The sequence below is a fragment of the Bradyrhizobium sp. 14AA genome, assembly GCF_054185205.1.
Window position 1 is genome coordinate 57,672 of the sequence record NZ_JAVAYM010000002.1, and the last position, 115,343, is coordinate 173,014.

At 61.5% G+C, this 115,343-nt stretch carries 106 protein-coding genes and 4 pseudogenes (2 of these 110 cut by a window edge); 33 read left to right on the forward strand and 77 right to left on the reverse strand.

The genetic code is table 11. The annotated features are described in order from the left end of the window. On the reverse strand, positions 1-451 hold the 5' portion of the coding sequence (locus RAD15_RS05360) for a chromate resistance protein ChrB domain-containing protein (protein ID WP_458175154.1). 368 nt of this gene lie to the left of the window's left edge; the window shows 451 of its 819 coding nt (coding positions 1-451); the start codon lies at positions 449-451; the stop codon falls past the left edge of the window. 522 nt (positions 452-973) lie between these two features. Here RAD15_RS05360 and RAD15_RS05365 point away from each other — a divergent pair. From RAD15_RS05365 to RAD15_RS05395, 7 genes and pseudogenes are all read left to right on the forward strand, one after another. Then, positions 974-2,008, forward strand: coding sequence for a Cj0069 family protein (locus tag RAD15_RS05365; RefSeq protein ID WP_458176054.1), 1,035 nt, complete (start codon positions 974-976; stop codon positions 2,006-2,008). A 3-nt stretch (positions 2,009-2,011) separates the two neighbouring features. Continuing rightward, positions 2,012-2,608: an ABC transporter ATP-binding protein gene (locus RAD15_RS05370; RefSeq protein WP_458175156.1), complete on the forward strand. Its 597-nt coding sequence runs from the start codon at positions 2,012-2,014 to the stop codon at positions 2,606-2,608. Further along, on the forward strand, positions 2,605-3,399 hold the full coding sequence (locus tag RAD15_RS05375; protein ID WP_458175158.1) for an ABC transporter permease: 795 nt from the start codon (positions 2,605-2,607) through the stop codon (positions 3,397-3,399). Before RAD15_RS05370 ends, RAD15_RS05375 begins: the two co-directional genes overlap by 4 nt. 133 nt (positions 3,400-3,532) lie before the next feature. Continuing rightward, complete coding sequence (locus tag RAD15_RS05380) at positions 3,533-3,811, forward strand: metal-sensing transcriptional repressor (RefSeq protein WP_458175160.1); 279 nt, start codon at positions 3,533-3,535, stop codon at positions 3,809-3,811. 13 nt (positions 3,812-3,824) lie between these two features. Beyond that, entirely contained in the window at positions 3,825-4,991 is a 1,167-nt protein-coding gene (locus tag RAD15_RS05385; protein WP_458175162.1) for an efflux RND transporter periplasmic adaptor subunit, read from the forward strand. 3 nt (positions 4,992-4,994) lie between these two features. Continuing rightward, entirely contained in the window at positions 4,995-8,243 is a 3,249-nt protein-coding gene (locus RAD15_RS05390) for an efflux RND transporter permease subunit (RefSeq protein ID WP_458175164.1), read from the forward strand. Positions 8,244-8,249: 6 nt separating this feature from the next. Continuing rightward, a pseudogene (locus RAD15_RS05395) lies at positions 8,250-8,380 on the forward strand (MFS transporter); the annotation flags it as partial. Between the two features lie 379 nt (positions 8,381-8,759). On the opposite strand, the pseudogene RAD15_RS05400 reads toward RAD15_RS05395, so the two are convergent. The 8 genes and pseudogenes from RAD15_RS05400 to RAD15_RS05435 all read right to left on the reverse strand — a co-directional run. Continuing rightward, a pseudogene (locus RAD15_RS05400) lies at positions 8,760-9,149 on the reverse strand (acetyl-CoA C-acyltransferase); the annotation flags it as partial. 69 nt (positions 9,150-9,218) lie between these two features. After that, on the reverse strand, positions 9,219-9,581 hold the full coding sequence (locus RAD15_RS05405) for a YciI family protein (RefSeq protein ID WP_458175166.1): 363 nt from the start codon (positions 9,579-9,581) through the stop codon (positions 9,219-9,221). A gap of 7 nt (positions 9,582-9,588) precedes the next feature. After that, the gene (locus RAD15_RS05410; protein WP_458175168.1) at positions 9,589-13,083 is read right to left on the reverse strand and encodes an indolepyruvate ferredoxin oxidoreductase family protein; all 3,495 of its coding nucleotides are present in this window, start codon (positions 13,081-13,083) and stop codon (positions 9,589-9,591) included. A 52-nt stretch (positions 13,084-13,135) separates the two neighbouring features. Next, positions 13,136-14,533, reverse strand: a complete 1,398-nt coding sequence (locus RAD15_RS05415; RefSeq protein WP_458175170.1) for an FAD-binding oxidoreductase — start codon at positions 14,531-14,533, stop codon at positions 13,136-13,138. Then, positions 14,533-15,297 (reverse strand): ABC transporter ATP-binding protein, encoded by a 765-nt coding sequence (locus tag RAD15_RS05420; RefSeq protein ID WP_458175172.1) that lies wholly within the window; start codon positions 15,295-15,297, stop codon positions 14,533-14,535. Before RAD15_RS05420 ends, RAD15_RS05415 begins: the two co-directional genes overlap by 1 nt. Then, a complete protein-coding gene (locus RAD15_RS05425) occupies positions 15,294-17,066 on the reverse strand; it encodes a branched-chain amino acid ABC transporter ATP-binding protein/permease (protein ID WP_458175174.1) in 1,773 nt (590 codons plus the stop codon). Before RAD15_RS05425 ends, RAD15_RS05420 begins: the two co-directional genes overlap by 4 nt. Continuing rightward, positions 17,063-18,103 (reverse strand): branched-chain amino acid ABC transporter permease, encoded by a 1,041-nt coding sequence (locus tag RAD15_RS05430; RefSeq protein ID WP_458175176.1) that lies wholly within the window; start codon positions 18,101-18,103, stop codon positions 17,063-17,065. Before RAD15_RS05430 ends, RAD15_RS05425 begins: the two co-directional genes overlap by 4 nt. A 55-nt stretch (positions 18,104-18,158) precedes the next feature. After that, entirely contained in the window at positions 18,159-19,301 is a 1,143-nt protein-coding gene (locus RAD15_RS05435; protein ID WP_458175178.1) for an ABC transporter substrate-binding protein, read from the reverse strand. A gap of 215 nt (positions 19,302-19,516) precedes the next feature. Between RAD15_RS05435 and RAD15_RS05440 the strand changes: the two genes are divergently transcribed. The 3 genes from RAD15_RS05440 to RAD15_RS05450 all read left to right on the forward strand — a co-directional run bounded on the left by RAD15_RS05440 (position 19,517) and on the right by RAD15_RS05450 (position 22,517). Continuing rightward, positions 19,517-20,857: a phenylacetate--CoA ligase family protein gene (locus tag RAD15_RS05440; RefSeq protein ID WP_458175180.1), complete on the forward strand. Its 1,341-nt coding sequence runs from the start codon at positions 19,517-19,519 to the stop codon at positions 20,855-20,857. A 73-nt stretch (positions 20,858-20,930) separates the two neighbouring features. Further along, the gene (locus tag RAD15_RS05445) at positions 20,931-21,533 is read left to right on the forward strand and encodes a TetR/AcrR family transcriptional regulator (RefSeq protein ID WP_458175182.1); all 603 of its coding nucleotides are present in this window, start codon (positions 20,931-20,933) and stop codon (positions 21,531-21,533) included. A 54-nt stretch (positions 21,534-21,587) separates the two neighbouring features. After that, positions 21,588-22,517, forward strand: a complete 930-nt coding sequence (locus tag RAD15_RS05450) for an alpha/beta hydrolase (protein ID WP_458175184.1) — start codon at positions 21,588-21,590, stop codon at positions 22,515-22,517. On the opposite strand, the gene RAD15_RS05455 is transcribed toward RAD15_RS05450, so the two are convergent. The 16 genes and pseudogenes from RAD15_RS05455 to RAD15_RS05530 form a co-directional block, all read right to left on the reverse strand. Beyond that, on the reverse strand, positions 22,512-23,246 hold the full coding sequence (locus RAD15_RS05455; RefSeq protein ID WP_458175186.1) for an SDR family NAD(P)-dependent oxidoreductase: 735 nt from the start codon (positions 23,244-23,246) through the stop codon (positions 22,512-22,514). The genes RAD15_RS05450 and RAD15_RS05455 overlap by 6 nt on opposite strands. Before the next feature lie 2 nt (positions 23,247-23,248). After that, complete coding sequence (locus RAD15_RS05460; protein WP_458175188.1) at positions 23,249-24,079, reverse strand: enoyl-CoA hydratase/isomerase family protein; 831 nt, start codon at positions 24,077-24,079, stop codon at positions 23,249-23,251. A 12-nt stretch (positions 24,080-24,091) separates the two neighbouring features. Beyond that, positions 24,092-24,610, reverse strand: coding sequence for an aromatic-ring-hydroxylating dioxygenase subunit beta (locus tag RAD15_RS05465; protein ID WP_458175190.1), 519 nt, complete (start codon positions 24,608-24,610; stop codon positions 24,092-24,094). A gap of 8 nt (positions 24,611-24,618) precedes the next feature. Next, positions 24,619-25,881 carry an aromatic ring-hydroxylating oxygenase subunit alpha gene (locus RAD15_RS05470; protein WP_458175192.1) on the reverse strand — a complete coding sequence of 421 codons (1,263 nt, stop codon included), beginning with the start codon at positions 25,879-25,881 and terminating at the stop codon, positions 24,619-24,621. Positions 25,882-27,023: 1,142 nt separating this feature from the next. Then, positions 27,024-27,338 (reverse strand): annotated as a pseudogene (locus RAD15_RS05475) (thiamine pyrophosphate-dependent enzyme); the annotation flags it as partial. A gap of 290 nt (positions 27,339-27,628) precedes the next feature. Beyond that, positions 27,629-27,929: pseudogene (locus RAD15_RS05480) on the reverse strand (FAD-dependent oxidoreductase); the annotation flags it as partial. Positions 27,930-28,015: 86 nt separating this feature from the next. Continuing rightward, positions 28,016-28,978: a dihydrodipicolinate synthase family protein gene (locus RAD15_RS05485; RefSeq protein ID WP_458175194.1), complete on the reverse strand. Its 963-nt coding sequence runs from the start codon at positions 28,976-28,978 to the stop codon at positions 28,016-28,018. 266 nt (positions 28,979-29,244) lie between these two features. Then, positions 29,245-30,333, reverse strand: a complete 1,089-nt coding sequence (leuB, locus tag RAD15_RS05490) for a 3-isopropylmalate dehydrogenase (protein WP_458175196.1) — start codon at positions 30,331-30,333, stop codon at positions 29,245-29,247. 44 nt (positions 30,334-30,377) lie between these two features. Then, positions 30,378-30,962 carry a 3-isopropylmalate dehydratase small subunit gene (gene leuD / locus RAD15_RS05495; RefSeq protein WP_458175198.1) on the reverse strand — a complete coding sequence of 195 codons (585 nt, stop codon included), beginning with the start codon at positions 30,960-30,962 and terminating at the stop codon, positions 30,378-30,380. Between the two features lie 2 nt (positions 30,963-30,964). Then, the gene (gene leuC, locus RAD15_RS05500; protein ID WP_458176056.1) at positions 30,965-32,356 is read right to left on the reverse strand and encodes a 3-isopropylmalate dehydratase large subunit; all 1,392 of its coding nucleotides are present in this window, start codon (positions 32,354-32,356) and stop codon (positions 30,965-30,967) included. 115 nt (positions 32,357-32,471) lie between these two features. Beyond that, complete coding sequence (locus RAD15_RS05505) at positions 32,472-33,416, reverse strand: LysR family transcriptional regulator (RefSeq protein ID WP_458175200.1); 945 nt, start codon at positions 33,414-33,416, stop codon at positions 32,472-32,474. A gap of 23 nt (positions 33,417-33,439) precedes the next feature. Beyond that, entirely contained in the window at positions 33,440-35,128 is a 1,689-nt protein-coding gene (locus RAD15_RS05510) for a putative 2-aminoethylphosphonate ABC transporter permease subunit (protein WP_458175202.1), read from the reverse strand. Positions 35,129-35,177: 49 nt separating this feature from the next. Then, positions 35,178-36,269, reverse strand: coding sequence for a putative 2-aminoethylphosphonate ABC transporter ATP-binding protein (locus tag RAD15_RS05515; RefSeq protein WP_458175204.1), 1,092 nt, complete (start codon positions 36,267-36,269; stop codon positions 35,178-35,180). Between the two features lie 111 nt (positions 36,270-36,380). Next, positions 36,381-37,451: a putative 2-aminoethylphosphonate ABC transporter substrate-binding protein gene (locus tag RAD15_RS05520; RefSeq protein ID WP_458175206.1), complete on the reverse strand. Its 1,071-nt coding sequence runs from the start codon at positions 37,449-37,451 to the stop codon at positions 36,381-36,383. A 190-nt stretch (positions 37,452-37,641) separates the two neighbouring features. Then, on the reverse strand, positions 37,642-38,742 hold the full coding sequence (gene lhpI / locus RAD15_RS05525; protein WP_458175208.1) for a bifunctional Delta(1)-pyrroline-2-carboxylate/Delta(1)-piperideine-2-carboxylate reductase: 1,101 nt from the start codon (positions 38,740-38,742) through the stop codon (positions 37,642-37,644). Between the two features lie 187 nt (positions 38,743-38,929). Continuing rightward, positions 38,930-40,213 carry an NAD(P)/FAD-dependent oxidoreductase gene (locus RAD15_RS05530; protein ID WP_458175210.1) on the reverse strand — a complete coding sequence of 428 codons (1,284 nt, stop codon included), beginning with the start codon at positions 40,211-40,213 and terminating at the stop codon, positions 38,930-38,932. Positions 40,214-40,289: 76 nt separating this feature from the next. Here RAD15_RS05530 and RAD15_RS05535 point away from each other — a divergent pair, with 76 nt between their 5' ends. Next, the gene (locus tag RAD15_RS05535) at positions 40,290-40,538 is read left to right on the forward strand and encodes a DUF2130 domain-containing protein (RefSeq protein WP_458175212.1); all 249 of its coding nucleotides are present in this window, start codon (positions 40,290-40,292) and stop codon (positions 40,536-40,538) included. Between the two features lie 263 nt (positions 40,539-40,801). Here RAD15_RS05535 and RAD15_RS05540 read toward each other — a convergent pair whose 3' ends face one another. After that, positions 40,802-41,005 (reverse strand): hypothetical protein, encoded by a 204-nt coding sequence (locus tag RAD15_RS05540; protein WP_458175214.1) that lies wholly within the window; start codon positions 41,003-41,005, stop codon positions 40,802-40,804. Between the two features lie 34 nt (positions 41,006-41,039). Here RAD15_RS05540 and RAD15_RS05545 point away from each other — a divergent pair, with 34 nt between their 5' ends. Further along, on the forward strand, positions 41,040-41,387 hold the full coding sequence (locus RAD15_RS05545; protein WP_458175216.1) for a FadR/GntR family transcriptional regulator: 348 nt from the start codon (positions 41,040-41,042) through the stop codon (positions 41,385-41,387). Between the two features lie 437 nt (positions 41,388-41,824). Here RAD15_RS05545 and RAD15_RS05550 read toward each other — a convergent pair whose 3' ends face one another. From RAD15_RS05550 to RAD15_RS05570, 5 genes are read right to left on the reverse strand one after another with little or no spacing between them, the layout of a single operon-like run. Beyond that, positions 41,825-42,826: a branched-chain amino acid ABC transporter permease gene (locus tag RAD15_RS05550; protein WP_458175218.1), complete on the reverse strand. Its 1,002-nt coding sequence runs from the start codon at positions 42,824-42,826 to the stop codon at positions 41,825-41,827. 15 nt (positions 42,827-42,841) lie between these two features. Next, positions 42,842-43,699, reverse strand: coding sequence for a branched-chain amino acid ABC transporter permease (locus RAD15_RS05555; protein WP_458175220.1), 858 nt, complete (start codon positions 43,697-43,699; stop codon positions 42,842-42,844). Further along, the gene (locus RAD15_RS05560; RefSeq protein WP_458175222.1) at positions 43,696-44,418 is read right to left on the reverse strand and encodes an ABC transporter ATP-binding protein; all 723 of its coding nucleotides are present in this window, start codon (positions 44,416-44,418) and stop codon (positions 43,696-43,698) included. The genes RAD15_RS05555 and RAD15_RS05560 overlap by 4 nt, the downstream gene beginning before the upstream one ends. Beyond that, positions 44,415-45,167: an ABC transporter ATP-binding protein gene (locus tag RAD15_RS05565; RefSeq protein ID WP_458175224.1), complete on the reverse strand. Its 753-nt coding sequence runs from the start codon at positions 45,165-45,167 to the stop codon at positions 44,415-44,417. The genes RAD15_RS05560 and RAD15_RS05565 overlap by 4 nt, the downstream gene beginning before the upstream one ends. A gap of 5 nt (positions 45,168-45,172) precedes the next feature. Next, positions 45,173-46,483, reverse strand: a complete 1,311-nt coding sequence (locus tag RAD15_RS05570; protein ID WP_458175226.1) for an ABC transporter substrate-binding protein — start codon at positions 46,481-46,483, stop codon at positions 45,173-45,175. A gap of 216 nt (positions 46,484-46,699) precedes the next feature. Here RAD15_RS05570 and RAD15_RS05575 point away from each other — a divergent pair, with 216 nt between their 5' ends. The 3 genes from RAD15_RS05575 to RAD15_RS05585 all read left to right on the forward strand — a co-directional run bounded on the left by RAD15_RS05575 (position 46,700) and on the right by RAD15_RS05585 (position 49,434). Beyond that, complete coding sequence (locus RAD15_RS05575) at positions 46,700-47,233, forward strand: 2,4'-dihydroxyacetophenone dioxygenase family protein (RefSeq protein WP_458175228.1); 534 nt, start codon at positions 46,700-46,702, stop codon at positions 47,231-47,233. Between the two features lie 8 nt (positions 47,234-47,241). Continuing rightward, positions 47,242-48,291 (forward strand): 2,3-butanediol dehydrogenase, encoded by a 1,050-nt coding sequence (locus RAD15_RS05580; protein WP_458175230.1) that lies wholly within the window; start codon positions 47,242-47,244, stop codon positions 48,289-48,291. Between the two features lie 168 nt (positions 48,292-48,459). Further along, the gene (locus RAD15_RS05585; RefSeq protein WP_458175232.1) at positions 48,460-49,434 is read left to right on the forward strand and encodes a helix-turn-helix domain-containing protein; all 975 of its coding nucleotides are present in this window, start codon (positions 48,460-48,462) and stop codon (positions 49,432-49,434) included. Positions 49,435-49,562: 128 nt separating this feature from the next. On the opposite strand, the gene RAD15_RS05590 is transcribed toward RAD15_RS05585, so the two are convergent. The 4 genes from RAD15_RS05590 to RAD15_RS05605 all read right to left on the reverse strand — a co-directional run bounded on the left by RAD15_RS05590 (position 49,563) and on the right by RAD15_RS05605 (position 54,008). Beyond that, on the reverse strand, positions 49,563-50,678 hold the full coding sequence (locus tag RAD15_RS05590; protein WP_458176058.1) for an iron-containing alcohol dehydrogenase: 1,116 nt from the start codon (positions 50,676-50,678) through the stop codon (positions 49,563-49,565). A 2-nt stretch (positions 50,679-50,680) separates the two neighbouring features. Next, positions 50,681-50,905 (reverse strand): hypothetical protein, encoded by a 225-nt coding sequence (locus tag RAD15_RS05595; protein ID WP_458175234.1) that lies wholly within the window; start codon positions 50,903-50,905, stop codon positions 50,681-50,683. Continuing rightward, positions 50,902-52,494 (reverse strand): phytoene desaturase family protein, encoded by a 1,593-nt coding sequence (locus tag RAD15_RS05600; protein WP_458175236.1) that lies wholly within the window; start codon positions 52,492-52,494, stop codon positions 50,902-50,904. Before RAD15_RS05600 ends, RAD15_RS05595 begins: the two co-directional genes overlap by 4 nt. Positions 52,495-52,559: 65 nt before the next feature. After that, positions 52,560-54,008, reverse strand: coding sequence for an aldehyde dehydrogenase (locus RAD15_RS05605; protein WP_458175238.1), 1,449 nt, complete (start codon positions 54,006-54,008; stop codon positions 52,560-52,562). Between the two features lie 236 nt (positions 54,009-54,244). Between RAD15_RS05605 and RAD15_RS05610 the strand changes: the two genes are divergently transcribed. After that, positions 54,245-54,868, forward strand: a complete 624-nt coding sequence (locus RAD15_RS05610) for a TetR/AcrR family transcriptional regulator (RefSeq protein ID WP_458175240.1) — start codon at positions 54,245-54,247, stop codon at positions 54,866-54,868. Positions 54,869-54,920: 52 nt separating this feature from the next. On the opposite strand, the gene RAD15_RS05615 is transcribed toward RAD15_RS05610, so the two are convergent. The 3 genes from RAD15_RS05615 to RAD15_RS05625 form a co-directional block, all read right to left on the reverse strand. Continuing rightward, positions 54,921-56,273, reverse strand: a complete 1,353-nt coding sequence (locus RAD15_RS05615; protein WP_458175242.1) for an MFS transporter — start codon at positions 56,271-56,273, stop codon at positions 54,921-54,923. Positions 56,274-56,342: 69 nt separating this feature from the next. Then, a complete protein-coding gene (locus tag RAD15_RS05620; protein ID WP_458175244.1) occupies positions 56,343-57,467 on the reverse strand; it encodes a cytochrome P450 in 1,125 nt (374 codons plus the stop codon). A 65-nt stretch (positions 57,468-57,532) separates the two neighbouring features. Continuing rightward, positions 57,533-58,582 (reverse strand): hypothetical protein, encoded by a 1,050-nt coding sequence (locus RAD15_RS05625; RefSeq protein ID WP_458175246.1) that lies wholly within the window; start codon positions 58,580-58,582, stop codon positions 57,533-57,535. A gap of 143 nt (positions 58,583-58,725) precedes the next feature. Between RAD15_RS05625 and RAD15_RS05630 the strand changes: the two genes are divergently transcribed. Next, complete coding sequence (locus RAD15_RS05630) at positions 58,726-59,382, forward strand: TetR/AcrR family transcriptional regulator (protein WP_458175248.1); 657 nt, start codon at positions 58,726-58,728, stop codon at positions 59,380-59,382. A 199-nt stretch (positions 59,383-59,581) separates the two neighbouring features. Here RAD15_RS05630 and RAD15_RS05635 read toward each other — a convergent pair whose 3' ends face one another. From RAD15_RS05635 to RAD15_RS05665, 7 genes are all read right to left on the reverse strand, one after another. After that, positions 59,582-60,139 (reverse strand): YbhB/YbcL family Raf kinase inhibitor-like protein, encoded by a 558-nt coding sequence (locus RAD15_RS05635; RefSeq protein WP_458175250.1) that lies wholly within the window; start codon positions 60,137-60,139, stop codon positions 59,582-59,584. Positions 60,140-60,175: 36 nt separating this feature from the next. Then, entirely contained in the window at positions 60,176-61,366 is a 1,191-nt protein-coding gene (locus RAD15_RS05640) for a M24 family metallopeptidase (protein WP_458175252.1), read from the reverse strand. Then, positions 61,363-62,334, reverse strand: coding sequence for a D-2-hydroxyacid dehydrogenase (locus RAD15_RS05645; RefSeq protein WP_458175253.1), 972 nt, complete (start codon positions 62,332-62,334; stop codon positions 61,363-61,365). The genes RAD15_RS05640 and RAD15_RS05645 overlap by 4 nt, the downstream gene beginning before the upstream one ends. Further along, positions 62,327-63,631 carry a TRAP transporter large permease gene (locus RAD15_RS05650; RefSeq protein WP_458175254.1) on the reverse strand — a complete coding sequence of 435 codons (1,305 nt, stop codon included), beginning with the start codon at positions 63,629-63,631 and terminating at the stop codon, positions 62,327-62,329. Before RAD15_RS05650 ends, RAD15_RS05645 begins: the two co-directional genes overlap by 8 nt. Continuing rightward, positions 63,628-64,149, reverse strand: a complete 522-nt coding sequence (locus RAD15_RS05655; RefSeq protein WP_458175255.1) for a TRAP transporter small permease — start codon at positions 64,147-64,149, stop codon at positions 63,628-63,630. The genes RAD15_RS05650 and RAD15_RS05655 overlap by 4 nt, the downstream gene beginning before the upstream one ends. Positions 64,150-64,214: 65 nt before the next feature. Then, positions 64,215-65,228, reverse strand: coding sequence for a TRAP transporter substrate-binding protein (locus RAD15_RS05660; protein ID WP_458175256.1), 1,014 nt, complete (start codon positions 65,226-65,228; stop codon positions 64,215-64,217). Positions 65,229-65,359: 131 nt separating this feature from the next. Then, positions 65,360-66,163, reverse strand: coding sequence for an IclR family transcriptional regulator (locus RAD15_RS05665; RefSeq protein ID WP_458175257.1), 804 nt, complete (start codon positions 66,161-66,163; stop codon positions 65,360-65,362). A gap of 314 nt (positions 66,164-66,477) precedes the next feature. On the opposite strand from RAD15_RS05665, the gene RAD15_RS05670 reads away from it, so the two are divergent. The 12 genes from RAD15_RS05670 to RAD15_RS05725 all read left to right on the forward strand — a co-directional run bounded on the left by RAD15_RS05670 (position 66,478) and on the right by RAD15_RS05725 (position 77,767). After that, positions 66,478-67,317 carry a cyclase family protein gene (locus tag RAD15_RS05670; protein WP_458175258.1) on the forward strand — a complete coding sequence of 280 codons (840 nt, stop codon included), beginning with the start codon at positions 66,478-66,480 and terminating at the stop codon, positions 67,315-67,317. After that, positions 67,317-67,667 carry a cupin domain-containing protein gene (locus RAD15_RS05675; RefSeq protein WP_458175259.1) on the forward strand — a complete coding sequence of 117 codons (351 nt, stop codon included), beginning with the start codon at positions 67,317-67,319 and terminating at the stop codon, positions 67,665-67,667. The genes RAD15_RS05670 and RAD15_RS05675 overlap by 1 nt, the downstream gene beginning before the upstream one ends. Beyond that, positions 67,664-68,473 carry an SDR family NAD(P)-dependent oxidoreductase gene (locus RAD15_RS05680; protein ID WP_458175261.1) on the forward strand — a complete coding sequence of 270 codons (810 nt, stop codon included), beginning with the start codon at positions 67,664-67,666 and terminating at the stop codon, positions 68,471-68,473. Before RAD15_RS05675 ends, RAD15_RS05680 begins: the two co-directional genes overlap by 4 nt. Positions 68,474-68,512: 39 nt before the next feature. Beyond that, the gene (locus RAD15_RS05685; RefSeq protein WP_458175263.1) at positions 68,513-69,457 is read left to right on the forward strand and encodes a 3-hydroxyacyl-CoA dehydrogenase family protein; all 945 of its coding nucleotides are present in this window, start codon (positions 68,513-68,515) and stop codon (positions 69,455-69,457) included. A gap of 33 nt (positions 69,458-69,490) precedes the next feature. Further along, positions 69,491-70,330 (forward strand): 3-keto-5-aminohexanoate cleavage protein, encoded by an 840-nt coding sequence (locus tag RAD15_RS05690; RefSeq protein WP_458175265.1) that lies wholly within the window; start codon positions 69,491-69,493, stop codon positions 70,328-70,330. A gap of 64 nt (positions 70,331-70,394) precedes the next feature. Continuing rightward, a complete protein-coding gene (locus RAD15_RS05695) occupies positions 70,395-71,057 on the forward strand; it encodes a DAPG hydrolase family protein (protein WP_458175267.1) in 663 nt (220 codons plus the stop codon). Between the two features lie 78 nt (positions 71,058-71,135). Next, complete coding sequence (locus RAD15_RS05700) at positions 71,136-72,362, forward strand: amino acid ABC transporter substrate-binding protein (protein ID WP_458175269.1); 1,227 nt, start codon at positions 71,136-71,138, stop codon at positions 72,360-72,362. A 70-nt stretch (positions 72,363-72,432) separates the two neighbouring features. After that, on the forward strand, positions 72,433-73,305 hold the full coding sequence (locus tag RAD15_RS05705) for a branched-chain amino acid ABC transporter permease (protein ID WP_458175271.1): 873 nt from the start codon (positions 72,433-72,435) through the stop codon (positions 73,303-73,305). Next, a complete protein-coding gene (locus tag RAD15_RS05710; RefSeq protein ID WP_458175273.1) occupies positions 73,302-74,294 on the forward strand; it encodes a branched-chain amino acid ABC transporter permease in 993 nt (330 codons plus the stop codon). The genes RAD15_RS05705 and RAD15_RS05710 overlap by 4 nt, the downstream gene beginning before the upstream one ends. After that, positions 74,287-75,801: an ATP-binding cassette domain-containing protein gene (locus tag RAD15_RS05715; protein ID WP_458175275.1), complete on the forward strand. Its 1,515-nt coding sequence runs from the start codon at positions 74,287-74,289 to the stop codon at positions 75,799-75,801. Before RAD15_RS05710 ends, RAD15_RS05715 begins: the two co-directional genes overlap by 8 nt. A 28-nt stretch (positions 75,802-75,829) precedes the next feature. After that, entirely contained in the window at positions 75,830-76,834 is a 1,005-nt protein-coding gene (locus tag RAD15_RS05720) for an amidohydrolase family protein (RefSeq protein ID WP_458175277.1), read from the forward strand. A 24-nt stretch (positions 76,835-76,858) separates the two neighbouring features. Next, positions 76,859-77,767 (forward strand): LysR family transcriptional regulator, encoded by a 909-nt coding sequence (locus RAD15_RS05725; protein ID WP_458175279.1) that lies wholly within the window; start codon positions 76,859-76,861, stop codon positions 77,765-77,767. A gap of 129 nt (positions 77,768-77,896) precedes the next feature. Here RAD15_RS05725 and RAD15_RS05730 read toward each other — a convergent pair whose 3' ends face one another. The 8 genes from RAD15_RS05730 to RAD15_RS05765 all read right to left on the reverse strand — a co-directional run bounded on the left by RAD15_RS05730 (position 77,897) and on the right by RAD15_RS05765 (position 87,117). Further along, positions 77,897-78,955: a hypothetical protein gene (locus RAD15_RS05730; RefSeq protein ID WP_458175281.1), complete on the reverse strand. Its 1,059-nt coding sequence runs from the start codon at positions 78,953-78,955 to the stop codon at positions 77,897-77,899. A gap of 352 nt (positions 78,956-79,307) precedes the next feature. Next, positions 79,308-80,762, reverse strand: coding sequence for an aldehyde dehydrogenase (locus tag RAD15_RS05735; protein WP_458175283.1), 1,455 nt, complete (start codon positions 80,760-80,762; stop codon positions 79,308-79,310). Between the two features lie 260 nt (positions 80,763-81,022). Further along, positions 81,023-81,463 (reverse strand): GlcG/HbpS family heme-binding protein, encoded by a 441-nt coding sequence (locus RAD15_RS05740; RefSeq protein WP_458175285.1) that lies wholly within the window; start codon positions 81,461-81,463, stop codon positions 81,023-81,025. Positions 81,464-81,480: 17 nt separating this feature from the next. Next, positions 81,481-82,140: a glutathione S-transferase family protein gene (locus RAD15_RS05745; protein ID WP_458175287.1), complete on the reverse strand. Its 660-nt coding sequence runs from the start codon at positions 82,138-82,140 to the stop codon at positions 81,481-81,483. A gap of 59 nt (positions 82,141-82,199) precedes the next feature. Further along, positions 82,200-83,201, reverse strand: a complete 1,002-nt coding sequence (locus tag RAD15_RS05750; RefSeq protein WP_458175289.1) for a PDR/VanB family oxidoreductase — start codon at positions 83,199-83,201, stop codon at positions 82,200-82,202. Continuing rightward, complete coding sequence (locus RAD15_RS05755; protein ID WP_458175291.1) at positions 83,198-84,271, reverse strand: aromatic ring-hydroxylating dioxygenase subunit alpha; 1,074 nt, start codon at positions 84,269-84,271, stop codon at positions 83,198-83,200. Before RAD15_RS05755 ends, RAD15_RS05750 begins: the two co-directional genes overlap by 4 nt. Positions 84,272-84,409: 138 nt before the next feature. Then, complete coding sequence (locus RAD15_RS05760) at positions 84,410-85,879, reverse strand: carotenoid oxygenase family protein (protein WP_458175293.1); 1,470 nt, start codon at positions 85,877-85,879, stop codon at positions 84,410-84,412. 71 nt (positions 85,880-85,950) lie between these two features. After that, on the reverse strand, positions 85,951-87,117 hold the full coding sequence (locus RAD15_RS05765) for an MFS transporter (protein ID WP_458175295.1): 1,167 nt from the start codon (positions 87,115-87,117) through the stop codon (positions 85,951-85,953). Positions 87,118-87,300: 183 nt separating this feature from the next. Here RAD15_RS05765 and RAD15_RS05770 point away from each other — a divergent pair, with 183 nt between their 5' ends. After that, entirely contained in the window at positions 87,301-88,221 is a 921-nt protein-coding gene (locus tag RAD15_RS05770) for a LysR family transcriptional regulator (protein WP_458175297.1), read from the forward strand. A 176-nt stretch (positions 88,222-88,397) separates the two neighbouring features. On the opposite strand, the gene RAD15_RS05775 is transcribed toward RAD15_RS05770, so the two are convergent. From RAD15_RS05775 to RAD15_RS05860, 18 genes are all read right to left on the reverse strand, one after another. Then, positions 88,398-88,895, reverse strand: a complete 498-nt coding sequence (locus RAD15_RS05775; RefSeq protein ID WP_458175299.1) for a MaoC/PaaZ C-terminal domain-containing protein — start codon at positions 88,893-88,895, stop codon at positions 88,398-88,400. A 19-nt stretch (positions 88,896-88,914) separates the two neighbouring features. Beyond that, positions 88,915-90,042, reverse strand: coding sequence for a thiolase family protein (locus RAD15_RS05780; protein ID WP_458175301.1), 1,128 nt, complete (start codon positions 90,040-90,042; stop codon positions 88,915-88,917). Next, entirely contained in the window at positions 90,039-91,547 is a 1,509-nt protein-coding gene (locus tag RAD15_RS05785) for an AMP-binding protein (RefSeq protein WP_458175303.1), read from the reverse strand. Before RAD15_RS05785 ends, RAD15_RS05780 begins: the two co-directional genes overlap by 4 nt. Then, positions 91,544-92,098 carry a biotin transporter BioY gene (locus RAD15_RS05790; RefSeq protein WP_458175305.1) on the reverse strand — a complete coding sequence of 185 codons (555 nt, stop codon included), beginning with the start codon at positions 92,096-92,098 and terminating at the stop codon, positions 91,544-91,546. The genes RAD15_RS05785 and RAD15_RS05790 overlap by 4 nt, the downstream gene beginning before the upstream one ends. A gap of 10 nt (positions 92,099-92,108) precedes the next feature. After that, complete coding sequence (locus tag RAD15_RS05795; protein WP_458175307.1) at positions 92,109-92,735, reverse strand: CbiQ family ECF transporter T component; 627 nt, start codon at positions 92,733-92,735, stop codon at positions 92,109-92,111. Beyond that, the gene (locus RAD15_RS05800) at positions 92,732-93,502 is read right to left on the reverse strand and encodes an energy-coupling factor ABC transporter ATP-binding protein (protein WP_458175309.1); all 771 of its coding nucleotides are present in this window, start codon (positions 93,500-93,502) and stop codon (positions 92,732-92,734) included. Before RAD15_RS05800 ends, RAD15_RS05795 begins: the two co-directional genes overlap by 4 nt. A 24-nt stretch (positions 93,503-93,526) precedes the next feature. Next, on the reverse strand, positions 93,527-94,375 hold the full coding sequence (gene panC / locus RAD15_RS05805) for a pantoate--beta-alanine ligase (protein WP_458175311.1): 849 nt from the start codon (positions 94,373-94,375) through the stop codon (positions 93,527-93,529). Positions 94,376-94,389: 14 nt separating this feature from the next. Then, positions 94,390-95,262: a 3-methyl-2-oxobutanoate hydroxymethyltransferase gene (panB, locus tag RAD15_RS05810; RefSeq protein WP_458175313.1), complete on the reverse strand. Its 873-nt coding sequence runs from the start codon at positions 95,260-95,262 to the stop codon at positions 94,390-94,392. Between the two features lie 27 nt (positions 95,263-95,289). Next, a complete protein-coding gene (panD, locus tag RAD15_RS05815) occupies positions 95,290-95,745 on the reverse strand; it encodes an aspartate 1-decarboxylase (RefSeq protein ID WP_458175315.1) in 456 nt (151 codons plus the stop codon). A gap of 159 nt (positions 95,746-95,904) precedes the next feature. After that, a complete protein-coding gene (locus tag RAD15_RS05820) occupies positions 95,905-96,555 on the reverse strand; it encodes a 3-oxoacid CoA-transferase subunit B (RefSeq protein ID WP_458175317.1) in 651 nt (216 codons plus the stop codon). Beyond that, on the reverse strand, positions 96,555-97,283 hold the full coding sequence (locus RAD15_RS05825; RefSeq protein WP_458175319.1) for a CoA transferase subunit A: 729 nt from the start codon (positions 97,281-97,283) through the stop codon (positions 96,555-96,557). Before RAD15_RS05825 ends, RAD15_RS05820 begins: the two co-directional genes overlap by 1 nt. 250 nt (positions 97,284-97,533) lie before the next feature. Beyond that, a complete protein-coding gene (locus tag RAD15_RS05830) occupies positions 97,534-98,319 on the reverse strand; it encodes an enoyl-CoA hydratase/isomerase family protein (protein WP_458175321.1) in 786 nt (261 codons plus the stop codon). Beyond that, positions 98,316-98,762, reverse strand: a complete 447-nt coding sequence (locus RAD15_RS05835; RefSeq protein ID WP_458175323.1) for an acyl-CoA dehydrogenase family protein — start codon at positions 98,760-98,762, stop codon at positions 98,316-98,318. The genes RAD15_RS05830 and RAD15_RS05835 overlap by 4 nt, the downstream gene beginning before the upstream one ends. 105 nt (positions 98,763-98,867) lie before the next feature. Continuing rightward, positions 98,868-99,842 (reverse strand): NAD(P)H-dependent flavin oxidoreductase, encoded by a 975-nt coding sequence (locus RAD15_RS05840; RefSeq protein WP_458175325.1) that lies wholly within the window; start codon positions 99,840-99,842, stop codon positions 98,868-98,870. Between the two features lie 192 nt (positions 99,843-100,034). Further along, entirely contained in the window at positions 100,035-101,603 is a 1,569-nt protein-coding gene (locus RAD15_RS05845) for a UbiD family decarboxylase (RefSeq protein ID WP_458175327.1), read from the reverse strand. Between the two features lie 204 nt (positions 101,604-101,807). Next, positions 101,808-102,653: an enoyl-CoA hydratase/isomerase family protein gene (locus RAD15_RS05850; RefSeq protein WP_458175329.1), complete on the reverse strand. Its 846-nt coding sequence runs from the start codon at positions 102,651-102,653 to the stop codon at positions 101,808-101,810. Positions 102,654-102,887: 234 nt separating this feature from the next. Continuing rightward, complete coding sequence (locus tag RAD15_RS05855; protein ID WP_458175331.1) at positions 102,888-103,355, reverse strand: pyridoxamine 5'-phosphate oxidase family protein; 468 nt, start codon at positions 103,353-103,355, stop codon at positions 102,888-102,890. Next, positions 103,352-103,918 (reverse strand): UbiX family flavin prenyltransferase, encoded by a 567-nt coding sequence (locus RAD15_RS05860; RefSeq protein WP_458175333.1) that lies wholly within the window; start codon positions 103,916-103,918, stop codon positions 103,352-103,354. Before RAD15_RS05860 ends, RAD15_RS05855 begins: the two co-directional genes overlap by 4 nt. A gap of 362 nt (positions 103,919-104,280) precedes the next feature. Here RAD15_RS05860 and RAD15_RS05865 point away from each other — a divergent pair, with 362 nt between their 5' ends. Then, the gene (locus RAD15_RS05865; RefSeq protein WP_458175335.1) at positions 104,281-105,906 is read left to right on the forward strand and encodes an AMP-binding protein; all 1,626 of its coding nucleotides are present in this window, start codon (positions 104,281-104,283) and stop codon (positions 105,904-105,906) included. Positions 105,907-106,122: 216 nt separating this feature from the next. Then, complete coding sequence (locus tag RAD15_RS05870) at positions 106,123-107,484, forward strand: MFS transporter (RefSeq protein ID WP_458175337.1); 1,362 nt, start codon at positions 106,123-106,125, stop codon at positions 107,482-107,484. Positions 107,485-107,923: 439 nt separating this feature from the next. On the opposite strand, the gene RAD15_RS05875 is transcribed toward RAD15_RS05870, so the two are convergent. The 3 genes from RAD15_RS05875 to RAD15_RS05885 all read right to left on the reverse strand — a co-directional run bounded on the left by RAD15_RS05875 (position 107,924) and on the right by RAD15_RS05885 (position 111,360). Continuing rightward, entirely contained in the window at positions 107,924-108,691 is a 768-nt protein-coding gene (locus tag RAD15_RS05875) for an SDR family NAD(P)-dependent oxidoreductase (protein WP_458175339.1), read from the reverse strand. Positions 108,692-108,886: 195 nt separating this feature from the next. Then, positions 108,887-110,098 carry an ABC transporter substrate-binding protein gene (locus tag RAD15_RS05880; protein ID WP_458175341.1) on the reverse strand — a complete coding sequence of 404 codons (1,212 nt, stop codon included), beginning with the start codon at positions 110,096-110,098 and terminating at the stop codon, positions 108,887-108,889. 221 nt (positions 110,099-110,319) lie between these two features. Then, positions 110,320-111,360, reverse strand: a complete 1,041-nt coding sequence (locus RAD15_RS05885; protein ID WP_458175343.1) for a winged helix-turn-helix transcriptional regulator — start codon at positions 111,358-111,360, stop codon at positions 110,320-110,322. 567 nt (positions 111,361-111,927) lie between these two features. On the opposite strand from RAD15_RS05885, the gene RAD15_RS05890 reads away from it, so the two are divergent. Beyond that, positions 111,928-112,857 carry a LysR family transcriptional regulator gene (locus RAD15_RS05890; protein WP_458175345.1) on the forward strand — a complete coding sequence of 310 codons (930 nt, stop codon included), beginning with the start codon at positions 111,928-111,930 and terminating at the stop codon, positions 112,855-112,857. A gap of 10 nt (positions 112,858-112,867) precedes the next feature. Here the strand turns inward: RAD15_RS05890 and RAD15_RS05895 are convergent, their stop codons facing one another. From RAD15_RS05895 to ribB, 3 genes are all read right to left on the reverse strand, one after another. Beyond that, complete coding sequence (locus RAD15_RS05895) at positions 112,868-113,626, reverse strand: SDR family NAD(P)-dependent oxidoreductase (protein WP_458175347.1); 759 nt, start codon at positions 113,624-113,626, stop codon at positions 112,868-112,870. 11 nt (positions 113,627-113,637) lie between these two features. Then, positions 113,638-114,993, reverse strand: a complete 1,356-nt coding sequence (locus RAD15_RS05900; protein ID WP_458175349.1) for an MFS transporter — start codon at positions 114,991-114,993, stop codon at positions 113,638-113,640. Between the two features lie 185 nt (positions 114,994-115,178). Continuing rightward, positions 115,179-115,343: the 3' end of a 3,4-dihydroxy-2-butanone-4-phosphate synthase gene (gene ribB, locus RAD15_RS05905; protein WP_458175351.1), read on the reverse strand. The gene runs 543 nt beyond the window's last position; 165 of the gene's 708 nt are visible here — the last part of the coding sequence; its start codon lies off the right edge, out of view; it ends in the stop codon at positions 115,179-115,181.

The following is a 115,343-nucleotide window of genomic DNA, read 5'->3' on the forward strand; positions in this document are numbered from 1 at the left end:
GGAAGACCGCAGTGGGATCGACGAAGCGCCGGATCAGCCATGGGCACGCGATCCGGTCGATCTTGGGGCGTGCCCGCGTGACCCACACCGTGCGACCACGCCCGTCGCGCTTGGGAATCCTGGCTGCCGGCACCGTCGGATGGTTCGCTTCCTTCCAGGCGACTTGACCACCTTCAAGGTTCTCGGCGGCGACGTTGCAGCAACGGAGCCAGGCCGCCGTCCCCTCGCTGAGCTTCTTGCCCTTGTGACAGACCACGACGACGGATTGGCCCGTCAAGCGGGACGCCCAATCCTGGACGTCGAGATGCGAGCGCCGCACGGCGCCGGGAATCATACGCGGGTCGGCCGAAAAGTCCTCGTCGATGCGGACATCAATGAGCGTCGGCGCGGCAGCAGTGCCTACCAATCGAGACAGTTTATCGGGGGAAATAGAGGTATACGATGCTGACATGCTGCGCCCTTGGTGATCAGGACGCGATTCTTGGGCATGACGCCTCGCGGGGAGATCGCACATCCCCGTACCGCGAATAAAAGCCCAGATGACGGGGCTGTCAACCCAAGGGTGGCTGAGGATTCCAAGAAATCATCGGACGAGCGTCACGGAGATTTCATCCGACGTTAGGAACTAAGCCGACAATTGGCCTCACGTTGGGCCTCAATGAAGCCTCCGACCGAGCTTCTTGATGATTTCCCGGAGATCCTTCGCATACTCTTCGATAAGCTTTACGGCTTCCTCCAGACGCGAAAGCTTAGGCTCCGGAACGTCCCTATCTCGCTCTGGTCGGTCCGTTTCTTTCATGCCCCCACGATTCGACGGGGGCGCCAAGCGTTGTTGAGCCAGATCAAGGTTCGTCCGCTGTGATCTTGAAAGGGCCGGAGGAGTTCACGTAGACTGCCGGTCCGGGACCAAGCAGACTCCCGGCGAGACTTCGGTCCAAGTTCTGCGCAGCACGCAACAACGTGGAGCTTGCGCATGGATACCGAACGACAATCCTCTCCCCGGCGTACCATCGCCATCCTCTCGCGAGGAGATGCCGCCGCTCGTCGAGAAGCCACCTCGAAAAGCGGCCGCTTTGTTGACGTTTTCGAAGCGCTCGCCGCTGTCGGTGTCGAAGGGCGGCCCGTCATCTACGACGAAAGAGTCGCCGACGCCGTCCGCAAAGAACTTCTCGCAGTGGATGGCGTGCTCGTCTGGGTCAACCCGATTCAAGACGGCCGAAATCGCGGCGCGCTGGACGCGCTGCTGCGCGACGTCGCCGCGCAGGGCGTGTGGGTGAGCGCTCATCCGGACGTCATCCTCAAGATGGGCACCAAGGAGGTCCTGTATCGCACCCGCGCGATGGGTTGGGGATCGGACACGGCGCTCTATCAGTCCGCCGAGGCGATGCGCGCCGAGCTGCCGGCGCGTCTCGCCGCCGGACCGCGCGTGATCAAACGCAACCGCGGCAACGGCGGCCAAGGAGTCTGGAAGGTCGAGAAGCTGCCGACCTCCTCCATGATCAAGGTCCTGGACGCGACCAAGGACACACCCGAGGAACTGACGCTGGATGATTTCCTTCGTCGCTGCGCGGAGTATTTCGAGAACGGCAGCGTGATCGACCAGGCGTTCCAGCCTCGCCTCAGTGAGGGCGTGGTACGCTGCTACATGGCAGGCGATCGCTGCGCCGGCTTCGGCCACCACAAAGTCAAAGCCCTGGTCGAGACGCCGACCGCGCGTTCCGAGGCCGGACCGCGGCTCTACTCGTCGAACGCGGACCCGCGCTTCCAGCGGCTGCGCCAGTTGATGGAAGACGAATGGACCCCGCAGCTGACCTCCCTGCTGGAGATCGCGCGAGGTGACCTGCCGGCGATCTGGGACGCCGACTTCATGCTCGGCCCCATCCAGGCCGACGGGAGCGACAGCTACGTGCTCGGCGAGATCAACGTCAGCTCGGTGCATCCCTATCCGAGCGAGGCGCCGGCGGAGATCGCTCGGCGGGTTGCCGACCGGTTGCAGATCAAGATCTGACGCATGCTGACGGTCAGAAGGCTCAAGCGTCTGCACCTGTCCGTGTCGTTCGACCTGCAGGACGGCGAATGCGTCGCCCTGCAGGGGCCCTCCGGAGTCGGGAAGACCTTGCTGCTCCGCTCCCTCGCGGATCTCGATCCCAACGAAGGAACAGTAAAGCTGGACGGCATGCTCAGAGAGGCAATGCCCGCCCCGGCCTGGCGAAGGCGGGTGACCTACCTGGCCGCCGAGCCGGGCTGGTGGTCCAACACCGTGCAAGATCACTTCGCGGCCTGGGAGGATGCCTTTCCGCTGGTCGCGCGACTGGGGTTGCCGGACGACTGCGGAGGATGGTCAATCCAAAGACTGTCGACGGGCGAGCGATTGCGGTTGGGACTTGCGCGGGCGCTCATGCTGCGATCGCGGGTTCTTCTGCTGGACGAGCCGACCTCGGCCCTCGACCCGGCAGCCGCTGCGGTCGTGGAAGGTGTGATTGCCGAACGCGTCTCGGGTGGAACAAGTGTTCTCTGGACTACCCACGACGGCGCCCAAGCCCGCCGGGTCGGGACCAGGATTTTTGTGATGAGGCCCGACGGCGGGATCGAGGAAAACCGGCCGTGACCTACATCCAGCTTTCGTACGGCGACCTGTTCCTACCCGCGCTCCTTGTCGTCATGGACGGCGTCTTCTCGCTTGTTCTCCGCCTCAAGCTTGAGAAGCAATTGGCCATCGCGAGCGTGCGCATGGTGGTTCAGCTCGTCCTCGTCGGATACGTGCTGACCTTCTTGTTTGCTGCGGTGTCGCCCCTCTGGACGGCTCTCGCCGCCCTCATCATGGTGGTCTTCGCCTCGCGAGAGATCGTCGCGCGGCAGAAGCGGCGACTTGTGGGCGTCTGGAAGTACGGCCTGGGCGCGGGATGCACGCTGCTCGCCGCCGGCACCGTCACGATGTTCGCGCTCCTGACGGAGCTGCGCCCCGATCCCTGGTATCATCCGCGCTATGCCCTGCCATTGTTGGGCATGATGCTCGGCAACACCATGACAGGAATAAGCCTGGGCCTAGACGTTCTGACGAACAGCCTGGTGCGCGAACGAGCCGCCGTGGAAGCCTGTCTTGCGCTCGGCGGCACCCGGCACCAGGCCCTTCTGCCCGTTGTCCGCGACGCCTTGAGAAGCGGCTTCATGCCGATCATGAACAGCATGGCGGCGATCGGCCTCGTTTCCTTGCCGGGGATGATGACCGGCCAGATCCTTGCAGGCGTCGAGCCTGTCGACGCCGTCAAATATCAATTGCTGATCATGTTCCTGATCGCCGGCGGGACCGGGCTGGGAACGCTGGTCGCCGTCCTGGGTGGCGCACGCTTGCTCACCGATCATCGACATAGGCTTCGTCTCGATCGAATTTCCCACTGAAGAGCGCTCCTGCCACGATCCGTGACGGGGGCCATGTCCTCGGCCTCCCGCCTGCGGCAAATTGGTAGCCATGTAGGGGCTTGGCTACTTGCCCCTCAACGTGTATCCCCTCCCCGGGGATAGGACATAGGTCATGACGCAGCATATCCACGAAAGTCATCCGGAGATCGTTAAGCGGCTGAAACGGGCCGAAGGGCACCTGCGCAGGGTGATCGCGATGTTCGATGACGGTCGCTCTTGCCTTGACCTGGCCCAGCAGCTCCACGCCGTCGAGAAGGCAATCTCCGAAGCCAAGAAGGCCCTCATCCACGATCACGTCGACCACTGTCTGGACTCAGCCGCGAACGGCGGCTCCGGTAAATCCACGAAAAACGTGCTCGCCGAGTTCAAGGCGATTTCACGGTACCTTTAGCGCGGAGTTTTCGATGCTTTCGGCCTACCGACCGGCCGCCGCGGTTCTGTCGGCGCTACTCGCCGTGACGGGCTTGATCTCGCCGGTGCTCGCGCAATCCGCTGCAAAGCCGGACGGCAAGCCGGCTGTCATCGTAATGGATGACGAACGCATCAAGCTTGCCGAGATCGAGCTGCGCCAAGCGGGTCCTGCCCCGATAGCGTGGCGGCTGACCGTGCCCGGTACTATCGTTCCCGATGCAGGACGGGTGGCCCACGTCTCGGTCAAGCTGTCCGGAACGGTCGCCGAACTGCGCAAGAACATCGGGGACGACGTCGTCAAGGACGAGGTGTTGGCCATATTGGAGAGCCGCGAAGTCGCCGACGCCAAGAGCGAATATCTCGCAGCGAAACTCTCCAACGAGCTCCAACAGGAACTCACGGCGCGCGACAAGTCGATCTGGGAAGGTCGCGCCATCCCCGAGCAGCAGTACATCAAATCACGCAACGCTGCGGCGCAGACAGAGATGCGGTTCGGCATTGCCCGCCAAAAGCTGATGGCTCTGGGAGTTACCGACACAGAGATCGCAGGCCTACCGCAGGCGCCTGACGGTACGATGCGCAGTCAAAACATCCGAGCACCGATCTCCGGACGCGTCGCGGAGCGTAAAGTCGAAGCCGGCACCGCCGTGGGCCGGGACAATCTCGAGACCGAGCTCTTCGTCATCGTCGACTTGAGCCGGGTCTGGGTCGAACTGGCCGTCTCGTCGACCGACCTGCCCCTGGTGAAGGAAGGCCAGTCGGTGGCTATCACGCTGAGGGGCGTCGCGGAGACGGGCCTGGGCAAGATCGTGTTCGTCAGCCCCCTACTCGACAAGGAGACGCGCGCCGCGCGGGTGGTAGCCTCGCTCGCGAATGCGGACGGCCGTTGGCGTCCGGGATCGTTCGTGACCGCGGCCATCGCAGTCGAGCAGCGGGAAGTGCCGGTCGCTGTGCCGTTCGCCGCGGTCCAGACCGTCGACGGCCGCAAGGCGGTGTTTGTCCGCACCAAGGAAGGCTTCGAAAAGCGCGACGTCGTGCTGGGTCGACGCGACGGCCCCGTGGTCGAGATCGCCTCGGGGCTCACCGCCGGCGACACCGTCGCAAGCTCGAACACCTTCTCGCTCAAGGCCGAGCTTTCCAAGCCCGGCGAGGAGGACTGAGCGATGATCGAACGGATCGTCGACTTCTCGGTCAGGCGCCGATGGCTGGTCATGCTCGCGACACTCGTCGCGGCGGCCTCCGGATTCTGGTCGCTGACCAGGCTCCCAATCGACGCCGTTCCCGACGTCACCAACGTTCAGGTCCAGATCAACGCGACCGCGCCAGCCCTGACCCCGGTCGAGATCGAAAAGCAGGTGACCGTCGCGCTCGAGACGGCGCTTGCCGGCATGCCCGGGCTGGAGGCGACGCGCTCGTTCTCGCGCAACGGCTTCGCCCAGATCACCGCCGTGTTCGCCGACCGCACCAACATCTACTTCGCCCGGCAGTTGGTCACCGAACGGCTCAACGACGCAAGGCCAAGCCTGCCGCCCGGCGTCGACGTCCGGATGGGACCCGTTTCGACCGGGCTCGGCGAGATCTACTGGTGGGCCGTCGAATACGAAAAGCCGGGCACTTCCGCGCCCATTCGCGACGGGCAGCCCGGCTGGCAGTCCGACGGCAGCTATCTCACGCCGGAGGGGGAGCGGCTGACCGACGACTTCCAGCGCACCGTGTACCTGCGCACGGTGCAGGACTGGATCGTCCGGCCGCAGATGAAGACCGTGCCCGGCGTCGCCGGTGCGGATGCCATCGGCGGTTTCGTCAAGCAATTCCAGGTGCAGCCGGACCCCGCCAAGCTGGTCGGTTACGGGCTGTCGTTCAAGCAGGTGGTAGGCGCGATCGAAGCCAACAACGCCAGCCGGGGCGCGAACTACATCGAACAGAACGGCGAAGGCTACGTGGTGCGAGCCGCCGGCCGCGTCGAGAACCTCGAGGACATCGAACAGATCGTGGTGACGACGCGCGGCGGGGTGCCCGTCCGCGTGAGCGACGTCGCCGACGTCTCGATCGGAAAGGAGCTGCGGACCGGCAGCGCCAGCGTCAATGGGCGGGAAGTCGTGCTCGGCACCGCCTTGATGCTGATCGGCGGCAACAGCCGCACGGTCGCCGCCGCGGCCGACGTCCGGATCAAGGAGATCAGCAAGACCTTGCCGCCGGGCATCTACGCCCACACGGTTCTCAACCGCACCCAGCTCGTCGATGCGACCATCCACACGGTAACGAAGAACTTGGCCGAAGGCGCGCTGCTGGTGATCGCGGTGCTGTTCCTGCTTCTCGGCAACTTCCGCGCGGCCCTCGTCACCGCCTGCGTCATTCCGGTCACCATGCTCATCACCGCGACCGGCATGCTGCAGGGCCGGATAAGCGCGAACCTCATGAGCCTCGGCGCGCTCGACTTCGGCCTGATCGTCGACGGCGCCGTCATCATCGCCGAGAACAGCCTGCGCCATCTCGCGGAGCGCCAGCGCGACCTGGGGCGCGGGTTGTCGCTGGAAGAGCGGTTGGAGACGGTGAAGGTCTCGACATCAGAGATGATCCGTCCCTCCGTCTACGGCCAGATGATCATCATCCTGGTGTACACACCGCTGCTCGCCTTTACGGGCGTCGAAGGCAAGACCTTCGAGCCTATGGCGCTGACGGTGATGATCGCGCTGGCCGTGGCGTTCGTCATCTCGCTGACGTTCGTGCCGGCGGCCGTGGCCATCTCGATCGGAGGCTCGGTCAACGAACGCGAGAACGTCATCGTCCGGACGCTGAAGCGCCTATACGCGCCCCTTCTCTCGGGCGCGATCGCGAGGCCTTTGCCGATTGTCGCAGTCGCTGCGCTGCTGTTCGCCGCAGCGGCGCTGCTGTTCACGCGCCTCGGCCAGGAGTTCACGCCCACCTTGGACGAGAAGAACATTGTCATGGAGGTCAAGCGCGTGCCGAGCACCGCGCTCACGCAGTCGCAGGCCATGCAGCTCCTCATCGAGCGCCAGGTCAGCAAGCTGCCCGAGGTCGCTTTTGTGTTCTCGCGAACCGGCACGCCCGATCTCGCCGCCGATCCGATGCCGCCGAGTGCCTCCGACACCTACATCATCGTCAAGCCTCAGGATGAATGGCCCGATCCTTCGATGACGAAGGACGACCTCATCAAGCACATCGAGACCGAGGCCGCGAAGCTGCCGGGCAACAAGCTGGGCTTCTCGCAGCCGATCGAGATGCGGTTCAACGAGCTCATCGCCGGCGTCCGCGAGGACCTCGCGGTCAAGGTCTTCGGCGATGATTTCGAGCAGATGCAGCGGACCGCCGGCCAGATCGCCGACGTCGTGCGCAAGATTGAGGGCGCCGAGAACGTGAAGGTCGAGGAGACTTCCGGTCTGCCGTTCCTGGAGATCAAGATCGACAAGGCCGAGATCGCGCGGCGCGGTCTCAGCCTGGCGGCGGTGCAGGACCTGGTGCAGACCGCGATCGGCGGCACGGACGCCGGCCTGGTGTTCGAGGGCGACCGCAGATTCAAGATCGTGGTGCGGCTCGCCGACGCGCTGCGGAACGACATCCCTACGCTCGAGGAACTGCCAGTTCCGCTTCCCCGAGCGAACTTCGACGCGCCGGCCGCATCGATACCGCTGCGCACGATCGCCTCGTTCGAGCAGACCACCGGCTACAACCAGATCAGCCGCGAGAACGGCAAGCGGCGCGTCGTCGCCACGGCCGAGATCCGCGGGCGGGACATCGGATCGCTGGTGGCGGAGGCGCAGGCGAAGGTCGGCGAGCAGGTGAAGCTCCCGTCTGGAAGCTACCTCGCCTGGGGCGGCCAGTTCGAGAACTTCGCCGTCGCCCGGCAGCGCCTGGTCTTCGTGGTCCCCGGCGTCTTCGCGCTGATCTACCTGCTGCTGCTTGGCGCGCTCGGGTCGGCGCGGGACGCCCTGCTCGTCTTCAGCGCCGTGCCGCTCGCGCTCACCGGCGGCATCGCGGCGCTTTGGCTCCGCGGCATGCCGTTCTCGATCTCGGCGGCCGTCGGCTTCATCGCCCTCTCGGGCGTCGCCGTGCTGAACGGCCTCGTCATGCTGACGCAGATCCGCAAGCTGATCGCGGAGGGCGCGGATCCGAAGAGCGCCATCCACGAAGGCGCGCTGACGCGTTTTCGCCCCGTCGCGATGACCGCGCTGGTCGCCTCGCTCGGCTTCGTGCCGATGGCGCTCGCGACCGGCACGGGCGCCGAGGTCCAGAAGCCGCTCGCGACCGTCGTGATTGGCGGCCTTCTGACCGCCACGCTACTGACGCTCGTCGTGCTGCCGGCGCTCTACGCCCGGTTCGCCGCTCCGGCCTCGACCGCGCGGCGTAGCGGCTCGCCTCCGTCCTTGGTCCACGATCGCGCCGCGGAGTAGAGCGCAATGCTGTCCGTCCTCGCCGACGCACCTACCGTCATCTGTTTGCCGCTCAGGTCATCGCGCTGATCGGGACGGGACTGATGACGGTCGAGCTCGGGCTGCTAGCCTTCCGCATCGCTGGCGAGAACGCCGGCAAATTTGTGGACCAGCGTGGCGCTTTCGAATTCGAAAAGCTGACGTTGGGCGTCAGCGACCTATTGTCACCGCACCCATCAAGCGTCCAACTGATCGCAACAAATCGTAGATTGGTCGGCGAAATCGCAAACAATCGTAGCGAGATTCCCAACTAAAAAGGTCCGTTCCGATACGGAATCGCTTTAAGCAATTGATATTGCTTGGTGGGCGCACCAGGGCTCGAACCTGGGACCCGCTGATTAAGAGACACGATACGATCATTGATTTTAAACGAGAATTTTTCCAACTGAACCAAAATCCGATCATTAGAGATCAATGGCTTACAATGAGAAATCCAACTGTAAAGTTCGTCGTGGTTGGCAGATCGACATAGGCGGCCTATACCCGCTCGATGATGATCGCCGGTGCCATGCCGCCGGCGGCACACATGGTCACGAGGCCGCGCTGGCGGTCGCGCCGCTCCATCTCGTCAAGCAGTGTGCCGATCAGGATCGAGCCAGTCGCACCGATCGGATGGCCCAGAGCTATCGCGCCGCCATTCACATTCACCTTGTCGCGGTCGGGGTTGAGGTCGCGAATGTACTTCTCAGGAACCACAGCGAACGCCTCGTTGATCTCGAACAGGTCGATGTCGTCGATAGTCAGCCCCGCCTTAACCAGCACCTTGCACGTAGCCGGCACCGGCGCGTTAAGCATCAGGGTCGGCGAGTCGCCCATATTCGCCGTCGCGACCACCCGCGCCCACGGTTTCAGCCCATGCGCTTTCGCGCCGCGTGATGAGGGATTGGAGCAGGCGGAATCGAGCTGTCAATTCGCGGCCAGACGCGTTCGGCTGCATCATGCCTTCGCTCCGGCCTTTCCCCGATTCGCGGCGATCCATTCCCGTGCGGCCAACAGCAGCTTCTCGAGGAAATGCGGATCGGCATGCGGCACGAAGCGATCGAAAAATTCGATCGTGGTGGTCGCAAACAGGCCTGCGCGCGTGTAGGGCTCGTCTGCGAGGAAGGCCTCGACGTCCGCCGGGCTGTCGTGCCGCAGCATCAGGAACATGCCTTCAACCGCGCCGTCCGGCGACACCAGCGCGCCGCCCTGTTCGACAACGCGGCGATTGGCGATCATATATTCGACATGGACGTCGCGGATATGCAGCCGCTCCTCCGCGCCGCCGGGCCTGTAGAGACATCGTACGACCGTCAGCATGACCTTGCTACGCCGCTCCTCTGCTCTGCCCGGAGAGCGGCGCACGGATCGCATCGAACTGCGCGAGCAGATGCTGCTGCTCCCGCTCGACGGCGGCGAGGCTCCTGGCCTTGACATGGCCAAACCCCCTGATCTTTTCGGGAAGGGCCGCCAGACGCACCGCCGTATCGAGCGTCGCCGTTGACAAGCCGGCCAGCAGCCGTTCGACCAGCGCGCGATAGTCGCCGATCAGACGGCGTTCGGCCTTGCGCTCCTCGGTGTAGCCGAAGAGATCGAACGGCGTGCCGCGTAGGAATTTCAGCGAAGCCAGCAGCGCAAACAGATGCATCATCCACGGGCCGAAACTGAGCTTGCGCGGCGCGGCGCCGTTCGGGCCGGGCTTTGCAATGAAGGGCGGCGCAAGATGGAAGCGCAGGGCGACGTCGCCCTCGAACTGGTGCTTCAGCGCGGCCGCGAATTCCGGCGACCGGTAAAGCCGGGCGACCTCGTATTCGTCCTTGTAGGCCATCAGCTTGAACAGGTTGTCCGCGACCGCGCGCGTGAGCGGCAGGCCGGCGCCGAGGCCGAGCCGCTGCTCGGCCGCGGCGCATCGCTCGACAAGGGCTCGGTATGACGCTGCATAGGGCGCATTCTGATAATCGCCCAATTGCGACGCACGCCGTTCGAGCAGCGCCCGCCAATCTTCCGCCTGCGCCGGCACGACCACGGTCGGCGCCGACCGCACCCCGCCGGCGGCAATGACGCGGCCGAATGCGAACGCACGCCGGTTGGCGTCGATCGCAACGCCATTGAGCGCGATCGCCTGCGACAGCGCCGCCTCGCTGACCGGGATCAGTGCCTGCTGCCAGGCATGTCCGATCAGGAACATGTTGACGCCGGTGGTGTCGCCGAACTCCTCCTGCACGCGCGCATGCGCGTCGAAGCCGGTCAGCATCTCGCTCGTGGCGGCATGGCGCACCTTCTGCAACAGCTCATCCGCGCGGGACTCGAAATCCGGATTGCGGGTGAATTCCGCCGTCGAGCCGATATGCGTATTGGCAAGTACCCGCGTCGTGCTGTGGCGGATGGTGCCGAGGCTGTCCGGCAGGCAGCCGACGATGAGATCGCCCATGATCACCGCATCGGCTTCACCCCAATCGATGCGAGGCTGGTTGATTTCCGTCCCGGCACGGCCGAGCCGCAGATGGCACATCACTGATCCGCCTTTCTGGGCCAGCGCCGTGAAGTCGAGCTCGGCGACCGCGAGACGATCGAGATGCGCCGCCATCGCGACGATCGCACCGACCGTGATGATGCCGCTGCCGCCGACGCCCGCGATGAGCAGGTTGTGCGGACGATCCGAAGGGATTGCGAGCTCCGGCTTCGCGAGCTGCTCGGCGCGTGCGATCCAGTCCGTGCCGGAGGTTTGCGGCTTGCGCAGCCTGCCGCCGCTCACGGAGACAAAGCTCGGGCAAAAGCCGTCGACGCAGGAAAAATCTTTATTGCAGGAGGTCTGGTCGATCGCCCGCTTCAGGCCGAGCTCGGTCGGGAGCGGGACGATGGACAGGCAGTTGGACGCCTGGCCGCAATCGCCGCAGCCTTCGCAGACTGCGCTGTTGATGAACATGCGCTTGTCGGGATCGGGATAGGTTCCCTTCTTGCGGCGGCGGCGCTTCTCCGCCGCGCAGGTCTGATCGTAGATCAGGACGGTGACGCCCTTGATGGTGCGCAGCTCGCGCTGGATCCCGTCGAGCTCGTGGCGGTCATGCACGGTGACGCCCGGCTCCAGTGCGACTGTCGCGTAGCGACCGACGTCGTCGGTCGCCACCACCACCTTCCTGGCGCCCTCGCTCAGCATCTGGCGTGCGATCTGCGGCACAGTGAGCTGGCCATCGACCGGCTGGCCGCCGGTCATCGCCACCGCGTCGTTGAAGAGAATCTTGTAGGTGACGTTGTTGCCGGCCGCGATCGATTGCCGGATCGCAAGATAGCCGGAATGAAAATAGGTTCCCTCGCCCATGTTCTGGAACAGGTGCGGCGTCGCAGTGAATCCGGACTGCCCGACCCAGTCGACGCCCTCGGCGCCCATCTGGGTAAGACCGGAGGTCTGCCGGTCCATCCAGCTCGCCATGTAGTGGCAGCCGACCCCGGCCAGCGCGACGCTGCCGTCGGGCACTCTGGTCGAGGAATTGTGCGGGCACCCCGAGCAGAAATAGGGCAGGCGGCGCATGCCGTCGGCCGCGTTGCTGAGCGCCGGCGGCTTTTCGAACAAGGCCGCGGCATCCGCCAGCGCAAGGTCGGGACGAACCGTTGCCAGCCATTTTGACAAGGGCACCAGCAGCGATGACGGCCGATGCTGGCCGAGCGCGGAAATCAGCGGCGCGCCGTCGAGATCGTGGCGGCCGGCGACACTTGGCCTGACATCCGCCGGACGATTGAACAGGATCTCCTTGATCTGGCCTTCGACGAGGCTGGTCTTCTCCTCGACGACTAGAATGTGCTTCAGCCCGGCGGAAAACGTCTCAAAGCCCTCGCGATCGAGCGGGAAGACAAGCCCGGGCTTCCAGATGCGCGCGCCGCCTTCAGCCAAGCGCTGCGGCGAGAGGCCTGCGCGCGACAAGGCTTCCATCAGATCGAGCGCAGACTTGCCGACAGCGACGATGCCGATGTCGGCACGCGGCGCGCCGATCAGAAGCCGGTCGAGCGGGTTGGCGCGCGCGAAGATCGAAATCGCCTCAAGCCGTCGCATCATGCGAAGCTCGATCGCGGGCGTGAGGAAGTCGCGCGTGTCGTAGCCCAGGTCGTCGCGCGCCAGATTCTCGCGCGCCGGGACGGTAAAGTGCGGCAAGGCTTCGGCCGTAAAGCTGCGGCTGCTCTCGACCGTCTCGGAGATCGCCTTGAACGCGACCCAGGCGCCGGAGAAGCGCGAGGCGGCCCAGCCCCACAGGCCGAACGGCACATATTCGTCCACGCTCGCGGGATGGATGATCGGCATGCTCCATCCCATCAGCGAATTGTCGCTGGCATTCGGAATGCTGGACGACGTCGCGGCGTGATCGTCGCCGACCACGAGCAGCACGCCGCCCTTGTTCGAGGCGCCTGCCGCATGGCCGTGCCGGATGGCATCGCCGGCGCGATCGACGCCCGGCCCCTTGCCGTACCAGAGCGCAAACACGCCATCGACCGTGCGCTGGGGGTCGCCGCCAACGCGCTGCGTGCCGGCGACCGCGGTCGCGGCGAGGTCCTCGTTCACTGCCGGCAGGAACCTGATCTCGTGCTGAGCGAGCGCCGCTTTGACGCGCCACAATTCGGTGTCGACCCCCGCCAGCGGCGAGCCCCGATAGCCGCTGATGAAGCCTGCCGAGCGGATGTTGTCGCGGCGATCGGCAAGGCGCTGAATGATCATCATCCGCACCAGCGCCTGCGTGCCCGACGCAAAGACGCGCCCCTCGGGCCTCGTGACGGCATTTTCGAGTCGATAGTCGAGATCGACGCTGGGCTGGCCGGGTTCAAGAAGAGTCATGACAAACTGCTCTGTTCGTTGTTGGCGCGGGGGCTCCCGCGCGTCACGCCGTTTACTGGTAGGGACGGTAAGCCTCGGTATCCAGGATCTTGCCGGGGTTCATGATGTTACGCGGATCGATCGCGCGCTTTACCGCGGCAAGCGCCATCATCGCTTCGCCGCGCTCGGCGGCGAGATAGCGGATCTTGCCGGTGCCGATGCCATGCTCGCCGGTGCAGGTACCGCCGACCGCGTGGGCGCGCGCGACCATGCGCCCGTTCAGCTCGGCGACGCGCGCCTGCTCTCCCTGATTATCGGGCTCAACCAGGATGCAAAGGTGGAAATTGCCGTCGCCGACATGGCCGCACATTGGGGCGATCAGGCCAAGCTCGGCGACATCCTCCTGCGTCCTGGCAACCACGTCCGGCAGCGCCGAAATCGGCACGCAAATATCGGTCGGGACTCCCTGCGAGCCCGGACGCAACGCCAGCGCCGCCCACCAGATATCATGCCGCGCCTGCCAGAGCCGGTTGCGCTCCTCCGTCGCGGTGGCCCAGCGGAAGTCACCGCCGCCGTGCTCTTTCGCGATCTCGGCCATCAGTTCGACCTGTTCGTCGACGACGCGATCTGTGCCGTGAAATTCAAGGAACAGGGTCGGGCGAACGGCGAGGTCCAGCTTTGAGTAGCGGTTGCAGGCTTCGACCTGCAGCCCATCCAGCAGCTCGGCGCGCGCCAGCGGGATCGCGCTCTGCAGGGCCGCCACCACGGTCGATACCGCGGCGCGAACGGTCGGAAACGCACAGACCGCCGCGGCGATGCGCTGCGGAATGGGTGCGAGCCGCAGCGTCACCTCGGTGATGATGCCGAGCGTGCCCTCGGCACCAACGAAGAGGCGCGTCAGGTCGTAGCCGGCGGAGGATTTCCGCGCCCGCGTTCCCGTCTCGATCACCTGGCCGTCGGCGAGCACCACCGAAAGCGACATCACGACGTCCCGCATCGTTCCGTAGCGTACGGCATTGGTCCCGGACGCCCGCGTCGACGCCATGCCGCCGATCGACGCATCGGCTCCCGGATCGACCGGGAAGAACAGGCCGGTATCGCGCAGCGAGGCGTTGAGCGTCTTGCGCGTCACGCCCGCCTCCACCGTGCAGTCGAAATCATCTAGCGAGACCCGCAGGATGCGGTTCATGCCGGAGAGATCGATGGTGAGACCGCCTTGCTCCGCGCTGATCTGTCCCTCGGTCGAGGTTCCGGTGCCGAATGGCACGATCGCGCAGCGATGCTCATGACAGATCCGCACCGCATCGACGACATCAGCGGTCGCGCGCGCAAACAGCACCGCATCTGGAGGCTCGGTCCGATGCGCCGTGACACCGGTGGCGTGATGGCGACGGACCGCATCGGCGGTCGAGAGCTGATCGCCGAAGCGGGCGCCGAGGCAGGCGATGGCCTGCATGGTGTTGCGCTTCATCATCGCCTCCCCAACTGGCGTTGGCGGCCATCAACGGCGCTCGCCATCGAGCCGCCGAGATAGGCGTCGATGATACGACGATCGGCCGCGATCTCGCTGGCCTTGCCCGTGAGATGGACAGCACCGTTCTCCAGCACATAGGCGCGATCGGAGATGCGCAGCGCGGCGCGTGCGTTCTGCTCGATCAGGAGAATCGAGACGCCGTCCTCCCTCAGACGCTGGATGATGCGGAACATCTCGGCGACGATCATCGGCGCAAGACCGAGGCTGGGCTCGTCGAGCATCAGGAACGACGGGCGCAGCATCAGCGCGCGGCCGAGCGCCAGCATCTGCCGCTCGCCGCCGCTCAACGTGTCGGCGCGCTGGTCGCGCCGCTCGGCGAGGCGCGGAAACAGCGCAAAGACCTCGGCCAGCCGTGATGCCATGTCGAACCCGGCCTCCCGGCGCAGCGCAAAGGCGCCTAGCCTGAGATTGTCGAGCACGCTCATCGGCCCGAACAGGTCGCGCGTCTCCGGCACCAGGGAGACACGAGCCCTGATCCGCGCCTCGATCGAACGCGATGCCTCCGGCCAGACCGGAAAGGCAAGGCCGCCTTCGAAGGGAACGAGACCCATGATCGCATTCACGAGCGAGGTCTTGCCGGCACCGTTGGGACCGATCACCGTCGTCACCTCGCCGGCGCAGGCTTCCAGCGAGACATCGTTCACCGCGAGCAGCCGGCCATAGCGGACCGAGAAGCGCTCGATCTTGAGAAGCGCCGTCATGCCGCCACTCCGAGATAGGCTTCCTGCACGCCGGTGTCGGCACGCACCTCCTCGGGCCGGCCGAGGGCGATGCGGCGACCGAAATTCATCACCATCAGGCGATCGGCGAGACTGAACACGAAATCCATGTCGTGCTCGACCAGCACGATTGCGAGGCCTTCGGCCCGCAGCTCGGCCAGAAGCTCCGCCAGCACGGCCTTTTCGTTGGCCCGCAGCCCGGCGGCGGGCTCGTCGAGCAGGAGCAGCACCGGATCGGCCGCCAGTGCGCGGGCAATCTCTACCAGGCGCTGATGGCCGAGCGACAAATTGCCCCCGAGCTCGAACGCCTTGTCCGCGAGCCCGACGCGATCGAGCAGATGCATCGACCATCCGAGCAATTGCCGCTCCTCGGCGCGATCGAGCCGAAGCGAGCTGGCGAAGAGACCGCAACGGCCGAGATGGGTCGCGCCGATCGCGACGTTCTCCAGCACCGTCATATCCTGCACTAGCACGGCATGCTGGAAGGTTCGCGACAGGCCGCGCCGGCACATGTCGCGCGCGCTCACTTTCGACAGCGGGCTGCCGAGAAAGCTGAGCTCTCCTTTGCTGCGCGAGAGAGCGCCGCTGATCAGGTTGAACAGCGTGGACTTGCCGGCGCCGTTCGGGCCGAGGACGCCGAGGATCTCGCCGCTCTTGACGTCGAAACTGATGTCGTCGACGGCGACGAGGCCGCCGAAGCTTCGCCGCAGGTGGCTTGCCGAGATCACGGTCAAGCCATGTTCGGGCTTGGCGCGGCGGCGCGGCAGCACAGCCGGCTCGATGTCCGCCACGGGAGCGAGATGCGGCGCGAATCTCTGCTCCAAGAACGGCCAGAGGCCTTTGCGGGCCTTCTGCAGCACGACGATCATGATCGCCGCGAATACCAGCAGCTCGAGCCGCGTGGTGGGGCCGAACACGAATTTGAGGAGATCCTGGAACTCGTGCTTGATCATCGTCACGAGCCCGGCTCCGAGTAGCGCACCCCATAGTTGCCCGCTGCCGCCGATCACGGTCATGAAGAGATAGTCGATGCTGGCGGTCAGGCCGAACGGCGTGGGGCTGAGGAAGCGCTGCACATGGGCGTAGAGCCAGCCCGCGATGGCGCCGATGACCGCGGCGAGAACGAAGGCCATCAGGCGATAGTGTTGGGCATTAGCGCCGAAGGTCTCGGCGATCACGGGCCCTGTCCGCAGCGAGCGCAGAACGCGCCCGGTCCGCGACGAGAGAAGTTGGCGGCACCAGGCGATCACCAGCGCCAGCATCGCGAGCACGAGATAATAGGTCTGCCGCTCGCCGCGCAGCTCGAAGCCCGCGACGCTGACGGGTGCAATCCCGGTCAGGCCATTGAAGCGCCCGAGCATCTCGGAATTGCCGACCAGGAAATAGAAGCTGATGCCGAAGCACAGCGTCGCCAGCGCGAGATAATGTCCGCTCATGCGCACGGTGATGGCGCCGATCAATCCGGCGGCAAAGGCCGCGACGACCACGGCGCCGGCAAGCCCGATCCAGGCCGGCCATCCGAGCTGCGAGGACAGATATCCCGACACATAGGCGCCGAGCCCGACAAAGGCGGCATGACCGAACGAGACCATGCCGGCGATGCCGGTCATCAGCACAAGGCCAAGACAGGCGACGGCCGCGATCATCACATAGGTGATGACCGCGACCTGATAGGTCGGCAAGAGCAGCGGCGATAGGGCAGCCAGCGCCAGCGCGATCAGGGGCGCGAAACGGATCAAGGCGCGGGTCATTCGAGGCCTTCCTCCGGCGCAAGCGCCGAGACCGAGCACCAGAACAGCACGGGAATGATGAGGAGGAAGACGATGACGTCGCGGTATGCACTCGCCCAGAACGAGGCGAAGGCTTCGACCGTGCCGACCAGCAGCGCGCCGGCGGCGGCGAGCGGATAGACAGCCATGCCGCCGACGATCGCGCCGACAAAGCCTTTCAGGCCGAGGATGAAACCGGAGTCATAATAGAGCGTCGTCGTTGGCCCGATCAGAAGGCCGGAGATGGCGGCGGCAAGGCCGGCCAGCACGAACACGGTCCGGCCAACCGCGACCGTGCTGATACCGACGATCTCCGCGCCCCGACGGTTATGGGCCGCGGCGAGCAGCGCGCGGCCGCGCAGCGAGAAGCGGAAGAAGAGATAGAGCGCGGCGACGACCACGACGCTGCTCGCGAGCACGCCGGCCGCCTGCGGCGTCACGATCATGCCGAACAGAGCGAGCGGCGCGCCGGAAAAGCCTTCCGTGCGCACGCCCTCAGGGCCGAAAACATGCAGCCCGATGCTGTTCAACCCGAGATGCGTCGCGATCGCGGCGATTAGCAGCACCAGTGGGGAGGCCGCCGCCATCGGCTGGAACACGATCCGGTAGATCAGCGGCCCGAGGCAGGTGATCAGGCCCGCGCTCACCGCCATCTTCCAGACCAGCGGCGCGGTCTTCGGCACCAGAAACAGCGCGATTAGCACAACGACGGCCGGAACGAGGCCAAAGCGCAGCGCCGAGCGTACCGCGCGGGCGCGATCCCGCTGCCGCGCGGCCTCGAGCATTTCAAGCACCAGTGCGATCGCGGCGGCGAAGGTCACGATCCATACCGTGCCGGGCCGCTGACCGGCCTCGAAGGCGGACAAGGTGAGCGCCGTGAACGCGACCAGATCGCCCTGCGGCACAAAGACCACGCGGGTGACCGAGAACACCAGCACCAGCGCGGTCGCCAGCAGAATGTAGATCGCACCGCTGACCAGTCCATCCTGCAGCAGGATCAAGGCAACATCCGTGTTCATGCCGCCTCATCCGATTCTCGGAGGCGTGCTAGGCACGTCGGTCTCGCAAGCCACATCATTGCACCAGGCGCCATTCGCCACCCACGATCTGCGTCATCACGCGCGAGCGCTCGTCGAGCCCGAGATGATCCTTCGGCGACATATTGTAGACGCCGTTCGGACCGGCGACGTCCTTGACGTTCTCGATGGCGTCGCGCAGCGCCACGCGAAACTCCTCCGTGCCGGGCTTGGCGATATCGGAAGCGACAGCGATCGCCTTGTTGAGGATGAGCTGCGCATCCCAGAGATAGGCGGCGAAGGTCGAACGCGCGCCCGCGCCCGGAATCGCTTCATAGCGCTTGATGAAATCGAGTCCGGCCGCCTTCGCCGGATGGCTGTCGGGCAACTGCTCGGCGACCAGCACCGGACCAGCCGGCACGAAGATGCCCTCCAGCGCCTTGCCGCCGACACGGAGGAAGTCGTTGTTGGCGACCCCGTGGGTCTGATAGACGAGCCCCTTGTAGCCGCGCTCGACCAACGTGGTCTGCGGAAGCGCCGCGGGCGTGCCGGATGCCGCAATGAAGACCGCATCGGGGGTTTGCGAAGTGATCTTGAGGATCTGGCCGAGCACGCTCGTGTCGGTGCGCTGATAGCGCTCGGACGCCACGACCTTGATGGCGGCGCCTTCAAGCAGGCCCGTCATCACCTTGATCCAGCCTTCGCCATATGCGTCGCTGAATCCGATCAGGCCGACGCTCTTGATGTCCTTGCGCTTCATGTGCGCGAGCACGATCGACGCCATCTGCGCATCGCTCTGCGGAGTCTTGAACACCCAGCGCCGCTTGTCGACCGGAGGATCGACGATCAGCGCCGAGCCGGCGAGGCTGATCATCGGCGTCTTGCTCTCGGCGACGACATCGAGCAGCGCCAGGGAATTGGGCGTGAGGCTCGGGCCGACAATGGCGTCGACCTTTTCCTCCGTGATCAGCTTGCGTGCGTTGGTCACCGTGGTCGATGTGTCGGATGCATCACCGAGCAGGATGTAGCGGACGTCCTGCCCGCCGAGCTTCTGCGGGAGGATCGGCACGGTGCGCTGCTGGGTGACGCCGACGGACGCCGCCGGCCCGGTGGCCGAGACGATCACGCCGATCCTGACTTCCGCGCGGGCCGCGGTGACCAGCGCCACGACGGCGCCTGCGACGATCAGCAATTTCTTCATGAATCCTCCTCCACCCCACTGTTTTTCTGTGCCGGCCGCTTCCGCCGGCGTGAACGACACCTCGCTCGCCGACGCCCCTTCATCGGGACCCCTGCGAACGAGCTTGCCCCTTTACTTAGACCAAACGTTCGGTCTAAGAAAGATGAAAAATGAAAATGCGAAGCGTTCCGAGGGCCGCGACCGGCCGTCGGCGCGCCTGCGCGGGAGGAACCGACATGATTCACGCTGACATCGAAAGCCTCGACTATCCGGCGATCCAGACGCTGCAGCGCCAAAGGCTGGCCGAGCTGGCTGGCCGGCTCGAGGGACAGCCCGACTGGATGACGCATTTCGCCGCGGCCGGAATGAAGCCGTCGGATCTCGCAGCCGCGGATGGGCTGGCGCACGCCCCATTCCTCGACAAGAGCGCGCTGCACGGGCGCTATCCGTTTCCCTTTCTCACCGCCGCGATGCCTTCCGTGCGACGTTTCATGGCGACGTCCGGCACCACCGGGCTGCCGGTCCTGTTCGGCATGACCGAGAACGATTACGGCCGGCTGCTGCGCTACCAGATGGCCCGCATCCTGTCGGCTGCCGGCGTGCAGCGCGGCCAGCGCGCCTACCAGGGCTACGGCTATGGGCTGTGGATCGGCGGACCCGCGCTCGACGTCGGGTTCGCCGCGCTCGACTGCACGAGCTTTCCGATCGGGCCCGGCCGCGGCGAACTCGTGGTGAAATGGCTGCGCGACCACAGCTATGACGTCGCTTCGATGTCGCCGCTCTGGCTGATGTCGCTGATCACGATTGCCAAGCAGGTCGGGATCGATCCGAGGAAGGAGTGGTCGATCAAGCTCGCCATTCTTGGCGGCCAGTCGGTTTCGACTGAATTCCGCAACCAGCTCGAGGCGGAGATGCCGGACGGCTTTGTCAGCCATAACATCTACGGCACGACCGAAGCCGGCGGCCCGGTGCTGGCGATCTCGACCCCGTTCACCCATGCCGATGATGAGCTGCAGCTCGTCAACGAGGACACCATCATCACCGAGATTCTCGACCCGACGACCCTGAAGCCGGTCGCGCCGGGCGAGGTCGGCGAGATCGTCATCACGACGCTGGCGCGCGAGGCTTCGCCCGTGGTGCGCTGGCGAACGCGGGACCTCGTCCGCCTCTCAGCGCATCCATTCGACTGCAAATCTGGCCGTCGCGGCATGCGCAAGATCGGCCGCATCATCGGCCGCACCGACGATATGATCAAGGTGAAGGGCGTGATCGTGTTCCCTTCGCAGATCGAGGACATCGTCGCCGCGACGCCGGGGACCGTGAAGGAAGCCTGGCAGATCTATGTCGACAAGCAGAAGACCACAATTGGCTCGATGTGCGTCGCCATCGAAGCCGATGCGCGCGCCAACCGTCCCACGGACGATCTGGTCACCGAAGTCCGCCGCGAAATCCGCGCCCGCCTCGGCTTCAACGCGGTCGTCGAATGCTTTTCGGAGGGCACCCTTCCCCGCTACGAGGCCAAGGCGACACGCGTGCTGCATCGTGCAGAGGCGGGCGAGGCGGCGGTATCGGCATGAACGGCGCGATTTGCCTCGGGTCGGGCGCGGGTCTATATAGTCCGACCGTTCGAACGATCATGCAGGACAGCTTGTGACGAGACCGCGCTCGCCGGACTACGACAACATACAGGAATCCATCGTCAAGCAGGCCGCCTCGCTGTTCGCGCACCGCGGATATGCCGCCACCTCGATCAGCGATATCGCCGCGGCCTGCAACTGCTCGAAATCACGGCTCTATCATTATTTCGAGTCCAAGGACGCAATCCTCGTCTTCATGCTGACCGAGCATGTCGACAAGCTGCTCGCCGGATGCAGCGATATCCTGGCCGCCCGCGAGGACGAGGTGGCGCGCTTTCGGCGGCTGATCCGTTTCTTCATGGAGATCTATGCCGTCTCGCGCGACAAGCACGCGGTGATGCTGACCTGCCTGGAATTTCTCCCGGCCAATGTCCGCAAGGAGGTGATCAAAAAGCAGCGCCAGCTCATCCAGATCGTCACCGATGTTCTCGCGAAAATCCGCCCGGACCGCGCCAAGGACGCCTCGAGCGCCCATATCGATTCCATGCTGTTCTTCGGCATGATCAACTGGACTTACACCTGGTTCCGGCCGGACGGGCGCGTGCTGCCGACCGAGCTCGCCGATCGCGCGGTGAGCCTGTTCCTCGACGGCTACGCCAAGTCGAAGGTCTTCTGATCCGCTTGATGCTCCCGCTCACCGCCTTCTGGATCGAGACACACCGGGGACGAAATGGTGCGCAATACCGAGGGCGAGCTTGCCAGCATCAGACGGCGCATTGCCGCGGCGACCGCCTCGTGGTCCCGGGCGACCTCGCTGGCCGAGGTTCGCGCGAGTTTCGACACGTTGTTTGCCGATGACGAACCAGGTGATTTCGAGACGGTCGCCATCGGAACCATGCGGGCTGCCTGGATTGAACCATCAGTCGATGCTAACGGGCGAACCATCCTGTTCTGCCATGGCGGCGCCTTCCAGGTCGGATCGATCCGCTCCCACCTCGGCCTGATGCGGCGTCTCGCCGACGCCGCCGAAGCGCGCGTCCTCGCGTTCGAGTACCGCCTGGCGCCTGAGCACAAATACCCTACGGCGATCGAGGATGCTTCTGCCGCCTATCGCTGGCTGCTCGACCAGGGCCTGCCGGCTTCGCACATTGCGATCGCAGGCGACTCGGCGGACGCAGCGCTTGCAATTCAGGTCGCGCTTCGCGCCCGCGATCAGCGACTCGCCATGCCGGCCTGTGCCGTGCTGATTTCACCATGGCTCGACCTTGCGATGCGCGGCGCAAGCTACGAAAGCCGCGCGGCGGTGGACATCTTCTCGAGACCTGAACAGCTTGCCAGAATGGCGCGCGCCTATCTCGGCCGCGATCAAGGCACCAGGGCATCCAGCGCCTCGCCGGTGGAAGCGGACTTGTCGGGATTGCCGCCCATCCTGGTTCACGCAGGTGACGACGACATTACGCTCGACGATTCGTTCCTTCTCGCAGAGCGCGCGCGGCGATCCGGCGTCGATGTGCGGGTTCATGTCTGGAGCGGCATGTTCCATCATTTCCAGATGTTCGGCGACCTCCCGGAAAGCAGAGAATCACTGATCGAGCTGGGCAAGTTCATCATGGACCGCGTGCCAGGCAGAGCCCGGGCGCAGGAGCCATCGGAATCATAGAGCCACGCCGCATCCCATGCCGCCGGAAACACCGATCGCCTCGCCGGTGACAAAGGACGCGGCCGGTGAAGCCAAAAAGCCGACCACTGCGGCCACCTCTTCCGGCGTGCCGAGACGCCGGAGCAGTGTGAGATTTTCGAGATCGGCGCGCACCTTCTCGCCAAACTCCTCGATCGCCTTCTCGACCATCGGCGTGCAGATCGGGCCGGGCAGCACGGCGTTGGCGGTCACGCCGAATCGCGCGTTCTCCCGCGCAATCGACCTGGTAAAGCCAAGCACGCCCGCCTTCGCAGCGGCATAGACTGCCCCTCCCTTGGAACCGAGCCGGCCGGCCTCGGAGGCTATGTTGATAATGCGGCCATAGCGGCGCTTTTGCATGTGCGGCAGCACACCATGCGTGAAGGCGAAGGTGGCCTCGAGATTGACGGCCAGCAGTCGGCGCCAGTCTGCGCGATTGGTGTCGGTGAAGAAGGCGTGCTGGTCGACGCCGGCATTGTTCACAAGCACGTCGAAGGGACCCGCCGCCTCTAGCCAGGAAGCCACCGCCCGATCGTCCGTGACATCGATAGGTGCGAAATCCGCGCGGATCTCGTCCGCCAGGGCCTTGCCGCGCGGCTCGTCGCGGTCGCAGAAAGCGACCATCATGCCGTCGCGTACAAGCTGGCGGCAAACCGCGGCGCCGATGCCCTTGGCGCCTCCGGTCACCAATGCGCGGATCGCGCTTGCCATGCTCAGCGTCCGGTGAAGACCGGCGCGCGCTTTTCCAGCACGGCGGCAAGCCCCTCGCGGGCGTCCGCAGTCGCCGACAGTTCCGCGACCGTTCGCGCCTCTTCCGGCAGGCAGGATTCGACGCCAATGCCAAGGCCGGTCCAGAGCAGTCGCTTGGCCGCGGCCATCGCCTTTGGCGCGCCCTTCGCATAGTTCAACGCCAGCGCGCGCGCGTCGGCGGCGAGTTCCTCGTCCTGCGACAAACGTGTGATCAGGCCGATCGACAGCGCCTCCTCGGCCGCAACCGCCCGGTTCGAGATCACGATATCTGCGGCGCGGCGGAAGCCGACCAGCCGCGACAGAATGACCGAAGCCCCGCCGTCCGGCGCCATGCCGACGCGCGTGGCGCCGGCGAGGAATTTCGCGGACTTTCCGGCGATCACGATGTCGGAGGCGCACACAAGACCAAGCCCGCCGCCACCGGCAGCATATCCATGAACCTCGGTGACGACGATGCTGTTCAGGCGGATCAAGGCCCCAACCGCCATCTGCAGGTAGGCGGTGACCTCGCGGAGGAAGTCACCGAGCTGCTCGCCCTTGGATGCAAATTCGCGAACGTCGCCGCCGGCACAGAAGTTCGGGCCGTTGCCGCGCAGATGAACCACCCGAACCCGCGGATCCGCGTGACAGAGCATCACCGCTTCGTGCAGGGCGCGCATCAGGGCGATATTCATGCCGTTGGAGGCTTCGGGTCGGTTGAGCGTCAGGGTCGCGACATGCTGGCCATAGCTCAGCAGGACCGGCCCCGCGGCCATCCAGTCTTCTGCACGGTCTGCGCCGACTTGATCGGTCATGGACAGTCAACCTCAGACGAGGAAAGAGAGCGTGAAGATCGGCTTGCTGTTGTTGACCAGCGAGACCTTCTTGCGGACCAACTTGAAGCCATCCGTCGTCATGCGCAGGCGATATTCGTTGCGTGCCGCCCACAAGGTCTCGCCGCGCAGATTATCCTCGAAAATAAGGACGTTGGCGTGGGCGTCGACCTCGTCGCCGGCCTGCCGGATCAACTCGACGTTGGATACGATGCGAGCAAGCTCCGATCGCGGGGTCTGCGTATGATGCCGGCCTGTCTTGAGCTGATTGATCCGCACGCGGATGCGCGAGCGATTATCATAGATGATCGACATCTGAGTTTCGGGATCAGTCGCGCCGTTCGCCGGGACCCAGTAGATCGCATCATCCGTCCACAGCGCTTCCCAATCGTCATAGGCGTGTGTGTCCTGCAGTCGCGCTTCCATGAATAGGAACTGCTCGATCCGCTCAAGCAAGATAGTCGTCCCGCTTCCGCTCGGCTTTGCAGCCGTCAAGATCATCTGCTGGTCCATCAAGAGCCTCACGCCGCCATCAGCCTGGCGTAGTGCCGCCAGATGCCCCGCTGCGGCACCTCGTCGGTTGAATGACCGATGAGGTATCCGTTCTCGTCATGACGTTCGCGATGCAGGCCGCGGCTCAAGGTAAGCCACTCCGGATCGTTGATGAGCGCGCCACGATGGTTGCGCTCGTACATCTCGGTGTCATCGGCGAGCAGGAAACCCGCCGGCCCGACCGAGCCCATGGTCTGCTGTCGCAGACGTCGGTTGAAATCCGGAGCTCCCTTGAACTGCAGGGCGGTGACATGCTGGATCGTCTCGTCGACGGCGATCGGCTGCAATACAAACATCTGGATTTCGGCTATGAACAAATTCGGAAAGATCATGGTGTGCGGCGAGCCGTCGATCATGATCTCGCGCGCCCGTTCGGCCCCGTAGCTTGCGCGCATCGCCTTCACATAATCGGGCAACCGGTCCTCCGTCGCACCGAACCAAGCGAGCGGCTTGCCGATGCGACGCCATTCGGGCCTAAGATCGAACTCGGTATGGCCGTTGCCGAAATCGCGCGTTAGCGCGGTCGATTGCGGTCCATAGAGCTTGCCGATGGCGCTGTCGGTGACCTGGAAGACGGAGCTGTGAACGAAACCGGGATGATATCCGTCGGTCTCGTTCTCCAGCATGAATTTCCAATTCGCCTTGGTGCGATGCTGCAGAAAGCCGGCCGTCAGCTCCAGCTCACCCTCGGGAGAGTTATCGAGAAGCTGGTCAATAGAAGCCTTGGCGCCGCCCAGATATTCGTCCAACGAGGGCCCGTCGGTTGCGAGCGAGCCGAACACGAAGCCGCGATAGATGCCAATCCGCGGGACCCTGCCAAGCGAAAACTTGCTCTTGTCGACGCCCTCGTAACCATCCGCATAGGCGAATCCGGCGAGTTCGCCGGTGTTGCTGAAGGTCCAGGCGTGATACGGACAAGTGAAGGTGCTGCGATTGCCCTCGCGATAGGCGCAGAGCTGATTGCCGCGATGCGGACACTTGTTCAGCAGCAGTGTGATCTGCCCGGTTCGATCATGGACCAGGAGCACCGGCAGCGGCCCGATCGACTTCGTGACATAGTCGTTCCGATTCGGCACCTCGCTGACATGTCCGACATAGACCCAGCTCCGATACCAGATGCGTTCGAGCTCCTGCCCGAAAATGGTCTGATCGTAGTAGAGGCGGCTGTGAACCCGTGCCGGTTCAATCAGGGCGCAAGGGTCGCAACGTGAAGCAGGTGGCAGGACATTCATTTTCTTAGTCCGATCGTTCGGACTATTAACAGCTGATAAGTCTCTGCCGTCAAGTCAAAAAATCCAAAACCTCGGATCAGCTGACGAGATTCTGCGGGAGGGTCACTGGGGTTGCCCTGCGTCCCGAACGCAGTGAGTATCTTCTAAGTTGTTGACTTTCTTGAAACGGAGGCCCCGGCGGTCGCGTTCTGTTCACGATCGTTTCGCCTAATTCGTTGCGATTTCATTGCGGCAATCCACGACGGGAACGAGAGCTGTCCAGGAAATGAGATCTCTTGATGGGCGCGCTGGGACTGGATGTCGTTCGTCGGCCGAGCGACGCCTTTCCAAATGGTGGGCTTCCAAATGAATAGCCGACCGGCGCGCAAGATCTTGATTTCAGCGCCAAATGAGTGGGCTGAGCGAGCTCAGAATGGCGGAATCAAAATCTGTTTGATTATTCAACGATTTCAACGCGCATTTGCGAAAAATGGTCGATTCATGCTTCAGTAATTTCAATAGGTTGGTTGGTGTTTCCAAGTGAAAAAGGGCCTCACGGGCAGCTTGAAACGACCGATTGAGCAACGCCTGCTGTTGAGATTCACTTGGCCATGGCGCTCGCGCTATCGCGCATGGAAACGCCTTGACGTAAGCATCTGAAACTCCCGATAGAGCGGCTGATTAAGAGAGGGCCACGGGTTGAGAACAATCAAAGCTGCGGATCGCACCAGTGGGTTAGCCGACGAAAAATGGGCATTCGTCGCGCGAGGAAAATCCTTCGCAGCACTTGCTGCTATCCGCGCGATCTGAATCTCTCTTCCGCAGCCTGGCTTGCCAGCCGGCGCTCAGGCCTTCTTTCGCAGTTTTGGAATCTCAAGGAGAGCCCCTGCCGGCCTTTCCCCCGACAAGGCTATGGCGCAAGGCTAGTTGCGTAACGCTTCCATTCTGCGAGAACCATTGCGTCCTCTGCCCGATCGTTTCGCCAAGGTGGACGAGGCGACTGATCCTGAAATTCGTTCTGACGGAATGAGGCGCACTTATAGCCCAACTCGACATCGAGCGCTGCAGTATCGACCGTGAAGGGCGGGGCGGCCCTATCAATTCAGTTCATGACCATTTTGGCGGCGGCCAATCATCGTCGAGGTGAGTGAACCCGACCCCACTCATACAAAATCCTTGGCCACCGAGATCGCGCGCGGATCGATCAGGCAGTGCAGGATCGACGGCTTGCCGGACGCGAGCGCGCGCTCGAAGGCCGGCGCAAACTTCTCGGTACGCTCGACACGTTCGCCATGACCGCCGATCGCCTTGGCATACAGCGCAAAATCGGGATTCTTGAGCTGCGTGCCGACGACGCACCCGGGATAGTCGCGCTCCTGATGCATGCGGATGGTGCCGTATTGCGCGTTGTCGATCACGATCAGGGCTGCGCCATACTGCACAGCGGTCGCAAATTCCTGGCCGTTCATCAGGACGCATGCTTGATGTGATCCGCAAGGCTGCGAATGCCATTCGGGCGAGATTACAGAGGGCTTTCAGCAACCATTCCCGAAAAAGTTCGCAGTCGTTGCCGACAGAAGCCCGCTCTTGATCATTCCCGGTGCGATGTAACTACTCGAGCGCACAGGAAGCTCGGCCGCGACAGGTGCGGGACATCAGGCCCTGCGGACGCAAGGCAAGCACGAGTAGAAAAACGATACGACCGGCCAGGATGCCCCATCCCGGATCGGCCCGAGAGCCGACCACCTGCGCGATGCCCTGCGCAGCAGGTGGAATGGGTGACGCGCTTCGGAGAACAGGCGCGCCAGAATCGGAACATCCAAGGCGCAATCCAGAAAGCATATGATGGCGGAACGGCGAGTGGTCCCAACGGGTCGGCGCCTTTTTCAGGATACCGGGCGAGGCGAGCGGTAGGATATCCGCGAAGGCGCCGGCATTGCCGGCGGAGACGCCGGCGGCCGGCGCTTCGCGCTCGATAATGGTCACGGAAAGACCCGCGCCTGCGCGGCGATGGCGGCGGAAAGGCCGACCACCCCTGCCCCGACCACAACGACATTCGGCGTTTGCATCAGCTTGAGTCCGCTGAGAGCTTCGGGATACCGAACAATGAACGACTCGGGCGCGCCCGGGGCCTCTACTTGGACGGAAATACGGCTCAGGCCTTGTATTTCTGTACGGCGCCCGGGAGCTTGCTCCACCCCGCATACCACGTATCAAAGAGCTTGAGCTGAGCTTCGACATAGTTACGCTGGCTCTTCGAGAGTTCGTCCGTCTCGTTGAAGTGCAGCGCATATTCCTTGTCGCCCTTCAGCACCATCATATGCTTGAAGTAGAGAACGAGATCCGGCCCTTCATCGAAAGAGGAGAGCACGGCAAGGGCCGATTCCAGCTCCAGCGCGCGCTGGCGGGCATCCGAGTCGCCAGCCGCTGCGCCCTGCGCCAGGTTGCACAGGTGCAGAACTTCCTTCGGCAGGACGCAGCCGATGCCTGTGATGGCGCCAGTCGCGCCGCAATTGACGAAGCCGTGAAACACGTTGGTGTCGACGCCGATCATCAGCGAGATGTCATCGTCGCGGCTGGTAATGTTTTCGGCCGCATAGCGCATGTCGGCCGCGCCACCGAATTCCTTGAAGCCGACGAGGTTCGCGTGTTCCGCGCGTAGCGTGTAGAAGAGGTCGGCACGCGTGGCAAAGCCGTAGTATGGGCTGTTATAGATGACGGCCGGCAGGTCCGGGGCGGCGGAAAGGATCGCCTTGAAGTGGTTCTTCTGGGCAGCGACGACCGAACCGCGGGACAGAACACGCGGAATGACCATCAGCCCCTGTGCCCCAATCTTCTGGGCGTGCGCGGCATGGGTGACGGCTGAGGCGGTGTTAACGGCACCGGTGCCGACGATCACGGCGACGTCGGCCTTCACCAGGCGCTCGACACCTTCCCGGCGTTGAGCGTCGGTCAGCAGCGGCCAGTCCCCCATCGAGCCGCAATAGACAACGGCTGACATACCCTTTTCGACCAGTTCCCTGCCCTTGCGAACCAACGCATCGAAATCCGGTGAGCGGTCGTCCTTGCATGGCGTCATCAAGGCGGGGATGACACCGGAAAAAACCTTCGCTTTCACGACAATCTCCTTCGGTCGGGCAGGTTGACGGTGCCGCGCCAGGCCCCTCTCAAACGATGAATAACCTCTCCGGCGAGAAGCCGGTGACGTATCTTGTATTTTATTTGTCGACAAGAAAAATACAAACCTTCCTCCTCGGGAGAGAAATAACGCAACAAGACTACCTCGTGCTTCAACTCAGCGGTCGCGCGAACCGTCCAACGAAAGACGCGCAGATGGATACCGAACCAGCTGCTTGTCCTCGCATTCAAAATGGTGAAACAGGGCTACGAACCAACGGAGAATGCGCGGAGCACCCTGTCACCCATCTCCTCCGTACCGATAACCGCCCGGCCGGCCCTAGCGATGTCGGATGTGCGATACCCCTCGGCCAGGGACTTGCGCACCGCGCTCTCTACGGCGACAGCGGCATCCTCCCGGCCAAGGCTCAGTCTCAACATCATCGCGACAGAGAGAATAGCGGCCAGCGGGTTCGCGATATCCTTACCAGCGATATCCGGAGCGCAGCCGTGCACGGGCTCGAATAATCCCTTGCCGGACGTGTTGATAGAGGCCGATGGCAGCATGCCAATAGACCCGACCAGCATCGACGCCTCGTCGGAAAGAATGTCACCGAACAGATTGGCCGTAACGATCACGTCGAACGCCGTGGGCTTGCGCACCAACGCCATCGCTGCTGCATCGATATAGAGGTGGCTCAGTTGGACGTCCGGATATTCGGCACCGACATCGGTCACGATTTCTCGCCAGAGCTCCATCGTCTCAAGCACATTGGCCTTGTCGACTGAGCAGAGTTTCCCGCGGCGGGCCCGCGCCGCTCGGAAGCCAGCATGAGCGATCCGGCGGATCTCCGCTTCGGTGTAGCTCATCGTGTTGACGCCGCGGCGCGAACCGTCGGGCAGCATCTCGATACCGCGGGGCTCACCGAAATAGAGATCGCTCGTGAGCTCGCGCAGAATCGTCAGATCCACGCCTTCCACGACCTCCGGTTTGAACGTCGTGGCGTCGGCGAGTTCCGGCCAGGCGACGATCGGACGGAAATTGGCGAAAAGATCGAGTTCGCGCCGCAGCGTCAGCAGCGCGTCACCCGGGCGCAGGCCGCGTGGCAGCGCCTCGTACTGGAAGCCTCCTTCGGCGCCGAACAGGATGGCATCAGCCTCCCGCGCAAGCGCAAGCGTCTCTGGCGGCAGCGGATGACCGTGCGCTTCATAAGCGCAGCCGCCAATCAGTGCCTCACTCAATTCGATTGCGAGGCCATATCGCTCCGCGACGGCACGCAGAACCTTGACAGCTTGGCGCGTTACCTCGGGCCCGATGCCGTCGCCGGGCAGGACTGCGATCTTCATAGATTTCATAGATATCTCCGATGCGTTAGTAGAGAGGGAGGTGGAGCGAGCCGTTACGCCCTCCCAACCTCGAAATCGCTGACCCGATCGAGCAGCGTCAGCGTGTAGTCGATCTCATCGAGCCCGGCGAGGAGGCAGGACCTGCCGAATGGATCAGCCGAGAACGGGTGCACGGTGCCGTCGGCCTCGATCACTTGCTCGGTTTCGAGATCGACCGTGAGCGGGAGGCCGGGAGAGGCCGCAAGCCTGGCTCGCAGCCCCCGCACGGCCGCCTCGGGCAGCAAGACGGGCAGCAGGCCGTTCTTGAGACAGTTGGTTTGGAAGATATCGCCGAAGCTGACGGCGATGATGCTGCGGATGCCGAAATCGGCGAGCGTGTGGACCGCCTGCTCGCGCGATGAGCCGCAGCCGAAGTTGCGGTCTCCAACGAGGATCGCCGGCCGCTGGAAGCCGGGACGATTGAGCACGAAGTCGCGGCGCGTGCTTCCAGTGGTGTCGAAACGCTGGTCGTGAAAGCAGTACTTGCCGTAGTCGACGCGCCGCTTGTGCATGAAGCGCGCTGGAAGGATCTGGTCCGTGTCGATATCGGCGCCCTCGATGGGAGCGGCCGCAGCAGTGATGCGCGTGAAGGGTTCCATGCTCAGGCTTCGCACAGCTGGCGGACATCGACGAGGCGGCCCGCGACGGCAGCCGCCGCCGCCATCGGCGGGCTCATCAGATGCGTGCGGGATCCCCTACCCTGCCGTCCGACGAAGTTGCGGTTGGTGGTGGAGGCGCAGCGTTCGCCTTCGGAGAGCATGTCACCGTTGATGGCGAGGCACATCGAGCAGCCGGCATGGCGCCAGTCGCAACCAGCGTCGAGAAAGATGCGGTCGAGCCCTTCAGATTCGGCCTGCGCCTTCACTTGTCCGGATCCCGGCACTATCAGCGTCGGCACTGCCGTGCGCCGCCCCTGCAGCACAGAAGCAGCCATGCGCAGGTCCTCGATGCGGCCATTGGTGCAGGAGCCGATGAAGACCCGGTCGACTGGCAGCCCCTCCAGCGCCACGCCGGCGTCGAGCCCCATATAGGCGAGGCCCCTCTCGATCCGGGCGCGCTTCAGAGGATCGGCGATGCCACGCGGGTCCGGCACCCGGCCGGTGATCGGCCCAGCATCTTCGGGGCTTGTGCCCCAGGAGACCATAGGCGCGAGCTCGGCGGCATCGAGCGCGACCTCGCGGTCGAAGACCGCCTCCGCCTCAGTCGCCAGCCCTGCCCAGCGCGCGGCCGCCTTCTCCCAATCCGCTCCCTTTGGCGCGAAGGGGCGGCCCTCGAGATAGGCGAAGGTCGCGGCATCGGGCGTCACCATCCCGGCCCGCGCGCCGGCCTCGATCGACATGTTGCACAGGGTCATGCGGCCTTCCATCGTAAGGCCGCGAATGGTGCTGCCGGCATATTCGATGACGTGGCCGGCCGCGCCCGCAACGCCGATATGGGCGATGATGCCCATGATAATATCCTTGGCGACCACGCCCGGCCCGGGCGCGCCGCTGACCGTTACGCGCATGGTGCGCGGCTTGCGCTGCCAGAGCGTCTGCGTCGCGAAAACATGGCTGACCTCGGCAGCGCCAATGCCGAAACCGAGCGCCCCGAGCGCACCATGGGTCGAGGTATGGCTGTCCCCGCAGACGGTCGTCATGCCCGGCAGGCTCAGCCCCTGCTCCGGCCCAACGACGTGGATGATACCATGCCTGAGATCCCCGAGCGGAAAGAGGGAGATCCCATTCTCCGAGGTGAAGCGGACGAGTTCCTCGATCAGTTCGCGGCGCTCGGCATCGACCGTATCGGCAAGGCTGCGGCCGCGGGTCGAGACGTAATGATCCGGCATGGCGAAGGTCAGGTCGGGCCTGCGGACCTTGAGCCCCTTGCGCCGCAGGGTCTCGAAGGCCTCGAGCGGCAGATCGTCACCAACATAGTGCCGGTCGATATAAAGCAGCGTCTGCCCGTCCGGCCGCTCGTAAACCGTGTGGCTGTTCCAGATCTTCTCGAACATTGTGCCGGACACGACACGCACTCCCAGTCAGGCGAAGCCTGAAGCGGCTCCGTCATTGGGATAGAAAGCCGGAACGTCGGGCGGAAGTCGTGGTTCGCCAAGCGAGCGGCGTGGCTCACGATGCTTGAGCGGCCTCGAGCAGGTGGCGAAGCAGCAGGCGAGTCGCCACCGGGATCTCGGCATCGCTGCGCACGCAAATCTTGTGCTCGCGAACCGCCCAATCCTCCTCCAGCACGACGGTCACGATATCCATCACGGGACTGAGCTTGGCCGCGAGCCGGTCGGGGATGATGCCCAGCCCGAGCCCGGCCTCCACCATGCGGCAGACGGCATCGAAGCCCCCGACCCGGACCCGCGAACGCGGGATATTGCCGAGCTCGCCGGCATTCTTCAGCAGCAGGGTCTGGATGGAGCTGCGCGGCTCCTGCTCGATCAGGTCGTAGCCGAGCAACTCGGCGAAGCCGACACCATCCCGTTTCGCCAATTCGTGCCCGGCTGGCACGACCACGACGAGCCTGTCCTTGAAGCAGGGATGGACCACGAGTTCCCCGGTCGGCAGATCGCCGGAAAAGATGCCGAGGTCGGCGCTGTTGTCCATCACGGCCTGGATATTCATCGGGCTGAGATTGGACTGCAGCTCGACGCGCACCTGCGGATAGCGCTCCGCAAAGCCTGCGAGTTGCTCCGGGATGAAGCCGAAGAGCGTCGATTCATTTGCCCAGATCCGAACCTGCCCGCGCGTACCTGCCGAGAAATCGACGAGCTCTGCCTCCAGTTCCGCCAGATTGCGCATGATGAGCCGCGCATGCTGGAACAGCGCCTGACCGGCGGCTGTCGGTTCGATGCCCTGGCGATGGCGGAGCAGCAGCTCCGTGCGCAGAGCCTGCTCGAGATCCCCGATGCGTTTGCTGACGGCGGAGGCGGCAATATTCTCGCGGTCTGCGGCGCGCGCGATGCTGCGCTCCTCGATGATGGCGACGAAGAGCCTTAGCGTCAGAAGGTCGATGCGGGAGCTGACATTGATCCGGATCGGCTCCGGAGCTCCCGTGTGTTGTCGCATCGCGGGTCCCGGGGTTCGCATCGTCAAGACACCGATGAAGCATGCCCGACGTCGTCGATCAAGTCTCCCTCGCCGCGCCTGCGCCAGGCCTGGGTCCGGGCGACGATCACCGAGGTCAGAACCATCTGGATGAACTTCACCGCCGCTGCCGTCAGCAGGATCATGACCGCCATGGCGGCCGCAGCGGCCGTATCGCCGGTGTCGTCCATCTCGACCACCGCGACGGAGGCGAGCTTGGTCGCGGGGGCATAGAGGAAGACGACCGCGCCGATCGTGGTCATGGCGTTGAGGAAGAAATAGGTCGCGATGTCGATCACGGTCGGCGTGCAGATCGGCAGCGTGACCCGCGCAAAGGTTCGCCAGAACGCAACGCCGAGGGCCGCCGCCGCCTCCTCGATTTCATCGTCGATCTGCTTCAGCGCCGTCACCGCCATCAGGTGCGGCACGGTGTAATAATGCGCAACCGTCGCCATCACCAGGATGGACAGGCCGCCATAGACGTCGTTCAGCGGGTTCGCTCTGCTGTTGAAGAAGAAGATGTAGCCGAGGCCTAGCACGAGTCCCGGAACGGCGAGCGGCAGCATCGCGAGACCGCGATAGAGCGCGCGCGGCAGCGTGTGCCCCGGCCCCTTCTCGACCAGATAGGCGCCACCGAAGGCACAGACCGTACCGATCAGCGCAGTCAGCGACGCCATCTTCAGACTGTTCGCGTAGGAGGTCCAGCCGGCGGCGTCGTAGGATGCGAAATCGTAATTCTTCAATGAAAGGCTGAGATCGTACGGCCAGAAAGACACGAAGGAAGCGAGCAACGCGGTACCGACGAGCAAGAGAATGAACGCGGCAACCACGCTCGCCACCGCCAGCATGGCGAGGTCGAAGCCCCGGCGTGGCATAGGTACAAGCACGACAGCGCGCGCACCCAGCATTGATGTCTGCCGACGCCGAACAAAGAGTTCGACGCCGAAGGATAGGACCGCCGGCATCAGCAACAGTACGCCGACGACGGCACCCATTCGGAAGTTTTGCTGACCGATGACCTGCTTGTAGATATCGATCGAAAGAACATTGTACTGCCCGCCGATCACCTTCGCCACGCCGAAATCGGTGACAGAGATGGTGAAGACGACAAAGAGCGCGCTGATCAGCCCGAAACGCGCGCCGGGCAGCGTAATCGTACGGAACATGCGCGAGTGCGAGGCGCCGAGTGTCTCGGCCGCCTCGTAGAGGCGCGCATCCGAAAGAGCGAGCGCTGTGACCAGGATCATCAGCGCATGAGGGAAGCAGTAAAACACCTGCGCCACGACGATGCCGGACAGCCCATAGATCGAGCTCCCGCTGAGTAGATCCTTGAGAAAGCCCTGGTTACCGAAGAGATAGGTCAGCGCGATTGCCGGCAGCAGCGAGGGCGACAGAATCGGCAGAAGCCCGATGCCGCGAAACAACGGCTTCAACGGCATGCAGCTGCGCGACAGCGCATAAGCGTAGAGAAAAGCCAGCGAGGCCGTAATCGTCGTTGTCAGAACACCGAGCAGCAGGCTGTTGCCGATCGAGTGCGTGAGCGAAGGATTGGCGAGGTAGTCCCGGAAATTGGCAAGGCCAATAAAAGCTCCGTTCTGATCCTCGAGACTTTTGCCAAGAATGGCGCCAACCGGCAACAGCACCAACACGACCAACACCAAGAGCAAGGCGGCCGTCAGGGCGAGCCGCAGCATGGACTCGGAAAGCAGGGGCGACCGGTGTCGACGGTCTCGGGCTATGGTGTCACGCATCGCTGGCGGCCGGCAGCACTTGCAGGCGCGCGGGATCGAGCGCCACTGACACTGCGGTTCCCGGCCCGATCGCGAGTTTACGTATCTGGCGGGCAGCAACGTCTGCAGTGAGTTCCACGCCGCCCCAGGCCGGTGCGACGAGGCGCAAGCGGGTGAAAGCGCCGAGAAATTCCACGCCTACCACCAGCGCACTCACGCCGTTGCCGACGAGGGGCTTGTCCGCGGCCGCGACCTCCACATCCTCGGGCCGTACACAGAGTTTGGCCGCGCCATCCCGCGCGCCAGACGCCAACTCAAGCGCAGCCGATGCGTCTCGCGGCATGAACAGCTTGCCAGACGTTCGCCCTGACAACACGTTCATCTTGCCGACGAAGCCGGCCACGAAGAGTGAGGCGGGGCGGCTGTAGATCTCTGCGGCCGTGCCGACCTGCTCGACGGTGCCGTGGTTCATCACCACGATCCGGTCGGCCATGGCGAGCGCTTCTTCCTGATCGTGCGTAACCATGATGGTCGTGATGCCGAGCCGGTGCTGCAAGTCCTTGATCTGCTCGCGCAGATGGATGCGGACCTTGGCGTCAAGGGCGCTCAGCGGCTCGTCAAGAAGAAGCAGTTTCGGGCTCGGCGCGAGCGCGCGGGCCAGTGCGACGCGCTGCTGCTGCCCTCCTGAAAGTTGTGACGGAAACTTGCCGGCGACACCCGGCAGACCGACCATATCGAGCAATTCGGCGACGCGCGAATCGGCAGCACGCCCCCGCGCCTTCAGGCCATAGGCAACGTTCTGGCGAACGTTGAGGTTCGGAAAGAGCGCATAGGATTGGAACAGGATGCCGAAGCCGCGCTCGGCTGCCGAGAGCCTGGAGATGTCACGCCCGGCATGGCTGATCGCGCCGACACTCTGCTGTTCCAGACCGGTGATGATGCGCAGCAGCGTCGACTTCCCGCAGCCCGAAGGCCCAAGGAAGCTGACGAACTCGCCTTCATGCACGTCGAGATCAATCGCCTTCAGCGCGGCAAAGCGGCCGAAGGTCTTGCCCAGGCCGCGGATCGTGAGCAGCGGCGTATCTTGGCCGGATGAGGAAACCATGGGGACCGATGATGCGAACGATATCAGATGGCCCGACGCGATCCTAGCGCATGCGCGCCGGGCGGATAGGATGAGGTCTGTTGGCGACGGATTGTCCGCCCCGCCGCGGGTTCAATTGCTCTTCGGCTCGGATTTGCCGTCATAGCGTTTGACCCATTCGGCGGTCAGCGCTTCACGGTCAAGGGCGCTAGCCGTCAAGTCCTGATCGGCCATCGCAGCTTCTGCCCCGGGCGGGTAGGCCTTCGGCGTCGGAAAGTCGCCCGGATAGGCCACAATCGCCATGAACTTGTTGTACTCGTCGTTTGCCGCCTTGCTCACCGAGAAGTCGGCGAGTGCCTGCGCGGCCTTGAGCTTCTTTGTGCCCCTGATGATGGCGGTGGCCTCGATGTCCCAGCCGGTCTTGTCCTTGGGCAAAATGATGTCGATCGGCGCGCCCTTGGCCTTGAGCTGTGGTGAGGTGATGTCAGTCGAGATGCCGATCACATACTCGCCGGTCGCGGCCATCTTGCAAGGTTTCGAGCCGGAATGGGTGTAGAGTGCGACGTTCTCGTGCAGTCCATCCATGAAGGACCAGGCCTTTTCGCCCATCGACTGCTTCCAGTGATTGATTGCCATGTAGCCAGTGTGGCTGGAAGCAGGGTTGGGCATGGTGATCTGGCCCTTGTAGATGGGCTTGGCGAGATCGGCCCAGGTCTCAGGTGCCGGGATGTTGCGCTTCTTCGCCTCGACCGTATTGAAGCAGATCAGGCTCATCCAGGTATCCATGCCCGTCCAGGACGGCGGGTTCTTGGTGTCAAGGAAGCGGGGCTTCAGCTTCTCGTACTCCTTTGGCGCATAGGGCTCGAGCATGCCGAGCTTTTCGAGGGCGACGAGGTGCATGAGCGGCACACCCCAGACGACATCAGCCCGCGGATTGTCCCTCTCGGCGAGCAGGCGGGCGAGCACGATGCCCGGGCTGTCGCGCAGCCAGGAAATCTCAACGTCGGGATGGGCCTTCTCGAACGCCGCCTTGTACGGAGCGAGTTGCTCCTTCTCCAGCGCGGTATAGACGGTGATGGTTTCCTTGCCAGTTTGGGCAACCGCGACCGAGGCAGCGCCCGCCATAACAGTTGCGGCGAGAAAACCGAGCAGCCAGGGCCGATGCGTCCGGAATCGCTTCGAAGTTGCGAAATGCTTGGTCATGGTTCTCCCTCACTGCGCTCTCTGGCATGCCAGCACACTAGGCGCCGCAACTCAACGAGGGAACGCGCGATCCGGAAATCGTCCATCGCGAAACACGATGGCACTGAGCGGCCCCCTGCTCTCTCTGCGCCGAAGAGAGAGCAGGAAGGATGGACCGCCTGTCCGCCAGAGAGCATCGGCCGCGCGCAGCTCAGGAAGCCGCCCCGTGAACCACCGAATTCCATCCGCCGACAAGGAGCGAAGCAGCCGCGAGATCCTCGGACGCTGCCCCGACAGACTTGAACAGCGTGATCTCATCCTCTGCAACGCGACCTCGCCTCGTCCCGCTGGTCAATTCGTGAAGGTCGCCACGCACATCCTCGGCCAGCCAGCGACCGGCGGCCATCGGCTGCAACAGATCGCCTGCCTCGGCGAGCGCCCCACCATAGGTGTCGACATAGACACGGCTGCGGCAAACGGCATCGTCATCGCTCTCGCGCATGTGCGGCGTGAACGCCCCGACAAGATCGAGATGTGTACCGGGCTTCAGGTGCCGGCCCACGATGAGCGGATCCCTTGACGTCGTGGCACAGCTGACGATGTCCGCCTGGGCGAGCGCCGTGGGCAGATCGGCATCGGGTGCAACGTCGAACCCCTCTCGGGCAAAGGTGCCGGCGAGCGTCATCGCGCGTTGCGGATCGCGGCCCCAGACAAGCACCCTCTCGATCGGCCGCACGGCGCGATGGGCGGCCGGCAGAGAGGCAGCGACCCGTCCTGTCCCGACCACGAGCAGTGTGCGGCTGTTCCGGCGCGAGAGATAGCGCGAAGCTAGCGCAGAAGCTGCCGCCGTACGCCGATTGGTCAGCGCCTCACCATCGATCATCGCGCGCGGCTGACCGGTGGCTCCATCGAACAGAACGTAGAGCGACGACACGGCGCCGAGGCCACGCGCAGCATTTTCCGGAAACACGGTCACGAGCTTCACGCCGAGCGCCTTTCCACGCTCCCAGGCCGGCATCGTCAGCAGGTGGCCCGGACTGCGGGGCGTCCCGACCTCATGACTTTGTCGCACCGGCATTGCCTCACCGCCGCGACGAAACGCCTCACCCAACGCGTCGATCAAGCGGGGATAATCGAGGCCAGCATGAACCTCAGCTGCAGAAAAGTGGCGTAACAAGATTCCCTCACAATCAGCTCGTTCGAGCGATACGATGCCCGCGCGGGTATCGCAAGCCGCGCAGGATAGCTGCGCACGAGGGTTGGTCGCTTTGAGTTTTGGAACCAAAGTTTTCCGATAGTCAACAAATTCCACAATGCCACGCTGAAGATATTTTTGGCAGGCGTCGCAAAACTAGTCGGCAGTGCGTCTGCCAGACCAGAGCGCGCCATGGGACACCATCATGGTGATCGCGGCCGTGGCAAAAAACCCGCGCGAGATCCGCACGCGAGCTGCGGGCGGCTTGCCAGCACGGAATGCAGGACGCCAGCGCGTCGGCGGATCAGAGCCGGGATTCAGTCAAATGAACGAGCTGAGAGCCGGCGCGATAAAGGGACTCCCGCGCGGCACGGAAGCGCGGCTCCTCGACCGCGGCGATCGGAAGCGGAAGGTCTTTGTCCGCAATATGGCCGAGGACGTAGGATGCCAGGACCCCGCCAAAGACAGTGCCTGGCGCAATGCCGCGGCCGTTATATCCACTGAAGGCGATCACGTTGCGATCCAGTTTGTGAAAGCGCGGGAGATTGTCCGAAGTCATACCGATCATCCCGAACCAGCCCGCCTCGAATTTGATGTCGACGAGTTGCGGAAACATTTTGCGCAGCGAGCGAAGGGCCCATGCCCCGTGCACTGCTGCACCGCTCCCCTCGAGAGCACCGACGCTGCCAAACACGAGCCGACCTGCACGATCGAAGCGAAATGAACTGAGCACCGGCTTCGTATCCCAGCCCCCCTGCCGTTCGGGCAGGATCGATGCTCTCAAGTCATCCGACAGGGGTTGGGTCGCAAAGTTGAAGTAAGGCAGATGAATCTGCTCCCGTCGGACCTGCGACCACGGTCCTCGCGCATAGGCATCGGTGGCAACAATCACCCAATCGGCGCGCACCGATCCCGTTGCCGTATCGACCTTCCAGCGCGAACCGTCGTCGCTGGCAGCCAGAACAGGACTCCGGGTGAACATCTTCACACCCGCAGCGAGCGCGGCACGCGCCAAACCACGGACATAGGCCAGCGGCTGAATCGTTCCGGCGCGCTTATCCAGCAGCGCTCCGGCGTAATCGCCACCACCAATCTTCCGGCGCGCCTCCACGGCATCGAGGACCTCGACCGGCGCACCGCGTCGCTGCCATTGTTCGGCACGAGCCTCGATCTCTTCCAGACCCTTGCGTCCGACCGCACAATGCAGCGTGCCCGAGCGCTCCAGCTCACATTCAATGCCGTGCTTCTCGATCAGATCGAACACTTTCTGCGGCCCATGGCTGAGCAGCGCGTTCAGGCGCTCCCCAAAGGTTTGCCCGAGCGTCACTGCAAGAGTGTCCGGCATGACCCACATGCCAGCGTTCACGAGGCCGACGTTGCGCCCGGAGCCGCCGAAGCCGATTTCGGACGCTTCCAGCACGGCAACACGCGCTCCTCCTTCCGCGAGATGGAGAGCTGACGAAAGTCCGGTATATCCGCCACCGATGACGGCGACATCGACGTCCACCTCACCGGCCAGAGGGCCCGTCTGAGGTGCGAGCGGAGCCGTCAACTCCCACAGTCCGTGCGATGTCGGATCGCCCAGCATCTGGCAAACTCCCACGGTTGCAACTGGCCCGACGCGTCGGCAATTCGCCGACAGGCCTCCTCAAGTTCCGAGGCCGATGAGGCGTAGGAAATCCGGAAGTACGACGCAAGCCCAACTGCCATTTGTCTCTCAAGCTTTACCCAAGCATGTCGAGCAGTTCGACCTCGTCGAGGGCGTGTGGGTCGCTCATCCTCGTTGCGCTCTTTCCGTCGCCGTGGCCCTCCGCCAAGGTCTAATCGACGTGAGCAGCTCACGATTGGTCCAGCAGGATCAGCAAACGAAAATGGAGCAGATTCTATCACGATCTGACCGGCACCAAGTTTAGGCAACGCATGGACGCCGTCGTCGAGAAATTCAACGATATGCGGGACGGCCTCGACAAGGAGCGCAAATTCATGGGGCGTCAGTGGGCCAAGCGATAAACACAAATTCTGTCCGTGCTTGACTCCACAGTAGGCGTGGTCGGCGATTTGCAAGCGATCGCCGGCAAGGCCAGCCTGAGATCCCGAGCCTAGACATGCCAATGTTGGAGGATGGAACCGATCTTCAACGGAGAGTTGGATAAGCTGTAACCGTCCGGTGAAGCTTTCAATTACCCACAGATTCTCCTCCGACCATGACACCTAGCGCTATGTCGGTGAGGCGTGACAGCCCGCGCCACATGACGGTGTTGCCGGGTGGCGGATCGCTGGCGCGGGCGAGATAACCGCCGAGCCGGGCGACCTTGATCAGATAGTGCGAGAGCGTTTTCCGTCTTGCTTTTTGTCTGTCGTTGACGAGGCGATCGAGCACGCCGATTTCAGTCGAATGCGCTCGATTGGCTGCGATGAACGCGACCGGTGATCAAATTGAGTCAATGCGCCAAGTCGCCAAGCGGATTCGTGCTTCCCAAAACTGGACGGCTTACAAACAAGGTGACAGGCAGCTGCATGAACTCATCGCGGAGGCTTCGGGAAACAAACTACTGAGTGTGCTCCAGCGCATCGTTGAGGAAGTACGGGCGTCGATCGTCTGGGACAAGCTGGACACCAGTTCGCCGGCACCGCCCAGCGATTATTGGTCCTTCGCAGAACACGACAGGATCATCAAAGCTACCGCAGGCCGCGACCGCGATGCAGCCTCAGAAGCGATGCGTTGTCATTTGAGAACGACCTACGACCGCCTGCTCGCGTAGAATCCGGAGTAGACCCAGTGTTGTGGGGTAGGCAAGTATTGGTGTTCTTGCAAATTGCGATCAGATGGAACGATTTGATATGAGCCGAGCGCCCTCCAGCAGCTGCTGGCAAAGCAATCGGGCTCTTCGACGCGGACACTGTCCACGATCTTCCGAGGTCGTCTCGAACTATTTTGTTGGTGAAAACCGATAGTGGCGTCTGTTGAAAAGTCTCCTGCCGTTTATTTCGAAGGTCTGGCTCACCACATCGGACGCGAGCGACGCCCGAGGCCAAGCTAATAGCTGGTAAGTTTCTCTACCGTGTTTGATGTTTGCTGCATCCACGGCTTTCGTGCCGTTCACCCCGACGACGTTGGCGTCGCCGAAGTCGCATTACATGCGACGGTGGCGCAACGCTGTCGATCTGCCCCGCTTCTGCACTCTTGATCTTCTCCCACTCATTGGGAATGATTGACCACGATGCGAGTCACGGGAAACCAGGGCCAATTCACCAATCTTGAGAGCAAACTCCAGATACCGCCTGGCGAAAACAAGGCCATAACGAGGGTCAGGAGGCCGAGAGCGACAAGGTAGGTTGCCCCGAACTGCCCGAAAAAGCGTGTGGCAAAGAAGTACAGCAGCGCACCAATGATCGGTCCTTCCAGCCTGCCGACGCCTCCGACCATCACACTGAAAATGCAAATCGAGGACCAGTAGGGATCGAAGCCTGCGTCGGGCGTGATCCGCAACTGGGCCATGTAGTACAATGCCCCGGCCATTCCCGTTCCGGCCGCCGCCAGTACCCAGATCATCAGTCGGATTCTTTTGACGTTCACGCCTTGACTCGCGGCGGCGGTTGGCTCATCGCGAATCGCCGTGAGAGCGAGCCCGAAGCGCGAGCGAAGAAGCACATAGGAGCCTCCGACCGTCAACAACAGCAGGAGCGAACTCATCATCGTGAGCCCCAAGGCCCGTTGATCGGGCGTGTACTGCGCCATCACGCGCAGTGACATTCCCGATCCGCCATTCACATAGGAGATGTTTGCCGTCAGGAGCCTGAGAGCTTCCGCAAAGACCCAGGTCCCGATGGCGAAATAAGGACCCTCAAGCCGACGCAGCAGCATATAGGCCGGGATCGAAACTGCGGCTGCCGCGAACGCGCTGAGTGGTACCGTCCAAAACGGATTGAAACCCATGTTGTTGGCAAATACGAAAAGAACGTAGCCGCCGACGCCGATAAATGCCTGCTGGCCGACAGATACGAGGCCCGCATATCCCGCAAGCAGGTTCCACATCTGCGCGATCGCAATGAGACAGCTCAGTTCGATGACCCATCGAATATGACCGTTGCTAGCCCAGTATGGCATGGTCGGGATTGCAATGACAATCAGTACACTCATCACCAGCGCAATGACGCTGGAAGTCGTCTGCCGCCGCACAATTACATTGGAATCAGTCATTGATTTGCCGGCTGCTCAGGTGCGGGACATCAGGCCCTGCGGACGCAAGGCAAGCACGAGTAGAAAAACGATATGACCGGACAGGATGCCCCATCCCGGATCGGCTCGAGAGCCGACCACCTGTGCGACGCCCACGATCATCGCGCCAAGAAACGCGCCGCTGATATGGCCCATGCCTCCGATGATGACTGCTTCGAAGGCGTAGATGAGCTGAGCGCCACCATCCGCGGGGGCCACCGTCGTGCGGGTCGCCTGGCAAAAGGCTGCTGCGCCGAGAATGCCAACTGCAATGGCGGTGGCCAGTGCATAGACGCCTTTGGTGTCGACCCCCGATAGAGTTGCGGCCTCTCCATCGGCCGCAGCGGCCCGCAAGGCACGTCCGAACTTCGTGAGTTGGAGCGCGAAGTGAAGACAGGCTGTTAGGGCCACTGCGAAGGCAAACACGCCGAGGGGCAGAACTCCCAAATAGATCGGACCGAGTTCAATCGACATGGACGAAAGTGTGCCGAGTGAGAGTGACCTCGTGTCGGCCGACCAGATCTGCAGCATGAGGTTCTGCAACGCGATCGACAGGCCAAAAGTAGCAACAAGAGAGGGCAATGGGTCCGCCTTTACGACTCTATTCAGGACTCCCCGCTGAAGAGCCCACCCGATGAGAACGCCCACCGGCACCAGCAGAACGGGAGCAACAAGCGGCGACACTCCGAGCATGCCAACAAGAGATATTCCGAGAAGCGCCAGCAGAATGACGAGATCGCCATGCGCGATGTTGACGATTCGCATCACACCGAACATCAACGCCATTCCCAGAGCATACTGCGCATAGAGCCCGCCCAGCAGAACACCCTGAACAAGCGCGTCCAGCCACATCATGAATGTGCTCCAAAGTATGCGCGGGAAATCTCCTCGTGAGCGATCTCGCGGGACGGACCGGACAGCGTCACGCGCCCTTCCAGCATACAGTACAGGCGATCACTGGAGGATTTTGCGAGAGACACGTCCTGCTCGACGATCACGATGGACGTGCCGCTCGCACGGATCTCGGGAAGCTTCTGGTAAATCTCTTTGACGACCTTGGGCGCAAGACCCAGTGAGATCTCGTCACAAAGAAGCAAGCGAGGCTGTGCCAGCAGGGCACGGCCTATTGCAACCATCTGCTGCTGTCCGCCCGACAGTCTTTCGACTAATTCGCGACGGCGCTCCTTCAAGACTGGAAATAGCTCTTGAATTCGCGGGATCGTCCATCGCGATGTTCGCCCGACATCGGTTCGTGCCCAGTCAAGGCAGACGCGTAGATTGTCCTCCACTGTCATTCCCCTGAACAATCTGCGCCCTTCAGGAACCATTGCGAGCCCCTTGCGCACCAGGGCATACGCTGGAGTTCTCGAAGTAACTTCGCCTGCAAATGCAATCTTGCCGGCGCTGGGGGATATGAGACCTGTGACGGTCTTCAAGAGCGTGCTCTTGCCCGCACCATTCGCCCCGATCAGCGCAACAACTTCACCGGCTGCGATTTCGAACTCGACATTGAAGAGCGCTTGAAAGTCGCCGTAGGCCGCGCACAGATTCCTTACCTCTAGGATCGCCGTCATGCCTCGATCCCCATGTACGCCCGACGAACCTCCGGATCGGCCATAACGTCACCTGGCCTGCCATCCGCAATCTTGGAGCCGAAATCGAGAACCATCATGCGGTCTGCGACTGCCGTCAATGCATGGACCACGTGCTCGATCCAGATGATCGTTACCCCGCTATGTTGAATTTTTCGAATCAACGAGACCAGATCGGCAGCTTCTTCATCGGTCAGTCCGCCGGCGATTTCGTCAAGCAGCAGCAGCTTCGGTTCACCTGCCAAGGCCCGCGCCAGTTCAAGTCTCTTGCGGTCGAGAAGGGTCAGCGAGCCTGCCGGGCGGTTCGCCCGGGAAGACAGACCACAATCCTCAAGGACCGCCAGGCAGGTTCGATATGAGTCGCGTTCCGATTTCCCCGCCGAGAACATCGCCGAGACCAGAAGATTCTCAAAAGCAGTCATGGCCCCATACGGACGCGGGATCTGATAGGTCCTCCCGATTCCAAGCGCGGCTCGTCGATGGGCGGCCAGCCTTGAGAGTGGCCGGCCCGCGAGTGTGATCTCACCTGAACTTAATCCGAGATCGCCGCTGATCAGATTGAAGAGCGTAGTTTTGCCTGCTCCGTTCGGACCGAGCACCCCGAGCACCTCGCCCACTCGGACATCGAAATCGACATTCTTCACCACCTGCAAGCCAGCAAACGACTTCGAGACGCCACGAGCGGAAAGCAGGATCGCGCCCACGGCACGATCCTTCAGTTCGACCGACATCCGGCTCACCAAGCCATTGGCATGAGCTTACCCTCAGGCTCCATGATCGGATAAAGCGAGGTCTCCACGATCTTGAGATCGAACGGGCGCTTCTCGCCCTTAACCCACTGGCCCCCGAGGATCGGCGTCTTGGAGACGTTCGGGTGCACGCCGCCGAACTTCACCTGGCCAATCAATGTGTGCAGATCCGTCGTCTTGAGCGCATCCCGAATCGCTCCGCGATCCAGCGGATCATGGCTCCGCCGCAGCGTGTCGATGATGATCTCCCAAATGGCATGCGAGTATCCGAGCGGCTGCGTCCATTGTTTGCCGGTTGAGCTTTCCCATTTTGCCGCAAGTTCCGCGGATGTCTCGCCGGTCAGCGATGATTTGTAGGGGAAAGAGGGTGTCCACCACACCTCGGTGCTCATTCCCGTTCCGAGCGGACCGATCGCTTCGACCGCAGACGGGAAGAGCAGCCCCGCTGCAGCGGTGACGACGCGCGGCTTACAGTTTTGCTGGGCGGATTGAAGCACATAGGTTTTCAGATCGCCCGGATAGACAAGGCCCCCGAGTATATCGCAGCCGGCCTTCTTGAACTCCGCGATCTGCGCCGAAAAATCATTGGTGCGAGGTTGAAACTTGCTTGGCGCCGTAACGTCGAAGCCCGCTTTGCGCATGGACGGCGGCAAGCCGATCTTCTCGTCTCCCCACACCTCGCCGTCCGTATTCCTGGGAAGAAGCAAGCCGACTTTGTGATTGCTTTCGGCCGATCGCCAAACGTTGACGTACGTGCCAATGATGTCCTCAAGGCCCCAGAAGAAATGGTAAGTCCATTGGAACTGGCCGCCGCCGCGCGGCATGATCACGGCTTGCCACGGCGCCGTCGATGACACGCAGGGAACGCCGTAGAGCTCGGATTGCTCGGACACCGGGAGCGTCACGTCCGTTGTCGAAGCAGGCACCATCAGATGAACCTCGCCGTTCTGGATCAATTCGCCGGCAAGCTCGGAGGCGCGATTGGGGTTCGACTGTGCGTCACGGTCGAGTATCTCGATCGAGTATTTCTTGCCGCGGATTTCGAGACCGTCTGCGAGGAATTTGCGGATCCAGTTCAGAGCGTACTCGTCCGTCTCGCCGAACTGACTAAGTTGCCCGGTACGCGGACTCACAAATCCGATCTTGATCGTGCTGGATGATTTCGCTCGCAGGACTGCGGGGGCTGCAAGCGCCGCCACACCCGCCGCCAAGATCGACCGACGCGTCATACCATTGAGACGCTTGCTGTCCATATTCCCCTCCTCTGTTTCCTCTAGCCATGCTTCTTCGAGCTGCATTGGCCGCCGTATCCGCGTCCGCGACACGCCTGGGCTGGACCGGCGCGCTCAAGCAGCGGCTCGGTTTCATAGCCGAGGCTCCCCGCGTTGTCCCGAGCCAGAACCAGCCATGTCGCTATGAGCGAAACGATCGGCCGCTCTGGATCAAGCAGCCCTGCAACAGCCTGCGCGCCGTTCGTGTAACAGTGCCCGCCTCAACTCAAGCGGAGGATTCCGATGCCCGAGGCGGCCACAAACGAATTCTGGAAGAGCATCAAGCCGATCGAGAAGATCTTCCAGCCAGACGCGCAGCCTGAAGTTTACATCCCGAACGCGCCCATCGACGACGAGCGCTATTACGTCCCGCTCACGGAAACGGTTTCAACGCGTCCCCTCTGGATCTCGCCGACGCAAAACCGCTGGTGCGATATCCTGATGGCCAAGAAGGCCGGGCTGGTAAATCGCCACTACCATCCTCATCAGGTTTTCGCCTACACGATCTCCGGCAAGTGGGGGTATCTCGAGCACGATTGGACGGCGACCGCAGGTGATTTCGTCTACGAGACCCCCGGCGAAGGCCATACGCTGGTCGCGTATGAAAGTGATGAGCCGATGCGTGTTCAGTTCAACGTGACCGGGCCTCTCATCTGGCTGAACGAGAAAGGTGATCCGGACGGATATTTCGACGTGCATACGTACATCGACCTAGCGCGTAAACATTACGACAAGGTCGGCATCGGCGCGGCCTACATCGACAAGCTATTCCGCTGAGGTTTGCCGTGGACGACCGTCGGTTTGCCGCCGCCGTTTGGTACGGCGCGAGAGATATCAGGGTAGAGGCTCGACAGCGCGCTCCGCTCTCGGCCCGTGAACTGCGCATCAAGGTCGCAAAATGCGGGATTTGTGGAAGCGATCTCCACGAATACGTCAACGGCCCTCACGCGATCCCGGTGTTACAGGAGCACGCGCTGTCGCGGCGCAAAGCGCCAATAGTCCTGGGACACGAGTTCTGCGGGACTGTGAGCGAGGTGGGCAGCGGCGTGATCGGCTTCCGAGAAGGCCAGCGGGTCGTCGTCGAGCCGGAGTACCGGTGCGGAAGCTGCAGCGCTTGCCAGCGCGGGGAGTACAATCTTTGCGAGTCGATGGGCTTTGCCGGGCTCATGGGCGATGGCGGCATGGCTGGCGAGGCCACGGTTCCGGCCTATATGGCCCACGCGCTTCCCGATCAGGTGTCCTTTACCCAGGCTGCTGTTCTCGAACCAGCTGCCGTCGCCCTGCATGCCATCCGGCGGAGCGGCTTGGGCGCCGGAATGCGCTGTGCCGTGGTGGGCGCCGGGCCCATTGGACTGTTGATTGTTCAACTGGCAAGGCTCGCGGGCGCGCGCGAGATTGTCGTCAGCGACCTCTCTGACGCGCGCCTGCAAATGGCTACTCGGCTCGGCGCCACCATCGCGGTGAACACCGGTCGCGATTCTCTTTCCGACCATGTCCGGGACGTCGACATCTCTTTCGAAGCCGTCGGCGTTCAGTCCGCCCTCACAAGCGCGTTCAATGTGCTGCGAAAGGGAGGGCGCCTGGTCCTCGTCGGCCTTTTCGGGAAGCCACCTAGTCTGGACGCTTTCGGGCTGGTGAATCGGGAGATCGATCTGATCTCAAGTGTCGGCTACCGGCACGTCTATTCGGACCTTATCGCCCTGGTCGCTGCGGGTCTGTTCGATCCGTCAAACATCGTAACCCGAGAGATCCGGCTGGCGGAAGTCGTCCAAGACGGCTTCGAGCGTTTGCTGTCCAACCCGGCAGATGTGAAAATCGTCGTAAATCCCGAGTGATATCAACTTGGATTCAGGAGAACAGACCACGTAGTTTACCGTCCTGGTGCAGACGTTCGGTTTCTGGTGCCTGTTTCGAAGGCAAGCGGACGGCCTTATCGCCGTTGAACCAGTTGAGCCAACCGGCTAGCATGTTGCAAAAATATGCACGTATTTCCGGGAGGGGACATGCAAGCAGCTTGCCTTGCCGAGCAGGGCCGTGCGGGAGGGCCTATCAAATTCGACACCGCGGCGGTTCCACCGCTCCGGCGCATCAGCTTTTGGGAAGAAAAATGCGCTGATAGGGTCGTCGGACTTCGGTGCACGTCGCTTGAGCCAAGCGGGCTTCAGGCTAAGTTTCAGTACGTCGATTTCGGCGCAATGAAGCTGATCGATATCGCGGGTGGACAGCATGTCGTCGAGCGCACTCCCGACCTGATCCGCAGGATCGAAAAGGATGCGGTTTTCCTCACCTTGCTGAGCCGTGGCAAGGCGTTCGTCAATAGGGCCAACGACTGTCTCGTACTCAACGAGGGAGACTGCGTCCTCTACGACACCAATCAACCCTACATGCACGGTTTCCCGGGGGAGATGCGGCACGTCATATTCGAGCTTCGCGGTGAAGACTTTCGACAACGCTTCCCAGCCTGGAATCTCAGCAAGACATTCTGTTTCGACGGTGCGCTTGGCGCCGGGCGATACGTATCAGAGAGTCTGCGGAAGATTCTGCGGCGACATCATCCCTTTAGTGAGAACAGCGCTCTTGATCAGACGATAGAAGACGAGGTTTGGAAAGGACTGGAACTTGCCTATGAGACGATCAGAGGCAGCCGCACCAACTATCAGTTGCTCATGATCGAGCGGATCAAGCAGCTTATCTTGGCTAATCTGCGCAATCCCAAGCTCGGGCCGAAATTCATAGCCGACGAGATGGGGCTCGGCGCACGCCAACTTCACCGGCTTTTTGGAGACGAGCCAGAGTCCCTTTCTGAAACGATCATGCGTTTGCGGCTCGAAAGGTGCAAGGAGGATCTTCTCAGGCGCGATCGCCTGAAAGCATCGGTTTCGGAGATTGCTTATTATTGGGGATTTACGAATCTCGCGCACTTCTCTCGCAGGTTTAGCGAAGAGTTTGGCTCCGCTCCATCGAAGATTCGACCCTAAGCATTTTCGCCCCACCCAGCCACTTGGAAACATTTCGAACAGTCCGGCAACGCCGGACATCAATTCCGGTTTCACGGAGAATGCGTCGTAGGGGGCAACCGCATCTGCGAGCGCGTCTACGAACCGGTTCAGCTTGACGCGACTGATGCAAGCATCTCCTCGAAGTCAGCTGCGGAGGGGGCATACCGGCTCGCCCGGTTGAAAGGGCTCGCCTCACATTGGCGCGCCAGCGCCTTCATATTTCGAATTTGATAGCCCGCCTCGTGCAGGGTGAGGGGAAGGCCAACGCCCCGCATGAGGACACGCAATCCGCCTTCGACATCGGCCGCTCCCGGAAGATCCATTGCCCGTGCAACAGCTCCGATTTTGTCCGGAACGTGGATCGTCTGAAAGCGAACGGTTGCCAAGACGCCGATGGCCGACAATACGCCATGATGCAGCCCCTGATCCCCGCAGCTGATCGCGATCGCGTGGCCAGGTCCGAGGCCCTTGCCGATCGCAGCTCCCCCTTCAAAGGCAGCCATCATCACGTTTTGTCGCGCGATGATATCGCCGCCATCAGCGACAGCCGCACGCAGGTATCGGCAAGCCCGCCCAATTCCGTCCAGCGCCATGGCATCGATGACCGGAGAAGCTGGTTCGGCGAGAAAGCCCTCGATACAATGCGTCAGCGCATCGAGCCCGGTTGCCGCGGTGAGACGAGTCGGAAGCGTGAGCGTCATCATCGGATCGCAGATCGCGACCTTGGGAACGACGTGCCGGCTGGTCACCCCTGAGGACAGACTCGTGGAATCCGGATGGACGCCGGCATCGGGCGACGCTTCGCTACCCGTGCCAGCCGTGGTCGGAATCACGATGAGAGGTGCGACTCGCGGTCCGATGCGCTCGGAAAAACCCACGTAATCGGCCGCCGTCCCGCCTTGCCTGGCAAGTACGGCAACGATCTTGGCGCTATCGATGACCGATCCGCCGCCGATGGCCACGACGCCGTCGCATTCCGCCTCACAGAAGCGGCTGAACGCCGCGTCGACGCCGGCGAATGTCGGATTCTCCGGTATGGCGTCGAAGACGACGCCGCGGCTCGTGCCGAGCACGGCGCTGGCGCGTTCGAAGGTGCCGCTCGCGACAACGCCCCGGTCGGTCAACAGCAGCGGATTGTCGACGTTCAATCGGCTGAGCTCGCCGGCGAGCTCGCGCACCGCTCCCGCCCCGAAGTGCAGCGCTGGCAGCTGGAAGAATTGCACGGTCAAGATCGCCCTTTCGCTGACCTAGTAAACAGCATCGTCAAGACTCGCCAAGCAAGCCTCGGCGTCAGGAAGGCGAACCCGGCGCGCAGCTCTTCCGGGCGCAAGATCGCCTTCATCGGCATGCTGCCCATGATCTTGCCCTGGATGAGCACGCCGTCGGGATGGGTCTGGACTGCGGTGACTCGCAGCAACTCGGCTTTTTCTGGCGTGTAGATCTTCATCATCGAGCCGTCAGTTTGTCGAAATCGATGCCGAGATCGTCGCAGATCCTGATCGCGGTCGCCCGACCCGCACCGCTGACGCTGGACACATTGATGGCCGTGCCGGTCAGGTAAAGCCGCTCCACCCCGGGAACGCCGAGTCCGGCGAGCTCCGGCGTCGGACGGTGCGCGCCAATCTGGTGCAGATACTCGCCGAGGCCGCTCACATCGCCGCGTTGGAACATCGGCGAATGCCGCGAAATCTCCAGCGGCGTGTCGAAGCGACGGCCGATGATGTTGGCGTCGTCGATATTCGTGGCGTATTGGCGATAGCGCTCGAGCAACCAGTCGGCGACCTCCTGCTGGCGATCATCCCACGCCGATGCTCCGCCGTTGCGAAGGTCGAACGGACCGAAGCCGTAGACCGTGATGGCCGCACTGCCGGCAGGAACCTGGGTCGGGTCGAATTGACACTGCATGTGCGAGGCCATGATCGTGTCATCGGAGCCCTCGGCCCACATATCGCCGTACCTGAAGTTGTCGAAGACGCGCAGGAAGCGCTCCAGCGTCGACGGTGCATAATTCGCCAAGATGACGCGCCCGGCCTCGTCGCCGGCGCGGTATTTCGGCGGCTCGCGAAGCGCCATGTGCTGCGGCATAATCGCGAAGGCGCCGGTCTGGGTTCGCTTGGCGCGCGAGACCAGACCTTCGTCCAATCCGTCGACCAGATTCCCCAACAGCCACGGATGGATCTGGCCGACGACGCCGTTACGCGCGCGGATGGTGCTGCCGTCGGCAAGGCGAACGCCCACGGCGCGGCCGCTTTCGACCAGGACCTTGACCACCTCGGACTTCTCGCGGAATTCGGCGCCGTTCGCTTTCAGGCAGCGCATCAGCGCATCGACCAGCGCGCCGCTGCCGCCGATCGGCACCCCGATCGGATAGGTGTGCACCATGCCGGGCATCGTATAGAGGATGAAGCCGGTACCTTTGTCCTCTGGCGCGGTCAGCGTCTCGGCCGCGAACTTCAGAAGGTGAATGATGAGCTTTTCGCTTTCGAACCATTCGCGGCAGATCTCGAGCTTGCTCATCTGAAGGGCGCGAAAGATCTCCCGCCCCTCCACGCTCTGATCCAGCAGAGCGAAGAACTGCCCCTGAGGCGGCGGCGGCACGAACAGGCTTTGCGTGACCAGCGGGACGATGTTCATGCTCATCCCCGCAAAGCGCCGATAGGCGTCGGCATCCTTGGGCGAGATTTTTGCGATGGACTGACAGGTTCGCTCCACGTCCTTGTAGGTGATCAGGCAGGTCCCATCATCGAACATGGTCGAGTAGACGGCATCGGGGTGCAGGTACTTCAGTCCATATTTGGACAACAGCCCCAGCTCGTCGTTCAGGATCAGCGGATTGGCCTGGATGTTGACGTGCAGCGAGGAATGCAGATCGAACTTGAAGCCGGGTGCAAATAGCTCCTTCGTCACGACGCCGCCGCCATACCAATCGTTGCGCTCCACGACCAGGACCTTCTGCCCGGCTTTGGCGAGATAGGCCGCCGCGGTCAGGCCGTTATGGCCAGAGCCGATCACCACGAAATCATACAGGTCCGTCGTCACGCGTTCTCTCCCGAAACAATGATGTGGATCAGGGCCGTCGATCGGCCCGCGCAGGCTTTGCGCCGTCAGATCGGATAATGCTGGGCCGGATCCTCGATCGTGACCCACTGCACATCCGTGAATTCGTTAATGCCGGACTGGCCACCAAAGCGGCCATAGCCGCTCGCCTTCATGCCACCGAGCGGCATGTGGGCTTCGTCATGAACGGTCGGTCCGTTGATATGACAGCATCCGAAATCGAGGCGTTCGGCGATCTGCATCGCGAGCTTGACGTCGCGGGTAAAAATCGCGGACGACAGGCCGTATTCGGTATCGTTGGCGACCCGGATGGCCTCCTCGACGCCTTGGACTCGGACCATGCAGGCGACGGGGCCGAACGATTCCTCGTAGTAGATCTTCATCTGCGGCGTGACGCGGTCGAGCAACGTCGCATCCATGATGGCCGACTCGACCTTGCCGCCGGCCAGCAAATCCGCTCCCTTGGCGACAGCGTCCTTGACGAGCCCGTCGACCCGCACCGCGGCATCCGCGCCGATCAGAGCGCCGAGCGGCACGTCGCTGGCATGCGGGTTGCCAGCCACGATCGTCTTCGCCTTGGCCGCCAGCTTCTGGGCGAATTCATCGGCGATCTTGGTGTCGATCACGATCCGCTCCGTGGACATGCACACCTGGCCCTGATGGATGTAGGCGCCAAAGGCGGCGGCCCGGACCGCGTGATCGACGTCTGCATCATCGAGCACCAGCAGCGGCGCCTTGCCGCCGAGTTCGAGAAGCACCGGCTTCAGATACTGCGCGGCCAGTTGCGCGACGATGCGGCCGGTGCGGGTCGAGCCGGTGAAATTCACGCGTCGGACCTCGGGCGCGGCAATCATGGTTTCCACGATCCGGCCGGCATCCGCGGGCGCATTGGTGATGAAGTTGAGGACGCCTGGCGGCAGACCCGCATCACGCATCACCGAGGCTAGGAGGTACTGCGTGCCCGGGCTCATTTCCGAGGCTTTGAGCACCACCGTATTGCCGCAGGCCAAGGCGGTCGAAAAGGCCCGCACGGCGAGAATGATCGGGGCATTCCACGGCGCGATCGACAGCACCACGCCGGCCGGACGACGTATCGCGAAGGCGTAGGCACCGGGCTTGTCGCTTGGAAGGATTTCGCCCTTGATCTGCGTCGTCAGGGCGGCAGCTTCCCGCAGCATGCTGGCTGCGAGCCTGAGATTGAATCCGGACCAGGGTTTCGAGGCGCCGGTCTCCGCCGTCATGATGCCCTGCAGCTCGGCGGCCCGATCGAGCAGCAACGCGCTTGCTTTCTCCAGGATGTCCCGCCTTGCATTCGGCCCGAGCCTGCTCCAGGCGGGCAGCGCGGCTGCCGCCGACTGCACCGCGCGGCGCGCATCCTCGGGAGTCGCCGCCGCCGCGCGGCTCGCCACCTGTCCGGTCACCGGATCGCGACGCTCGAAAGACCGGCCATCGGATGCGAGACAATCCGTATTGTCGATGATCAGTGCCGTTTCCATCCCTTTGTCCTTCTTTCCGTGGACCAGCGAATTGGGCGCCCTCCAGAAACTGAGATCACTCTCAATTTCGTCATAGCAAAACTGAGAGCGTTGTCAATTCCGGCCGAGCGCTTTACGTCGCCGCTTCGGATGAGCTATGCCAGACAAGCGGGCGAAGAGGCGGGCCAGTGCGGACCAGGCGTTTCCAAACCAAGGCGAGCGACCAGGACAAGCGCTCTCGGACCAAGGCGTTGCTCATGGACGCCGCGGTGACCGCCTTTGCCAAATACGGGATTGAGGGCGCCTCGATCAGCGAGGTCACGTCCATCGCCAATGTGGCGAACGGCACGTTCTACTATCACTTCCGCGACAAGACCGAGTTGACCGACGCGGTCGCCCATGCGGTCGCCGCCTCGCTGGTCGGCCAGGTGGACGAAGCGATTCGAGAGGTCAGCAACGGTGCCGAGCGGGTGGCCCTGGCCACGCAATATTTCATCGGGCTGGCGGCATCGGATCCGGAATGGGGCTCGCTCGTTGCCGAGGCGATGATGGATACGGGCGAATTCCGCAATCAGATTTCCCGGGGAATTCGCAAGGACGTTGCCATCGGCATCGAACAGGGACATTTTGATGTGGAATTGAGCGAGTTGCTCTTGACCAGCGTGCTTGCAATCGTGGGAACGACCCTACGAGAGCGCCTGCGCCATCCGAAAGACTTGCGGCTCGAGAAAGACGCCGCCGAAATGATCCTGAGAGTGCTAGGCCTGCCGCCGCAAGAGGCGCGCGCGCTGCCGGCCCATGTGATCGCCAAATTCGGGGAGGTCGGCGCTTCCGAGCATCGACCGGCTCGGCCGGAGAAGCCGCGACGGACATCCGAGTAGCCGACTGCGTCGTCGCATCGAATGAACGGCAAGCTACGCCGGTCTATCAGCATCAATGCGCTGCCACGGTCATTCCGGGTGCGATGTGGATCCTGTTGCGATCGCGACTGAGCAGTAGAACTGCAATCGCGGCGACGACAGGCAGAAGGCCGAGCACCCAGAAAATCTCGCTGGCCCCGAGGCCGCCGCGCAGCATCCCACCGGCAATTAGCGGCATGCATACCTGGCCGCCGCGGGCCATAGCCAAGCCCCATCCGAGACCGGTCGAACGGATCAGCGTCGGATAGAATGCCGTGGTCAGTGCGATGACCCCAACCCCACCGCCCCCCAGAAAGAGGCCGCTGAAAAAAGCCGATGCCATGGTCAACTCAGCGTGATCGGGCAGCTGGCCAACGGCGGCGGTAAAGATTGTGGCGAGCACGAAGGCTGCGGAGAGCAACTTGAAGGGGCCGAGTTTGGCGATCAACACCCCGCACATCAGCATTCCCACGACAGCACCGCCATTGTTCAGCGCCACGACCGCAAAGGCCTGTGACGGCAGAAGTCCGTTCGGCCGCACCAGGAGCGTCGGCCCCCACAGGGGGATGAAGACCAGAATCGTAAAGGCGATGCAGAAGACGATCCATAGCAGGAGCGTTGTCGTCAGACGTCCTTCAGTGAATAGACTTCGAACCCCGGCATGGCCATGCATATGATCGGTCGCGATGAAACTGTCGTGCTCCCCGACCGCTCGCCCGGTGATCTGCGTGACGATTTCACGCACCCTGGTTCTGGCTTCCTTCCGCAGAGCGAGAAACCTGACGGATTCCGGAACCGTGAAAATCATGACAAGCGCAAGGAAAATCGGCAACACGCCGCCAACGTAGAACACGGACTGCCAACCATACACCTTGATCAGCCATGCCCCGGTGAAAGCGCCGGTCATGCCGCCGAGCGGGAAGGACGCCCACATGAGTCCGATGACCATTGGGCGCTTTCGGCTCGGCGTGTATTCGGCGGCAAGCGCTGTAAAACACGGGGCCGCCCCGCCGAGACCCAGTCCAGCCAGGAAGCGCAGCACGAGAAGCGCCCCGAACGAGGATACGAATACGGTCAGGAAGCTAAAGAAGCCGAACAGCACCGTCGAAATGATGAGGACCCGCTTGCGGCCGATGTGGTCGGCAAGCGTTCCAAGTGCCAAGGCGCCCGTCAATGCGCCGAGCAGACCGGCGGAAAAGATCGGAGCGAGACCGGCGGGAGTTAGCGAAAGGACCTTTGCGAGATCGGGAGCAGCAATGCCGATGGATTGGGTGTCGATCCCGTCGAGAATCGACGCGAGCCCGCATAGTATGACGACGCGGACCTGCATCGGGCTGAAACGAGACTCGTCGATCAGGCTGCCAACATCCAAGGCGCGCGACGTCATATCATCCTCCCTTTCAACACAGTCCCGCGTTGGTATCGGCTCGTTTTGCTTCGTTGTCGAAATCGCCGGTCAATGCACCGACACCACGCACTTTTCGATGCCCCGAAGCACGTTGTTCACGCCGCGTTTCATCTCGTGTAGTTCGAACCGTTTCACGCGTTTTGCCAAAGCTGTCAGAAGCGCGCGAATTTCCATGCGCGCGAGATTGTTTCCGACGCAGTGGTGCTCGCCGAAACCGAAGCCGAGGTGCTCGTTGCTGGCGTTTCGCATCACCCGGAAATTGTCTGGATCGCCCCATTTACGCTCATCGCGGTTGGCCGAGCCGTACAGGACGATTGCGCGAGAGCCGGCCGGCATGACCAGGCCGTCGATATCATGATCTTTCGCGACATAGCGCGAGAAGGCTTGAATGGGACTTTCGATCCTGACGACTTCGTTGATGGCCTGCGGCAGCAAGGCGGGATTGTTGCGGATGACATTCCACTCGTCGGGGTGGCGCGCAAACAACCAGATCGCACTGGTGGTCGCGAAGATCGTGGTATCCAGCGACGGCCCCATATAGTCGTTCATCAGGAAGGGACAGATGTCTCGGTCGATCTCGCCGCGCTCAGCGGCGTCCCAGACCATTTGCGCCCAGCCGCCGGGCTTCAGCTTGCCGGGCACGCATTGAGTGAATGCGTACTGAACCATCTCGCCGACGATCGGAAAGGCGGCCTTCGTCCGTTCATTGATCGGGCCGAAGCAATTGAAATTCGCGGGCGCCCAATCGAGCATCCGTTCGCGCCCCTCTTCGGGCAGCCCGACAAGTTCCGATACGATCGAGACGGGAAGATGCGGCGACAGCTCGGTTGCGACGTCGAATGTCCCCTTGGCCACGAGGCGCTCAACCAACGCCTCCGCCTCCGCTGTCACGCGTTCGCGCAAGGCGGAGATGGCCTTGGGCGTCAGCGGACGTTCGATCACCCGGCGCAGCACGTCGTGCGTCGGCGGGTCGCTGCACAGGAGGCCACCGCGGAGCTTCTCATTCATCTCGTCGTTCATTGTGACGCCGCCCGCCGACGAAAATACCTGGCAGTTCTCGAGCGCGGCGCGAACCCCGGCGTAGCGCGGCAATACGAACATGCCGTAAGCCTCGAGCCACACCACCGGTCCGAGGTCGCGAAGCGTACGGTACAGCGGAAAGGGATCGAGCAAGGCGTCGGTTGCGAAGAGCTCGATGGCTGAGGATGGCGCGGCACTCATGACTTCCTCCGAGTCGATCAGCGTTCCTGCACGACCGCTGCGTGCAGTTCCAGAAGGCGATAGACGACGTCTGATCGTCTTGCGCGCGCGAAGCCGCACTCGGTTGCGACACCGAAACGCGGCACGTATTTGTTGGCGAGCGCAATCCGTTGCCTGGCCCCCTCGATACCGTCGGAGGCGTGAAGCAGGCCAAGGTAGATTTGCGTATCCGGCGCGAGGTTGAACTCCCTCATTGGCGCGAAGAATTCATCCGTTGCGCGAGGCAAGGGAACGGGCAGATGGATATAGGAAACGGCGTGCCTCACACCTGACGCGATGGCATTGGCGATGTCCACGAGATGCCGCGCGGTAACCGGGTCGAAGAAGTGCTTGCCGCCAAAATCGCCATAGCAGAGGTGGACGCCGAGTTCGACGGCGTCGGGAACCCACGCGCACAGTCGGGGAAAGCGCGCTGCGATCTCCGCCCGCGATGCGTTCACTGCGGGAAACTGGTCCTGCGGCTGCCCGTCCCAGAGGATCATGTCGTGGCAGACGTCCCACTGCAGGCAGAGGTCATCATGCGGAATATGGCTGCAGATCGCGTCCACCTCCCGCAGCATCGCCGCTTCATAGGCACTTTCAATTGCCGCCACGTCAGTCGCCGTACAGAAGGCGTAAACGACGCTCATCGGCGTTGGCAGGCAGACCTGGAATCGCACATCGGGCGCGATGTCCCCGCGCCTCCGCGCCTCGACAAAATCCTGATAAGAAGTGCGCGCCTCCAGCGCATAACCGAGCTCGCCGAATCGCAACTCCTGCGCGTTGGCATCACTTGCGAGACAGAGCAGCGGGAAGCCCGAGGTCTTGCGCACGGCCCCGCTCGGATCGGGACGGAGGAAGGGACTCGCCCTGAGCAGGGGATATTGGAAACTGACCCAGAGGCGGCGCGGTCCCGGCTCGCCATCCGGGATGCGACGCAAGCAGCGGCCGAGTTGCTGTCCCACCGTCCGAAAGACCTCGTCAGCGGTCTCCAGGCCAATGCTGCCGACAAGATGCACGCCTTCCGGGCGATATTCGCTGTTTGTCACTTATTTCCTCCCAGTCGGGGGCCGAGCATCCGCCCGCCCTCAGCGCCGTCGCTCGTGAACAAGTCGGCGACCTATTATTATGATCATGATTATTTTTGACGGAGCCAGCGTCAAGTGCTTTTTTGACGGTCAGGAGGAATACAATGTCCCGTAAGCCAGCAAGGCCGCGAAAGGGTCGACGCGAACTCAACAAGGAAGACAAGCTGCGCCGAATTATGGGTGCAGCGCGGACCCTGTTCGTGACCAGGGGCTACGACGAGACCAGCACACGGGAGATCGCAAGGGTCGCCGGCGTGGCGCAGGCGACCTTGTTTCTGTATGCGCGTAACAAGCGCGACTTGCTGTTCCTCACCGTGAATGACGAGCTTGAACTCGCCTCTCATCGCGCTCGGGAGGCAATTGGTCTGGATATACCGTTCCTCGACAATCTCACCACGTCCTTGGGCGTCGTCTATGAGTTCTTCGGAAAAGAGCGCGAACTGGCGCGGCTGGTGCTGCGGGAGATGACCTTCTACGAGGCTGGCACGCAGGGAAAGCGATTTACCGAGACCCGAAGCCGTATGACGTCCATCTGCCGCGAAATCACGAAACGGGCGCAGGAAAGGGGCGAGATCGGCGACGTGTTGGAAGCCAGCCGCATCGCCTCGGTTGTCTTTGCAATCTTCCAAATCGAGGTTCGCCAATGGCTGGCGGCGCCGCCAAGCCCGGTCGCGAACGGGTTGCACCAGTTCCGCGAAAGCCTGGAGATCCTGCTCCAGGGGCTGTTGCCGCGGCCGCGGCCGCAAGCGCGCGGGCGCTGAAGAAGGTGAAGGTGCATCCGCGGACCGCGGAGGCTAGTTGCAACGAGCACGCATCGTGATGCCGACTTCAGCAGCATCCAGTCCGTAAATGATCATGATCATATAGTTGGACCGGTGCCTTGACCTGTCTGGGCCTTTCACCTGTGCCCGAGGGTTGTTCGGGCGGAGATTACCAGCCTGCCGCAGCGCTGCGCCACCGTCACGGATGGGCCTGTTGCCCAACCAGTCCTGCCGCTGCCTTGGCATGGCCCTTCAACGCCTGGAGCAATTCGTCCTGCGTGAGGCCGGGCGAAAGGGTCGCAGGTTCGAGGTCCGTCGCAATCAACGTGGTAACGTAGTGGTGCAGGCCGGTACCAGCCGGCGGACATGGTCCGGTATAGACGACAGTCCCAACAGTGTTCTTTCCGCCGACGAACTTGTCCGATGGAGCACTTGCCTCGCCTTCGGCAAGTCCGGTCACCGAGGGCGGAATACCGTACGCGATGAGGTGGGACACGCCGAGGCCGTTCATCCCCTGCTGATCGTATATCAGAAGCGCCAGGCTTTTCGTTCCTGTCGGAACATTCGACCAGCTCAGCGGCGGCGAAATATCGTCGCCCACGCAGTTCGGGTTCTTCGGATTTTTCCCACCGTACTTTTGCAGCAGGACGCCATTGTCCTCAAAGGCCGCGGAACGGATCTGGAAAACCTCTTGCGATGCAGCCGATCCGACCCACACCAGATAGCCTACCGCCGCAATCAAGCCTGCGCACTTCATCGATGCCTCCTCCCTGCAGCGTTGCTTTCGCCTGCACTACAATTCGAAGATCTTCTTCTCGGTTCGATGCAGGCATGGGCCAGGCCCATCCGCACCGATCAGGTAGTTGTCGCAGATGACCGCGAAGATGGAATCTGTCTCGTACCCCGGATGCACTGCCAGATGCATGCCGGCCGCAATAGTCATCGTCTCGTCGCGACGGATCAGCGGCCGCTCGACCATGTCGTAGCCTTGGCTGTGAGAGTAGAGGCGGATTTCCGGCGGAAGGCCTCGGCCAGTCATGTAATCACCGTGGGCGGCTGCGATATCGCTGGCCTTTGTCCCCGGCTTGAGCCTCGACAACGTGTGGTCCTGCGCTGCCTTCACCGCTGCAAAACCCTCGAGCAGTCCGGCCGACGCCTTGCCCAACACCAATGTGCGTGCAATCTCGCAGAAGAACCCGCCGGGACCGTTCACCTCGATCAACAGGGACAGGTGGTCCCCTTGCGCAAGCGTCCGGCCCTGAAAATGACGGCCCATGAATGGTGACCGGATGCCGACCTTCGCGGACGCGCCAAGGAAGATGCCCTGCTCGCTCCCGAGCTCCTGTGCCTTCATCTGCGCAGCCGCGGTCACGTCGATGTCACGCAGGCCGGGGCGAATGATCGAACAGACGTGGTTAAACACCTCATCCTGAAGGGCGGCTGCGCGGCGGATCAAACCCTGCTCTTCGGCACTCTTGATCGCCTTCAGCCCGTCGAGATCCTCGGTGACATCGACAATCTCGATGTTGGCGAGGCCGTCGCGCAGCACCTGGCTGAAGCCGGCAAGAAAGCCGGTGCCATTTGCAAGGCCGACCCTGCGCACCCCATGGGCACGCAAATCCGCCAGCGCGAGGTCGGCGTCGTAGCGAACCGTGTAGTCGATCGACGGGAACGATGGCGTCGTCAGGATCGTGCCGACACCGCGATGGATCGCATCCTCTCCTTTGAGAGATCGGCTGCCGCCGAAGACTCCCATCTCGACAACCGTCATCAGGTCATCGGCATAGAACAACACGGTGCGCGGATAGCCGTTGTTGGCCGGAATATCCGTCAGCCATTTCACGTTTCCGCCGAGCCAGTCATTGGTGGCCTGCACGAGGACTACATCGAGATCCCGCGTTTTCATCACGCTGCGCAGTGCCGACCAGCGTCGCGCCAGCTCCTGGTCGCTGATCCGGACAGGTATTCGCTCGTCCTTGGTCATGCCTTGGCTCCGGTCGGCGCGAGGGAAATTCGGTTCTGCATGCGCGCAATCTCTCCCGCGGCGAAAGCGCGCAGATTATGGACGACCAGCGGAAGGAGCTGCTGCGCGTAGCTGTCGCTCATGCCGCCGAGATGCGGGCTCACCAGCACGTTATCCAGGCTCCACAATTCGCTTTCGGCGGATAGCGGTTCGACCTCGAAAACGTCGAGACCCGCCCCTGCGATACGACGGGCCTTCAGCCGGGCGATCAGCGCGGCTTCGTCCACCACGGCGCCTCGCGCCAGGTTGATCAGGAAGCAGTGCGAGGGCAGCGCATCCATGACCTCGGCATTGATTAAATGGCGCGTTTGCGGCGTCGAAGCCGCCATCACGATCAGAAAGTCCGCCTCTGCGGCAGACGCGACAAGCTCGGCGCGGGCGCGGACCTCGTCGAAGCCCTCTCCCGACGTGCGCGCATCGCTGATTCCGATCACCCGCATGCCAAACGTCTTGCAGCGGCGCGCGAGCTCTTCACTGATGGCGCCGATCCCCACGAGCACAACGGTCTTGCCGAGCAGCAGCCGCTGAGGCCAACGCTCCCAACTGTGACGACGCTGGTTCGCGACCATGCGCGGCAGATCGCGCGCCAGCGCCAGCATGTGCATGAATGCCATTTCGGACATTTGCGGGCCATGCACGCCGCGGGCGGACGTGACGATCACCTGCTCCGGAAGGCCGAGTGCCAGGAGCGGATCAACCCCGGTGGTCAGCGCCTGGATCCAGCGGAGCTTCGGCGTCGCGGCAACCAATGCAGGCGTGATGGTCTGCGCCAGGCCGATGAGCACGCTCGCTCGTTCCGCCCGGTCCAGCACCTCGGACGCGGCGCTGCCCGTATGAATCCGAATGGTCGGACAGGCTTGTGCGAGACCTACGGCCAAACCGGGAACGTCTTCCGTGATGAGCACGATTTCAAGCGCGGCGTCAGCCATAGAGCACCTTCGGTAGCCACAGCGCGAGCTGCGGGAAAATCAATAACAGCGCGAGCAGCACGAAAGGCGCGATCAGGAATGGCAGGATGCCGCGATAGATGCTGCCGAGCCTGATATCGGGCACCTGCGCCTGGATCACGAACAGGTTCATGCCGACGGGCGGATGTATCAAGCCGAGCTCGACGACGATCACCACGATGATCGAGAACCAAACCGGGTCGTAGCCGTATTGCACGACCAGCGGCAGGAATACGGGAACGGTGATCAGCACCATTCCGATGCCCTCGAGGAAGCAGCCGATCAGGACATAGGCGACGATGATGATGAACATCACGGCCAGTCCAGGCAGGTGCAGCGACTTCGCGGTGCTGGCGAGGAGTTGAGGCAACTGCGTCTGGACGACGAAGTTCGCGAAATAGGTCGCGCCGATGATGATGGCGAAGAGCAGCGAAGAGGTGATCACGGCCCCCTCGACGGCCTCGAACAGTTGCGACATCGATAGGCGCCGTCCAAGGATCCCGAGCAGTATCGCACCAAAGGCGCCAAGCGCGGCAGCTTCGGTCGGGCTGAATATTCCACCGTAGATGCCGCCGATGGTCAACGTGAACAGCAGCACGAATTGCCAGGGCTGCCGCAATGCCGCCGCGCGCTCGCGCCAGCTCGAGGGCTTGCCGATCGGTGCGAGCTTCGGGTTGAGATGCGCTGTGACCAGCGCCAGCACGACATAGGCAGCCGTCAAGATCAGAGCCGGAAGCAGAGCCGCCGCGAACAGCTTCGGAACCGACTGCTCGGCAATCGCGCCGTAGATGACCAGGATGATCGATGGCGGCACGAGAATGCCGATGCTGCCGCCGGCTGCGATCGCTCCGGCAGCAAGACCGTCGGCATAATTGGCTTTGCGCATTTCCGGCAAGGCAATACGTGACATCGTGGCTGCGGTCGCGATCGAGGAACCGCAGACAGCGCCAAAGCAGGCCGAGGCGCCGATCGCAGCAACCGCAAGGCCACCTCTCACGCCCGAAAGCAGAACTCTCGCCGCATTGAACAGGTCCGCCGACAGGCGCGTGCTCGATGCGACGTCCCCCATCAGAATGAATAGCGGAACAACCGAGAGGGGATAGGAATTCGCGACGTCGAAAGGCGTCGTTCCAAGCGTCACGAACGCTGCCGACCAGCCGCTGATCATGGTGTTTCCGGCGAGGCCAACGATGATCAGCGCTGCCCAGACCGGAATTCGCAAAAACAGCAGCACGAACAGGGCAAGGACCCCGATGGCGCCGATCCATTGCACGCTCATGCGACCTCCGCGTCCTGTCCGTGAAGCGCCTGACGCCGTGGCGGAACGGGACGAAACAGAGGACCAAGGGCGGACAAGAGCGTGCCGATCAGACCAACGATCGCGAAGAGCCACAGCACCCAGATCTGCAGACCCAGCTCAAGCTTGCGATCTCCATAGTCATAGGCCTGCAGCGCCGGCGAGATCATCGCGAGGCTGATCAGCACCAGAAGGGTGATCGACACGATATCGGAGAGCCGGACGAGGACGCGCTCGACTGAGGGGCTGACGACGGAATCGACGATGTCGATCACGATGTTCTTGCGGGCAAAGAAACTTGCCGACAGGCCGTGGAATACGAACACAACCAGACAGGCCTCGACGATGTCGTAGGCACCCTGGATCGGCCTGTTGAACAGGAAGCGCATGGCAACATCGACGCAGGTGCTGCACATCATGATGACCAGGGCGACCATCGCGAGGCGCACCTGCGCGTTCTTCAGGCGCGTCGAAAAACGTTCGAGCGGACCGACCGCCATGCGAATCTCCAATGGGCTTCGGGGGCGCCGGACGAGACCCGGCGCGCAGTGCCGTTCGCTGATCGTCAGTTGGTATAGGCGTTCAAAAACTCCTCGCCGGATCTTCCCGACTTGGTGAGCTCCGCGAGCGCCCGCTCCCGCAGAGGAACAAGGGTGTCCTTCACCCGGGCAAGCTCATTGTCAGGCAGTTGGGAAATCTGGATTCCCTTGGCGAGCATGTATTCGCGTCCGGCTTTTTCGCTGACGTTGAATGCTGCGCCGAATTCCTCAGCCATCGCCGGTCCCGTGGTCTTGTCGATGAGTTGCTGCAGGTCCGGCGACAGCGACTTGAACTTGTTGGGATTCATCACGACCGCGAAGCTCGCGGTGCTCATGCCCGGCTCGAGCGAATATTTCAGGACGGTTGCGAGATCGAAGCTCTGGCAAGCTTCATAGGGAAACGTCGCGGCGTCGACGATTCCCTTGGCAAGGCTATCCGCCGTCTCCGCCGGCGGCACCGCCAATGGCGCGGCGCCGAGGAGCGGAATGATCTGCGCGAACTGCTCGCCGGCGTAGCGGATCCGGAGCCCCTTGAAATCGTCGAGCTTGGTGATCTGTCGCTTGCTGGTGTGGAACAGCAAGGGATTGGTGACTGCCATCCAGAGAATCTTCATCCCGGCGTGTTCGCCGCTCAGATAGGTCGGAGCCAACTCAGTCAGACGGCGTGAGGTGATGGCACTGTTATTAGCGGCCTTCGGCGCCACATAAGGCAGCGATATCAGATCGGTCATATGGAAGCGGCCAGGTGTCGCGCCATGCAGGCCAATAGCTATGTCGGCGACACCGTTGCGGACCAAGTCGAACTGACGATTCACCGGGCCGAGTTGCGATGCGGGGAAGATGTTGAGCGTCAGCCGGCCGTCGGATTGCTGCGCGAGGCTCTCGCCCCACTTGACGATTTCGCGGTGGAAGGTGTGGTTCGGCGGCAGATAGTGCGAAACTTTAAGCGAGATCGGATCAGCGCTGGCACGCCTCGTACCGAACACACCGAATGCGGCGCCCGACACGGCCCCAAGCAGGGCCGAACGACGTGTAATCATCGCGCTTCCTCCAGGTTCGCGGAGAGGCAAATGACTCTCCGACGCGGCCCGGAGCCCTCTGCGGGACTTCAGGACCGTACTACGATGCGGGTCTTATGTATTGCATTATGAGACGCAGTGCAAGCCGTGGATCACCGCGACAGAACTCCCTCGACGCGCTGCCGGAAACCCAACAGCCGCTCGGCAAGGCCGTCCCGATTTTCGAGGAAGCGCTGCGTGGGGACGGGAATCGATACCGCGACCGGACGTCCGAAGTGATCGAGCACCGCAGTTCCTATGGCGCTAATCCCGCCACCATGCTCTTCCAGATCATAGGCAAGGTGCGTGCGCCTGATGTCGTTGAGTTCATCCATCAGCCGCTTGCGGTTGGCGAGCGGATAGTCCGGATGCTCGGCAAGACTCTTTTCGACCAATTCTGTACTTTCCTCCGGTGAAAAGCAGGCAAGGATGGCCTTTCCGTTCGCCGTGCAGTGCAGCGGAAAGCGCTCGCCGATCGCGGACAATGCCGTGAGCCGATGACGGCCGGGCACCTGATCGACGAACACCGCGGAGCCACCGGACAAGACCGATAGATCGACCGTCTCCCCGACTTCTTCGCCCAGTCCCAGGAGATGCGGACGAATGATGTCGGCCGAACTGGCGCCGACGGAGGCAGCGATCCTCAAGAGCCCCAAGCCGATACGGACCTGACCAGGACCGGTCGAAGTGACGAAGTCTTCGGCCATTAAAGCCGAGACGATCCGCTGGACGGTCGAGCGGGCCAGGTTCACCGATTTGGCGATCTGACCAAGGCTCAGGCCGTTGGGATGGCTTTCGAGTGTGCGCAGAATACTCCCTGCGCGCGCCAGCACCTGAATGCCGTTGCCGGCACGATCCTCGCTGGGCTGCGCCTCGGACGGGCGGGGCTTCAGCGCTCGTGATGTGGCTTTCCGCATTTTCTATCCTTCATCTCATTCAACGCAAATTCGGAAAGTCTCGCTCGCTCGGGCGAGCCGAGCGACTGCGCCTCCACACGTGAGCTTTCACGCGATGGCGTGTGCTGTACCACAGCGCGGTGCAAAACCTCAGCATCACTCACCTGCTCTACGCTTTCTTGCGGAGGGCTGCGGAGGGCTGCGCGATTCTTGTTGACGGCACCCATATTATGATACATCTGTATCGCATAGTGGAGCACTAGAACCAGAGCTCTCGCCCACGACGGCCGGTCAGCGGCTCGCGGTGGGGTAAGAAACATTCAGAAGGAGGACGCATGTCCATCGAGGTGCGTGGCATCAGATTCCAGAGCAACGCCGACAATGCCATGGGGCTGAGGTTCACCAACCTCTCGCACCGTTGGGGTTTTCAGTGCCCGAATTGGCCATATTTCGAAGACGTCAAGATCGAGCGCATCCACTACATGGCGAAGTCGGGCGTGCTGTCGCAGCGCATCACCACATCGATGCACTCGACTACTCATATCGATGCACCCGCTCACGTGGTGCAAGGCACGCCCTTCATCGATGAAGTGCCGCTTCCGCACTTCTTCGGCTCGGGCATCGTGGTCTCGATTCCGAAGAAGAAATGGGAATCGATCACCGCGGACGATCTGGAGAAGGCCTGCGGTCACGCGATCCGCCCACACGACGTTCTGATCATCAATACCGGCTGGCACAAGGTCTACGAGGACGGCGACTATTTCGCCTATTGCCCGGGCCTCGTGCCCTCCGCGGCCGATTGGATGGTGGACAAGCAGATCAAAGTAGTCGGTCACGACACTCAAGCCAACGATCATCCGCTGGCCACCGCGATCGGACAACATCGCAATGGTCCGTTGCTGCCGCACCTCAAGGAGGAATATCGCGTCTGGTCAGGCGGCCGCGACTGGGCCGATGATTTCCCCGAATGGGAGCCGGTGCACAACAAGCTCTTCAAGCACGGCATCCTCGGGATCGAGAATGTCGGAGGCGATCTCGACGAGGTCACCGGCAAGCGCTGCACCTTTGCGTTCTTTCCGTGGAATTGGGATCGTGGTGACGGCTGCATCATCCGCCTCGTCGCCATTACCGATCCCAAGCAGGCGTATCGGATCGAAAAGGGCGAGGCATTCTGATGCATGTCAAGCGCTTTGCAGATGCGGAGCCCTACGACGCACCCAACCACCGCGGCGTGGTCGGGTTGCGTCTGCAGGGGTTTGAACCAGGCGGCCCCACCAACCAATGGGTCGGCCTTTCGCAATTCCTGCCCGGCGGCGGCGCCGGGCCGGATTCCACGCCCTTCGAGAAGGTATATGTGGTGCTCGACGGCGAGATGACCGTGAGCGTCGGCGGGCACAAGACCGTGCTTGGTCGATACGACAGTTGCACCATCGCGCCCGGTGAAGTGCGCGAGCTCGTCAATCGCCGCAACGACGTCTGCACCATGCTGGTCGTGATCCCATATCCGCCAGGAGCGAAGCCGTGACCGCATCGATCGATTTCCTCAAGAACCCGTTGTCCTTGTTCGATATCCGCGGCAAGGTCGCAATCGTTACCGGCGCATCAGGCGCCTTTGGTGCGCTGGCTGTGCAGGTATTGGCCGGCGCCGGGGCAAAGATCGTGGCCGTTGCCGGCAATGCGCAGGCCCTCGAGCAAACGGCTTCCTCCGCGCGCGAGCTCGGCGCCGAGGTTCTCGCGGTCAAGGCGCGCCCCACCGACGAAGCTGCCTGCCAGGACATCGTCGCGCAGGCGGTGAAAGCTTTCGGCGCCATTGACATTCTCGTCGTCGCATCCGGCAAGAACGACGTCAGCAAGATCGTGGAGATGGCTCCGGAGCGCTTTCTCGACGTCATGGATGCCAACGTCACCCAATCATGGCTGATGGCAAGAGCCGCGGGCAAGCAGATGCTGGCTCAAGGACGCGGCGGCAAGGTCGTCCTGATGTCCTCCGCGCGAGGCAAGCTCGGTCATCCGGCTGGCTACTCGGCCTATTGTGCGTCCAAGGCGGCCGTCGACGGCATCACCCGAGCGCTTGGTTGCGAATGGGGCGAGACCGGCATCACCGTCAATGCGATCGCGCCGACGGTGTTCCGCTCTCCCCTCACCGCCTGGATGTTCGAGGATACCGAGCGCGCCCGAGAAGTCCGAAAGGGCTTTCTTGCGCGAGTGCCGAAGGGACGCCTGGGTGAGCCGCAGGATCTCGCTGGTCCCTTGCTGTTCCTGGCCTCCAAGGCCTCGGATTTCTATACCGGGCACGTTCTCGATGCCGACGGCGGTTACACGGCGGGGTGACGTCCGTCGTGCTTGTCCTGTCCAGCTCCGGAGGTCCGCATGTTGCAAAAAATCGGTGTCATCGGTGGCGGCACCATGGGGCACGGCATCGCGGCAGCATTTGCTCTGCATGACGTCTCGGTGCACCTGTATGAGCCTTCCCCAGCGACGCGCGCGTGCATCGTGCCCTCCATCGAGGCTGCCTATGGCCTGCTGGTCGAAGAAGAATTGATCGCTCCGGCGGAAATTGCGTCCGCACTCAGCAGGATCAAGATCTTCGACGATCTCACGGCGGCGGCTCGCGACCGTGACTTTGTCGTCGAGGCGATCCCGGAGCGCATGGAGTTGAAACAAGGACTGTTCGCCGAACTCGACCGGCTCTGTCTTCCGACGACGATATTCGCCACCAATACGTCGAGCCTGCCGCTTGCCCCGATGATTGCGGCATTGCCGGAGAGCCGGCGCGGCCGAGTATTGGTGACACACTGGTACAATCCGCCGTTGATCATGCCGCTGGTCGAGATCTCGGCCTTTGGCAATACTACGGCGGAGATCTACGAGGCCGTCGCATCGCTTCACCGGAAAATCGGCAAGCGCACCGCGAAGATCCTGAAGGACGTTCCAGGTCTCGTGGCCAATCGCATCCAGCAGGCGGTCGCACGCGAGGTCTTTTCGCTGATCGAGCAAGGCGTGGCCGACGCCGCGGATATCGACACCGCATTGAAATTCGGTCCTGCGTTCCGATACGCCACCACCGGCCAGCTCGAGGTCGCCGACTTCGGCGGTCTCGATATCTGGCTCACCGTCGGCGACAACCTCCTGGCCGTGATGGACGCTTCTCGCGAAGCGAGCCCGCTGCTGCGGCGAAAGGTGGCCGAGGGCAAACTCGGCGTGAAAAGTGGCGCCGGATTCTACAACTACGACGCCGACGTCATACCGACGATCCGCCGCGCCTTTCTCGGGCGGCTGGCCAAGCAACTCAAAGCATCGCGCGCCTATTCATAGGCCCACACGAGAGCAAGTCAGAGGAGCCCACTCATGGCTGATACCATCATCACCGTCGCCCCGACCGGTGCGTTTCCGACCAAGGAGCACAACCCGGCGATCCCGTTGACGCCGCGGGAGATCGCCGAAGACGTCTACGAGTGCTGGCAGGCCGGCGCGGCCATTGCCCATCTGCACATGCGTGATGACCAAGGCAAGGGCACGATGGACAAGGGGCGCTTCATCGAGACGGTCGGGCTTATTCGCCAACGCTGCGACATCGTACTCAATCTCACCACGTCCGGCGATCTGAATGCCACGGACGAAACGCGTATGGCGCATCTGATCGAACTGAAGCCAGAGCTCGCCTCGTTCGACGCCGGATCGATGAACTGGATGCACTCGACGCTATTCATCAACCATCCGGCTTTTCTCGAGAAACTGGCTGGCGTCATGAACGAACATGGCGTGATGCCGGAGATCGAGGTGTTTGATCCTGGCATGCTCTACAATGCTCTCTACTACATGAAAAAAGGCGTGTTACGCGGCCCGACCTATTTCCAGTTCGTGCTCGGCGCGGCCGGCGGCATCGCCGCGACCGTCGAGAATCTCGTATTCCTCAAGAGCATTCTGCCGCCCCATGCCAACTGGTCGGCTTTCGGCATCGGAGCTGGCCACCTGCCGATCCTGTTCGCAACCCTGTCACTCGGGGGTCACATCAGGGTCGGAATGGAAGACAACGTGCTCTATGCCAAGGGCCGGCTCGCCAAGAACAACGCCGAGTTCGTTGCCAGAGCAGCCCGCCTCATTCGCGAGGCCAACGGGACCGTCGCGACGCCGCCCAGTGCGCGCGAGATCCTCAGTGTGAGGGCAAGACCATCACACGCCGCCTAGCACAGCCGTGCCCCGCTTTGGCGACACGACAACAAGACAAACGACGAGCCACCAGGAGGACGCCATGGAATTTGAGGATTGCAACCTGCTGCTTGAGCCGGGCTATCAGCCGTTCGAATCCGGCTACAAAGATCTTGCTGCCGGCAAGAAACTGGTTGCTGCCCTGACCCGCATGCCGGGCTGCCGCGCCAAGATGGTGCATTGGTGGTTCGGTTGGCTGGGCGGCATCGAGCAGTACAAGCTCTGGCATCCGCGCGATCACGTCGCGAGCGCCTGGCTCAATCGCGTCGACGGCAACTATATCGGCGCCTCCCACGTGGTTAGCGAATATCTCGCCGGGCCTACCGGACCCATCTACGATCTCACCATCGATTTCCACCATCCGCACGAGATCTTCGAGGCCGAACGATACGACCGCTCCGGAGCCGTCGCAATCTGTGCGCGGATCGGGGGTCAGGATGCGCCTGTGCATGTCGGCCGTATGTGCCATTTTGTCCGCGATACTGACTATGGCTGCGAAATGCGCTCGCGCTTCTGGCTCGGCATCCTCGCCGACAAGAAGACCCGAGAACCTGTGCCGGAGCATATCGCCGTCGAAGGGCGCAAACGCCAGCTGAACGATGATTTCGCACGGCGCCTGCACCAGCATGCCACCGAAGAGATGGGTTATCTCGCCGAGCTCCTGCCGGTGCTGTATCGCCGCTACACCGGCGACAACGCGTTCTGACTCCGCGCCGCAAGACTGCGGCGCAAGCCCAAGAAGCAACGAGGCCACAATGGCCCTCAGATCAGCATGGAGGAAAGCATGACGTCAAGACTGTATGGATTATCGGCTCCGGTCTATCGCCTCGCCTGTCGTCTGTTCCCGATCGCTCTTTCGTGCGTCGCCGCGGTGGCCATCGCGAGGCCCGCCGACGCTGCCGACGAGATCGTGATCGGAGCATCCATTCCGATGAGCGGGCCGTTGGCCGGCTTCGGCAGCTTCCAGAAGTGGGGCTACAGTCGCGCCGTGGACGAAGTGAACAAGACTGGCGGGATCGCTATCGCTGGCAAGAAGCTTCCCGTGCGGCTGGTGCTGCGAGACGACAAGACCGATCCCAACACCACCGCCGCCAATACGGAGAGCCTGCTGTCGCGCGACAAGGCCGTAGCGCTGCTCGGTTCGTGCACGCCTGCGCTGGTCAATGCTGGCGCGCTCGTCGCCGAGCGAAAGAAGATCCCGCTCGTGACCGCCTGCAATCCGCTCGAGGCCTTCAAGTCCGTTCGCAAGTGGACCTACGTCTGGGACCTGTTCTTCCATGAGCCGGAGCTCGCGGCGATTCCATTCAAGGCGCTGGGCGACCTCAAGCTGGAAACGAACAAGAAGGTGGCGATTTTCCACGACAACGGCCCCGATGGCCAGGTGGTCGGCGGAACGTTGTGGCCCAACATGGCGAAGGAAGCCGGATACGAGGTGGTGCAGAACGCATCCTTCCCGGTCGACAATACGCAGTTTACCTCCATCGTTGCCGAGGCCAAGGCAAAAGGCGCCGACATCGTGCTGGTCGATGCGATCACGCCGCAGGCCGTTTCGATCCGAAAGCAGATCGCCTCCGCGGGATACACGCCGAAGTTCCTGGTGATCGAGAAAGGGGCGGAGCCGGTCCAGTTCGCCGAGGCACTCGGCAAGTTGGCCGATGGGGTGGTGGTCGGAGGCTATTGGGATCCGAGCTTCCCCTATCCCGGTGCCAAGGACCTTGCGGCCGCGTTCGAGAGCGAAACCAAGCTGACATCGAGCCAGCACATCGCCGATAGCTATGCGGCCGCGCAGGTGCTGCTCGACGCAATCGCCGCTGCGGCTTCGCTGGAGCCGGAGAAAATCAACGCTGCGATCGCGCGGACCGACAAGACCTATGTGGTCGGTCCCATCAAATTTGACGAGAATCACACGTCGAAATTGCCGTTGGTGGTGCTGCAGTGGCAGTCCGGCAAGACGCCTATCGTCTGGCCGAGCGACCGGGCCAACGGAAAGATCTTGTTTCCGCTGCCCTGATCCGACTGCCAATACGGGCTCGGTTCATGGCGATGGCCGAGCCCCCTCACCATTTATTGGAACGGACGCGATGTTTGGATTCGACGTCATTCTGAATACGCTGATATCAGGCGTGCTGCTCGGTGGAATGCTGGCGCTCACGGCGCTCGGTCTCTCCATCATCCTGGGCGTCATGCGTCTGGTGAACCTCGCCCACGGCGAATTCCTGGTCGCCGGCGCCTATGCCGGTCTGTTCTTGTTGCAAAGAACAGGTATCGACCCGCTTGCCGGCTTGGTGCTGATCGGCCTCGCCCTGGCTTTGTTGGCCTATCCCTTATACCGCCTCCTGCTGGCTCCGCTCGCCGACAAGGGCGCTGAAGCATCGATGATGACGACGTTCGGCATCTCCATCATTCTGCAAAATCTCTTCGTGCTGATGTTCAGTGCCGACACCCGCGCGATCGAGCGAAGCTATGCCACCGTTCCGATGGAGCTCGGCCCGATCGGCGTTCCTCAGATCTACGTCATTGGCTTCGTCATCTCGGTGCTGCTGATCCTTGTGGTGCATCTCCTCGTCTCGAAAAGCCGATTTGGCAGCGACTTGCGGGCGAGTGCGGACCAGCCACAGGCTGCTGCCATCATTGGTATCAATGTCGGGCGCGTTCATGCGCTCACGTTTTGCCTCGGTGCGGCCTGCGCCGGTGTTGGCGGCACGCTGATCGGTGTGGCGCTCTCGTTCACCCCGGCGAGCGGCGCGGCCTATTTGCTCACCGACTTCGCGGTGATCGTCCTCGGAGGCCTCGGCAACGTCTTCGGCACCCTGGTGGGCGGCATCATCCTCGGCATATTGCAGAGCCTCGGCGGCCTGACACTCGGAGATGGCTACCGCGACCTGGTCGCTCTCGTCGCGTTTCTCACCGTATTGTCACTGCGTCCCCAAGGCATTCTCGGGAGCCGCGCATGACAATGGCTTCTCCGCTCGTCGTTCCCCGAAGCGGCTCTGCAGACCGGAGCACGATCATCCGGGTCGCAGGCCTTGCGCTCGCCCTCGCGCTTCTGATCTCGGCACCTGCGGTGCTTTCGACCTACTTCGTCGAGATCGGGTTCAAGCTTCTGATCTACATCGTGCTGGCCGAAGCCTGGAATCTACAGGCGGGCTATGGCGGGCTGGTGTCGCTTGGAACCTCCTCCTTCTTCGGGCTCGGCGCCTACGTGACCGTAGGTTTACTCAACCACGCCGGTGTCAACCTGCCATTGGCTCTCGGCGTTTCGGCGATCGCCGGGATGGCCGTTGCGCTTGTCATGTCGCGCGGCCTGTTTCGCTTGCGCGGCCTCTATTTCACCGTTGGCACCTTGGCGCTTGCGGAAGCTTTGCGCCTGTTCGTGGTCAACGCCCCCTGGTTCGGCGGCGCCACCGGCCTGTTCGTGACGATCGACCTTCCTGACACGCCAGAGCTGTTTCGTTACGCGGCGGTGCTTCTCGCCCTCGCCTCAGCCGTCATGATGCTCGCGACAGGCTCTCGCTTTTCCGTGTTGCTTCGCGCCGTTCGCGACGACGAGGACGCCGCGAGCCAAGTCGGCGTCCGCGCCTTTCGGATCAAGCTCGTCGCCTTTCTCACGGCGAGCGCGTTGGTCGCAGTTGCGGGCGGCCTTCAGGCTACCAAGCTTGGTGCTATCGAACCGTATGGCAGCTTCGGCCTGCAATGGTCGGTCGATCCGCTCGCCATTGTCATCATCGGCGGCCTTGGCATGCGCCTCGGCGCCTGTGTCGGGGCCCTATTCTACGTCACCCTCGGCGAGCTGCTGGCCGACTATCCGGAACTCCACGTCGCGATCACTGGCGCCATTCTGATCCTGCTCATCCGCTACGCACCGCGCGGTCTGTGCGGTCTGGCGCTCGGATTGATCAATCGACAGCGCAAGCCGGCGACGATGGAGGCCGACGATGAGTGACACTCGCGTGCTGCTCGAGGCCGAGGGTCTCAGCAAGCGCTATGGCGGCCTAGTCGCCAATGACGGGATCGATATAAGATTGGTCGAAGGTCAGACGCTCGGCGTCATCGGCCCAAATGGCGCCGGTAAATCGACGCTGATTGGACTGCTGGCAGGTGCGATTGCGCCCAGCGCCGGAAAAATCCGTTTCGCTGGACGAGACATCTCAGCCCTGCCGGCTTCCGAGCGAGCACGCTGCGGGATCGGGCGGACATACCAGATTCCCCGGCCTTTTCTCGACATGACCGTCGCAGACAATCTGGCAGTCGGCCAGTTTTCGATCGCTCCGTTGGTCTCGGCCAAGACTGCCGGGGCCGAGCGCCAGGAACTCCTGGAGCGCTGTGGGCTCGCCGACGTGGCCAATACCCGGGCACGCGACCTCCCGCTTCTGCGCCGCAAGCGCCTCGAGGTGGCACGGGCTCTGGCGCTCAAGCCAAAGCTCTTGCTGCTCGACGAGGTCGGCGCCGGCCTGATCGACAGCGAGGTCTCCGACTTGATTGCGCTCATTCGTTCACTGCAGGATGGTGCGCGGGCGATCATCATCATCGAGCACGTCATCCGCATCGTGAAGGAGTGCTGCCAGGATCTCCTGGTCATCAACTTCGGAAAGGTGCTGACAAAGGGCCGTACCGATGACGTGCTGGCAAGCGACGAGGTCAGCGCTGTCTATTTGGGGACCAGCCATGGCTCTGGCTCCAGCCGCCCACAAGCGGTCGAACCGACCAGCGCGCCCCGCGACGGGACTTCCGCAGCGACACCGCTCCTCACCCTCGACAGTGTCTGCGCCGGATACGGCCAAGCCCGCGTCATTCATGATCTGAGCCTGTCAGTGATGCCAGGTCAGGTGGTCGGCATTCTCGGATCCAACGGGGCCGGCAAGACCACCCTCGCCCACGTCATCAGTCGCGCCCTGCCGATGACCGCCGGCCGGATCTATCTCGATGGCGAGGATATCACCGGCCAACCCGCTCATGCCGTCGCCAATCGCGGCATTGCTCACTGCATGGAGGGCAGACGCATCTTCGCCTCGCTCTCCGTCGAAGAAAACCTGCTGGTGGCTGCGCGCAACGCCTCCTCCATCGAACGCAAGCAGCGGCTTGAGCGTGTCTACGCGCTCTTCCCCGTCCTGGCGGAACGACGGAATGCCGGTGGCACTTCGATGTCCGGAGGGCAGCAACAGGCCCTGGCCATCGGACGAGCGCTCATGGCTAAGCCGCGGCTGGTCATTTTCGACGAGATCAGCCTCGGGCTAGCACCGGTGATGATGGACCGTCTCTACGTGGCGCTTGCCGAGCTCAAACGAGAGGGGCTGACCATGCTGATTGTCGAGCAGGATCTCGAGCGGGCCCTCGACCTCGCCGATATGGCGCACATCATCAATAAGGGGCGGATCACGCTATCCGGGCCGGCAGCCAAGGTTCGCGTCGACGAACGGCTGCGTCACCTCTATTTCGGCACCGAAGAATGAGCCGCTAACAACAATCAAGGAGAACAGCGTGAAGCGGATTGCAATTGAAGAGGCATTCGTCACGGCGGAGATCGCCGCTGAGTGGAAGAAAGTGCTTGCAGGAAGTGACGTCGAACCCGGCTTTGCCAAGATGGGTGAGAGCATTCTTGCCGAGACACCGGGGAACGCGCTTCTGCATTCGCGCCTGCTCGACATCGGAGCGGGGCGGATAGCCCATATGGACCAGGTCGGGATCGACATGCAGGTTGTGTCACTGACCTCGCCCGGCGTGCAGGTGTTCGCTCCGGACCTCGCGACCAGGCTGGCCGCGGACGCAAACGACGCCCTGGCCGCTGCAGTGCGCGCCGCACCCACCCGCCTCGCGGGACTGGGCGCGATCGCGCCGCAATCGCCCGACGCCGCCGCGCGGGAAATCGAACGCATCAAGGCGCTCGGCCTGCGGGGCCTGATCGTGAACTCCCATACCTTCGGCGAATATCTCGATGCACCGCGCTACGCGCCGATCTTCGAGGCAATGGAAGCGACGGATCTGCCGATGTACCTCCATCCACGAGAACCGGCTCCGAGCCTCGTCAAACCCTTCCTCGATTATGGACTTTATTTCGCCGGCTGGGGCTTTGCCGTCGAGACAGGGCTGCACGCCATGCGCCTGATCATGTCCGGCACATTCGCACGCTTCCCGAAGCTCAAGATCATCCTAGGCCACATGGGCGAGGGCATCCCATTCTGGCTGCAGCGCATCGACAACCGTTACCTGCTGCAGGTCAAGATCGGCGCCGTGGCCAAGCTGCAGCGCCTCCCGAGCGAATACTTCCTCGACAATTTCGTCATCACCACGGCCGGGGTCACCTCCATGCCCGCGCTGCGGCTGAGCATCGACGTTCTCGGACCGGAACGCATTCTGTTCGCGGCTGACTACCCCTACGAGGACGACGCGGAGGCGGTTCGCTTTCTGGACGGCGCCAAGCTCACCGAACAAGAGCGCGAGCTTATATCTTGCCAAAATGCCGAACGATTTTTTGGACTCCAATAATCGGTCTCGTGGCGAGGAGAATTCATGCGCTGCCACCGGTTAGATCTGAATCTGCTGTTAGTGCTGGATCGGCTCCTCAAGACGCGAAACCTAAGTCGTGTCGCGGGGGAGCTCAATTTGACGCCATCCGCGATCAGCAATGCGCTCGCCCGGTTGCGCATCCACTTTGACGACGAGCTCCTGGTCCAATCGGGCCGCAAAATGGTGCCCACGCGGTTGGCGCTTCAGATGACGGGTTCCATCGACGATCTGGTGGCACGAGCACGCGCGCTTGCGCTTACTCGTGCGGAATTCGACCCCGAAACAAGCCAACGAACCTTCTCCGTGGTGACGAACGACTACACGGCCAGCCTGCTCTTGGCAGATGTTGTCAAGCAGATAGGAGCAATCTCGCCTCGGATTTCAATCGCTCACGTCCCGATGCCAGACTTGCGCGAACGCCCGCTCGATGCGTTCGATGTCCTACTTGGATCCAATGTTGCCTTTGATGCCGAAGTTTCTACCGCTACCTTATGGGAGGAGACATTCGTTCCCGTCGTCTGGGCTGGCAACACTGACGTACAAGAGCCGCTGTCGCTCGCTACAGTGGCGGCTTGCACTCATGTTTCGGCCCTGCTCGACGAACGCCTGAGCGTCCCAATTGTTGATCATTTCTTTCAGTCGAAAGGGGTACACAGAACGAAGTCGATCTGCCTGCAAAGCCTGCTTTTGCTTCCAGAATTTGTCGTGGGCACGAGCTATATGGCCATCCTTCCACTACGGCTCGCCCGCAGGCGAGCGCAGGATCTGCCGCTTCGGCTGCTGCAAGCCGATTTCGAGCTTCCGCGCATTTCCGAAAAGCTCCAATGGCCGACCTATCTTAACCGAGATCCCGCTAATGTCTGGTTGCGGAACATGATCAGAGCTTCTGCCACGCAGGTCGAAGCACCGTAGTCAGAGCACGTCACCAGCAACTGGTGTTGCAGCAGGGTTCGCGGCGCAGATGCCGCGTTGCGCATTTTGGCTTCGAAAAGATGCGCCGCGTATCCTCGCGGCGCATCAAGTCTCATCGGCAGAAACAACTTAGAACTTCATCGTGATACCACTGTAGATCGTCGACTCCGTGCAGCTGTTGGTGGTCTGGCCCGTGGCTGCGATCGTACAAACTCCGGGCATCGCGTTGTGGTCAAGACCGAACTTGTTCTGCCAGTAGCGATATGCGACCCAGACGTCCACGAAGTGGGAATATTTGGGGCCCATCATCGCCTTGCTGGCGTCGAATGTGAGCCGGATGGGCTCACTGTTGAATTCGACTGCACTGGCCGAGCTGAGCCGCCCTGGTCCGGACAGGGCTGGAAGCCCGTTTGAATCGCCCTTGCGTCCATACCATGCGGCGCGGCCGCTGATCGAAAAGTACTGCAGCGAGGGCGGCAGGAAACCCAGATCCATATAGTAGTTGGTCTCGACCGCCCATGTCGGTCTGAAGCTGACATTGCCGTCGGTGTTGCAACTGACGCCCGCAACTGGGCCTGCAAACAGGGTACCGCACTGGGTGAACGCGTTGTGGTTCGAAAACTCCCAGGAGACAAGCGGGGCGACGTTGAAATAACCCTTGTAAGGCAGGTCAAAGGCAAATTGCAGACCGCCGACGACCTGTCGTTTGGCGGGCGCCAGATAGATGTTGTCGGTCTCGGCATCCGCACCGATCTCGAACGAGATGTTGTGCAACGGTCCGACACTGAACGCCTTGGTCTGGAACAATTCGTTCCACCCGAACGTACTTCGGACCAGGCCGTAGAACTCGGTGGCCCCGGCACAATCGCCAGGGGTGAAATTCGCGGTCAGGCCCGCGTTGATGCAGGGCGAAGCCGGATCGTTGTGACCAGACTTGAACATGGAGACCGTGAAGAAGTTTGTGCCGTACGCCCACGCATCGAACTGAGTGAACGAATAAACTTGCTTCGAAGTCGTGCCGTTGATGGCTCCGTTTGCGCCGACGCTGAACTTGCCTGGATCGGTCCCCTTGGGCATCCAAGAAAACGTGACCCGGTTGTCGATGACAAAGAAGAACGGCAGGTCCGGTGCCGGATTAGCCTTTACAGGAAAGTCCGCAGCGTTGGCAAAGGTCGCAAAGTCCAGCATGAGAACAGCCGCAACCGCGCAGCGTCGTATTAACATCGTCTCCCCCTCAATGGTCGTTCGCGGCGATCTCTTTCGGATCGCACCCCACGAATAGCGCGGCGAACTTAGGAGCGAGCGAGCTCGCCGACTAACGGATTCGGCAAATGCCAACTATTTCCATTTTTAATGAGAGCACGAAATGTATTCAGCTGGAGCCGTGGAGGTTACGGCAACAGAACCGTTGTAAGAGCGGAGTTCGCGGTGAGCCAGATGAATGGACAGCTCCGCTTACCGCGCCATCAATGTGCGATCCAAGGCGCGCGCAGGGGCGGAGACGCTCGCCCACGAAAGGGCCCCGTTTTCGTTCAGATCTCTAGAACGGGTAGTGGCGGACCGACGTCTGCAGTGTCAACCATCGCAGCTCAGTGAAAGCGTCGATGCCGGCCTGACCGCCGAAGCGGCCGTAGCCGGATGCTTTCTGGCCTCCGAACGGCATCTGGGCCTCGTCGTGCACTGTCGGGCCGTTGACGTGACAGATGCCGGATTCAATGCGCGATGCAACTTGAAAGGCGCGAGCCATGTCGCGGCCGAAAACAGCTGCCGAGAGCCCATATGCGCTGTCGTTGGCGCACGCGATGGCCGCCTCGGCGCCATCGACTCGAATGATCGGCTTTACCGGCCCGAAGCTCTCTTCGCTGAAGATGGCCATATCAGGTCGAACGTGATCCAGCAGCGTAGCCTGCATCAGCGGTGTCTCGGCCGGCCCCCCACAGATGAGCTGCGCACCGCGCCTGACCGCATCCTCAATCAGAAAATTGCAGCGCTCGACAGCGGACGCATCAACCAGCACGCCAAGGACGACCGGCTGATCACTGGCCGGATCGCCTGCCGGGAGCGCAGCGACGCGCCGCTTCAGGCGATCGACGAACTGGTCGGCGACGCGGCGGTCGACGATAAGCCGTTCGGTCGACATGCATATCTGACCGCTATTGGCAAAGGCGCCGAATGCAGCGGCATCGACGGCCGCATCGAGGTCAGCATCGTCAAGGACGATTAGAGGCGCTTTGCCGCCGAGTTCGAGCACGGCCGGTTTGAGATGCTCGGCACATAGTCGGGCGATAATTCGTCCGACGCGCGTAGAGCCGGTGAAATTGACGCGCTTGACGGCCGTGTGCCCAATCAGAGCTTCGACGACCGGGCCGGCATCGGGCGCCGCGTTGGTCAGGAAATTAAAGACACCAGCCGGCAAGCCCGCATCAATGAACGCCTTTGCAACCAGCCCATGTGTGGCCGGGCAAACCTCGCTTGCCTTCAGGACGACCGTGTTTCCGCATGCCAACGGAACAGCTACAGCACGCACCGCCAGAATCACGGGAGCGTTCCACGGGGCAATGCCCAGAACGACACCGGCAGGCACGCGCATGCCCATGGCTATGCTGCCCGGCACGTCGGAAGGTATGACTTCGCCTCCAACGCGCGTCGTGAGCGCGGCAGCCTCGCGCAGCATATCCGCACCGAGATGGACGTTGAACGCCGCCCATTGCGCGGTCGCGCCGGTTTCAGCCGCCATCACCCGAGTGATCAACTCCGCGCTCTCGTCCAGGCGTGACGCAGCGTCCATAAGCTTTCGCCGGCGGGTGGTGGGCCCAAGAGCCGACCAGGTCGCGAATGCGGCGGCGGCCGCCTCAACGGCAGCGCGCGCGTCTTCGACCGTTCCTGCAGGAGCCTGACTGGCGACCTTATTGTGGAGGGGGCTGCGGCGCTCGAACATGGCCCCTCCTCGCGCTTTCGATGGCTGACCGCCGATGAACATTGTGGTCGAGTACATAGGACGGTATTCACTCCACGGTAGGGCGCAGCCAAGCACACAGGTGGGCTCTGCGGTGATAGACGACGAGCGCACGCCCGCATGAGCGGTGCCCCGTCTGACCGAGAGCCTACCTATTGGTAAGCAACTCCCTGGAAAAGCAGATTGCATCAATGTCTGCCATCGACGCCGTCGATGTGCCGGGCCGGCGACACAACGCGATCAGCGCGCCGACAACTGATGCCTTCCGAGGAATGAGATCTGCCAGCTTACCCCTTCGACTAGCCGCCGGGCCGGAAGCCGGCAGCAGCAATCCCGGCAATGGCGCACGCCTCGTCATTGTCGCCGAGGTCGCCCGAAATACCGACGGCTCCGAGAACTTGCTGTTCCTTTCCGATGATCAGAACGCCACCAGGTGAGGCGACAAGTCTTCCGCCCGTCGTGGCCGACAACATCGAGAAGAAGGTTGGGAGGCTAATCGCCCGACGGCTGAGTTCGCGCGAGCCGAACCCCATGCCGAGCGAACCCCATGCTTTGCCGAACGCGATTTCGAACCGTACGATGCCCGATCCATCCTCCCGCTTGTAGGCGATCAAGTGGCCACCGGGATCAAGGACCGCAACCGCCAAAGGCGCAAGACCCTTCTCGCGTGCCACCCGGAGAGCGGCGTCGATGATTGTCACGGCGCTATCGAGGCTCAGCCCCGTTCGATCCTCCTGCATAGCGCTTTACCCTGGGCTCACACGAACATTGCGAGAATGCCGAGGTCCGTCTCAGGCCGCGGGATGCGAAACTTGATCGGCTTCCAGTCTGCCGCCGCCGGACGCTCGATACAGCAATCGAGCCAACGATCAACATGTGGCCACTCCGAAACATCGAGTTGGCCGAGGCGGATCAAGGTCATGACTGAAGAGACGTTCAAGTCTGCCACGGTAAACCGTTGTCCGACCAGATAGGGTCTTTCGGAGAGATGCCGCTCGAGCACTCCAAGTGGACGCGCCAGCTTCGCAAGCGCAACTTTCAGCTCGGCTGGACTGCGCTTATCCTCATCGAACAGGAAGCGATTGGCCGCCGCTAGAAGCAGCGGCTTTTCGATTTCGGTCACGGCCCAGAGACTCCACTGGATCACGAGCCCCTCTTCTTCCAGAGTGGCAGGCGACAGATCGCTTGGATATTTCCGTGCCAGGTAGAGGTTGATCGCGAGAGATTCGAACAGGCGGACCTCGTCGGATTCGAACACTGGAACACGCCCATTCGGGTTGATCTTAAGAAATTCAGGCGTGCGTGTGCTACCATCTGTGAAATTGGTCGGAACATGCTCAAAGTCCAGACCAAGCTCCTTCAGCATCCAGGCACAACGATGCGCACGCGAATACAACGATCCGTAGAGTCGGTTCATGTGATGATTTCCTCCGTCATTCACTGCTGTTGGCTGCTCTGAGCGTTCGCGAGAAGCTGCTAAAGATCCAGGATCAACCTTGCGCTGTTGGCGCGGGAGCAGCACAGAAGCATCCGATCGTTCTTCAGCCGCTCCTCATCGGTCAGAAAGAAATCGCGGTGATCAGGCTCACCTTCGAGAACACGCGTAAGGCAGGTGCCGCAAACGCCCTGCTCGCAGGACGTCGGCACTTCAATGCCGCTTTCCGCTAGCGCAGCGGTGATTGGTTGATCGGCGCGAACAACAAGGACCTTGCCGCTGCTTGCCACCTGGACTTCGAACTCTCCAGCTTCCGTCGAGCGCGCCGCCGGAACGAAGTATTCACGGTGCAACTGCGCGTCCACCCAGCCGGTGGCCTTGGCTGTGTCTAGAACCCACGTGATGAAGCCGGCCGGGCCACAAACGTAAATATGAGTTTCAGGCGTGGGACTTTGCAGCACCGCTTCCAGGTCGAGCTTCTGTGCGTCTGGGCCATTGTCATAGTGAAACTGCACACGTTCGGAGAAGCTCGAGCGGCGAATGCGGCTCGCGAAGGCGGCGTGCTCCGCGGTGCGCGCGCAATAGTGCATCTCAAAGTCCGAGCGCCTCTCTTCCAAACGTTCCGCCATGCATATGATCGGCGTTATGCCGATGCCGCCGGCAAAGAGCAGGTGCCGCTTGGCCGAAGGCTCCAAGGCAAAATTGTTTCGAGGTTCGCTGATGCGAATCCGGTCACCCCGCTGGATCTTACGATGCATGGCTAGGGAGCCGCCGCGGCTGTTCTGATCGAGCAACACGCCGATGAGGTAGCGGTGCTCCTCAAGGGGATGGTTGCAGAGCGAATACTGACGCACCAGACCTGCTTCGATTTCGACATCGATGTGCGCTCCGGCTTCAAAAGCCGGCAGCCGACGACCACGCACGTCCATCAATTCATAGGAAAAGATGTTGGCTGCCTCCAGCCACTTCGCGCGCACTTCAGCCTCTATCCACCCGGCCTTCATGATCTTGTTCGGGTTCTCCGCCGAGGCAACAATGGTCATGTCGGATCGACACTCGCCGCCATGACTCCTTGACCTTTCTGTTCCGCCTCGATCAGCGTGTCCAGAATGCGGCGGGCGCGTACTGCCGGGCCGTCGATCGGTAGCAAGACTGGCTTCAGGTCCCAGAACGAGGACCCGCCCATGCTGCGCTGCTGGGCCTCAAGCATCGGCAAGTCTTCGGTCTCAAATGGCCTCTTCAGGAACGAGACCTGCCCAAGGACAAAGTCCTTGCCTGCCTCGCCGCTCGCCTTCGGCTTACTGACACCGAACCAGTAGTGGGCCGTCGTTTCGGTTTCGGGCGTGAACATATGAAAAAAGTAGAGCGGTTTGCCCAACGCCCGCGGGTCGTCCGAGCCAGTTGGCGCATTTCCGACGATCAGCTCCATGACGCCCGGAGGCTCCCACCGCACATCGAGCCACCGATCGACACGGGTGCCGGGGGGCAGGCCGTTGCGTCGCTCGAGCTCCTCGGACAATCGCTCGTTGCGCACCAAACGCAACGAGTACACGGTGTTTCCCTTCTGAACCACTTCGGTTTCGGCTGCCTCGGAGTTGGACCCTCCCAATGTCGCGGCATGCAGGTAATCGATGTGGCTGAGATCCAGGATATTGTCGACGTCGAGCTGGTAGTTCGACAGAACGTGCAAGTATTCCTTGCCGACGAACCAGTTTTCCGGATCCATCCGCTCGAACGAAGGTATCAACGCCTGGTCGGCCTTGCTCTCTTCGCCCATCCATATCCAAATGATGCTATAGCGCTCGGCTACGGGGTAGGATTTGACCTTGGCCGCATGGGGAATGGAGCCGTTACCATGCGGATTTCGGGTGCACTGCCCCGCACCATCAAATTCAAGGCCGTGATAGGGGCATTGCAGGCTGTCGCCCGTGACTTTTCCCAGATGTAACGGCGCAAAGCGGTGCGGACAGCGATCGGAAATTGCGTGCGCGCGACCCGCTGAATCGCGAAACATCGCGATATTCTCGTTGAGCAGTTTCCGTCCCAGCGGCTTGCCAGGCTTGAGCTCCTCATCCCATGCTGCGATGTACCAGCAATTACGCAAAAACTTCATTTATAGACCTCCCTGTCACAATCTTCCACGTGTCCACGCGAGCGCTTGGGGCCCGCGGATCGCATGGGATCTGTCAGCTTGCCGTGATGCCGATCTACCAGCTCAATCCTCGCCCGCCCCAGCGGCACTCGTCACAGGTCACAGGACATTTGCGTTGACCCATGTGCCATGAAACCCTTCGTGAACGCGGCAGGGAAATCGGATCGTCGCAACGGGGCCGGCGGACAGGTTGCGGGCATCCAGGATGACGAGATCAGTACGGTTTTCAGCGCGTCGACCGACAATGCTCATCAACCAGCCGTCCCCCTCGGGCGAGTCAGGGCTACGCGGTACGAAGCACGGTTCTTCGGGCGAACTGTCCGGACCAGCATAGTAGAAATCGATCTTGCCGGTTTCCTCGTCAAAATGCCCGAGACAAGTGAAGGGGGGCCCCTTGGGACCTGGAGGCAGCATCGGGCCGAGCTTGGGGTTGTTGGTGCCGAACCAGAAGTGTCGCACGCGCGCCATCGCGAAGCGCTGATCGATCACCGGCATTTCCCCGATGTGCTCGATAAAGCGAGAGATACGAATTTCGTCGCTCTGGCTCGATAGATCGACGATCCACCGTTCGCCGAAAGGCGGCAGTTCCTTGGCGCTCGGATTGTGGATATCCGGGAACTGACTGAGCCAACCAGAATCGGTGACGAACTGGTCAAGCACGAGCCGGCTACCATCCTCCCACGCATTGAAAGTGTGGGTCTGCATGGCGAGCTTTGGCACAGTGAACCAGCGGGTACCAGCGACCCCTTGTTTGCGCGGGATCACGGCGACATGGGTCCGCTTGTGACTGTCCCAATGCCAGTACGGCTCGCCTTTCTTGACGCGGTCCCAGTCGCAGACCATCGGGCAGATCACAAAAGCGATGAAGTTGCGCGAGACCAGAAAATCATGGACCATCGAGCTATAAGGCGCGGCGAAGCGTTCGATGCGAGTGAATTCCCCATCGGGCGCGATGGTGTAGAGTTCAATCTCGTTACTCGCGATACCCTCGCAATTGTAGGCAAAAGCGATGCATTCTCCCGTCAGCGGATCCATCTTCGGGTGGGCGGTAAAGGTCCGGCTCTTAAGCTGGCCCCCGAAATCCGTTTCGCCGCGCGTCTCCAGAGTGATCGGGTCCAGTTCGTAAGGACGCCCGGATTCCTTCAGCGCATACAGCTTGCCGTGATGCCACATGATCGACGTGTTGGCGGTGTTGGCATCCTCGCCGGCAACTTCAGGCGAATCGGTAAACGGATTGCGGTAGGCGCCAAACAAGGCCCTTCGCGCTTCCCGCTCGCGCAAGAACTTGCGGGTCCGAACATAGCGCATCGCGAGATCGGCATGACCGTTCTGCATGCGGATCATGTGGACCATCCCGTCACCGTTCAGGAAGATGTCCTTCCCGAGCAGAGGCGGATATGTATGGTCGGCGCTGTTGCGGTAATAAACCCCTTCGAGCTCGGTAGGAATTCGGCCTATCACTTCGAGGTCATGCACTTCGCCTTCGATCCGGACAGGCGCGGCATAGCCGGAGAAGACGATGTCGGCCGGAAACCGCAGTCCCTGCTGCTTCAAGACGTGCTTGTTCATTGGATGAGCTCTCCTGCAAAGGGTAAATATCGCGGGTGGTCGCCGGTTGCGGCGGAAGACGGTCTCGGAGTTCAGGCGGATTCGACAATCACGAGCGAGGGGCCGACTCGCGACTTGAGCGCCGCCATCAGAACGACAGCGAGGGTCGACGTTGCGGCTGCCGCGTAGCCCAGGCCCGCATATCCGAAGCTCTGGACAATGGCTCCGCCAACTGCCGGCCCTGCAGCGGAGCCGAGCATCATCATTGCAGGCGTCGCCGCGAGGGCCCGCCGGCCTTCGTCGACCTGAGACAGAAGTCCGAAGAGAAACGTATGGGTGAAGATGACGATCGACACATATGGGACCGCAACGGCGGCGTAGATCGCGAAGTTCGTCGCGTTGACGATCAGAATTGCCAATGCGCCCTGCAACAGAGGACCAACAATCCCGACACTGATGGGAGAGAGGCGCTTCTGAGTCAAAGCGGCGAGCAACCCAGGAAGCAGATTGATGAATCCCAGCGTCACCAAGACCGCCGTGATCCCTGCTTGCGAAAAGCCCTTTTGGTCGCCGATGCGCTCGAGAAACGAGAAGATCAGCGCCTGGTTGAACGTCATACAGATCACCGTCCCAACAATCAGCCACGCATTGAGGTGAATCGGCTCGTCGGTCGCGGTTCTGCTCGCGACGAGATCATGGACGCTTGGAAAGGCGAGCAGAGCAACGGCGGCGGCAACAGCCATGCCACCGGCAAATACTTGGAACAGAACCGTGGGGTCGACCGCGTGGATCAGTGCTGGGACGACAGCGAAGAAGGCAATACCAAAGATTGCAAGCGTTACATTCACCAAGCCGAACAGGCGGTGCGGATTCTCGGTCTGGCCAATCGTGCCATGGGTGATCGAGAGTGCCGAGCCGGCTGCAACACCCGCGATGGCGTGGGTAATGGTCAGAAGCGATAGCGAGGCATGGTCGGGGGGCACCGTCGCGAGGCAAGCGAAAGAGGCGGAAGCAACAGCAAATCCGCCAACAACAACGGCGCGGCGGTTCAGCCGCGCGAAAAATCGAGCCGTCATAAGGCTCGCAAGAACGACAGATGCAAGAAAAGAGGTCACGGTCGCGCCGGCCTCAGCGGGCGAGAGACGATAGAACTGAACGAACGTGCCAATCCAGACTGGCAGCGCCACCATGTCCAGCATGCCGGCGACGTGGCACACACCCAGAACAACTCCATTGCGACCAGCACGAAACCGGCTCATTTCGGTCCTCCCTTGACGGATCAGGCGAAGGTCGGTTGGCCCCGGAAAGGGCTCTTGTGGCGTGCCTTCGAAGCGACGATCCAAGGGCAGCGTAGGTCAAACTCATCATCCGACAAAATCGATTGCATTCCGATTGAGCATCGATACCATCGATACCAAGGCTTTCGGGAGGAGCACGGTCCGATGCGATTGGACAAATTCGATCTCAATTTGCTTGTCGCGCTTGATGCGTTGCTCGATGAAAAGAGCGTTACCCGAGCAGCCGATCGGCTTCGCCTAGGACAATCGGCGACCAGCGCGGCACTCGGTCGCTTGCGCGATTTCTTCAATGACGAGCTTCTGACGCCGGTCGGTCGTCAATTCGAATTGACCCCTCTTGCCCAGGCGCTGCTCGAGCCGGTCAAAGAAACACTCGTTCGCGCCCGGACCGCAATCAACATCAAGCCAGATTTCGATCCCGCGAAAGTCAGTCGAAAATTTCGCATATGTGCGTCGGACTACGTGACATACGTTCTCGTTTCTCGGGTCTCGAACGAACTTGCGCGGCGGGCGCCCGGATATCATCTCGAGATTTGCCACTTGCCGAAGCAAGTGCAGCAGCTCTTCGAATTGGGCGATATCGATTTGCTGATTTTGCCCGAGCTATATGCATCGCAGATCCCCCATCCGCAAAAGCACCTGCTGTCGGACGATCACGTCTGTCTGATGTGCACGCAACGTCCGCTGTCAGGAGATGCGATCTCGAGCGAAGATTACTTCGCTAGCGATCATGTCAGCGTCCGCGTGGGAGAAGAAGGAAGTCTCTCTTTTGAAGAATGGTTTTTTCCTCGTATCGGCCCGAAACGAAGGGTGGCGTGCACGGTCGACTTCTTTTGCTTGCTGCCAAAGATGCTCTGCCAGACCAACAGGATTGCGACCGTCCACCGATTGCTCGCGCAGGACCTCTCGCGCTACTATCCGCTCAAATTTGTGGAGTTTCCCTTCCATATCCCAAAGCTGAATGAGACCATGCTATGGCCGGCGTTCAGAGACCAGGATCTGAGCCATAGGTTTTTGCGCGACGTCTTTGACGCATGCGCGAGAGAAATTGAGGCGAGCGCTTGATTGTTGCGACTCTCAGGGAGGCCGGCTGTCGAGAACAGTTCGCTCTAGAATGGCGCTAATAAGTCTTGGGGGCGAGGGACGGAAGGCTAAAAAGCCGAAATGTCTCAAATATATTCAACGTGCGCTCAAGCGGTCGGCGTCACCTGAATGACAGACTTGTGGACAACGGGCAGGTTTCAGCTGAAGAAAATGTCCGTGTGGCGTGACGTCAGCGCTCGAATGCCCGAGTTCAGCTCGAGATCGCATAATGCGTCCACCTGCACGAAGCGAGGTCGCGATTTCACTAACGTCAATCGCGCTCGCAGCCGGAACACATCGCCGGGACGTACTGGGAAACGAAACCTAACCGAACGGAGGCCCGCGGCACAGCTTGGCGCGGTACCATCGACGAAATATGCCTCCTGCACGAGGCTTGGCACGAGCGCCAGGAGCAATTGGCCGGGAACGATCGTCGTCCCTCCGTCCAGTTCGCGCCGGGCACGCTCCGCGTCTGTATGAACCCAGTTCCGATCACCCGTCAACGCGACAAACTGGTCAACCTCATCCTGCGTCACCGACCGCCAGCGGCCGGGAGTTAGTTCGGTACCCACGGAGGCTGCAAGATCGATCGCCCGCGCGACGCGAAGTGTGGTCGTCTTTCTGGAAGACTCGGCGTCCGATGGCATCTCATTCATCGCAACAGCTCCATTCTGTTCAGACCATCGCAAGCAGCGCGCTGCCGAGTCCGCCCGCTGCCGCGATCGCGACCAATCCGAGGGCACCGGATACTTCCGATTGCATTTCGTGCCAGAGGCGCACGGCCAGGATGGCGCCGGATGCACCGATCGGATGTCCCCGCGCAAGCCCGCCGCCGCCACGGTTGAGCGACGACGCTGGCAGCCCGATGCCTTCGACGCAGGCGATCGCCTGGGCGGCAAAGGCCTCCATGATCTCGGCCACGGCAATATGCGTCGGCGCGACCCGTTGCGCTGCAAGGAGGCTCTTTGCCGCCGCAATCGGCGCTGTGCCGGGCATGGCCGGGTCGCCACCGCGGCGGGTCGCCGATATGATCCGCAGCGGCCGCCTCGCGTTGAGCCGTCGGGCCATCGTCTCGGAGACCACCAGCAGGGCTGCTGCCGCGTCGGCTTCGGCCGCCACCGTCGCGCGCGTCACGCCGAACGCAGTGTCGCCCGCAAGTGGTGCAAGGCGCTTGCAAGTCGCCCCCGTCAGGGCGCGAGGAAAGGCATCGTGCGACAGGTCGGCGAGCGGCGTGATCTCCGCCGCGCCGGGAGGATTTTGCAGCGCCTTGCGATGGGTTGCGATGGCAAATTCATCCTGTCGTGCACGCGAAATGCCGAGCCTTTCAGCCAGCGTCGCTGCGGCAGTGATCATGTCAGGGTCCCGTTCCGGCCATGGCGCGAACGGGGGACGGTCATAGGGTTGCGGCGCCTCGTCGGCGTGACGCGGCCGCCGCGCGCGCAATGGCGCGCGGCTGAAACTTTCGACACCGCCAGCGATGACAGCTTCCGCACTTCCGCTCGCGATGCGCTCGGCAGCGAGCATGACCGCGTCGAGGCCACCGCAGCACTGGCTATCGACGGTCAGCGCCGGAACGTGCTCAGGGAGACCTGCCCGTAGCGCGGCGAGCCGCGCCGGGTTTCCGCCGCCATAGAGCCCGTTACCGAAGATCACGTCGACGATGGCCTCTGGCGCGATGCCGGTGTCAGCCAGCAGGGCCCGAATTGGCGCAGCGCCAAGTTCGTCGACCTCCACGGCCTTAAACGCGCCGCCCCGAGGGGCGACGGCCGTCCGGCGTGCGGCGACGAGATATGCGGCCCTCATCGCAGCAACTCGCAGGCACCGGATTCCCAGAGCTGGTGCAGCGCATGGAAATCGGTCTTGCCGGAGGAGGTCATCGGCCAATGCGGTGGCACGGCAAACTGGCGCGGGATCTTGTAGAGCGGCAGGCTCAGGCGGGCATGGCTAATCAGATCGGAAGACGCAATGCACCCATCCGGACCCAGCCTCAGCAAAGCCACCAGCCGCTCGCCCCGACGTTCGTCGACGGCGCCAAGAACCCCCGCCGCGGCTACGGCGGGATGTCCCTCGAGTACACGCTCGATCTCCTCCGGATGGACGTTCTTGCCGGCCGTGATGATCATACGGCTGGCACGGCCGGCGAGCCGCAGGAAGCCACGCTCGTCGAGCATGCCGATGTCACCGACCGACACCGCGTCGCCATGACGTGGCAGCACCGTTTCGCTTCCGCAGGCATACTCCATGAAGAGGAAAGGACTTGCCACGAACACCTGACCGGTCTCCCCGGGTGGAAGGCATCGCCCCCAATGGTCGCGGATGGTGAGACTGACGGCTGCGAACGGACGCCCGACGGAGTCCGATGGGACGCCTTCGTCGTCCTTCGCCACGGTCACGAAGCTCAGCTCGGAGGCGCCGTAAAACTCGGAAAAGCGCGTCGCGGGAAATTGCTGTCGCAGTTCGGCCAACGCGCGACCTTGCCATTTGGCACCTGACGACAGCATCCACCGCACGTTTGGGAACGGCGGCAGGCCATCGCGCATGGCGGCCTCGATCATCATTTCGAGCTGGGTTGGTACGCCGTAGATCACACTTACCCCGTGCGATACTATCAGGCGGTTGATGAGATTGGGCCTGAACTGCCGACAGAGAATGACGGTCGCCCCGACATAGAGCCCGTGCGCAAGGCCGTAGAGAAACAGCGAATGCGTCAGCGCGCCTGGTGCGAGAACGATGTCGCCGGCGCCGATATCGAACTCGCGGTCCCCCGCCCGAAAACTCTCGATCCACGATTGATGGTGGCGGCGATATCCTTTCGGCATTCCGGTCGATCCCGAGGTGAAGCCGACATAGAACGGCGTCAGCGGATCGGGCTCGGCTATCGCCTCGGACGACGGGCCGGCGCTAATGGCGTTCGCCACGGACTCGAACGGGCCGTGAGGATCGACAACCGCCAGCACTTCCGTGTCGCCGGCCAATGTTGGGTCGCCACTGACGACGATCCCCGGCGCCAGTTCCGCGATCGCAACCCGGGCCGTCTCCGTCGGCCAGGAGGGATCGAGGATTTGCGCTTCCCGACCTGCGCGGCAGGCTGCGAGAAACAGCAGCACGAGCGCCGGCCCGTTCGGCAGATGCAAGGCGACGCCGCGGCCGGCCGGCACCACCTTCGCCAGATGTCCGGCTAGACGATTCACCGCCTGATCGAGGTCTTTCCAACTCACCGCATGGTTCTCGCAAACGACGGCCGCTCGGTCCGGCGTTTTGCGGGCGTGCCGCGACAGCGTTGCAGTGATGGTGGAGGCCATGGTCATGAACGGCTGACGATTGCAGCCGGATAGCTCCGGTGCGATGCCTCCGCGACAAAGGCGGTGGCCAGCGCCTTCAAGAGATCGCCCGGAACGAACACGGCGATTGCAGCCATGGCCTGCGGCAAACTCATCCTTGCCATCGCCATCAGGCCGATGATGCCGCAGGCATACTCCACCACGATGCCGCCCGTGATCGCGGCAACGAACGCCGCCGCGAACACCGGCCGGGTCTTCAGCCGCGCCATCACGAGACCCGATACAAACGCCGCGGGAGCCCAACCCAGCAGGAAGCCAACGGAGGGTCCGAAAAACACGCCGAGGCCGCCGCGTCCGCCCGACAGCAGCGGCGCTCCGAGCAGCACTACGAACAGAAACAGCAGCACCGCCAGCGCGCCATGACGGGGGCCGAGAATAATCCCGGCCAGCATGACGCCGAGCGTCTGGGCCGTGATCGGCACACCCATGGCGATTGGCAAGACGACGCCGGGCACCATGCCAAGCGCTGCGATGACGGCGGCAAGCAGGGCGATACGAACGATAGCGCGGGACTCCACGGATTCTCTCCTACAACGGCGGCAAGGGATGATCGGCGGCGGACCGGTCGAAACCGCGTGCATCGAGCGCTTCCGCGACACGGTCGGCAAGCTGCAGAATGTCGGCGACGAAAGCGGCCACCAGTCGCAGCGGAATGCGCCGGTGCGTGCGTGCCTTCCAGGCCTCCTCGCGCGCGCGCCACCGCGTCATCAGGACGGGTACGAAACGCAGGACAAGGGCGACGGCGAGCGCCATCTTCCGCGGATTGACGCCAAGCGGGCGCAACAAGCGGAGCACCGGCGCCAGCGCTTCCATCAGAGCACTCATCGTGGTGGTCATGCTGACGACATCAGCGAGCAGAAGCATCGCCAGTAACCGCATGGTGACGACGGCGCCTCCATTCCAACCGCCCGACGCGGCCTGTACGCCGCCGACGATCACAAGCAGCGGCAGTAATGGCCGCAGCAAGCCGAGGCGCGCCATGCCGGCGCGGCCGAAGCCGGCATAGACCGTGGCAATCATCGCCAACACGCCCGCCAGAATTTGCCAGTTGCCCACCGGCAGCAAAAGTACACTGAGGAAGGCAAGGCCCGCAAGCTTGAGGCCGGCCGGAACGCGGTGCAACCAGGTCCGTGGCGCGAGGCTGTCGGTCATCATGACGTCAGGGCGTCCCCTGCCGCTACCATCGTTGCATGGGCCCGGTAGGCAGGCAGCACTTCGGCGGGCCGGCCATCGAGGCGGATGTAGCCCTGATCCAGCCAGATGATGCGATCGAATTCCGCGAGCAGCTCGAAATCATGACTAGCCATCACCAACCGCTGCGGAAGCGCCATGATCCTGCGGTACAGCAACAATCGTGTCGGCAAGTCGAGACTGGAGAACGGCTCGTCCATCAGCAGAATTGACGGCTCCGTTGCGAGCAGTGCCAGAATGCAGACCAGCTGCTTCTGACCGCCGGACAGCTCGTTGACGTTGCGTTCCGCCCATTGAGCGCAGCCGTGCCGCTCCAGCAGCGCCATCGCCTGTTGGCTCGCCTGTGGCGCTGGCATTCCTCGCTCTGCCGGTCCAAAAGCGACCTCCTCGACAACGGTGGGGAAGATGAGCTGGTGGTCGGGATTCTGAAACAGAAAGCCGATCCTTGCTGGAAGGTCCCTGCGATTCCGCACCGTATCGAGGCCCGCCACCTCGACGCGCCCGCGTGTTGGCCGGAGCAGCCCGTTCATAAGCCGCAATATGGTGCTTTTGCCTGAACCATTGTCGCCAATCAGGCCGATCCGGCGCTCAGCCAGGCAAAGCTCGGGAATGGCAAGAACCCGACGGTCCGCACGCCGAAACTGTACCTGTTCGAAGATGATCCCTTCAGCCGCCCCACGGAGCTGAGGACGGCCTGCCGGAAGCGCTTCGCGTCGGACAGCATCAATCAAGACGATTCCTCTGCCCCAGTCGCGCTACGGAGTTGGCTGAAGTATCACGTTGTCGATAAGCCTCGTCGAGCCGACGTAGGCCGCCACGCACAGTGCCGCGGGGCGATGCAGCGGACTTGCGGCGGGCTTGAGCGTATCGCCGTCGACGAGCTCAAGATACTGCAGCTGATCGACTGTTTCCAAATGCCCCCTAGCGATTACCACCAGCTTGTCCACGTTCCGCTCTCCCAAGCGAAACTCCTCCGCTGCGGCGAACAGTCCACGACTGATGGCGAGGGCCCGCCCCCGGTCTTCCTCGCTGAGATACCTGTTCCGGCTGCTCATCGCGAGACGGTCCGCTTCTCGAACGGTCGGCACGACAACGATCGCGATCGGCAGATTTAGATCGATGGTCATGCGACGCACGACCGCACACTGCTGAAAATCCTTTTGCCCGAAGAACGCTGCGTCGGGCTGCACCATGTTAAACAGCTTGCTTACAACTGTCGCGACCCCGCGAAAATGTCCCGGCCTGAGAGCGCCGCAAAGCGGTTTCGCGAGTTCGCCCGGTTCGACGAAGGTCTCGAATTGAGCAGGATAGATTTCCTCTGCGCCCGGAGCGAAGATGATAGCAACGCCCGCATCGCGGCAAAGTTTTTCATCGCGCGCGAAGTCGCGTGGATAGGTGCTGAGATCCTCGTTCGGCCCGAACTGAGTGGGGTTGACGAAGATGCTAACCACGGTGACGTCACATTGCACCCGGCTGGCCTCGACCAGCGCCAAGTGGCCGTCGTGCAGATAGCCCATTGTCGGTACAAACCCGACACGTTTGTCGGCTCTGCGAACCTCTGCGAGCGCGTGGCGAAGCTCGGCGACCGTCGTGATTGTCTTCATTGTTGCGCTTCACATCAGGTTCGGTTTGAAGGCGTCCAGTTTGCGATCGTCTCACCGATGCCTTCGGGAAGCTGATAGGACTCTTGTGGTGTCGGAAATGTACCGTTGCGGACATCGGCAACCCAACGCGACAGCGCCTCCTGAAGCACTCGAAATCCGTCGGCATAGACACGAACGAATTTCGGGACATGACCTTCGATCAAGCCAAGCACGTCGTGAAACACCAACACTTGCCCCGAACACCCGGGACCTGCGCCAATTCCGATGGTAGGTATGGTCAGCGTTTCTGTCGCTCGCGCGGCGAGCTCGGCCGGAATGCCCTCCAGGACTAGAGCGAAGCAGCCGGCCTCCTGCAGCCGATGGGCGTCGTCAAGCAGGCGCAGAGCGTCATCGGCTTTGCGGCCCTGCACTTTGAATCCACCCATTGCATTGACGCTCTGCGGGGTCAAGCCGAGATGGCCCATCACCGGAATCTCGCAGTCGACCAGGGCACGAATCATTTCGACTCGTTTGGATCCGCCCTCGAGCTTTACGGCGTCGGCGCCACGCTGCAAAAAGCCTCCTGCGTTGCGGATCGTGTCCTTCGGGCTGAGGTGAAAGCTCAGAAATGGCATATCCGCCACGAGCAAGGCTCGAGGTTTCACACGCGCAACCGCCTCAAGATGGTGATTCATCATCGCTATGCTGACGGGCAGCGTATTGTCGAATCCGAGGCACACGTTGCCGACGCTGTCTCCGACAAGGATCACATCCACCATCGGATCCGCAATGCGGGCAGTAACCGCATCATAGGCGGTCGTCATCACGAGACGCCGCCCCTCCTCCTTCCACCGTTGCAGCCTGGGAAGCGTGACTCGCTCGCCCGCGGCTTTTGAGGTGTCGCTCATTCCCGCCCCCTGTCTCGTCAGCCGACCCTAGTTCGATTCCGCGGATCGAAGTGGCACAGGTTTCACGTCACCTGCCTTACCTAATATCTCGAAGCCATAACGCCCGGTAGCATCGCGAGTGACTGAGTAGGTCATGCGATCGGAAATGTGATTGTGGCGATCGAAGGTAAGGATTCTTGGCCTCAGCCGAGCGATTTCCCTCTCATCCACGTAGGTCGAACTGCAGACGATAATTTGATCACCTGCCTGGCAGGTGCGCGCGGCGGCGCCGTTGAGGACACAGCAACGCGAGCCGGCCGCGCCGAAAATGACGTAGGTCGAAATTCGCGCCCCGGAGTTCTTGTTCCAGATCTCCACGAATTCCATCGGCAGAATCCCCGCCTCATGGCACTGCTCCGGATCGAGCGTGATCGAGCCGTGATAGTGAAGATTGGCCTCCGTAACGTGGATGCCATGCAGCTTTGCGGCCAGCACTTTTCTCATCTGAAAGTTCCGTTGAGCCTGGCTCGTTTCCCTAAAGCCGACGCTCTCCTATGGAGCGACAACACTGTCAACGCAGAAAGAGAAAAAGCAATAAATCTCTCCGAGCAGCAGGTCGGAAGCGTAAGAATATCCGATGATTGCGCGATCATCGCGTGAGAATTACTTTGGACCGAGAGCGACTCTAAAGCTCGCTTCCGACCTGTGTTTTACCTCGTCGAGCGTGACGCCGTCGGCGAGCTCGATTAACGCCATGCCGCCGTCGCCGTGCTTGTTTATGGTGAAGACCGCGAGATCGGTCACCACCATGTCGACCACGCGCTCGCCGGTCAGCGGCAGATTGCACTTCTTCAGGAGCTTGGCACCATCCTTGGCGGAATGCTCCATCACGACGACGACGCGCTTGACGCCGGCGACGAGATCCATCGCGCCGCCCATTCCCTTGACCATTTTGCCGGGGATCATCCAGTTGGCGAGATCGCCGTTCTGGGCCACCTGCATGGCGCCGAGGATCGACAGGTCCATGTGACCGCCGCGGATCATGCCGAAGGAGTCCGCGCTGGAGAAATAGCTGGTCGAGGGCAGCTCGCTCACGGTCTGCTTGCCGGCGTTGATGAGGTCCGGATCGACCTCGTCCTCATACGGGAACGGGCCCATGCCGAGCATGCCGTTCTCGCTCTGCAGGCTGACGTCCATGCCGTCGGGAATGTAGTTCGAGACCAGCGTCGGGATGCCGATGCCGAGATTGACGTAGTAGCCGTCGCGCAGCTCCTTCGCGGCGCGCGCCGCCATCTGTTCGCGGGTCCAGGCCATCAGACTTCTTCTCCCGTTGCAGCCGCAGAGGGACGCGGCCGGGTGTTGCGGAACTCGATACGCTTCTTGGCCGTACCGACCTCGACGATGCGCTTCACGAAGATACCGGGGGTGTGGATGTGATCGGGATTGAGCTGGCCCGCCGGAACCAGATGCTCGACCTCGGCGACCGTGATTTTGGCTGCGGTTGCCATCATCGGGTTAAAGTTGCGCGCGGTCTTGCGGTAGATGAGGTTGCCGGCGGTATCGCCCATCCAGGCGTGCACGATGGCGAGATCGGCGAACAGGCCCCGCTCCATCAAATACTTCTCGCCGTCGAACTCCTTCACTTCCTTGCCCTCAGCGATCAGCGTGCCGACGCCGGTCTTGGTGTAGAAGGCCGGGATACCGGCGCCGCCCGCGCGGATGCGCTCGGCCAGCGTGCCCTGCGGGTTGAACTCGAGCTCGAGCTCGCCGGCGAGGTACTGTTGCGCGAACAGCTTGTTCTCGCCGACATAGGACGAGATCATCTTCTTGATCTGCCGGGTCTCCAAGAGGCGGCTCAGCCCGATGCCGTCGACGCCGGCATTGTTGGAGACGAAAGTCAGGTTCTTGACCCCGGAATCGCGGATCGCGTCGGACAGGAATTCCGGGATGCCGCACAGGCCGAAACCGCCTGACATGATCATCATGCCGTCTTTCAGAATGCCGTCGAGCGCCGACTTGGCGTGTTGGTAAACTTTATTCATTCTTCGCGTATCCCCACCTTTGTTACTCAGCGAACGCGTCGTGTTGCAGCAAGGCTGCTGTTCCCGATAACGTCGAACGACTGCGACAAGTCGCATTCCCGCAGACTGGAGACAGCCTCTGTGGTCCCCCCATTCAAGCGAGCCTCGATGGGGCACCCGCAATGATCTGCGCTGCTGCAAGATTCGCAATCAGCGCTGTTGAATAACCCATACTAGCATCACCTTTAGCGCGCTCTTCCGATCAATCTACTTATTGCCGCATCCACGAAGGCTTGCGTTTCTCAAGGAATGCCGCGAGGCCCTCGCGCGCCTCGTCGCCTACACGCACATCGGCTATCAGTCGTGCCGTCTCATCTCGCAGGGACTCGTCGACGGGGCGCCCCGCGACCGTGCTGACCAGCTTCTTGGATTCGGCGCGCGCGCTCGGCGCACAGCCGAGAAGATGCGTGACGAGATCGTCGATGCGATCCGTGAGGTGCTCCGTCCGTACCACTTCATGGACCAGCCCGATGCGCTCGGCCTGACGAGCCGTGAAGACCTCTGCCGTCTGGAAATAGCGGTGTGCGGCGCGCGCCCCTATGGCGCGCAGCACATAGGGGCTGATCACGGCCGGAACCAGGCCGAGCCGGACCTCCGACAGGCAGAAGCTCGCATGCTCGTCGGCTATTGCGATGTCGCATGCGGCGACGAGGCCGATGCCGCCGCCGTAAACGGGACCATGGACTCTGGCGATAGTCGTCTGCGGCATGGCGTCCAGCGCGGCCAGCATCTGCGCCAGCGGTCGCGTGTCCCGTACGTTTTCCTCGCGAGAATAGCCGGCGGCCCGCTTCATCCACGCGATGTCTGCGCCGGCGCAGAAGCTGCGGCCCTCGCCCGAAACCGCGACGACCGATATTGCCGCATCGCCCGAGAGCTGCGAGAAGCAGGAGAACAATGCGGCGATCAGGGCCTCGTCGAATGCATTGTTGCGCTCCGGCCTATTCAAGACAACTTGCGCGACGGCTCCCTCGCGCGTAACCCGCAGCATCTCGCTCATCGGTCACATCCTGAATACGCCGAAGTGGGTCCGCTCGATCGGCGCGTTGCCAACTGACGAAAGGCCGAGCTCCAGCACGAGTGAGTCGGCTCAGACAGCGCAAGCGCGCCGAGATACTCGCCGGAGATCAGCTTGGGCAGATAGCTGGCCCTGCTCGTCGTTGCCTTTGCGGACAGGCCGACCGCAGCCGAGCCGCGGCTGATCTCCTCCATGGCAACAATGTGGGCGAGGTAGCCAATGTTGCAGCCGCCGGACTCCTCTGGCTCGGTCAGGCCGAGCAGGTCGAACGCGCCGAGCCGCTTCCAAAGGTCGGCCGGAAGCAGATTGGCCTTCTCGATGTCCGCGGCAGGCGGGGTAATCTCGGCCTCGAAGAAGGCGCGCACGGAGTCACGTAGCATGGCGATGTCCTCGCCAAGATCGAAATCGACGCTGGGAATAGCCACCATCATCACACCTTGCTCGGAGCCGGGCCATTACGGAATCCAGTTGACTGGGGGAGCCCTCAATAGGCCTAAGCACATGGGCCACATCAGCGCTCGATGAACATACTATTGCGCGAAGGTAGATAACCGCGAGTTGATAATGCTTTTCGCTTCCTGGATGATCCGATTTATCAAGCCTTCAACGCTGGGAACGTCGTAGATCAGCCCGGCGACCATTCCGCAGCTCCAAGCACCGGCATCAAGATTGCCATCGACCATGACCTTCGGATAGACGCCTGCCACCTCATCAACGATGTCTTCGATTTGGAGCTCGCGCCCTTTCGCTTCTTCAATTTGAAGCACGCGCTCAACCGAAGAATTGTTTAAAACGCGCTCCGTATTACGGAGTGCACGCATAATGATTCTCGTGTCCAGCTCGCTCGCCTCCACGAGCGCCTGCTTTACGTTATCGTGCACCGGCGCCTCTCGTGTTGCGATAAAGCGCGTCCCCATGTTGATGCCTGATGCTCCAAGTGCGAGTGCAGCGACCAGGCTCCGACCGTCCGCCATCCCACCCGAAGCAATAAAAGGAACTTTCAGCTCGTCTGCCGCCCGTGGAAGCAGGATCATATTCGGGACATCGTCTTGCCCAGGATGTCCGCCGCACTCGAAACCATCCACGCTCACCGCATCGCAGCCGATTGCCTCCGCCTTCAGGGAGTGCCGAACCGAAGTGCATTTATGGATGACTTTGATGCCCGCCGCCTTCAGCGCCGGCATGTACTGCTCAGGGCTGCGTCCCGCGGTCTCAACAACTTTGACACCACCTTCCACAATCGCTGCGATGTACTCCGGATAGGGCGGAGAGGCAAAATTTGGTAGAAAGGTCAAATTGACGCCGAACGGTTTGTCGGTCATTTCTCGGCACCGACGGATCTCTTTAGCGAGGAGTTCGGGTGTCTTCTGTGTCAGCGCAGTGACCACCCCGAGTCCGCCTGCATTCGAGACAGCGGATGCGAGCTCTGCCAATCCAACGAAATGCATTCCTCCTTGGACAATTGGGTACTGTATTCCAAAGAGTTCAGTGATCGCGGTCTTCATTGCAATGTCCACCTTGTGTGATCTCGCGAGGCCACGAGTCACTGTCCTCTGGCCCGACGTTCGATGACATCGGACGAGTTTCTTATGATCCTTGCTTGCCTCCGGGGCGCCCCTTGCGAACTCGCGGCACGAGGCCCCGCGCGGCTAACAGTGCAGGCATTCCGGAGATCGTTCTGAGGGTCCCGGCTTCACCTAGCTACCCACCTTCAGCTTGTACCGACCGTTTTCATCGCGATCGAGAATTCCTTTGTCACGCAGCTTATCAATTTCAATCGTCGTATCGCGGCCGTCACGACTGCCTGTGGCCGACATCAACTCGACAAAATATTTCGGGCCATCGTCGAGTGCTTCACGAACCGTACCGCGCTTTGCTGCTTCGACAACCGGAGGTGCTGGAATGCGGAATTCCTGATTCTTCTGCCAGCCAAACGGGAATGTCAGGTCGAAGCCGCATTTGCTGCCGGAACGTGCGCCATGCAGCGAAGGATCGAGCGGCATCGTTCGAAATCCAGAGCTTACCACTAGGTCCCGGTCCGCTTGGAAGCGCGTAGCCAAGGCCCACTCCATCTGCTCGTCCGAGAAGATGTCGATGTCATCGTCGACGACAAAAACATGCTTCACGTCGGCGCTGGAGCCAAATACAGCCGCGATGGCATTGCGCGCCTCCCCCGGATAGCGGCTTCGCATAGAAAGACGCACATTGAACATTCCGCCAGAGGCGGCTGGGCAGTACACTGCGACTGGCTCCCGGATAGCGCTCTCGAGAGCACCCCATACCGCGACCTCTGTCCTAAGCGCGGTCATCGGCGCCGTGTCCGTCTGTCCCAGGAACCGGCCGCCGATCGTAGCGGTCTGGAACAGGGCGTCACGACGGTGAGTGATTGCAGTGACGTGGAAGACGGGATTCATCTTCATTGCGCCGTAGTAGCCGAGGTACTCACCGTATGGCCCCTCCGGCTCACGCCAGCCTTTTTCGTCGAGATAGCCCTCGATGATATATTCCGCGTCTGCAGGAACCATCAAATCGTTGCTGACGCACTTCACGAGTGGCACGGCAGATTGACGTAGAGCTCCCATCAAGGAAACTTCGTCGTCGACCGGAGTCATGCTGATGGCAGCTATACTATCCAGCGGATGCGAACCAACGATGAATGCGATTGGCATCGTCTTGCCTTCCTCGACCACCCGGAGATACGCTGCACGCAGATCGCTGGGGGCGAGCAAATCGATGCCGGCATGGTTGCGCCCTCTCAACATGAGGCGTCGGTAGCCAATATTGCGCTTCCTACCATCGGAAGATCTGGAGACATCGATACCGGCCGAAATATAGACCCCGCCATCCAGCCCATGCTGGCAGTGAACTGGTAGCTTCGTCAGATCGGCATCATTGCCTTGCAATACGACCTGCTGCACCGGTGCGTTAGACTTCGATACCTCGACTGGTGCAATTGGATGCGCCAACCGCCGTTGCGTCTCCGCCCGCAGATCCTCAGGATCTACCCCGAAAGCGAGGGCCAAGCGCCGACGGCTGCCGACAACGTTGCCGACCAGTTCGGTGCGATCCGTCCCCGCCGACCGAAAAAGTACCGCTTTCGGATTGCCGTCCAATCGCGAGGCAATATCCGCCAGATCGACAGGGTCTTCCACGGTTTGCAGTTCGCCAAGCGAATCAAGCATCTCGACAAATCTTCGAAGCCGATAGCGATCGACATCTGGACCATCGTTTGCAGACAGTCGCGCTTCTTGAGGTGCTAGTGACATATGGGGCTCTCCTTCTGATGGGCTCACGTCGCCAAGATATCGTCGCCGAGCCGTAGCCACCATCAAGTTATCGACGCGAACTGAGTCTCGGACGTTGCAGTTCGCTCAACGCACTTCTGGTGATTGTCTTGCTGCGGCTGCCTTTCATGGAAAGGCAGCCGTACCTTTTACCGATTTCAACGGACGAGTTCGGAGGTCGTGAGTTCAGTCGACCCAGAAATCTTGGGCCAACTCGCGACGCTTCGAAAGAACGGGGTCCTTTTCCTTGTTCTTGAAGGCCTGAAGACCCTTGCCATTATCGGCACCGCCCATCGTCGTCAGGCCATTAGCCGCAGCCGTCACCGCGGCGTTGAGCGCCTCAAAGCCGAGAGCAGCCTGGAGATCGCCATCGGCCCCCTTATTGACCAAGAATTTCACGTGTCGGATTGCGTAATTGCTCTTCGATTTGAGCACTTCAAGAAGTTTATTGACTTCTGCGTCGAGCGCGTCATTGGCGACTACGCGGTTGAAGAGATTCAGCTCAAGCGCGCGACGAGCAGGAAAGAGCGCTCCGATAATGTTGATCTCCTTCGTGAGCCTCCGCCCGATCAAGCGACTCAAGCGGCTGGTCCCTCCCCATCCCGGTACAATACCCCAATCGACTTCCGGCATTCCCCACTTTGCGCGCTCGGTCGCGACGACAAAGTCGCAGGCCATCGTGATTTCTAGGCCGCCACCGACGACATATCCATCGACAGCCGAGATCGTGATTTTATCCAGATCTTCCAAAGCATTCGCCATGGCCTGATAGATTCGGGCCCTGCGCATGAAGCCATCCATCGAATTGCCCCACTTGCTGAACATCTCCGTCAGATCGTCACCTGCACAGAAATTCCCGCCAGCCCCTTTTATGACGACAAATCGAATTGTCTCCGAGGCCTGGATGTTGCGGACGGCAGAAAACAGCTCCTCAGAAAGCTCTACAGAGAGAGCATTAAGGACGTTGGGCCGATTGAGCGTGATCGTCGCCACAGCGCCTTCTTCCTCAAAGATAATGTGCTTGTAGGTCATCTCAAAACCCTCCAGTTGCAGTGAGTGCAAACCACCTTAGCTCGCGTGCTCATTGTCATTTTATGCACTGAGTTGCAACTCAGTCAAGTTGGAATTGGCCAGTATCGAGTAGCGTTCCGCCGAACAGCAGACGCAACGGCAGGATCTTGCTTGGAGAGTTCTATTAAAACGATCAGAAGCGAGGCTGCGTGGTTCTGGAGGTACCGCCCAATAACAACAGGCGGCGTAGAACGATCAGTCCGATAAAACCAGCGCTTCTTTGTGACCGAATCCTAGACGGTTATCGATTAGGACGATGCGGGCGGGATGGAGTCGATAGACGTTGGCCTTGGCCAGAGCATCCGAAATCTTGGGAGACCCGCGTTCGATGTGAGCGAGAAAAGGATACCGAGCGACCAGGATAGCTAGCAGCCTGCTGCGCTCGGTCTCGTCCCTTATACATTCGGCCATTCCATGCGCCTGTATGCCACAAATGGTACCGTGATCCGAGGTGTCGGGGGCAATAGTCGCTGCAACGCGAGGATTGTGATCGAGCTCGCGCGAGTGGCGGGTGCGCGACTCAGATACCCAAATCAGCGAGAGATTGTCGCGTGCATAGAAGAGACTAGCTGCATGGGCCCCGTCTGCGCTACTCGTCGCCAGCGTCATAACGTGATTTTCGTCCAGCAAACGGGCGATACGCTGCGCGAGATTGCCGCTCATGACGTTTCCTTCCACCGCTTGAACAATGCGTGCGGAATGTCGAGAAGGTCGAGCGCCTTTCCGACACTGTGATCAATTACCTCCTCAATTGTTCGAGGACGGTTATAGAATGCGGGCACTGGGGGGAGGATCATGGCGCCATATTGGGCGGCGCGGACGAGCAATTCGAGGTGGCCGAGGTGAAGGGGTGTTTCGCGTACCATGAGCACGAGCGGACGGCGCTCCTTCAAGCAAACATCGGCGGCGCGCAGCAGAAGATTGTCATTGTAGGAGTTGACGATACCCGAAAGTGACTTGATGGAGCATGGCGCCACGACCATACCGCTTGTTCGGAACGAACCGCTCGAAATGGCCGCACCGATGTCCGCATGGGCGTGAACGACGTCAGCCAGCTCCCGCACATATTCCGCCTTATAGTCCGTCTCCTCCAAGATGGTCCGATTAGCGGAGGGGGACATCACAAGATGCGTCTGAATCCCTTCGGTCTTCCTCAGGGTTTCAAGTAGCCGGATGCCATATATCACACCGCTGGCACCTGATACTCCAACAATAATCTTGCGCATTTTCGCTCGATTCGATTTTCTCGTTCGTCTTTCACTGGCGTGTTTGGCGCGACGACCTGCTTTTGCAATCCGCAAGAATAGAAGATGCGGCACGACAGACAGTCGCCCAAGGGCGACAATCTACTCGCCGCCGCTGGGAGCCCACTTCAGGGACTGTCAACAGACCATGCGCACTGCCCCAAAGCCAGAGGCAACCGCTTGTCGCCGCAGGATCTCGCCAAGTCTGTCTAGCAGGTATTGCACTGAGTTGCAACTAAGTCTATTATGCCTTTAACGATACGGGAGGAAGACCATTGGTTAGTCAGTTGGAAGCTGGACTAAGCGCATTTTCTGGGCCGTCCGAACCCCTGTCAGAGCTAACCATGGGTACGCTGCTCGATCGCGCCGCGGCTGAATTTGGCGACAATATTGCCCTGGCGTCTACATCACAGAATTCGAGGTGGACTTACAAAGAGCTTGCGGCAAAAGCGGACTTATTTGCAAAGGGCCTGATCGCGATGGGATTGCAACCAGGCGATAGAATCGGTCTTTGGAGTCCCAACTGCGCTGAGTGGGCTGTCGTCCAGTTTGCTGCCGGTAAGGCTGGCCTCATCCTCGTCAACCTGAATCCTGCTTATCGAGCTAGAGAGCTTCAGTATGCTCTCAACAAGGTCGACTGCAAAGCACTCGTGATGGCGGTCGGGACTAAGTCGACGAACTTTTTCGACATACTGAGCGAGATCGCACCAGAACTTCGAACGTCCGAGCCATTGCATTTGTCGAGCTCGCTCGTTCCCAAACTGAAAGCGGTCGTACACCTGGGGTCGCACGGGGAGCCAGGAGCCTTAAATTACCAAGATGTAATCAGCCTTGGCGCAAGACAACACAACAACGCTCTCCTGGAGGTCAGTGCCGGACTCAAAGCTAGTGATCCAATAAACATACAGTTCACTAGCGGAACGACTGGATTGCCAAAGGCTGCAGTTCTGAGTCACAGCTCTCTCATCAACATAGCGATTGCAACCGCGAAGCGATGCGAGACGAGCTCTCAGTCCGCCATTTGTCTTCCGCTACCACTCTATCACGTGTTCGCAATGGCGCTTGGTCCCGTATTGGCCACTTACTGCGGAGCGAAACTGGTTCTGACTGGTGCTGCCTTCGATGAAGTAGCGGTATTGGAATCGATTGAGCGGGAGCGGTGCACAACCTTGTATGCCGTACCGACCATGTTCGCCGCGCTGGTAAAGCACCCGCGAAAATCTGATTTTGATCTAAGCTCTCTAGATACTGCGATTGCAGGAGGCGCCTCAATGCCGCCGCAACTGATGCAGTCGGTGATACGTGAGCTAGGGATTCCACGTGCTCACGTCGGTTATGGAATGACGGAAGTAAGTTCCAGCATACTTATGGGTTCTCCAAACGATCCGGAAGAAAAACGAATGACCACTGTCGGCCGGCCTGTTGCGAATATCGAAGTTAAAGTTGTCGATCCTGCTGGATCCATCACCAAAATCGGTGAGCCTGGCGAACTCCACGTTCGAGGTGTCGGTATCATGCTCGGTTACTGGAGCGACGATAAGTCGACGAGAGAGACAATCGATAAGGATGGATGGCTGCGCACGGGGGACATTGCCATTCTTGATGCGCAGGGGTTCGGGATGATTGTCGGTCGAATAAAGGAAATGGTTATTCGCGGCGGCGAAAACATTTCCCCGCGAGAGATCGAAGAGTTCCTCTTGCCGCATCCCAAAATCGATATGGTCTACGTTGTAGGCGTGCCAGACGAGAAATATGGTGAGGAGCTGTGCGCCTGCATCAAACCGAAAGCGGGCATGACATGCGATGCCGAAGACCTGCGTCTGTTCTGCGACGGCAGACTTTCTCATTACAAAATACCGAAATATGTCCGCAACGTTGAAGCTTTTCCGCTCACGCCGACTGGAAAAGTGCAGAAGTTCGTGCTTGCCAAGGAGAGCGCCGACTCTCTCGGCCTAGAACACCCTGGCTAAGCTGGATGGGCTGCCGAGGCAAGCACTCGACAGCGGAGCACCCTGGTCTTTGCCAATTTGCGGATTCCAAACCCAATCACCTTGCAGCACACCGGTCCACAAGTACGCGCTGTAGAACCATCTCTAAAGATCTCAACGCTCTAAGCGATCTGAATACTTCGTAAGCAGGAAAGGCGTCCAAAGAGACCCGCTGCGCAACACAAAGAGGGGACGACTATGCTAACTATTGCGAAAACGGCGGGACAAGAACCGACTGCAGACGACCGCGCTAGCACCAATGAGAACAAATCCATAGAAAGCGCCCTAGATAACAATCGTGTTGGCCGCTTTCACGTTTGGTTATTGTTTCTTTCCTTCGTTGGTATGGTTGTTGATGGTTACGACTTAACGGTTGCAGGATTTGCAACACCAAGCCTCGTCAAGGCTTGGAACATCGCCCCTTCGATGATTGGGGTCATTTTAAGCATGAGCCTGGCCGGCGTGCTTATCGGTTCCTTTGCATTCGGATGGATTGGCGATCGCTACGGTCGAAAGCCTGCCCTCATCTGGGCGAACGTCCTGCTCGGAATAGCCACTTTTTCAACCGTTGCTGCTAGTGGGCCGCTCGAGTTTGCGGCACTCCGTGGACTTGCTGGGTTAGGCATCGGCGGCGTTATCCCAAACTTGGTGGCTCTCGTCTCGGAGTTCGCGCCTTCGCGGGTCCGCGCACGAGAGGTAATGCGCATGCTCTTGGGCAGTGCTGTAGGAGCAGGAGCCCCCGGCCTAGTATCGATCTTTCTTCTTCCCACGTGGGGCTGGCAGGCCTTCTTTGTAGTCGGTGGGGTCACCCCGTTGATGATCGGGTTGATCTACGCACTTTATCTACCAGAATCGGTAAAGTTTCTGATGGTATCCAAGCCGTCCGATCCTCGTATCGCTAAAACGCTTGAACGCTTGGGTGTTAATCACGCGATCTCTGTCGAAGTTCCGACTGGTGAGAAGGTTGAAGGCGGCCTTGCTCAGCTCTTTGCAGGGCGGATGCGGGTTGTGACGCCGTTGCTTTGGGTAGCGTTTATCGCGGACCTTATGGTCTATTACTTCATTTTCGGTTGGACACCCTTGTTGCTAGGAGCAGCAGGAGCCGCGCCCGACAAGGCAGCTTTGGCGACAACCATGTTCTCGCTTGGAGGCGCGCTCAGCGGCATCGTACTAGGGACACCCGTGGATCGTTTGGGACCGCGCATTCTTCCGTTGCTCTTCTTGGCGGCGATGGCGCTGGTTGTGCCGATTGGCGCACTGGCAACGTCATCGTTTCTCAACTACGTAGCGTTTGGAGCTGGTTTTGCGTTGCTCGGCCTTCAATATGCGCTTAATGCGATCGCGGGCGGTCTATATCCCACGCAGTGTCGTTCGCAAGGTGTTGGAAGTGCACTTGGCGTTGGACGGATCGGGGCTATCGCAGGCTCTCTGGGAGGCGGAGTGCTCGTTTCAGCCGGTTTATCGGTTTCAACAATCTATGGAATTGTCGTGGGACCGCTCATGGTGGCGGTGTTAGCATGTTCGCTGATCGTTTGGCAGCTTCGAAACAGCAAGAGCTAGCTTGCTTGCTCAACCGTTAGCTGCACGGGACCAGCGGCTTCGATTTCGTTCTCGAGAGTGGCCTCACCCGGCCCTCTCGAGTTGTGAATCGAGGGGATGCTGCCGGAGCCGCGCCTCGGATTTTTTCGACCTCGGCCGCAGCAATCGCCATCTTCAGTGCCATTCGATAGCTGCGAGGTAAGGACCTCCGCAATTGCCATATCACTCTTCAAGGTGAAGCATTCTTGCACCGAACAGGATGCTGGGACTCCTGTTGATTGGTTCCCAACCCTCGCGGACTTCTGCACGCGTGACAGCGGGTCGGCGCCCGCGAGGTCACCTTTCGGGCTGCTCCGATTTCACTCATCTGTCTCCCTGCTCAGCAGGGCGCTAAACTAATACAGCGCCACGGACACATGCGCTTACGGAGGGGATTGCGTCCGGGGCACGAGAGCAGCGATCAGCTGATTGTGGCGCCGCCGTCGATCACCATGGTCTGGCCGGTCATGAAGTCGCCGGCCCTGGAGCCGAGGAATACGGCCGCGCCCGCGATCTCGTCCGGCATGCCGATGCGGAACAGCGGCGAGCCCGCGGTCGAGGCTTTCAGGTTCGCCGGATCGTCCCACAGCGCTTTCGCGAAGTCGGTTTTGATCAGTCCCGGCGCGATGCAGTTCACGCGGATGTTGTGCTTGCCGTATTCGCAGGCGAGATTGCGCGCGAGTTGCATGTCCGCCGCCTTCGAGATCGCGTAGGCGCCGATGATGGTCGAGCCCTTTAGGCCTCCGATGGAGGACACGATGATGATGGAGCCGTCCGCGCGCTCGATCATCTGCGGCACCACCATTGAGATCAGCCAGTTGTTGGCGACGATGTTGTTATCGAGGATCTTGCGGAACTGGTCATCGGAGATGCCGGCGAGCGGACCGTAGTACGGGTTCGAGGCCGCGTTGCAGACGAGGACGTCGATCTTGCCGAACGCCCAGTTGCTCTCGTCAACGAGGTTTTGCAGGTTCTCCTTGGACGAGATGTTGGCAGGGATCGCCACCGCCGTCCCCCTGCCGAACTCGTCATTGATCTCCTTGGCGACCTGATCGCAGATATCGGCCTTGCGCGAGGAGATCACAACCTTGGCACCATGCTCGGCCATGCGCTCGGCAATGGCGCGACCGATGCCGCGCGTCGAGCCGGTGATGACGGCGACTTTCCCCTTCATGTCGAACAAGGTCATATCTTTCTCCAACTAATCTCATGATTCCGAACTGAGTTCTGGCGGCCACGCGACATTGGCGTCCTCGACCAGCAGGCGCGACATCTTCACCCTGCGAACCCTTGCGATCCGAGCTAGGCGCGAGCTCAAATGCTCGCGCTGGCGCTCAAGCTGCCTGAGCCGGTTGGGAGACTCGGAAGACCAGGGTAGAACGTCCTACTTGGCGATCATTGGACAGTTGCCCTGGCCGAGCGGACGGAACGCCTCTTCCGCCCGAACGGTCGCCCGAAGCGTATAGTAGTCCCAAGCTTCCTTCGATTCCGATGGCTTCTTGACCTCAAATAGATACATCGGATGGAGGTGACGACCGTCTTCTCGGATGTGCCCCTCCCCGTAAAGCTTGTCCTTCGTCGGCATTGTCTTCATCTTGGCGACTACCGCACCTCCGTCAGCATCGCTTCCCAGCGCTTCGATCGCTTTGAGATAGTGAACTATCGACGAATAGACGCCCGCATGAACTGAGGTAGGAGGCTTTCCGTTGTTTGCCGCGCCGAACTCCCTCGCGAAGTTGCGGCTATCCTCGTTTATGTTCCAGTACCAAGCTTCAGTCAGCAGCAACCCGTTCGCGCTGGCCAAACCAAGCGAGTGGATATCGGACACAAACATAAGGAGGGCAGCAAGTTTCTGTCCTTCGCGGTTAAGGCCAAATTCGGCAGCTTGCTTGATTGAGTTAACTGTGTCTCCCCCTCCGTTTGCGAGCCCAATGATCTTGGCTTTTGAAGCCTGCGCCTGAAGGAGAAACGACGCGAAATCAGTGGTGGCAGTTGGATGCCTAACGCGACCTACGACCTTTCCGCCGTTCGCTTCAACCACAGCCGTGGTGTCGTTTTCCAACGCATACCCGAAGACATAATCGGCCGTCAGGAAAAACCAGCTATCACCGCCTAACTTGACGATAGACTTGGCTGTGCTGTTAGCCATTGCCCAAGTGTCATAGACCCAGTGTACCGTATTCGGCGAGCAGGCCTTTCCAGTCAGGTCCGAGGTCGCCGCGCCTGAGAAAAGCGCTACCTTGTTCCTGTCTTTCGTGATTTGAGCAACAGCCAGTGCTACTGACGAATTAACGAGATCGGCGATCGCGTCCACCTTCTCCACATCGTACCACTGGCGCGCGATATTCGCTGCGATGTCAGCCTTGTTTTGATGGTCAGCAAAGATGACCTCAACCTTCATTCCCTTAGATTGGGCGTTGAAGTCTTCAACTGCCTTCTTGGCCGCCCAGACGGAGCCCGGACCCGTAGGATCTGAGTAAACACCGGACATATCGGTCAGGACGCCAATCTTGACGAGACCATCCGAAAGTTGAGCAGCGGCAGAGTTGCTGCAGATAGCTGCCACTGCAGCGATTGCACCCAATAACCGTAACATCGCCCCTCCTCTACGCCTTCAAAATATGCGATCGCCTTGCGGTGCTCACCTCGTTCGGGGGCGGCTTTCCGCAGCGCGTGCAAAGCTAGTGAAACAACATGCCATAAATTTTACTGAGTTGCAACTCAGTACATACGATTTGCGGACTGCCTAACTCTGCCGCCTTATAGCTTCAAGGACTTGCGCGTAAGACTGGTGAGAAGAATGACAGGGCTACCGCCCTATTTTCTTTTCTTCTCCGTTGCACTCTTTCGATGAGCCCTGGCCTCATTGATTACGAAGCGCCCATCTTTGGCTTTCAATACCTGACCACAGTGCTTGCAAACTACCTCAACGTGCAGGGGGCGAGAGCATCGTGTATGAACGACACCTGTCGTGCGGTCAGGCTCGCCAAACCAGCGATTGCTCCATTCGAAAAACGTCAGCAAAGCAGGCAGTAAGCTCTTGCCTTTCTGACTCAGCGAATACTCGTACCTTGGAGGTCGCTCTGAATAAAGCGATCTCTTCAAAATTCCGTTCTCAACCAATCGCGTGAGGCGGCTAGACAAGATCGGCCTGGCAATGCCGAGCAGATCATGGAAGCGCTCGGGCCGGGAGATGTTAGCAAATGCCAGCCAAACCAGCAGAAAGCTCCAGCGATCTCCAATAAATGCCAATGCCCGAGCTACCGACGTGACCCTTCCCCCGGAGAAGTGCTCCGGACGAGACGAGTAGCGCACCCTCCTCGTTTCGGATCTGATGCCAGCCACGGAAGCGGTCGAATCGATCGTGACCTCCTCACAGACGACTGGCACCTTGCACGCAGAGCAGCGGCATACAGGCTCCAGCCGTGCGCCACATGGAATGTGGCTAAGCGAAATAGTTCCGGCACGAGTTCTATTGAGCCACGCATCACCCCAGAACATGAGCATCACCGCATATCCGTATGCGTCCCGCCCCTGGTCGGTTAAGCGGTATTCAAGACGAACAGGATTTTGCTGATACACCTCTCGCCGGAAAACATTGTGCTCCTCCAAAAGACGAAGCCGGTCAGTGAGAGTGTTCCGAGCAATTCGGAGATTCTCTTGGAAGTCGTCAAACCTTCGGACGCCGAGGAATGCTTCCTGCATCAGAAGGACACTCCAAGGATCACCAAAGACCTCTAGCCCATACGCCAAAGGTGTCGTTGAATCGCGATTTCGCAACTTGGTGTGCATTCGCAGCATCATTCCTATCGTCGGCGTCGCCACAACCATCCCGACATCAGCTGCTGAAACGGTCATGAGGGCGAGAAGTAGGCTCTACCATAGGGCGTCCCGGCCGTAAATTTCGGGTGGAACTGGACTCTGAGCCCTTCATTACCGCCGAGGCTGCGAAGAAGAAGCCAGTTCGTGTAGGAAGGCCCTTAATTAGCCGGGAGCACCCGCCGGAAGGGTGGGTTTTTGTTTGCATTTAGTTGCAACTCAATATATCCTTTGCAAGTATATGACCAGTACAAAAACTTGGTCTGGCGTCCTGGCTTCCAACCTTGTCGGGGTTGCACCAATTCGATCGCGGATCAAACGATTGACCGTCGGCCGGGTTAGCGCTCCGGAAGGGTGACCCAAGCTAGCTTAGGATGGGAGATTCCCTTCAGCCGTCGCAGCCTCGGACCATGACTCATGATTCGAGTTCTGCCGCAAGCTTCCTTTTGTGCTCCGACCTTTTTGCCGGTTTCGTGGCTACGATCACGCAGGGTCTTATCCGCGCATCGATGGGGCACGTGTGCATCAAACGAGATATATGTGTTTTGGCGGTAATCACGCGACCGGGCAGTTTCAACTCGTGACGAAAAGGAGGATCGCCAATCCGTGGATCTAAGGCAGATTAGATATTTCATGTTGATTTACGAGCACCGGAGCTTTTCCGCTGCTGCACGCAAAGCCAACGTGGCCCAGCCAGCCCTGAGTACGCAGATTCGGCATTTGGAGGAGGAACTTGGCCTTGTTCTGTTCGAGCGCTCGTCGGGAGGCGTCATGCCGACGGAACAAGGTCGCAAATTCTACGAACTGTGCACACCGATCCGCGATGGAGTGGATTTTGCCAAACAACAGATGCTCAATTTTGCTTCAACAGATGAGGTCTTTGGCAGGGTGAGGTGTGGCTTTCCACCGAGCTTTTTCAGGGAGTTCTTAGGTCGGACCATCTCCGAGTTTTCCACTCGTTTTCCGAACGTTGAACTTTCCGTGTCGGAGGGCTACGGCGGCACCCTCAAAGAGTGGGTGAGAGACGGCGTCCTAGAATTCGCCATTGGCGGGTGGCACGAAAGCGACACCTATCTTCAGGTAGCGCAGATTCTCGAAGAGGAACTGGTTCTCGTCAGCGGTGCGCCGGTGTTCGGTCCTCGCTTCGGACTCACGGACCTCCGCCAGTTCGAGGGCTTCAAATTGATGCTGCCGATGGGTCACCAAGTGCTCGGCCCGATCCTGCATCAATACATCAGTAACGGCATCATTCGACCCAGCCGAACGATGATCGTAGACAGCTATCTCGGCGTGCTTGAAACGGCGCGGGCTTCTGATTGGGTCGCGCTTGTTCCAGTTACTGGGATACTAAAGGAAATCGAGAAGCCAAACCTCTATATCTACCGTCTGACCGAACCTTCGCTCAATTTTCGTTGGTTCCTCATTCACGAGCGCGGGCGAGTCTTAAGCCGGGCCGCTCGCATCTTCGTCGATTCAGTTTGCGAAGAAATGGCGCTGGCGGGCCAAGCGTGGAACGACGTTTGCAAAAACGTATAGCCACAGTCTTTCATGCCGCAGCGCCACCATCGATCGAATAGACGCCGCCGGTCTGGAAGCTTGCTTCCTCGCTGAGCAGATAAGCCACGAGATCGGCGATTTCGTCTGGCCTTGCCTTGCGAGGGATCGGGCGGTCCGCGATATTCATCCGCCCTCCGGCCGCGGCCCGCGCTTGATCGACAAGATCGGACATCGGCGTATCCACGGCGCTCGGACAGACAGCGTTCACGCGGATATTGTCGCGACCTGTCTCAACCGCCGCCGACTTAGTGAGCGCGATGATGGCTGCCTTCGACGCCGCATAGGCGCACCGGTTCTTCCCGGCTCGCAAGGCGGCCGCCGAGGACATGTTAACGATGGCACCTCCGCCCCCGCGTTCACGCATATGGCGAATGGCGACGCGGGAGCCGAGGAATACACTGTTCACATTGATGGCCATGACACGCTGGAAATCATCGAACGCCATCGCCGCTATCTCGGATGAGCCGCCCAGGATGCCCGCATTGTTCACGAAGAGATCGATGCGACCGAACTCGGCGAGAGCCCGCTCCAGATAGGCCTGGCAACCAGCCTCGCTTGACACGTCGGCCGTGACGGGCAGAACCGCGCCCGGCCCGGCCTGTGCGGCAATCGGCTCCAACGTGATTGGCTGCAGATCCACGGCAACGACCGTCACCCCCTCAACAAGAAGACGTCGGACGATCCCGGCACCGATACCTTGCGCAGCACCAGTGACAATGGCTACCTTACCTTGCAACCCACGCGGCATGCTTTGTCTCCTTACGACCGCCTTACCTCAAGCAGTTTTCCGGTCCTCGTTTCGCCTTCACCTTCTTTGGCCCGGCTCTTGCTCTCTATCACTGCAAATTGTCGCCCAACAGTTTCCGGCAACAGAAGTGCTGCGATGATCGAGACGAGGACGCCGAGCATGCCGAAGGTGATGGCCTGACGAAGGTTGCCAAAGCTCGCGGCAAGGATCGGAATCAGATAGGGAGCCGTCGATCCAATCAGCCGGCCGGCCGTGAAGATCGTCGATGTCGCGGTGGCACGCAATTCGACAGGATACAGTTCGGCGTACCAGGGGCCGAACTGGCCGCCAGCCCCTTGGGCAAAGCCCCAGAGCACATAGAACCAGAACAATGGCCAGACCAGGAGATTGCCAGGATATTGAGTACTTCCGCTGGCATAGATACCGATGAAGCCAACGATCACCAGCACGTTCGCCACGATCACCGAAAGGCGTCGGCCATATTTGTCGCTGACATAACCGGTGGTCAGCATCCCGACGGCAAGCGGGATGCTCCACAGCAGCACGACATCGCGTATGACAGTCGGACTGGCATGCAGGTCACGTCCCATCAACAGCGGCATGAACACCGTGCCGCTTTGATAAGAAAACACATATCCGCCCGCCATCAGGCCGCCCAGGACGAAGTACCGTAGTGATGCGCCTAGCATGATCTCGAGCACGGAGTTGCGTTCGTTCGCCTTGGCCGGCGGCAGTTCGCCCATCTCCCTCATCTGCTCGAACGCCGACCATAGACGCGATTCTGGCATACTGCGGCGAACGAACAGCATGAGAACCAGCGGCAGACCGCCGATCGCGACAGCGACGCGCCAGGCCATGTCGGCGTCCAAATGAGTGAGCGTCCAGGCTGCGACGATAGAGGCGAGCGCAGTACCACCGGCAGCGCTGGCTTGCACGATAGCGCTACCGAAGCCACGTTTCCGGCTGTCCCAGACCTCGTTAAACAGAACCATGCCAGCGCCCCACTCTCCGCCCACGCCAATGCCGGCGATGATCCGGAAGATGAGCAGCGACGCGAAGCTCCAGGCAATCGCAGACAGGATAGCTCCGATCGCCAACAGCAGGAGCGAAGCCATCAGCGCGGCCTTTCGCCCGAATTTGTCACCGACATAGCCGATCAGGATGCCGCCAATGACCGAGGAAGCCAGCGTCGCGGACACGATGATACCAGCCTGAGGCAGCGAGATAGACAACGAGCTTTGAATTTGGCCAAGCAGGAACGCCATTATGATCAGGTTGTAGAAGTCCAACCCAAATCCAAAGACGGCCGACGTGGCCACCAGGAAGCGTTCTTGACTCGAATAGCTACTCAACTCTGCATCGATCATTGTTGTGTCCTGCCCTCAGTTTTTGGTTAGTCCTGTTCTTCGTCGTGTCGCTCCGGCGCCGCTAGATCGCTGTCCAGGCTTCACCATGCGCGAACACCAGGCTGATGAGCTTGACGATCTGGCGGGCATGCTCTGGACAGTGCACAAAAAAGACGTGAGCCCTCGAGCACCACACGAAGCGGACTTCACGTCGTTTTACGCGCCTCCAAAGCCATAGAGCAGGCACTAAAGCCCAGATCCGCTGATTTCAAACGATAGGCGATTAGATCGGCGATGCTGCCGATCTTCAGACCGTGCCGCGCAGAGAAATGAATAAGGTCCGGCAGGCGGGACATAGTTCCATCGTCATT

Bases quoted from the DNA above. Each gene is read 5' to 3' on its own strand.
- RAD15_RS05820 (WP_458175317.1), bottom strand. From the start codon at position 96,555: ATGGCCTGGACCCGCGAACAGATGGCGGCGCGCGCCGCGAAGGAGCTG.
- RAD15_RS05725 (WP_458175279.1), top strand. From the start codon at position 76,859: ATGCGCTGCCACCGGTTAGATCTGAATCTGCTGTTAGTGCTGGATCGG.
- panB (WP_458175313.1), bottom strand. From the start codon at position 95,262: ATGAGCGACACCTCAAAAGCCGCGGGCGAGCGAGTCACGCTTCCCAGG.
- RAD15_RS05365 (WP_458176054.1), top strand. From the start codon at position 974: ATGGATACCGAACGACAATCCTCTCCCCGGCGTACCATCGCCATCCTC.
- RAD15_RS05650 (WP_458175254.1), bottom strand. From the start codon at position 63,631: ATGAGCGTGCAATGGATCGGCGCCATCGGGGTCCTTGCCCTGTTCGTG.
- panC (WP_458175311.1), bottom strand. From the start codon at position 94,375: ATGAAGACAATCACGACGGTCGCCGAGCTTCGCCACGCGCTCGCAGAG.
- RAD15_RS05785 (WP_458175303.1), bottom strand. From the start codon at position 91,547: ATGACCATGGCCTCCACCATCACTGCAACGCTGTCGCGGCACGCCCGC.
- RAD15_RS05895 (WP_458175347.1), bottom strand. From the start codon at position 113,626: ATGCCGCGTGGGTTGCAAGGTAAGGTAGCCATTGTCACTGGTGCTGCG.
- RAD15_RS05530 (WP_458175210.1), bottom strand. From the start codon at position 40,213: ATGCTGGGCGATCCGACATCGCACGGACTGTGGGAGTTGACGGCTCCG.
- RAD15_RS05775 (WP_458175299.1), bottom strand. From the start codon at position 88,895: ATGAATGAGATGCCATCGGACGCCGAGTCTTCCAGAAAGACGACCACA.
- RAD15_RS05750 (WP_458175289.1), bottom strand. From the start codon at position 83,201: ATGACCATTGTTGCCTCGGCGGAGAACCCGAACAAGATCATGAAGGCC.
- RAD15_RS05825 (WP_458175319.1), bottom strand. From the start codon at position 97,283: ATGAATAAAGTTTACCAACACGCCAAGTCGGCGCTCGACGGCATTCTG.
- RAD15_RS05380 (WP_458175160.1), top strand. From the start codon at position 3,533: ATGACGCAGCATATCCACGAAAGTCATCCGGAGATCGTTAAGCGGCTG.
- RAD15_RS05555 (WP_458175220.1), bottom strand. From the start codon at position 43,699: ATGATGTGGCTGGACGCGCTTGTTCAGGGTGTTCTGCTGGGCGGGCTC.
- RAD15_RS05610 (WP_458175240.1), top strand. From the start codon at position 54,245: ATGGACGCCGCGGTGACCGCCTTTGCCAAATACGGGATTGAGGGCGCC.
- RAD15_RS05740 (WP_458175285.1), bottom strand. From the start codon at position 81,463: ATGCAGGAGGATCGAACGGGGCTGAGCCTCGATAGCGCCGTGACAATC.
- RAD15_RS05605 (WP_458175238.1), bottom strand. From the start codon at position 54,008: ATGGAAACGGCACTGATCATCGACAATACGGATTGTCTCGCATCCGAT.
- RAD15_RS05685 (WP_458175263.1), top strand. From the start codon at position 68,513: ATGTTGCAAAAAATCGGTGTCATCGGTGGCGGCACCATGGGGCACGGC.
- RAD15_RS05450 (WP_458175184.1), top strand. From the start codon at position 21,588: ATGGTGCGCAATACCGAGGGCGAGCTTGCCAGCATCAGACGGCGCATT.
- RAD15_RS05715 (WP_458175275.1), top strand. From the start codon at position 74,287: ATGAGTGACACTCGCGTGCTGCTCGAGGCCGAGGGTCTCAGCAAGCGC.
- RAD15_RS05550 (WP_458175218.1), bottom strand. From the start codon at position 42,826: ATGACTGATTCCAATGTAATTGTGCGGCGGCAGACGACTTCCAGCGTC.
- RAD15_RS05745 (WP_458175287.1), bottom strand. From the start codon at position 82,140: ATGAACCGACTCTACGGATCGTTGTATTCGCGTGCGCATCGTTGTGCC.
- RAD15_RS05425 (WP_458175174.1), bottom strand. From the start codon at position 17,066: ATGACCCGCGCCTTGATCCGTTTCGCGCCCCTGATCGCGCTGGCGCTG.
- RAD15_RS05860 (WP_458175333.1), bottom strand. From the start codon at position 103,918: ATGCGCAAGATTATTGTTGGAGTATCAGGTGCCAGCGGTGTGATATAT.
- RAD15_RS05735 (WP_458175283.1), bottom strand. From the start codon at position 80,762: ATGTACTCGACCACAATGTTCATCGGCGGTCAGCCATCGAAAGCGCGA.
- RAD15_RS05840 (WP_458175325.1), bottom strand. From the start codon at position 99,842: ATGAAGACCGCGATCACTGAACTCTTTGGAATACAGTACCCAATTGTC.
- RAD15_RS05645 (WP_458175253.1), bottom strand. From the start codon at position 62,334: ATGGCTGACGCCGCGCTTGAAATCGTGCTCATCACGGAAGACGTTCCC.
- RAD15_RS05470 (WP_458175192.1), bottom strand. From the start codon at position 25,881: ATGAATGTCCTGCCACCTGCTTCACGTTGCGACCCTTGCGCCCTGATT.
- RAD15_RS05465 (WP_458175190.1), bottom strand. From the start codon at position 24,610: ATGGACCAGCAGATGATCTTGACGGCTGCAAAGCCGAGCGGAAGCGGG.
- panD (WP_458175315.1), bottom strand. From the start codon at position 95,745: ATGAGAAAAGTGCTGGCCGCAAAGCTGCATGGCATCCACGTTACGGAG.
- RAD15_RS05565 (WP_458175224.1), bottom strand. From the start codon at position 45,167: ATGTCGGTCGAACTGAAGGATCGTGCCGTGGGCGCGATCCTGCTTTCC.
- RAD15_RS05865 (WP_458175335.1), top strand. From the start codon at position 104,281: ATGGGTACGCTGCTCGATCGCGCCGCGGCTGAATTTGGCGACAATATT.
- RAD15_RS05730 (WP_458175281.1), bottom strand. From the start codon at position 78,955: ATGCTGGACTTTGCGACCTTTGCCAACGCTGCGGACTTTCCTGTAAAG.
- RAD15_RS05545 (WP_458175216.1), top strand. From the start codon at position 41,040: ATGAACGCGACCGGTGATCAAATTGAGTCAATGCGCCAAGTCGCCAAG.
- RAD15_RS05780 (WP_458175301.1), bottom strand. From the start codon at position 90,042: ATGAGGGCCGCATATCTCGTCGCCGCACGCCGGACGGCCGTCGCCCCT.
- RAD15_RS05665 (WP_458175257.1), bottom strand. From the start codon at position 66,163: ATGCGGAAAGCCACATCACGAGCGCTGAAGCCCCGCCCGTCCGAGGCG.
- RAD15_RS05440 (WP_458175180.1), top strand. From the start codon at position 19,517: ATGATTCACGCTGACATCGAAAGCCTCGACTATCCGGCGATCCAGACG.
- RAD15_RS05595 (WP_458175234.1), bottom strand. From the start codon at position 50,905: ATGATGAAGATCTACACGCCAGAAAAAGCCGAGTTGCTGCGAGTCACC.
- RAD15_RS05430 (WP_458175176.1), bottom strand. From the start codon at position 18,103: ATGAACACGGATGTTGCCTTGATCCTGCTGCAGGATGGACTGGTCAGC.
- RAD15_RS05560 (WP_458175222.1), bottom strand. From the start codon at position 44,418: ATGACGGCGATCCTAGAGGTAAGGAATCTGTGCGCGGCCTACGGCGAC.
- RAD15_RS05875 (WP_458175339.1), bottom strand. From the start codon at position 108,691: ATGACCTTGTTCGACATGAAGGGGAAAGTCGCCGTCATCACCGGCTCG.
- RAD15_RS05460 (WP_458175188.1), bottom strand. From the start codon at position 24,079: ATGACCGATCAAGTCGGCGCAGACCGTGCAGAAGACTGGATGGCCGCG.
- RAD15_RS05695 (WP_458175267.1), top strand. From the start codon at position 70,395: ATGGAATTTGAGGATTGCAACCTGCTGCTTGAGCCGGGCTATCAGCCG.
- RAD15_RS05420 (WP_458175172.1), bottom strand. From the start codon at position 15,297: ATGACGGCGCTTCTCAAGATCGAGCGCTTCTCGGTCCGCTATGGCCGG.
- RAD15_RS05535 (WP_458175212.1), top strand. From the start codon at position 40,290: ATGAGGCGTAGGAAATCCGGAAGTACGACGCAAGCCCAACTGCCATTT.
- RAD15_RS05405 (WP_458175166.1), bottom strand. From the start codon at position 9,581: ATGCTGACGGTCGTACGATGTCTCTACAGGCCCGGCGGCGCGGAGGAG.
- RAD15_RS05510 (WP_458175202.1), bottom strand. From the start codon at position 35,128: ATGCTGCGGCTCGCCCTGACGGCCGCCTTGCTCTTGGTGTTGGTCGTG.
- leuB (WP_458175196.1), bottom strand. From the start codon at position 30,333: ATGAAATCTATGAAGATCGCAGTCCTGCCCGGCGACGGCATCGGGCCC.
- RAD15_RS05710 (WP_458175273.1), top strand. From the start codon at position 73,302: ATGACAATGGCTTCTCCGCTCGTCGTTCCCCGAAGCGGCTCTGCAGAC.
- RAD15_RS05765 (WP_458175295.1), bottom strand. From the start codon at position 87,117: ATGAGCCGGTTTCGTGCTGGTCGCAATGGAGTTGTTCTGGGTGTGTGC.
- RAD15_RS05675 (WP_458175259.1), top strand. From the start codon at position 67,317: ATGCATGTCAAGCGCTTTGCAGATGCGGAGCCCTACGACGCACCCAAC.
- RAD15_RS05575 (WP_458175228.1), top strand. From the start codon at position 46,700: ATGCCCGAGGCGGCCACAAACGAATTCTGGAAGAGCATCAAGCCGATC.
- RAD15_RS05880 (WP_458175341.1), bottom strand. From the start codon at position 110,098: ATGTTACGGTTATTGGGTGCAATCGCTGCAGTGGCAGCTATCTGCAGC.
- leuD (WP_458175198.1), bottom strand. From the start codon at position 30,962: ATGGAACCCTTCACGCGCATCACTGCTGCGGCCGCTCCCATCGAGGGC.
- RAD15_RS05900 (WP_458175349.1), bottom strand. From the start codon at position 114,993: ATGATCGATGCAGAGTTGAGTAGCTATTCGAGTCAAGAACGCTTCCTG.
- RAD15_RS05755 (WP_458175291.1), bottom strand. From the start codon at position 84,271: ATGAAGTTTTTGCGTAATTGCTGGTACATCGCAGCATGGGATGAGGAG.
- RAD15_RS05760 (WP_458175293.1), bottom strand. From the start codon at position 85,879: ATGAACAAGCACGTCTTGAAGCAGCAGGGACTGCGGTTTCCGGCCGAC.
- RAD15_RS05520 (WP_458175206.1), bottom strand. From the start codon at position 37,451: ATGACCAAGCATTTCGCAACTTCGAAGCGATTCCGGACGCATCGGCCC.
- RAD15_RS05770 (WP_458175297.1), top strand. From the start codon at position 87,301: ATGCGATTGGACAAATTCGATCTCAATTTGCTTGTCGCGCTTGATGCG.
- RAD15_RS05585 (WP_458175232.1), top strand. From the start codon at position 48,460: ATGCAAGCAGCTTGCCTTGCCGAGCAGGGCCGTGCGGGAGGGCCTATC.
- RAD15_RS05505 (WP_458175200.1), bottom strand. From the start codon at position 33,416: ATGCGACAACACACGGGAGCTCCGGAGCCGATCCGGATCAATGTCAGC.
- RAD15_RS05670 (WP_458175258.1), top strand. From the start codon at position 66,478: ATGTCCATCGAGGTGCGTGGCATCAGATTCCAGAGCAACGCCGACAAT.
- RAD15_RS05660 (WP_458175256.1), bottom strand. From the start codon at position 65,228: ATGATTACACGTCGTTCGGCCCTGCTTGGGGCCGTGTCGGGCGCCGCA.
- RAD15_RS05515 (WP_458175204.1), bottom strand. From the start codon at position 36,269: ATGGTTTCCTCATCCGGCCAAGATACGCCGCTGCTCACGATCCGCGGC.
- RAD15_RS05635 (WP_458175250.1), bottom strand. From the start codon at position 60,139: ATGAAGTGCGCAGGCTTGATTGCGGCGGTAGGCTATCTGGTGTGGGTC.
- RAD15_RS05570 (WP_458175226.1), bottom strand. From the start codon at position 46,483: ATGCAGCTCGAAGAAGCATGGCTAGAGGAAACAGAGGAGGGGAATATG.
- RAD15_RS05845 (WP_458175327.1), bottom strand. From the start codon at position 101,603: ATGTCACTAGCACCTCAAGAAGCGCGACTGTCTGCAAACGATGGTCCA.
- RAD15_RS05705 (WP_458175271.1), top strand. From the start codon at position 72,433: ATGTTTGGATTCGACGTCATTCTGAATACGCTGATATCAGGCGTGCTG.
- RAD15_RS05795 (WP_458175307.1), bottom strand. From the start codon at position 92,735: ATGATGACCGACAGCCTCGCGCCACGGACCTGGTTGCACCGCGTTCCG.
- RAD15_RS05385 (WP_458175162.1), top strand. From the start codon at position 3,825: ATGCTTTCGGCCTACCGACCGGCCGCCGCGGTTCTGTCGGCGCTACTC.
- RAD15_RS05435 (WP_458175178.1), bottom strand. From the start codon at position 19,301: ATGAAGAAATTGCTGATCGTCGCAGGCGCCGTCGTGGCGCTGGTCACC.
- RAD15_RS05870 (WP_458175337.1), top strand. From the start codon at position 106,123: ATGCTAACTATTGCGAAAACGGCGGGACAAGAACCGACTGCAGACGAC.
- RAD15_RS05370 (WP_458175156.1), top strand. From the start codon at position 2,012: ATGCTGACGGTCAGAAGGCTCAAGCGTCTGCACCTGTCCGTGTCGTTC.
- RAD15_RS05855 (WP_458175331.1), bottom strand. From the start codon at position 103,355: ATGAGCGGCAATCTCGCGCAGCGTATCGCCCGTTTGCTGGACGAAAAT.
- leuC (WP_458176056.1), bottom strand. From the start codon at position 32,356: ATGTTCGAGAAGATCTGGAACAGCCACACGGTTTACGAGCGGCCGGAC.
- RAD15_RS05700 (WP_458175269.1), top strand. From the start codon at position 71,136: ATGACGTCAAGACTGTATGGATTATCGGCTCCGGTCTATCGCCTCGCC.
- RAD15_RS05655 (WP_458175255.1), bottom strand. From the start codon at position 64,149: ATGGCGGTCGGTCCGCTCGAACGTTTTTCGACGCGCCTGAAGAACGCG.
- RAD15_RS05615 (WP_458175242.1), bottom strand. From the start codon at position 56,273: ATGACGTCGCGCGCCTTGGATGTTGGCAGCCTGATCGACGAGTCTCGT.
- RAD15_RS05640 (WP_458175252.1), bottom strand. From the start codon at position 61,366: ATGACCAAGGACGAGCGAATACCTGTCCGGATCAGCGACCAGGAGCTG.
- RAD15_RS05690 (WP_458175265.1), top strand. From the start codon at position 69,491: ATGGCTGATACCATCATCACCGTCGCCCCGACCGGTGCGTTTCCGACC.
- RAD15_RS05630 (WP_458175248.1), top strand. From the start codon at position 58,726: ATGTCCCGTAAGCCAGCAAGGCCGCGAAAGGGTCGACGCGAACTCAAC.
- RAD15_RS05885 (WP_458175343.1), bottom strand. From the start codon at position 111,360: ATGACCGTTTCAGCAGCTGATGTCGGGATGGTTGTGGCGACGCCGACG.
- RAD15_RS05390 (WP_458175164.1), top strand. From the start codon at position 4,995: ATGATCGAACGGATCGTCGACTTCTCGGTCAGGCGCCGATGGCTGGTC.
- RAD15_RS05830 (WP_458175321.1), bottom strand. From the start codon at position 98,319: ATGAGCGAGATGCTGCGGGTTACGCGCGAGGGAGCCGTCGCGCAAGTT.
- RAD15_RS05455 (WP_458175186.1), bottom strand. From the start codon at position 23,246: ATGGCAAGCGCGATCCGCGCATTGGTGACCGGAGGCGCCAAGGGCATC.
- RAD15_RS05415 (WP_458175170.1), bottom strand. From the start codon at position 14,533: ATGAAGCGCAACACCATGCAGGCCATCGCCTGCCTCGGCGCCCGCTTC.
- RAD15_RS05410 (WP_458175168.1), bottom strand. From the start codon at position 13,083: ATGACTCTTCTTGAACCCGGCCAGCCCAGCGTCGATCTCGACTATCGA.
- RAD15_RS05850 (WP_458175329.1), bottom strand. From the start codon at position 102,653: ATGACCTACAAGCACATTATCTTTGAGGAAGAAGGCGCTGTGGCGACG.